This window comes from Bradyrhizobium sp. McL0615 (assembly GCF_049993905.1).
Classification (GTDB): Bacteria; Pseudomonadota; Alphaproteobacteria; order Rhizobiales; family Xanthobacteraceae; genus Bradyrhizobium.
On the sequence record NZ_CP188254.1, the window covers coordinates 4,401,095 to 4,510,534 of the forward strand.

The following is a 109,440-nucleotide window of genomic DNA, read 5'->3' on the forward strand; positions in this document are numbered from 1 at the left end:
TCCCATTGCTTGATCCGGCGCAGGCCGTCGGGCGCGAGAAAGGCCGCGATGAAGATGACAAGGGTCGCCACCACACAGGTGGCGAAGAAAAACGGGCGGAACAGCCGGTACGGGGAGAAGCCGGCGGCATTCATCACGATGATTTCGGAATCGGTGGCGAGCTTGTTCAGCGTGTGCGAGATCGCAATCATCAGCGCGATCGGCGCGATGACCAGGACCAGCGCCGGGATCACCAGGCTGGTGATGCCGAGAAAGGTGATGATGGTCTGGCCCTGGCTCGTCATCAGGTCGATGCCGCGCAACGCCTGTGTAATCCAGATCACGCCGGTGAGGCTGACCAGGACCAGCGCGAACGACGCGAGCGTCGTCCGGAAAATGTACCTGTCGATCGACCCCATCGTTACTGCACGTTCCCACCTTGCGCGCCCAAACAGCGACTTCCGACCACCCCTTTTTGAGGGTTCCCCTAGGTCGGCCCGCCAATCATCAGCCGTTCACAATCTCACTACCATCCCTTTGATCCGTCAACAAAATGGCCGGGCCGTGGCGTCTCCTAAATATGGCTAATAATTCACTTCATGTGGCCTTCCGGCCACTGCGCTTGGCAGTACCGTGGCTTGCGGGCCATAGTGCGGGAAACATCAGGTCCTGAGCGATTTGGGCCGTTACCGAAGAGAAACATTTCCATCGTCGGGGCCGAATTCCGGACCCCTCGGCAGCCCTGAATTCTGGAGGATTTACCTATGTCCGACGCCGTCAAGGTCGGCTTTGTCGCTTTTTCCGCAGCACCCCGTGGCGTTCTCGTGGCGTTTTGCGACGACGCATTGAAGTTCGGCGAGACAACACGGAAGGCGCTCGGGAAGGCAGCCGATACGGTCAAGCGGGCGGCGGCAGCCAACCAGTTCAAGGGCAAGAGCGGGTCGACGCTCGATATCCCGGCGCCGGAGGGAATCAAGGCGGAGCGCCTGATCGTGGTCGGTGTCGGCAAGGCGGCCGATATCAAGGAGAAGGATTTTCTCAAGTTCGGCGGCGTGACGGCCGGTAAGCTCAACGCCGCCAGTGAATCGGTCACCGTGATCGCCGAACTGCCTGACGGGGCGATGCAGGGCGATGCCGCCGCCGCGATCGCATCCGGCCTCCGGCTGCGTGCGTATAAATTCGACCGCTACAAGACCAAGAAGAAGGACGGCGAGAACGGCGAGCTTCGCGCCGACGTTTCGATCGCCGTCGCCGATGTCGCCGCCGCGCGAAAAGCCTTCGCGCCGGCATCTCACGTCGTGGACGGCGTGGTGCTGGCGCGCGAACTCGTTAACGAACCGCCGAACGTGCTGTACCCAGTCGAATTCGCGCGCCGCGCCAGCCAGCTCAAGAAGCTCGGCGTCGAGGTCGAGGTGCTAGACGTCGAGGCGATGCAGAAGCTCGGCATGGGCGCTTTGCTCGGTGTGGCGCAGGGCTCAACGCAGCCCGGCCGCGCCGTGATCATGCGTTGGAACGGCGGCAAGAAGGGCGGTCAGCCGGTTGCTTTCATCGGCAAGGGCGTTTGCTTCGACACCGGCGGTATTTCCATCAAGGGCGCCGCCAGCATGGAAGACATGAAGGGCGACATGGGCGGCGCGGCCTGTGTGGTCGGGCTGATGCATGCGCTGGCGGCCCGCAAGGCAAAGGTCAACGCGGTCGGCGCCATCGGCCTGGTCGAGAACATGCCTGACGGCAACGCCCAGCGCCCCGGCGATATCGTCACCTCGATGTCGGGGCAGACCATCGAAATCATCAACACCGACGCCGAAGGCCGGCTCGTGCTGGCCGATGTGCTCTGGTACGTGGCGAAGAAGTTCAAGCCGAAATTCATGGTCGATCTTGCGACGCTCACCGGCGCGATCATGGTCGCGCTCGGAACCGAATATGCCGGCATGTTCTCCAACAACGACGAACTGGCGGAACGGCTGAGCAAGATCGGAACCGAAACCGGCGAGCGCGTCTGGCGCATGCCGCTTGGTCCCGAATACGACAAGCAGATCGATTCGCAGTTTGCCGACATGAAGAACACCGGCGCTCGCAACGGCGGTTCGATCACGGCGGCGCAATTCCTGCAGCGATTCGTCGACGGCACGCCGTGGGCGCATCTCGACATTGCGGGGACCGCGATGGGCGCGCCGAAAACCGATATCAACCACTCTTGGGGTTCCGGCTATGGCGTTCGGCTGCTGGACCGATTGGTCTCGGAATACTACGAAGCCACGAAGTAATCTGGTTGCAGCCGGAATGACGGAAATCCTGTTCTATCATTTGCAGGGCATGTCGCTTGAAAGCGTATTGCCGTCGCTGCTGGAGAAATCGCTCGAGCGCGGTTGGCGCGTGGTCGTGCAATCGACTTCGCCGGAACGTACCGAGGCGCTCGATGCGCATTTGTGGACCTACAGCGATGATTCGTTCCTGCCGCACGCCACATGGCGCGCCGGCGATGCGCAGGACCAGCCCATCATTCTCTCGATCGAGGAGGGCAACCCGAATCGGGCCAATGTCAGGTTCCTGATCGACAACGCGGCGTTGCCGGCCGATTGCGACAGCTACGAGCGGGTGGTGCTGGTATTCAACGGCGACGATGACGACGCGCTGACGGCGGCGCGCGGTGCCTGGGCTGACTGTAAGACGCGCGGTTTCGAGCTGACCTATTGGCAGGCCGACGAGCGGGGCCGCTGGCAGCGGAAGCAATAGTGATGCCTGGAATGAGCGACCTCTTGTGAATTAAAGCTTCTCGGGAATTAGCGATCCCTGTGGATTAATGATAATCTGCGGTTTCTGCGCCGGAGCTAGCGAGCAGCCATGGTGGTGCCGCAAAGTGATGGTCGGACAAATCGTACAGTTTGGGGCGGAGCCTGGGTCTAGCGTGCGACGCGGAACGATCAATCGAAAACCACTGCTGACGTTGTTGCTGCTCGGGCCCGCGCTCGCGGGCTGTTCGGGTGCGTCCGACCTCATGTCGAAGGATGCGGACTGGTTTTCGCGCACCGGACGCGTGTTCATCCGAAACGTGTCGATCGAAACGCCGCCGCTCAGCCCGGAAAAGGCCGTGACGCCGGATGAACTCGTCGCGGCGGACGGCGGCTGTCCCGGAATGGCGCCGGCGGGCGGTGGTGCCAACGCGCTGGCAGACGGCGCGGCAGGCGCGCCGGCCCCCTCGACGACCGGGACGGTGGCGCTGGGCCACACCGAATGCGACGTCGTGCGCGGCATCGGTGCACCCGACAACGTCAATTTCTCCAGCAACGCGCGCGGTGACCGTGTGGCGGTCATCAACTATTCGCGTGGCCAGCGCGCCGGCATTTATACCTTCACCGCGGGACGCCTGACGTCGATCGAGCGCGGAGCCGAGCCGGTGGCGCAGCCGAAAGGCGCCAAGCCGAAGAAGAAGCCGGCCGCAACGTAAGCCTGTGCTTGCGCACCTGGCGCTGGCGATAGCGTTTTCGAACGAACCGGGTGCCGGTTCGCGCAAGAGAACGCGTCCGGGTCCGCTAGATTGATGCTCTGAATTTACTACCGCTTTCGGCGACACGGCCGGAGCCGGCCGCCAACGGGGAGAAACGACTCCCGAGGGGACATTGGCGAACGCCTGACAGTTTGATTTTCAGGAAGACGGTCGGGCGCGAGCGCGCCAGCGCGACAAGCCCACTACAAACCAACTTAACTTGCTTTGCAAGCCCCTCCAAACCCAGGCGATCTGACGCCGTCTCAACAGGAGGAGATATCCATGGCCTGGGATACACCGACGGATTCGGCGACCTTCCGCAACTGGCCGCATCGCGTCATCCGGCGCGGCGACGCCGTGCGGCCGCTCCCACCGCACGCCCGTTCGCTCCCGGACCTGACCTTTGAGGTGGGCGACGTCCGCCTCAGCCTCAGTGACTATATGGCCCGCCGCCGCACGGCCGGGCTCCTGATCCTGAAGGACAGCGAGATCGCGCTGGAGCGCTACGGTATGGGCAGCGGCCCGGAGAGCCGTCGGACGAGCTACTCGACAGCGAAGTCGATGACCTCGACGCTCGTCGGCGCCGCGCTCCACGATGGCGCGATCGGTAGCTTGGACGATCGCTGCGACCTCTATTTGCCGCGGCTGCGCGGCTCGGCATATGAAGGCGTCACGGTCCGCAATGTCAGGCGGATGTGCTCGGGCGTGGCCTGGAGCGAGGAAGACGACGGAGAGGCCGACGCCGGACGCCTGGACCGCGCCCTGGCGAGCCGGCGGCCAGGCGCCATCCTGGATCTCGCATGCACCCTGTCGCGCGCTCGGCCGCAAGGCGCCGTCTTCAACTATTCGACCGTCGAGAGCTGCGTGCTGGGCGCTGTGATCTCGGCCGCCACGGGCCGGCCGCTCGCCGACTACTGCGCCGAGACAATCTGGGAGCCTGCCGGCATGGAGGCCGACGGGTACTGGCTCCTCGAGTCCGACGGCGGCCTGGAGATGGGCGGGTTTGGCGTCAGCGCACGCCTGCGCGACGTGGGCCGCTTCGGCCTGCTGGTGCTGGAGGACGGCGAAGCGTTCGGTGGCCGACGGGTCCTGCCGCCCGGCTGGCGCGATCTCGCTGGCCAACCCGACAGCGCGCCCACTGCATTCGGTCGGCTCATGCCCGGTTCGCCGGCCGGATACGGCTACCAGTGGTGGTCGGTGCCGCCCTTGCCGGGCGGCGTCAACAACGGTGCCTTTTCGGCGAGAGGCGCGTTTGGCCAGTTCATCTTCGTCAATCCGACCGAGCAGGTGGTCATCGCAATCCAGAGCGCGTGGCGTCACCATCAGGACAGCGATGCCGAGGTCGAAATCGTCGCGATGATCAGAGCCGCGGTACGCGCGCTGCGACCGGACCCGGCGTCGTAGGCCCCCAGCGCGGCGACTTCCCTCGCTACCCTGGTGGGTTCACGGCCTGGCTAGCCCGCCGCTTCGTCAAACTGAGAGCTGGCTTCCAGCCAGCTTTCTTCCGCCCGCCGCAGCGCGCTTTCGGCGCCGGCGCGCGCCTTGCTGAGCTGGGCGGCCTGCTTCGGATCGCGCGTGAACAGATCCGGCAGGGCAAGCGCGGTGTCGATCTTGGCGATGATGCCGTTGATGCGCTCGATTTCGGCCTCGGCCACGGCGATCCGCTGCTTCAGCGGCGTTCGCCTTTCGCTTTTGCCGCGCTCGGGCTTTACGCTTTCCTTGCTACGCTCGCCGCCGCGCTCGCGCGACCCGCCGCGTGCGTCGCCGATCGACAACACCATACGCCTGTAGTCGTCGAGGTCACCGTCGTACGTCGTCACCGCCTGATTGGCGACGACCCACAATTGATCGGCGCAGGCTTCGATCAGATAGCGGTCGTGCGAGACCATGATGACGGCGCCGGGAAAGTCGTTGATCGCCTCTGCCAGCGCCGCGCGGCTGTCGATGTCCAGATGGTTGGTCGGCTCGTCGAGGATGATCATGTTTGGGCCAAAGAACGTGGCGAGCCCGAGCAGCAGCCGCGCCTTCTCGCCGCCCGACAGGCTCTTGACCAGGGTATCGCCGGCCTTGCCGGAAAACCCGATCGCGCCGGTGCGGCCGCGCACCTTGGTTTCCGGCGCATCGGGCATCAGCTTTCGGACGTGATCGTAGGGCGAGCCGTCGAGGTTGAGCTCGTCGACCTGATGCTGCGCGAAATAGCCAACCGAGAGCTTTTCCGCCCGAGTGATCCGGCCGGAGAACGGCGCCAGCTTGTTGGCCAACAGCTTGACCAGCGTCGACTTGCCGTTGCCGTTGGAGCCGAGCAGGGCGATGCGGTCCTCGGTGTCGATTCGCAGCGTGACGCGATTGAGCACCGGTTTTTTCGGATCGTAGCCGACCGAGACGTCATCGACGGCGATGATCGGTGGCGACAGCGTTTTCTCCGGCGTCGGGAAGTTGATTTCACGCACGTCCTGCGTCACCAGCGCGGTGACCGGCTTCATCCGCTCCAGCATTTTCACGCGGGACTGCGCCTGACGGGCCTTAGAAGCCTTCGCCTTGAAGCGGTCGACGAAGGCCTGCAGCCGCTTGCGCTCGTCGGCCTGGCGCTTGGCGTGCTTGGCGTCGAGCATCTCGCGCGTGGCGCGCTGTTCCTCGAACGAGGAATAGGTCCCCTTGTAGAGCGTCAGCTTGCCGCGATCGAGGTGCAGGATTTGGTCGACCGAGGTGTCGAGCAGGTCGCGGTCGTGGCTGATGACGATCACGGTGCGCGGATAGTTGGCCAGATGGTCTTCCAGCCACAGCGTGCCTTCAAGGTCGAGATAGTTGGTCGGCTCGTCGAGCAGCAGAAGGTCCGGCGCCGAAAACAGCGTCGCCGCCAGCGCCACCCGCATGCGCCAGCCGCCGGAGAATTCCGAACACGGCCGCGCCTGGTCGGCGGTGGAAAATCCGAGGCCGCTCAAAATCGCGGCCGCGCGCGCCGGTGCGGAGTGCGCATCGATATCGACCAGTCGGGTCTGGATCTCGGCGATCCGGTGCGGATCCTCCGCCGTTTCGGCTTCACCGAGCAGCGCGTCGCGCTCCACATCGGCTTTCAGCACGACATTGATGAGGCTTTCCGGCCCGTCGGGCGCTTCCTGCGCCAGGCTGCCGATGCGCCAGCGTGGCGGTAGCGTGATGCTGCCGGATTCGATCGGCAAGTCGCCGCGGATCGCGTGAAACAGCGTCGATTTGCCGACACCGTTGCGGCCGACGAAACCAACGCGCGCGCCGGGCACGATCTGCACCGTGCTGTCGTCGATCAGGAGCCGCCCGGCAATGCGGACCGAAATATTGGTGATGGAAAGCATGCGGCGTTGTCACCGGACCCGGCGCCAAACGCAACCCATTTATCGGCAAATCAGCGATCCGGCCCTCAATGCAGTTCGTTGTCGCGGCGGCGTAATTCGTCAATCAGCTCGCGCAAATGCGGCGACAGTTCAGTATCGGGGCGCAGGCTTTGCTGCAGCCGTTCGCCGATGGCGTCACAGATCGACATGCAGGTCTTGCGATCGATCTGTTCGAAATCGTCGTTGATTCGGGCTTCCATGGGCGGTCTCTACGAGTTCCACCTCGCAGCATTCGCAAGGCTTGAGTGATATTCGTTAGGTCAAGTCACAACGGCGAAATTGGTTTCCGTGCATGACGACATGACTTCGCCTCCGGGTAGTTGAAAAGCGATCGAATTGTGTTCGGAAAAGCCGGTTCCCCGGGCACAAAAAAGCCCCGGCGCGATGGCCGGGGCATAAGTCAGGGGGAAGCTCAGATCAGGTCAGTAGCAGCGGTTCACCAGCCGCCAGCGCGGGCCCCAGGGGGTCGGAACCAGGCGCCGCGCGTAACAGCCGCCATATCCGCCGCCGTAATAGGCCGGGCCGCCGATGAAGACGCGGGGGCCACCCCAGCCATGATAACCGTGATGCCAGCCGCCATGGTGCCAGCCGCCACCCCAGGCCGAGGCCGATGTCGGCGCCAGCGCAGCCGCACCCAGCGAAGCCGCGGCCACTGCAACGAGAGAGAGTTTGCGTAACATGATCGTCTCCTCAAAGTTTCGGTGCCGATTGGCACCATCAGTGAGATCGGGTCCCGTGACGCCTTAGGGCCGGCGGATGCGCGTGCCCTGCGTTCGATCGTTGTTAAGTCTACGGCGGCGAAGCTGAATGCTGACGGCACGGCGGCTTCAGACAGGGTTCACCTGCGTGAAATTGCTGTAATCTTTGCCCCCGCGGCGCGTGCACGGCGCAAAAACACGCCCAAAAGGGGTGGCGGGCGCGTCACACGGTCGCTTGCCGTCGTGAGGTGGCGCCGATATAAGCCCCGCAACTCTCCAACCAGCAGTTTTGCAAGGACGTAAACAATGGCGATTGAACGCACTTTCTCGATCATCAAGCCGGACGCGACCGAGCGCAATCTGACCGGCGCCGTCAACGCGCTGATCGAGAAGGCGGGCTTGCGTATCGTGGCCCAGAAGCGCATTCGCATGACCCGCGAACAGGCGGAAACCTTCTACGCCGTTCACAAGGCGCGTCCGTTCTTCGGCGAGCTGGTCGACTTCATGACCTCGGGTCCGGTCGTGGTACAGGTGCTGGAAGGCGAGGGCGCGGTACTGAAATATCGCGACGTGATGGGCGCCACCGATCCGTCGAAGGCGGCGGACGGCACGATCCGCAAGGTCCATGCAAAATCGATCGGCGAGAACTCGGTGCACGGTTCGGACGCGACCGAGACCGCCGCGATCGAAATCGCGCAGTTCTTTTCCGGCAACGAAATCGTCGGCTGATCGATTGGGAACGCGGCAGGCAATAGCCGCGCGCAACGGCTGAAGGGCCGGGGGGAGAAATACTTGTGAACTGGCTGTGGCAAATCTTGGATCCCGCGTCGATCTCGGCGTTCTTCATCCAGTTCCAGGCCGAGATGCAGCAACCCGCGTTCTGGGTTGCGCTCGGCAAGATCATGTGGATCAACATCCTGCTGTCGGGTGACAACGCGCTCGTCATCGCGATGGCGTGCCGTGGCCTGCCGCCGCGGCAGCGGTTCTGGGGCATGGTGCTCGGCGCCGGCGTCGCCGTTTTCCTGCGCATCATCTTCACCGGCATCGTCGTGACGCTGATGAACCTGCCGTACCTCAAGCTGGTCGGCGGATTGGCGCTGCTCGTGATCGCGGCAAAACTGCTGGTGCCGGAAGACGAGGACGAGGGCGACGTGCACGCTGCCGCACACCTATGGGCGGCGGTGCAGATCGTGGCGATCGCCGACATCGTCATGAGCCTCGACAACGTCATCGCGGTCGCCGCGGCCGCCAATGGCAGCATTCCCTTGCTTGTCCTCGGCCTCGCCATCAGCGTTCCCCTGATCGTCGCCGGAGCTGCGCTGATCATGGCGTTGCTGACGCGCCTTCCGGCGCTGGTGTGGGCCGGCGCGGGTCTGCTCGGCTGGATCGCCGGCGAGGTGATGGCGACGGACCCGGCGGTACAGCCGGCGTTGCATGCGTTCTTCAACGGTCCGGTCGGTACCGGCCTCGATGGTGCCCTCAAATCGCTCGGCATGGCGCCTCAGTTCGCCAATGGCGGGCATGGCGGCGAGGTGGTCCTTGGGATCATCGGCATCATCATCGTGCTCGTCGCGGGCTCGATCTGGCGCAGGCGCAAACTGCAGGGTGCCGAACGCTCCGCGACGGCGTAGGGATCAGCGCTCAGCACCGCGGCGAAGACAGTCGCCCGCGGCGCCGATGGCGCGCGGGATTTGCCTGATCGGTTGCTGATCATTCCCTCGTGAAATGCTCCGCCCATGCCATCTGGCTGCGCGGATCATGCTCGACCAGATCGAGGTCGTGCCTGCCCCTGCACAGGAACATTTAGCAAAGTCCTGACTTCCTTTTGCACACAGCCGGCTCCGGAGAACGGTCATGACGGTGAGCAAGCCCGTCGGCGACAACACGTTCAAGGGCGTACGGGCCGAGAGGAAGAGGGCCGCCACGCGGTAAGGAATCCCGATGCCGCGTTACTTTTTCAACGTCTATCACGACAGGGCCGAGCTGGACGAGGAAGGCGAAGAACTGCCCGACATGCAAGCCGCGTGGCGGGAAGCAACGATGACGGCGGGACAAATCATCCAGGACCTCGACGGCAAGCTCCGTCCCGGCAAAGAGTGGCGGCTGGAGGTTACCGACGAGTTTTCAAATCCGCTCTACGTCATTCACGTCAGCGCCGACCGGGCCAAATGATTTTGGCCGGACGGGCCGTGGGTATGGGGTAGAAACTATTTGGGGCTCTGCAAACCAGGCGACGACAACCAGCGGTCGATGGCGGCCGCGGACTCGGTTGAGACCGCCGTCTCCAACAGACGATCACGTTCATGCCCCGGCGGCAGGCCGGCGGCCTTTTCGCGGGCGCCAGTTGCAATTTGCTTGAGCCGTTCTTGAAGCGGTTGCGGCGGCCGGCTGCGATTGCGCTTTTTCGTCATGGCATAGCTCCTTGTTGACCATGATCCTGGCATGTCGGGAAAGGCGCCTCCTTAACCTTTGTTGGGAACCGTCGTCGGTCGGCGCCGTTTCGTTCAGGTCACGTACGCCGTAACCGGAGGAGGCGCGGGTTTGGACCGGGAGTTGGTTTTGGCGGCCCTGTTTCGGCGGCTCAATACCGTCTCAGGACTGGATGACGCGGACATCGCCGCCATCCGCGGGCTTCCGATCAACGTGCGCCATTGGGAGTCCGGACGGACGATTGTATCCGATGGCAGCCGGCCGACGGAGTGCTGTCTCGTGATCGAAGGGTTTTGCGTCCGCGCCAAAACGACCGTCAGTGGCCAGCGGCAAATTCTCTCGATCCATATTCCCGGAGAAATTCCCGATCTCCAGAGCCTGCATCTGCACAGGATGGACCACGATCTCGTTGCGGTGGCTCCGTCCACGCTCGGCTTTATCAGTCACGCTTCGTTGCGGGCCCTGACACGGGCAAACCCGAACGTCGCCGAAGTGCTTTGGCGCGACACGCTGATCGATTCCGCGATATTCCGGGAGTGGATCGTCAATGTCGGCCAGCGGCCGGCCGCGAGCCGGCTTGCCCACACCGTGGTTGAACTCCGCAAACGCCTTGCCGTCACGGGCCGCGCGACGGGCGACACGTTCGACATGCCGCTGACGCAGGAGCAGATCAGCGAGGCGCTGGGCATCACGCCGGTGCATGCCAACCGCATCATCCGGCAACTGCGCGACGACGGAATCGTCGATATCAACAGGGGGCGCGTGGCGGTGCTCGACGAGGCGAAGCTGGCGGAATTGGCGCAGTTCGACGACCGCTATCTTCACCAGGATCCATCCCTCTGAGGCGTACGAGGTGAGCCCGTGCTGGATATCGAACCGATCAACGGCGGATTTGTTCACCGTCCAGGAACCATTCGGTTCCGGGAAAATTATGCAAGGTGTGTCCTAGGGATAGACACATCAAACTCCAAAGCGGCTGCCGATTGCATCCCGCTGCCAAGGCGTGTTGTCAGCCGCTCTTTTTGGTCACGAACCGTCATGAAGGATTTTTCCAACGCGTCCTTTCCGCCCGAGGTGATCTCGGTGATGGAAGCGGCGTTTGATGGCGCGGTGGCGTCGCTTCCCGAACCGGTCCATTCCAGCCACGTTCAAGCCATCGCCGAAGCGATCCTGCGCGGAGCCCACAGCGGAGAGCGCGACCCGATCGTCCTGCAAAGACTTGCGCTGCTGGAATTGCAGATTACCCGGCGCTGATCGTTGAGCGATTGGCCGGTCGGGCTGCCGATTGATTTTGCCGCAGCCGGGTTCCATACAGCTTCCCATGACCGAACCGTTATTGGGACGCAGCATCAACCGGCTTGAGGACGAGCGCTTCGTGCGGGGACGCGGGCGCTACATTGCCGATCTGGTGGCGCCAAACGCGCTTCATGGCGTCGTCGTTCGCTCGCCGCATGCGCATGCGCGTATCGCCGCGATTAGCGTCGGTGCGGCGCGCCAGATGCCGGGCGTCGCGGCGGTACTCACTGGAGCCGAATTGGCGGCCGACAATATCGGCCCGCTGCCGTGCGCAGTGACCGCTATTCCGATGACAACGCCGCTCGTGGTGCCGCCCTGTCACGCGCTGGCGCGCGACGTCGTTCGTTATGTAGGCGAGCCGGTCGCATTCGTGGTTGCGGGAAGCGCCGAGGCCGCGCGCGATGCCGCCGAGGCCATCGTCGTCGACTATGCGCCGCTGCCGCCGGTGGTCTCGATTGCGGATGCCGTTCTGCCAGGCGCGCCGGCGATCTGGCCTGAGGCGAAGGGCAATATCGCGTTCCAGTTCAACCGCGGCGAGATCGGCCCGGTCGAAGCCGCGATCCGCGACGCCGCCCATATCGTGGAGTGCGAACTGGTCAACAACCGCGTCGTCGCCGCGCCGATGGAGACACGCGGGGCGCTGGGGGAGTTCGATGCCTCGAGCGGCCGTCTGCATTTGACCGCCTCGGCCGCCGGCGCGCATGCGATCCGCGACCTGCTCGCCGATGGTGTCTTTCGCATCGGCAGGGAAAAACTTCGCGTCAGCATTCCCGACGTCGGCGGCGGCTTCGGAATGAAGAACGTGCTCTATCCGGAATGGGTGCTGGTGCTGTGGGCGGCGCGCCGTCTTGGCCGCTCAGTCACCTGGATCGGCGATCGCAGCGAGGATTTCACCGGCTCAGTCCACGGCCGTGACAGCCTCGTGCGGGCCCGTCTGGCGCTCGATAGCGACGGCCGTTTCCTCGCGCTCGACACAAAAGTCCTCGCCAATATGGGCGCCTACATCTCGACGGTGGCGCCGGCCGTGCCGACGATGGCGATGGCAAGCGCGATGGGCGGCGTCTACGCCATTCCGCTGATCGCCTTTCAGACCAGCGGCGTGTTCACCAACACGACGCCGGTCGATGCCTATCGCGGCGCCGGCAAGCCCGAGGCGAATTACCTGATCGAGCGCTGCATCGATATTGCGGCCCACCAGCTCGGGATGGATGCGCTCAAGCTGCGGCGCAAGAACATCGTTCGCCGTTTTCCTCATCCAACCGCGATGGGACTTTCGATCGAGCAGGGCAGCTTTACTTATGCGATCGATCACGCGGTTGCGGCCGCGGAGGGATTCAAGGCTCGCCAGAAAACCTCCCGCAAGCGGGGCAGGCTGCGCGGCCTGGGCTACGCCTGCTTTCTCGAAACGTCGCGCGGCCAGCCCAATGAAGTGGCGGAAGTGCGCGTCGATGACGATGGCCGGATCGATCTGATGGTCGGCACGCATTCCAACGGCCAGGGCCACGAGACCACGTTCGCGCAGATCGCGGCCGATGCGTTTGGCCTGCCGGCGGAGCGCTTTCGGTTTCGGCAGGGCGATACGGACGATCTCGATTCCGGCGGCGGGCATGGCGGGGCGCGCTCGATGCATCAAGGCGGCACCGCGCTCTTGATGGCGGCCGAAGGCGTGATCGAGAATGCGCGGCGGCTGGCGGCCCGCCTGCTGCAGGCCGGCGTAGAGGCAGTTTGCTATGAAGCCGGGATGTTACGCGTGGCCGCAACCGGGCAGGAGATCAGCCTCGAGGAGGTGGCGCGCGCCTCCTACCAGACGCCCGGCGACGATGTCGCGGCTGGTTTGGCGCACAGGGCGACCCATCTCTGCGACCGCTACACCTTTCCCAACGGCTGCCATGTTGCCGAAGTCGAGATCGATCCCGAGACCGGTCGGGTGAGGCTCGACCGTTACGTGATCTTTGACGACTACGGCCGCCTGCTCGATCCGCGCCAGACCCTCGGGCAGGTCCATGGCGGCGTGGCGCAGGGCATCGGCCAGGCGTTGTTCGAGCACGCGCTGTTCGATGCGGAGACCGGGCAAATACTCTCGGGCTCGCTGATGGATTATGCGCTGCCGCGCGCCGACGATCTTCCCACATTCGAGGGCAGCCTGACGGGCGACTTTCCAAGCCGCGCCAACCGGCTCGGCGTGAAGGGAAGCGGTCAGGCCGGCGCCATCGCCGCACCCGCCACCATCATGAACGCCGTGATGAACGCGCTGACGCCGCTCGGCGTGCGGCATCTCGACATGCCCGCGACGCCCTCCCGCATCTGGCACGCGATCCAGGCGGCAGACGCGATCCGTCGTCAATCCTGATCCATCGTCCTGATCCGCAAGCTGACGAATGGCCTGATTGCAGACTTGGTTGTCGCTGCTTGACATGCAGGTATTTACCTGCATATTATATTCTCGATAAGAGCGAGACCAATGCAGGCCGACAAGGTTTTCAAAGCGCTGGGCGACCCGACACGCAGAAAGCTGCTTGACCTTCTTTGTGAAAAGAACGGGCAGACGCTCGGCCAGCTTTGCGAAAACCTCGACATGGCCCGGCAATCGACCACGCAGCACCTCGAAATCCTGGAGGCGGCCAATCTGGTGAGCACGGTCAAGCGCGGCCGGGAAAAGCTGCATTTCATCAACCCCGTGCCGCTTCACGAGGTCTACGAGCGGTGGGTGCGGAAATTCGAACGACAGCGGCTCAGCCTGCTGCACGATCTGAAGAAAGAACTCGAAGGAGAATGACGATGACCAAAGAGACGACCAGCTTTGTCTACGTGACCTATATCCGCTCGACGCCGGAAAAAGTGTTCGCAGCGATCACGAAACCGGAGATCGCAAGGCGTTACTGGGGCCACGAGAACGTCTCTGACTGGAATCCCGGATCGAAATGGGAGCACGTCCGCGCCAATGATGAACGGACCGTCCAACTCGTCGGCAAGGTGATCGAAGTCTCGCCGCCAGCCCGTCTCGTCATCACCTGGGCGAATGCGTCGCAGGCCGCTGATCCTTCCGCCTACAGCCGGGTGACGTTCGAGATCGAGGAATACGACGACATGGTCCGGCTGACCGTCACCCATGATGAACTCGTCGCCGGCAGCGGGATGGCGATTGGTATCAGCAAGGGTTGGCCGGTCGTTCTCGCCAGCCTGAAATCCCTGCTGGAAACCGGCGAGGGCCTCGACGTTTTCGCCAAACCGAAATCGGCTTGATCCCTGCCGTATCACTCAGGACCGGGAGAATGACCATGACCAAGCCCTATATCGGCGGATGTGCGTGCGGCGCGATCCGTTATGAGACGAGCAGCAAACCCATCGTCGAGAGCCACTGTCAATGCAGCGATTGCCAGAAGCGAAGCGGCTCCGGGCATGGATCCTATCTGGTCTTCTCCCGGCGAGCCGACATGAGCATTGCGGGCGAAGCGAAAAACTGGCGGGTAGCAGGCGACAGCGGGAACGAAAAGGACCACGCCTTCTGCCCGACCTGCGGAACGCCGGTCTACCTGACATTCGTCGCGATGCCCGAGCTGATAGCGGTTCACGCGACCAGCCTTGACGACCCGAGCCAGTTCAATCCGCAACTGGTCACATACGGCATCCGCGGCCATGCCTGGGACGTGATGGATTCCTCGCTGCAGACATTCGAGCGAATGCCGCCTGGTTAAACGTCGCCGGGAGCCATACGAACGCGGGCGATCACCTGGACAGCCGCATCGCGGCGGCAAGTGCATCTATGATACGGATCCATACGCCAGCCTGCGGCCGGCGGACGAAGCGGTTGCAGCAAGCCCCGGATGATGCCAGCCGGGGCTTTAAGTTTGCTGCAGATAGAAACTAGATCAGTACTTAGCCACGACTGGACCGCCCCAGTTGAAGCGATAGTTGATGCGAGCGGTGATGAGGTCCACATCCTGGCGGATAGAGTCAGTGCGGAATACGCCGCCGACCGGTATGACCGCGGCACCCAAAACACCTGCCGACGTGAAGCTGTTACTATGGTTACCCATGAACAGGTGATCGTACTCGATCGCAACCGACCAGTTCGGTGCGAATCCGAATTCGATGCCCGTTCCGACGACACCACCCCCGCGTGTTTCACTCGCCGAATCGAAAACGAAGCCTTGGAATGGTGCTGTCGTCACCGTCCCGCGGAATTTGTCGTCGGTAACAGCCGCGCCGCCTTTCACATACCAAAGCACGTTGTTCCAGGCATACCCGACTTGACCGGTGAACAAGCCGAACGCTTCGATCTTGGAATTGTTAGTCCAACGGGGAACGAAAACGCTAACATTGGATCCGGTCAAATCAGCCCAGTTGCCCTGCGCTTCCAGACCGAACACCCAATTGCTGGCCTGCCAGCGGTATCCGATCTGACCACCAGCCGTTCCGCCAGTCGCATCGTGACAACCTTCACGGAAGGCGGGCACGACAGTTGCACCGGGGAAGTTCGTTACATCCCAGCACTTGTGGCTCGAACCCCAACCACCGTTGCCGCCGATGTAGAAGCCGGCCCAACTGTAAATCGGGGCCACAAACGGGGGCGGCGCTGCCTTGACGGCCATATCGGCAGCCAATGCGGGAGCGGCCATGCTCAACAAGACTGCTGATCCAACGCTAGCGAATAGAAATTTCTTCATCGCGTTTTCTCCACCGTCGCTTCTTGATCTATCTGAACTGATAGATGCACCCGCGACCGCCGAAATGTTGTTGTGAGAGACTGCGCTTGATTCCAACTTCCACCTGAAACATAACCGATTTAAAGCAGAAGTTGTGTAACTGAATGGCAACTACCGGCTTTTCAAAAATGGCCGAAAAACGGCTGTTGATAGGTCGCTTTTAGGCAGGCCTGCTGAATCGAAGAGCGCGGTGATGAACGCGCTCGCGCCGCTCGGCGTGCGGGGCACCCCGCGCGACGGGTTCGCTTCTGCAGTCCGCACGGCTAGATCGCGGTGCGCTTGCTCCGCCGGCCATCTCCTTTTGCGGGCCAGCGCCCTTCGTTGACGGCGGCGCGGACCACCTCGACCATTGTCTTGCGAACCTCGAGGAACGCCTTGGTCTGCGGCCGGTCTGCGAGTGAAATCAGCGCGCAGGAGCGCGCCAGCGGCGGATCGATGATGCGGCGCGCGTGATATTTCTCCGCCGCCAGGTCGGCGAGGACGGTGGCGCGGGAGAGGATCGCGCATCCGAGCCCGGCCTCGAGCGCCATTCGCAAGGCCGACAATGAATCGACTTCGAGCGTCTCGCTCGGCGTGATCTGATTGCGGAGCACCTGGGTCTGGATGATGGCGCGCGATGCCGGCATCGGCGTCAGTCCAACCACGCTTCGTTGCGGAATGGCGGAGAAGGCGATCGGGCTGGATGACCGGCCGATCAGGCTCCGATGCCCGACGAGATAGAGGTCTTCCTCCTGCAGCAACTCGACATCCAGGCGGGCATCTCTCGGCGGGTTATAGGCGAGCGCGAGATCAACCGTCCCTGAGAAGACGCGCTCGACCAGTGCCGGCGACAGCGCCTCGACCATCGTCAGATGCACGCCCGGGGAGTTCTTTCGCACTGCCTTCATGACGTCGAGCGCGACCATCGAGAGCGCGGTATGGCTGAGGCCGATGCAGACCGGACCGGTCGCGGCCTCGTTATAGGTCCGCACGTCCTCTTCCGCCTTGTCGAGCGCCGACAGCACGGCGCTGGCATGCTCGTAGAGCCGCCGGCCGGCCGCGGTCAGCGCGATTCCGCGCGGCCGTCGTTCGAGCAGTTTGACGCCCAGCTCGGTTTCGAGGGCGGCGACGTGATGGCTCAGCGCCGACTGCGCCACATTGAGCGTCTCCGCTGCGCGCGACAGCACGCCGGCATCGGCGATGGCGATGAAATACCGGAGCTGCCGCAATCCGAGCGCCACTGAAATTGCCCTCGCATCTAATTATCAGAACAGAATGATCTTCATATTATATTTGTCAGATGTCTATGGGCGCGGCAAGCTGGAGTCAGAACCAATAAAGACCACCCGGGGAGCTCGGCGCATGGATCTACCGGATAGCGTCGTCATCAGTGAGGAGGGGCCTCGCGAAGGTTTTCAAATCGAAAAAGGTCCGATCGCAACCGCGGACAAGATCGCGCTGATCGACGCGCTCTCCGCGTGCGGGCTTCGCCGGATTCAAGTCGGCTCTTTCGTCAATCCCAAGCATGTTCCGGGCTGGGCCGACGCCGAAGCTGTCATTGAAGGGTTCACCCCGCGTGAAGGCGTCGAATATTCCGCGCTGTGGTTCAACGAAAGCGGATTGCAGCGCGCGCTCGCGTTCAGGGACAAGCTGACCCTTGCCGGCTTCATTTCGATGAGCGCATCCGAGCCATTCGCGGTCAGGAACCTCAATCGCGATCGCGCCGGACAGATCGAGGCGATGCGCAAATATGTGCGTGCGCATCGGCAAGCCGGCGTGCCGATCAGCAAGATCATCGTGATGGCGTCGTTCGGCTGCAACTTCGCCGGAGACATCGCACCGGCACAGGTCGTCGAGACGGTCGCGGACGCACTTGTCATCGCGCGCGAGGCCGGCGTGGAGGTGCAGGACGTTGCGCTGGCGGATTCGATGGGTTGGGCAACGCCCGTCCGAATAGCGGCCGCGGTCGGCGCCGTTCGTGACCGCTGGAGCGAATTGCGGATCGCCCTTCATCTGCACGACACGCGCGGGCAGGGCATCGCCTGCGCCTATGAGGGCCTGCGCCTCGGCGTGACCGCGTTCGACGCCGCGGTGGCGGGCCTCGGCGGCTGCCCATTTGCCGGCCAGCCGGGTGCGCCGGGCAACATCGCCACCGAAGAACTCGCACTGCTCTGCGAGGAGATGGGTATCGCCACGGGCCTGAACATCGAGGCGCTGATCGAGGCCGGGCGGCTTGCCGAGCGGATCGTCGGACACCGGCTGCCGAGCGCCGCATTGCGATCGGGAACGCTCGCCGCATTCAGGAGACGGGCTGCATGACGACTTCCTCCAAGCCCCTGGCGGGCCTGAAGGTGCTCGATTTCGGCCACACCATCATGGGGCCGTGCGCCGGCGTCGTCTTTGCCGATCTCGGCGCCGACGTGGTGAAGATCGAGCCGGTCGACGGCGATCCGACCCGGCGGCTGCCGGGCTTCGCCGCCGGATTCTTCGCGACCTACAACCGCAACAAGCGCTCGATCGCGATCGACCTGAAACGGCCCGAGGGACAGGCGATCGTGCATCGGCTGGTCAGGGACGTCGATGTCGTGCTGGAGAATTTTGGCCCCCGCACGATCGAGCGACTGAAATGCAGTTGGGAGGATCTGCGTCAGATCAACCCGCGCCTCGTCTACCTCTCGATGAAAGGTTTCCTCAAGGGACCGTACGAGAACCGCGGCGCGCTTGACGAGGTGGTGCAGATGCAGTCCGGCCTCGCCTATATGACCGGGCCGCCGGGCCGGCCGTTGCGTGCCGGAGCGCCGGTCATCGACATTCTCGGCGGCGTGTTCGGCGTGGTTGCCGCGCTATCAGCGCTTCGCGAGCGCGACGTCACGGGGGCCGGACAGAAGGTGGCCAGCTCTCTGTTTGAGAGCGCGACGTTCATGCTCGGTGCGTTAGTGGTCGGCAGCGCCGTGATCGGCGGACCTGTGCCGCCGATGCCGGCCCGCAAGAACGCCTGGGGCGTCTACGATGTTTTCACCGCTTCCGACGGCGGCCAGGTCTTTATCGGCTGCACGTCGGACGGACACTGGCAACGCTTCTGCGAAACTTTTGGATTCGACGACTGGCGCGACGATCCGCGGCTTGCGGGGAACGCCAATCGTTGCGAAGCGCGCGAGTGGATGCTGCCTGAGCTCGAGCGGCGGATCACGAAACTGCCGCTCGATGAAATCCTTCAAAAGTGCGAAACGGCGCGGGTGGCTTATTCCCGGGTCGGACGGCCTGACGAATTGTCTGACGATCCGCATCTGCTTGCCCATGGCGGCCTGCTTGCGACGGCCGTATCCGGACTGGGCGGCGGACCGCTGGTCGGAATCCCCGCGCTTCCGGTGGAGTTCGGCGACGGACGCGACCGCGCAAGTCTCGACCGCCAGCCGCCGAAGATCGGCGAGCATGCGCACGAGATTCTGAGCGCGGCCGGATATTCGGAGCAGGAAATCATCGAACTGCGTTCGGCGGGCGTGCTGGGCGCTGCGAGCGTTCTCGCATAGAAGCGAATAAGACGAAACTAACGAGACGAAGCGAACAAGAGCGGTCCAACCGCCTCGCGCAGTGCAACATGGTCAGGGAGGAGGCGGAGCATGATTTCCGGCAAACTGGTTCGGGCGAAAGCCCGCATTCTCGGTGTGGCGACCGCGGCCCTTGCGCTGAGCGCGGTCGCGTTGCCTGCCAAGGCGCAACCATTTCCATCGCGATCGATCACGATCCTGGTGGGCTATTCCGCGGGAGGGCAGGCCGATGCCCTGGCGCGGATCATGGGCAAACAACTCGGCGAGAACCTCAAAGTATCCGTCGTCATCGAGAACAAGACGGGAGCCAACGGCATGATCGCGGCCCAGGCGGCCGCACGCGCCGAGCCCGATGGATACACCATCCTCATGGTGACGGATGCGATGGTCGCGATCGATCCGCACCTCACCACCAGCAATCACTTCGACCTTTCGAAGGCGATGGAGCCGCTCATCAACGTCTCGTGGTCGCCGCTGCTGCTGGCCGCGGCCAACAATGTGCCGGCGAATTCGGTCGCCGAACTGGTCGCGCTGGGCAAGCAAAAGACGCAGAATCTGAGCTTTGGGAGTTCGGGCAGCTCGACGCCGCACCGCCTTGCCGGCGAGATGCTGCAGAAATATGGCGGGTTCACCATGACCCACATTCCCTACAAGGGAACGGCGGCCGGGGTGAACGATCTCCTGGGCGGGCAGATCCCGCTGCTGTTCGGCGCACCGACGGCGGTGGAGCCGCTGGCGACGGCGGGCAAGATCAAGGTGCTCGGCGTCACGTCGGAGAAGCGATTCCCGTTGCTGCCCGACGTGCCGGCGATCAGCGAAACCTTTCCACAGTTCAAGATCATCAGCTATATCGGCTTCATGCTGCCCAAGAACACGCTCAAGCCGGTGATCGCTACCTTGAACACGGAAATGAACGAGATACTTGCATCAGACTCGATGCGCGCCTGGCTGGACAAACAGGGCATGGTCGCGGTCGGCGGTACGCCTGATGATTTCAAACGCCAGATCGAGGTTGACTATCAAGCGCGCGGTGAGCTCGTGCGAGCTCTCGGCATTACCGGCGAGTGAGCGAGGAAACGCCTCCGTCTCCTCAAGCGCTCTTTGGTTTCTTCCGGGCAGCGCGCGCCGAAACGTTCAGTGCCGCGGCCTCGCGAACGAGCGCCTTCAACGCCTTTTCATCGATCTTGTCGCCCTGATGAAAATCGATGGCACGCCTTGTGTTGCCTTCGAGGCTTGAATTGAAGAGGTCTGTTGGATCGTCCAGCGCGGCACCCTTGGCGAAGGTCATCTTCACGACAGCCTTGTAGGTCTCGCCGGTGCAGATGATGCCGTCATGCTCCCACACCGGAACGCCCCGCCACTTCCACTCCTCAACCACGTCGGGAACGGCCTGCTTGATGACGCTCCTGATACGCGCGAGCGTGTCGCCGCGCCAATCGGCCAGTTCCTTGATTCGTGCATCGATGTGCCGGGAGGGAGAGCCTCCGCCTTTTGCTTCGTTCGCGCCGCTCTTCTTCATTGTCGCTTTCTTCATGGCTGTTGTCGTTGCGCTCACAGTCGTTCACCGGGCAATTGGCTGGCTTGTTTAACCCAGTCGACGAGCTGCGTTTCGTCGAGATCGTCTTCATGAATGTCGAGATAGCGCACTTCCTTGTGCTTGGATTCGCCTGAAGGGAGAGGGCGAAGCGATGTGCCGCGGAAGAACGTCACTTTGACGTACTTTGTGAAGCAGTGAAAGGCGAGGAACCAGCCGCCCTGATCCTCGACGCCATAGAACGGCGAGTTCCATTTCACGGCCTTGCGCACGCCGGGGACGGTGCGCACGATGAGTGTGTCGAGGTGGCGCCCGACGTCGCGTTTCCAGCCCGGCATGGCCGCGATATAGGCCTGCACGGGCGCGTCGCCGTCTCCCTTCGCGATCTGGGGATTGCCGCCTGAGAGGAGGGGCGGCTTCGCATCGCCACGCTTCGCGGCGGCTTTCTTTGCGACCTTCGCCGACTTCTTCCTGACCATTGCGCGGTTCGCTCCTATCCGGCGGCGCCTCGCCCCCCACGCAACTTGGCGGTATACGGCAGCACGAACATGTACAGACCGGTGAACAGGAGCAAAAACAGCGGGAGCAGTGGTGAGTAGACGACCAGGGCCGGAGGTTCCCCCAATCCCATGGCGACGAAGTTGGCGATGACGGTCACCGTAAAGGCGATCGACAGCCAGCGGTGGACTTGCCGAATAGACGTATTCCAGTTCAATGAGACCTCCTTTGATGTGAAATGAGCTGAAGCGCGCCGCGGCGGATTTCAGTCCGCCCGCGCCAAAACCTCCTCCAGCTTCCCGAAGAATTGCTGCCATCCGACCTTGGCGCCGCCAAAAGCCTGCTTCTGGTCCGGCCGGAAGCCCGCCTGCTCCATGCGCAGCAGCGTTCCCGTGCGCGTTGGCGTGAGCGTAAACGTCACCACGCTCTGCAGATCGAAGGCCGCATCCGCGTGCTTGAAATTCCAGGTGTAGGACAGAGCCTTGTTCGGCTCGATGGCGAGCACCTCGCAGTCCAGCACGCCGCCCCAGTCGCCGCGAAGATTGAAATGGTGGCCGACGACTGGCTTGAAGTCGTTCTTCATCAGCCATTCCTCCATCAAATGCGGTTGCGTGAGCGCGCGCCAGAGCTTTTCTGGCGGATGCGGCACATCGCGTTCGACGACGACAGTGCGTGTTTCGGTCGCTGTATTGGTCATTGGTCCATCCGTTTGAGCAGATCTTCGAGATCGTTGAACTTCCTCTGCCAGAACCCCGCCATCTCGCTTGTCCAGTCGACCAGCGGCGCCAGGGCGCCGAGCTGTGCGCTATAGTGCGTCTGTCGGCCTTCGCGGCGGTCGCGCACCAGCCCGGCGTGCTTGAGAACGCCGAGATGTTTTGAGACGGCCGGCTGCGAGATCCCGGCCTGCGCCGTCAGGGCCCCGACCGTCTGTTCGCCTTGGCGGCACAGCCGCTCGAAGATCGCCCGGCGGGTCGGATCGGCAAGGGTTTTGAAGAGCACGTCATGGGCGTTCGGCATCGGGAATCGATAACCTCTTGGCTATTGTTTAACGCATAGCCGCTGAGCTATGGATTAGTCAAGCAGGAACATGTCAGGCCGCACGACAGTCCCTTGGCCTAATCTTCCCGCATATGATGGCGTAACCTTTGGCCATGGGTCAGGAGATCACGGCCTTAGCCATACTCGGTTGGTTATGTATTATCGCCTGGCCTTGCCGCCGTCTCTCGAAGCAGAGCTGAAGCGAATGCCGGCACATGGTCGTTGTCGCGGGCGCGAGTGACGACCATGTATGGGCAGGAGGTGTTTTATGGGAGATGCCGGTCGCCAGGCCCATTGGGAGAACGTCTACTCGACGAAGGGCGAGAACGAGGTTAGCTGGTTTCAGCAAAGCCCGGCGCCGTCGCTCGAACTGATCGTGCAGGCCGGCGCGGTCAGCAATTCGGCCATCATCGACATCGGCGGCGGCGCGTCGCGGCTGGTCGACCATCTCGTCGATCAGGGGTTTGCGGATGTCACCGTGCTCGATCTATCAAGCGCGGCATTGGAGACCGCGAAGGCTCGCCTCGGTGCGCGTGCCGACCGCGTTCACTGGCTGGTGGCAGATGCCACGATCTGGGAGCCGGTGAAGCGATACGATATCTGGCATGATCGGGCGGCGTTCCACTTTCTCACCGATGCGAAGGACCGCGCCGCCTATATCGAGCGCCTCACGCGCGGTTTGAAAAGCGGCGGACACGCGATCATCGCCACCTTTGCGCTGGACGGCCCTGAAAAATGCAGCGGCCTGCCAGTCGCGCGTTACGACGCCGCGAGCCTGGCGCAGACGCTGGGGCCCGGGTTTCGGCCGGTTCACACCCAACGGCACGAACACGCAACGCCCTGGGGCTCGCACCAGGTTTTCCAGTTCAGCGTGTTTCGCCGCGAGGGTTGAGATCGGGCGAAGCCATCGCGCGCTAATGCGCCATGCCGCGGGCCAGTTCCTGGCAGGCCTCCATGCAGCGGCGGCAGCTTTCGGCGCAGATGCGGCAATGTTCATGCATCGCCGCGTGCGTCTGGCACTCCTCGGCGCACAGCCGGCAGGCGGCGGCGCAGACGCTGAGCATGCGGCGCATTACTTCGTCATCGAAACCGGTCCTGCGGGTCATGATGCGGCCGGTGATGTTGCAGATGTCGGCGCAATCGAGATCCAGGCGGATGCACTGGGTCAGCTCCTGCACCATGCGCTCCGACAGGCAGGCGTCGGCGCAGGAGGTGCAGGTCTGCGCGCATGAATAACATTCCTCGATGCAGCGGATCAGGGCGTCGTTGATCTGGCCCTGGACGGCCGGGTGGGTGCCGATCATTTCGCGGGCGTGCATGGTGGGCTCCTTGCTTGAGGGCCGGCCGCAGACGGGGCGGGCCGCCTATTTTAAGCCGGGGCGAGCGAAAATGTCCTGGCTTTTGGCAATATTCCGCGGCCCTGGATCAGATTGATCCAACGCAATGCGATGGGCCCCAATTGGATTATGTTAACAACCCCGCGCTTTCGTGATGGAACCTGGCTTCCCATCATGGGCCGGAATATGCGAAAACCATTCCCGTGAAGCGCTCCATCCACCTTTGCCGGCTGCTGGCGGTCTTTTTGATCGCAGGCCTCGTATTTGCCCCGCTCGCGGCGCGGGCAAACGCGGATTCAATGGCATCGATGACGATGACGTCGATGTCCGGCGATCATATGGCTGACATGTCCGACGACATGCCGTGCTGCCCGGACAAATCGGCGCCTGTGGATTGCGACCAGTGCCCGTTGATGGCGCTCTGCGTGTCGACGACGTTGCAGGCACCGTTGACGGCCGGCGTTGCCGGAATCCAGCCGGTTACACTTCGAATGCTGCTTCCCGGCAGCGACCCCGAAGTGGAAAGCGTCGTGTACTCACCCCCTCCAAAACCTCCCCGATCCCTGGTCCGTTCGGCGTAACGCCGAAAAATCGCGCGCGGCGTTTTGTGACGTCTGCGCCCTGCTGCGTTCGCAGCTGACCAGAAGATCGAGGGTTATCACCATGAAGGCCAATCAGTTTTCGCGCAGCCTGCGGCTTGCGCTGACCGGCGCTGTCTTGACGTGCGGCGCTACCGGCGCGTTCGCCGATATCAGGAATTACGAGTTCAAACTCGTCGAACCGACCATCAAGGCCGGTCCCGACAAAACCATCGCCGTGAGGCTCGTCGACAAGACGAAGGGCAAGCCTGTTCCGGACGCGGTGATTTTCGCGACGCGCCTGGATATGGCTCCAGATGGCATGCCTGAGATGGCCACCAGGCTCGACCCGCTTCCGGGGACGGAACCCGGCACCTACCAGTTCAAAGCCACGTTCGGCATGGCCGGCCGGTGGCAGTTGTCGCTCGGCGCCAAGGTGCAGGGTGAAACCGGCACGGTCGAAAACAAGCTCGTCATCCAGGCCGACCAATGAAACGGTCGGTTCTGATTGGAATCGCCGCTGCCGTGACGGCTGCGGCAATCACCGGCGTCCTCTCGCATCGCTATCTCCGGCCGAGTGGAGAGACGAAGCACGCAGCTTTCATGGAGCAGGCGCGCGCCGAACCGGGCGCTGCGATCTACTATCAGGATCCGGACGGCAAGCCCTTCTATTCGCTGACGCCGAAGAAAACGCCTGATGGCCGCGACTACCGCGCCGTTCCTGCCGGAGCCGACGTCAGTTTCGACGATCCGGCCGATGTGGCGGCTCCGCCGCCTGCGGATCGCAAGATCAAATATTACCGCAATCCGATGGGCCTGCCGGACGTTTCGCCGACGCCCCGGAAGGATTCGATGGGGATGGATTACATCCCCGTCTACGAAGGGGAGGACAGCGACGACGGATCGGTCAAGCTGTCGCCGGGCAAGATCCAGCGTACTGGCGTCAAATCGGAACCGGCTACCCGGCGTGTGATCCGCACGGCCATCCGCGCTCCCGGCACCATTCAGCTCGACGAGCGCCGCGTCTCCGTGATCGCGATGCGCGCAGAAAGCTATGTCCAAAAAGTTGCCGACGTCACCACCGGCGCGCACGTCGTCAAGGGCCAGCCGCTGATGGAAATCTACAGTCCCGCGGTCTCTTCGGCGGCCGCCGAATACATCTCGACGCTCGGTTCTAAAGTCACCGGTGGCAGCGAGGGCCCGTACGGCAAGGGCTCGCGGCAGCGGCTGATGAATCTCGATGTGCCGGAGGCGGCGATCGTCGCCATCGAGAAGGGCCGGAACGTTCCGATCGGGATCGAATGGACCTCGCCGCGTGACGGCGTCGTTCTGGAGCGCAACGTCACTGAAGGCATGCGGGCCCAACCGGGCGGCGTCCTGTTCAGGATTGCCGATCACTCGGTGGTGTGGGCGGTCGTCGATGTTGCCGAGCGCGATCTGGGCAGCGTGGCCGTCGGCCAGCGCACGATCGTGCGTGCGAGGAGTTTTCCCGGGCGGGAGTTTTCGGGAAAGATCAACGTGATCTATCCGCAGATCACCAAGGAGACGCGGACGGCGCGGGTGCGCGTCGAATTGTCCAATCCGGATTTGCTGCTGATCCACGACATGTATGTCGATGCCGAGATCGAGACCGGCAGTGCAGAATCCGTGCTCGCGATTCCCGAAAGCGCCGTGCTGGACAGCGGCAGCCGGCAGGCGGTGCTGGTTGACAAGGGGGAAGGGCGGTTCGAGCCGCGCGAGGTCAAGCTCGGCCATCGCGGCGAAGGCTTTGTCGAGGTCCGCGAGGGCCTGGCCGAGGCCGATCCGGTGGTGACATCAGCCAATTTCCTGATCGATGCCGAAAGCAACCTGAAGGCGGCGCTGAAGGGATTTGCGGAAGGGACCCAGCCATGATCGCCCGCCTCATCGCGTGGTCGGCGCGTAACCTGCTGCTGGTGTTCTTCGGTACCACCTTCGCTGCCGCCGCCGGCCTCTACGCGCTCGCGCATCTGCCGCTCGACGCCATTCCCGACCTCTCGGACACGCAGGTGATCGTCTACACGGAGTATTCAGGGCAGGCGCCGCAGGTGATCGAGGACCAGGTCACCTATCCCCTGACCACGGCCATGCTCACGGTGCCGCGCTCGAAGGTGGTGCGCGGCTTCTCGTTCTTCGGCGTGTCGTTCGTCTATGTCATCTTCGAGGACGGCACCGACATCTACTGGGCGCGCTCGCGCGTGCTGGAGTTTCTCAACAGCGCGGCCTCGCGGCTGCCCGCAGGCGTGACGCCGACCATGGGTCCCGATGCCACCGGCGTCGGCTGGGTCTACCAGTATGCGGTTATGTCGAAGGAGCTCAACCTCTCCGACACCCGCGCGATCCAGGACTGGAACCTGAAATTCGCGCTGGCCAAGGCGGAGGGCGTCGCCGAGGTCGCCAGCGTCGGAGGCTTCGTCAAGCAGTACAACGTGATCCTCGATCCACAGCGCATGCGCGACCGCGGCATTACCATGCAGAAGATGCGCGAGGCGATCCGCGCCAGCAACGCCGACGTCGGCGGCCGCACCGTCGAGCTGTCGGAATTCGAATACGTCATCCGCGGCAAGGGCTATCTGAAGAGTATCAACGATCTCGGCAACGTCGTGCTCAAGGTGAATGACGGCGCGCCCGTTCTGCTGCGCGATGTCGCGAGAGTCGAACTCGGCCCCGACGAGCGGCGCGGTATCACCGAGCTGAACGGGGAGGGCGAGGTTGCCAGCGGTATCGTGCTGCAGCGCTTTGGCGTCAACGCGCTGGATGTGATCCAGAACGTCAAGAAGCGTTTCAAGGAAATCGCCAGCAGCCTGCCGAAATCGGTCGAGATCGTGCCGGTTTACGACCGCTCGAACCTGATCTACGCGGCCATCGACACGCTCAAGCACACGCTGTTCGAGGAAAGCGTCGTCGTTGCGCTGGTCTGCATCGTGTTCCTGCTGCACGTCCGCAGTGCGCTGGTTGCGATTCTGATGCTGCCGGTCGGCGTATTGATGGCGTTCGGCGTCATGAAGCTGCTGGGGATCGGCTCCAACATCATGAGCCTCGGCGGCATCGCGATCGCGATCGGTGCGATGGTGGATGCGGCGATCGTCATGATCGAGAATGCCCACAAGCATCTCGAACGGGCCGAGCCCGGGCAATCCCGCGTGGCGGTCCTGATCGAGGCGGCTGCGCAGGTAGGCCCGGCGCTGTTCTTCAGCCTTTTGATCATCACCGTATCCTTCATGCCGATCTTCACGCTTGAGTCACAGGAGGGCCGGCTGTTCAGCCCGCTTGCCTTCACCAAGACGTTTGCGATGGCTGCGGCGGCGCTGTTGTCGGTCACGTTGGTGCCGGCGCTGATGGTGGTGTTCGTGCGCGGCAAGATCATTCCGGAGCACAGAAATCCGATCAACCGTTTCCTGATTTGGATCTACCGGCCGGTCATCAAGGCGGTGATGCGCGCCAAGATATTGGTGATCCTGATTGCGCTTGGCATTCTTGCCGTGACGGCGTGGCCTGCACGGCAGCTCGGCACAGAGTTCATGCCCAATCTGAACGAGGGCACGCTGCTCTACATGCCGACGACATTGCCGGGCATCTCTGTCACCAAGTCAGCTGAACTGATGCAGACACAGGATCGGATCATCCGGTCTTTTCCCGAAGTCGAGTCCGTCTATGGCAAGGCAGGCCGCGCCGCGACTGCAACCGATCCGGCGCCGTCGGAAATGTACGAGACCATCGTCAATCTCAAACCGAAGCAGGAGTGGCGGGCTGGCGTGACGATCGACAGCCTGATCGCGGAGATGGACAAGGCGCTCCAGTTTCCCGGCGTCTCCAACGCCTGGACCATGCCGATCAAGGCCCGTATCGACATGCTGTCGACCGGCATCCGCACCCCGGTCGGCGTCAAGGTGATCGGTACCGATCTGGTCGAGATCGACAAGCTCGCCAAGCAGATCGAGCAGGTTCTGAAGGCGGTCCCGGGCACCTCGTCCGCCTACGCTGAGCGCGGCATCGGCGGCTACTATCTGGAGATCACGCCGGACCGCGAAGCGATGGCGCGCTACGGCATCATGGTCCAGGACGTCCAGGACACCATTGCAACGGCGCTTGGCGGGCAGACGGTCACGACGACAGTCGAGGGACGCCAGCGCTTCTCGGTCAACATGCGCTACCCCCGGGATTTGCGCGACAATCCAAAGGCGATTGCAAGCGACGTCTTGGTGCCGATGCCGGCCGGCGGCGCCGTCCCACTCGGCGAAGTCGCAAAGATCGCGCCGGCGCGCGGGCCGTCCTCGATCCGCACCGAGAACGGCCAATTAGCGACCTACATCTATGTCGACATCCGCGACCGCGACCTCGGCGGCTACGTCGCCGAGGCGCAGCGCGCCGTGCAAGCCAGCATCCAGTTCCCGCCAGGCTACTACGTCATGTGGAGTGGCCAGTACGAATACCTTGAGCGCGCCACAGCCCGGCTGAAGATCGTCGTCCCGGTGACGCTGTTGATTATCTTCCTGCTGCTGTACCTCAACTTCCGTTCGATCACCGAGACGATGATCGTGATGCTGTCGCTGCCGTTTGCGCTGGTCGGTGGGCTCTGGCTGATGTGGTGGCTTGGCTTCAACCTTTCCGTCGCCGTCGCCGTCGGCTTCATCGCGCTGGCCGGAGTAGCCGCCGAGACCGGTGTCGTGATGTTGATCTACCTCAACCAGGCATTGGCCGAGATCAAGGGCCGGCGCGAAGCCGAAGGCCGCGCCCTGACGCGTAGCGACCTCTACGATGCCATCATGGAAGGCGCAGTCGAGCGCGTGAGGCCGAAGATGATGACGGTAGTTGCCATCATGGCGGGCCTATTGCCGATCATGTGGAGTACCGGCACCGGCTCGGAAATCATGCAGCGCATCGCCGTGCCGATGATCGGCGGCATGATCTCCTCGACACTGCTCACGCTGATCGTGATTCCCGCAATCTACGCGCTGGTGGAGGGTTTTCGGTTGGGAAACGCGGACGATGCCGGTAGCCGATCCCCAACGCCGGCAACTGAGCCCGTCGAACGAAAGCGACCGGTTCCAGAGCCCGCCGCATAAGGAATGGCATCATGACTATTCGCGCAGGCGACCGGCCTGGGTCCGGACACTCGCCACGCCACCCTCGAATTTTCTTCGGCGCAATGGCAGAAGACTGTAACCAAATCAGTCGCGCCAGCGAACTCATGAGATAGCTGGCATGACGACCCTCGAAATCGAACTCAAGGCCCTGATGCTTGCGAGCCTGGACGGTAACGCGGCGTCGTACCGCTCGCTGCTCGATCGGTTGAGCCGGCGGCTGCGTGCCTACTACAAAGCCAAGCTCGTGACTGTCGGCAAAGGGAAGGTGGAGGCCGAAGATTTGGTTCAGGAGACCATACTGGCGATCCATCTCAAGCGGCATACCTATGATCAGCGGGAGCCACTCACGCCTTGGGTCCACGCTATCGCGCGCTACAAGCTGATCGATTCTCTGCGTCGGAATCGTGTGTCGTTCAGCGAGGTACCTCTCGACGAGGTTGATGAGGTCATGGCGCATGACGATAGTGCCGACGCCGAAAGCGCATATGATATCAGGCGGCTCATGCAACGGCTGCCGCAAGGCATGCAATGCTCGATCCAGGCTGTAAAACTTGACGGACTGAGCATAGCTGAAGCCGCGAACAGATGCGGCCTCTCCGAGTCGGGAGTAAAAGTAAATATTCACCGTGGGCTTAAAGCGCTGGCCGCGTTGATTGCCCGGGAAACGCGAACATGAAGACGGATGACCTAGTTGCGCTCCTGAGTACTAACCTTGAGCCGGTCGACCGCAAGTCGGTCGTTCGCACGCTTTATGTGGCAATTGCTGCAGGGTCGATCGCAGCGTTTGGCGTCGCCGTTATCGGCTTGGGCTTCCGCGCCGACCAAATGACAGCCCGCGCACTGATGTTTCTCGCCATAAAGCTTGCCTTTGCAATCGGGATCGTCGGCCTCGCGCTGCTTTACCTGACGAGACTGGCACGGCCGGGCGGGGAGCGGAAAATCTCGCGCGGCTTGCTTGTCGCTGTGCCGTTTCTCGTCATTATGGTCCTTGCCGCCGTCAGCCTTGGATCCGCACCCCAGTCGCATTGGGAAAAGATGATCGTCGGCGATGAATGGTTGGAATGCCTTCTCTCTATTCCGATCATTGCAATCGTTCCCTTCGCCGTTTCAATTTGGGCCTTGCGAAAAGGTGCGCCCACCAATCTTTCGCGGGCCGGCGCGTTCGCAGGCCTCATCGCGGGAGGCGTTAGCGCAATGGCGTATGCGCTCCATTGCGCGGACGATTCGCTGCCGTTTATTGCCGTCTGGTACGGCGGAACGATTGTGCTGTGCACTCTAGCAGGTGCAGCATTAGGACCACGGCTGTTGCGTTGGTGATGACGTATCAGGTGGCTTCACGTCGGCGTGAGCCTGTAACCAGCTGACAATAGGCTCCGTACTCATGGTTAGAAGCGCACATGACGGCGCTTCCACAATCATGGAGCCGGAACATGTCAGCCAAACACCTTCTCACGATGTCCCTCTTGTTGCCGCTCGTGGCGGTCTCCGCGACTGCACAGGCAGGCTCGACCATTACCGATAAGAGCTACTGGCCGAACGAGGCCAAGCAGAGCACGCCGATCGGAGCTGTCTCGCAAACCGGTCCGTATTCTGCATTCGCCTACGATCGGGCAGCACCACGTTTGGCGCCCGCGGCGGCCAGCGGCGGATCTGGGTTTCGCTACCAGCGCGGTCCGAAGGGCCGTTGACATAGGTGGGCGCAACGGATCTCCCACTGTCGCAACCAGGGCGTCGTCGGCCAACACCGGGCGACGACGCCATCCTAGAAGGCGCGGTGGAGCGGGTGCGTCCGAAGATGATGACGGTGGTCGCGATTATGGCGGGGCTGCTGCCGATCATGTGGAGCACCGGCACCGGCTCGGAGATCATGCAGCGCATCGCCGCGCCGATGATCGGCGGGATGATCTCGTCGACGCTGCTGACCGTGATCGTGATTCCGGCGATCTATGCGCTGGTGAAAGGGGTGGAGCTTGGAAAGGTGTCTGTGACGAAAGCCGAGCCCGGACAAGCAGGAGCCAGTGTAATCTAGCCGCTGTCTGCAACTGGTTGAGCTGACCTGACGATGGGCTCGGAACCCAAACTTGTGACGCCGTTCACCATCGCCCCAAAAAGGATCAGGTAAGCTTGGTTACCCGGGAGCGGCCGCGGTCGGTCGCACCTGTCGGTTGATCCGTTTTGATCCCGTTTGACATTTTCCCTTCCAGGAGGAAGACGATGGCATATCCTGCACGAGGTCATGCCGTGGTTATTGGCGCTGGCATGGCCGGCCTTGCCGCCGCTCAGGCGATTTCCAGGCATTTCGCGAAGGTCACGATGATCGAGCGGGACGTGCTGCCCGCCGAGCCCGCGCCGCGGCGCGGCACACCCCAATGCCAGCATGGCCACATGCTGCTTGCCGGCGGACTGCAAGCTCTGCAGACGCTGTTTCCGGGATTTGAGAAGGATCTGGCGGAAGCCGGCGCCGTGAAGGTCCGTACCGGGAAGGACATCCGATTCGAGCGACCCGGCTACGATCCATTCCCCATTCGCGATCTCGGCCTCGATAATTTTAGTATGTCACGCCCACTGCTCGAAGCCGTTACCCGAAGACGCGTTCTGCAGACTCCAAACATCGATATTTGCGTGCGCTCCCGCGTGACCGGGCTTGTCGCATCTCTTGATGCAACGCGGATCGAGGCGGTCCGGTATGATAGCGAAGATGGGCCTGTGACATTGGAAGCCGACCTGGTGGTTGAAGCCTCCGGCCGCTGCGGCCTGACGCTGAAGCTGCTCGAAGGGCTTTCTCTGCCGAAGCCCGAAGAAACCGAGATCGGCATGGATCAGGCATATGCGAGCACCATCGTCGAGCGACCGATCGATCACAATGCCGACTGGTTGGGCAATATCATCCTGCCGTCCGCGCCCGCCAGCAGTCGTGGAGCGTTCCTGTTTCCGATCGAGAAGCAGCGATGGCTACTTTCCATCGGAGGCAATCATGGCGATGCGCCTCCGGGCGACCGCGCGGGATTCATGGATTTCGTCAGGAGCCTGCGCACCCCGACCATCTATGACGCGGTCAGGGACGCCCGACCGGTGACTGATATCGTCCGCTACCAGCTGCCTTGCAGCACGCGACGGCATTTCGAGCGCCTGGAGTCCTTCCCGGCAAGGCTGCTCGCGATCGGCGATGCCCTCTGCCGCTTTAATCCGGTCTTCGGACAGGGCATGAGCGTGGCAGCACAGGAAGCCGTGATCCTGGACCGGTTGTTGGCGGAAGATGTTCCCATGGAGCGGCTGGCGCAGAATTTCTTCGCCGCCATCCAGGACACCATCGCGACGCCGTGGGGCGTTGCCGTCAGCGATTTCGTCTATCCCGCCACGCGCGGCGTTCGCCCGCCCGACCTCGCGCAGCGTTTGCAATACGGTATGGCCATGACCAAGCTCGCCGCGCAGGATCCCGAGGTGCACCGGCTAACGGCGGAAGTCTCGCAACTGCTCAAGCCGCACGCCGCGCTGCGCGAGCCGGCGCTCGCGGTGCGCGTGAGGGCGCTGATGTGACGGAGCGATGTGGGGGAGCGTGATGGACTTTGTCACCGTGAAGAACGGGGCGATCGAGCTCAATGTGGCGGTCATCGGCTCGGGCCCGTTGATCGTCTGCGTACATGGATTCCCGGAGCTCTGGTATTCCTGGCGGCACCAGATGGTGCACTTCGCGGCCCGGGGCTTCCGGGTGGCCGCGCTCGACGTGCGCGGCTATGGGCGAAGCTCGAAGCCAAAAGAAATCTCGGCCTATGCGCTGCGTCAGCTCGCGTCTGATGTCGTGGCCGTGATCGATCATGTGGGAGATGGCCCCGCCGTTCTGTTCGGCCACGACTGGGGCGCGCCCATCGTGTGGCACACGGCGCTGCTTCACCCCGACAAGATCAGGGCGGTGGCCGGTCTCAGCGTGCCGTTCCGTCCGCGCGGACCCGCGCCTTTCATCGAACTGGCCCGATCCATCTACAACGGGCGCTTTTTCTATCAGATCTACTTTCAGCAAGAGGGCGTTGCGGAGGCCGAACTGGATGCGGACATCGCGGGTGCCCTGCGCAAGATATATTTCGCGCTGTCCGGGGCGGCGCCCCACAACAAGTGGCTCGAGCCGAAACCGCCGGAGGCGAGGCTGCTGGATGGGCTCATCGATCCGCAGCTCTTTCCGGACTGGATGAGTGAGAGCGATCTGGCGGTGTATGTCGATTCGTTCCGGACCGGCGGCTTTCGCGGCCCGCTCAACCGATACCGTGCGCAGACCCTCGACTTCGCCGAACTGGCCGAATTGAGCGGACGCAGCATTACGCAGCCATCGGCCTTCATCGCCGGCGAGCGCGATCCCGTGCGCGCCTTCATTCCAGGTGTGGACCTTTACACCGACCCCGGCATCGCCTGCTCCGATTTCCGCGGCTCCACCATTATCCCGCAGATTGGACATTGGGTGCAGCAGGAAGCGCCAAAAGAAACCAACGCGGCGCTCGAAGCGTTCGTGCGGCGGCTATAGCGCGGCAGCCGCTTCACGCGACAAATAAAGATCTCTTCGCCGAGCGTAGGCACCATTGCCCTTCACATCCGAAGCCAGCTTTGGATCATTCGCGTCGACTTGACCGGACCACGGCGACTTCCGGTCTACCCCGGTGAACGGACATTCTCAGGATAGGCCGGCATGTCTCAAAGGTGCCATGAGTGGCCATCGGCACTCGGTCGACACCTCGTTAGCGGCGATTTCTAAATCGTGAAGTGAGACGGGCTGGGCGGTGGGATGCGGCAGCTTCTGCCGACCACGCAACGGAATTACTGCTTCGCCTCTGCGGCGACGGCGGTCGCCATGTACTTCGAATAGAATTCAGCGACCCGCGTGCGCCACATGCCGACGAACGCCTCCGATGTCACCTTGTCCACCGATTTCCACGCCTTCTTGAGGGCCGGAAGGGTGTTGCCCCAGATCGCGCGTTTGCACCACTTCTCGCCCTTCTCCCTGCCTTCGCTGGTGGCGCACATGGATTTCCAGGCGATGCGATCGGGCTGGCTGATGTGCTCGGCGGCGCCTTCCCAGCCCTGCTGATGGATCAGGTAAAGATCGTTCAAGTCCGGCTTCCGGTGCGTGATCCACTCGAACAGGATGCCTTCGGTAATGACCTTGTATGCGGCCGCAACGGCATTGTCGCGGGGACTGCGAATCTGCCCAAAGCCGAATTTGCTGAACTCATATTCGCTCAGCTGAAACAGGCCGATATACGACCCGGTGCGTTGATTGGGGTTGAAACCGGACTCGATCTTGGCAACCGCTTTCATGAAATTGAAGTCGAGACCGAACGCGTCGGAAGCACGTTTGATTTCCTCGACCGGCGTTCCGACCGGGATGTCCTTGAGCGAACGCAGGACGGTCTCCGCCGGCTTCTCGGCGGGCGGCACTTCGGACCAGACGTAATAGATGAGATATTGGAAATCCTGCGTCGCCGGCGCTGGGTTGGAGGCAACACCGGTCTCATCGCTCGTTGTCGGCGCCGTTTGCGTGGCATCATAGTGACCGAACGGCACCGATCTTGTCCCGATCAAATCGTCACCTGCTTTGGCGTGGGCCGACGATGGACCGGAAGCAACATCAGGCATCGAGCCAAACGTGACTTCCTGCAATGGCGGCTCGGGCTGCGGCCGGGCCTGCATCATCTGCTCGCGTAGCTTGACCAGACCGTCGAGGCGGTCGGACTCCAGCGCCGGCGCTTCGTACGGTTGCTTGAGCGAGGCGACCTCGGCCGGACGCAAGGCGCGTTGGTGGACCGCTACCAGGATTAGCGTACCTATCGCCGCACCGGTGAAGATGACCCTGAAGGCGAGCATGGCAGCGAGCTTTCCATGCGCAACGGGGCGACAACATGGCGAGATCACGACCGAACCCGAATCACGTGTCAGCCAAGCGTCGGAAGCGGACTTAAGCGGGCCGCTGCCCATGTCCGCCTTGGGTCGTTCGCGCCGGTTTGACCGGATCACGGCGACTTCCGGTCTACTCCGGTGAACGGACATTCTCAGGACAGGCGGGCATGTCTCAAAGGTGCCAAGGCGACCTGACCAATATTATCCGCTTATTTGCAAGGCTGACGTCAGCCAAGAATCTTTGGCGCAGCAGAGCGTCACTGCAGGCTCCGCTTCCAGTAACCGGTGCCGAGTTTGCCGGTGATCACCGCTGCCGTATCGCGGATTTCGTAGGAGCCGCCATCGTCGTAACCGGTGAGCCCCCTGTTTGCGTGGATCGACCAGTGGCCGTTGACGGCGGCGATGGTGCCTTCATGCGCAGGCGCTGCGCGCGGTCCTTCGGCGCGGAATTTGTAAGTGCCGTCACCCATGATGCGCCAGATCCAGCGCGACGTCCCGCGATCACTCATGATTTCCCAAGTCCCGACCAACGCTGGATCGATTGCGAGAGAAGAAGGCGCAGGTGCTACCCTCGATGGCGCACTCGCGTCTGCTGGCGTAGCATTCGCCTGGTTTGTGGGCACCTGGTCGGCTGACGACGGCTGGCCCGCAAGATAGATCGCCCTGCGCGAGAGCGAGCCGTAGACGAAGGGCTGCTGTTCGTTCCTGGTCACCTCCATGACGTCGTCGCGGACGTTGCGAAGCATGAAGGTGACCTCAAGCCCCGGCGTTTCGATATTGTGCAGGAGCGCCGCGGTAAACGGGCTGTTTCGCCCGTCTCCGTCGAGAGCGGTAGTGCCGTCTCGAGCGGCATAAGCGACCAGCACGTTGCCGACCGGCTCGATGCGGCTCAGGCCGGCGCCGATTACCGCTCGCAGGGCCAGCGACCGGGACATCTTCGCAACGAATGGATTGTTGCGGCAGGCGTCGAGTATAACAAGGCCGAGGCTCGTGGTGTTCGACACCTGCAAAATCACGCTGCGGAGGCTGACGGCTTCGTTCGCTGCGTCGGTGTCCTTCTTCAATTCCGCATCAACCGGGATCAACCAGTTTTCGCCGCTGATTTCCATGCCGTGACCGGCAAAGAATACTGCCGCCATATCGGCGCCCGCCGCGTCGCGCCCGAGCGCGATAAGGCCTCGCCGCATCTGGTCAAAGGAGGCGTTGGTGAGAAGGGTCACGGCGAAGCCGAGACGATTTAGCGCCGCGGCGATATCAGCTCCATCATTAGCTGGATTGGGCAGCGTCGGTACGTTCCTGTACGTGCTGTTACCGATCACCAACGCCACGCGCTTGCCGTCAGCCAAGGCGGGCGAGACAGCGAAGCCGGTAAGCGCCGCGAAAACGCCCAATCCCAGAATAAATCCGCGTCGGTTCATGCTGGCCCCGGTTCGCACCTAGTGGCATCATTTTCTACAGCAACCGCAGCGCAGCAGCTACGGGATTGGCCACTGCAACGCACAAACTCGATGGGCGAATGTCTCCCACGGGGCAAGCTCGGGAGTGCCGCCGATGGCCTGATCCTATGCTCCTGGTCACTAGGCTCAGCCTCATTCCAGCCGCCGATTGCCGCGCCAAGTTTGGCGTCTTGTTACAATCGAGCAACCCTATATATAATTGGCGCCTTTCGTTGGAGGGCCTGCCAATGCCACTGACCTCGAGTTCGCGCACCGAACGGTTCAAGCAGGGAAAGGCGCTTCGCCACACGGCACCGCGTGAAGCGCATGCGGACCTGAAGGGATCGTTTTCGCGCAATGCCGTTGCGCTCCTCGCCGAGAGCGATCGGGATCGGGTCCCGGAGCTCGTCCCGGAACGCTACGCGCGGATGTCGCTCAACCCGTTCGCATTCCTGCGCGGGGCCGCCGCCGTCATGGCGGCAGATCTTGCCGCCCAGCCGATGGCTGGAATTCCGGTGCAGGCGGGCGGCGACAGCCATTTGATGAACTTCGGCGCGTTCGTCACGCCCGAGAATAACATCCTTTTCGACGTCAACGATTTCGACGAGACGCTGCCCGATGTAGATTTCACCGTCGACCTCAAGCGTCTTGCAGCCAGCGTCGCGGTCGCGGCACTGGGCTCAGGCGTGCCGAAAAAGCAGGCCCGGGCTTTGGCGGCTGCGACCGTCAAAGCCTATCGGTCGCATATGGCCGCACTGGCTAAACTCTCTCCACTGGAGATATGGCACAGCCGGATCGACCTCGAACACGAGATCGACCAGATCGGCAACGCGAGCCTGCGACGCAAGTTGGTCGGCGTGATCGCCAAGGCGCGTGGTGAGGGCCTGTCAAAGGATGACAATTTTCCGCATCTCGTCAGCGGCGACAATTCGAGGATCGTCGACAAGCCACCGACCATCTTCCATTTGGATCCCAAAGCCGATGCACGACACAGGCTTGGCGTCCAACAACTGCTCGCCGCGTATCGCAAGGGCCTCAATCCGGATCGACTGCAGCTGCTCGATCGCTTCACGTTGAAGGATCTGGCATTCAAGGCGGTAGGCGTCGGTTCCGTCGGGACCTTCTGCTGCGTGGGCCTGTTTTTGACCAGCGACAACGAACCGCTGTTCCTCCAGATTAAGCAAGCGCAGAATTCCGTGCTGGAGCGTCTTGGCGGCAAGCTTGGGTACAAAGGGCACCAAGGCCGCCGCGTTGTACATGGCCAGCAGATGATGCAGGCCGCCAGCGATATCTTCCTCGGCTACACGCAGGATGAGGATTCCGGACGCCAGTTCTACGTCAGGACCCTGAAGAACCGCAGGCTGGGCGGCGTCAGCGAAATCACCGAAGGGGCGGCATTCCCGGATTACGCCCGGCTATGCGGCCGTACCCTCGCACGCGCCCACGCGCGATCAGGCGATCCGGCCGCGATTACCGGCTACTGCGGCAAGAGCGAGGTGCTGGACGATGCGATCGCTTCCTTCGCGATGGCCTATGCCAAACAAACTATCCTCGATCACGCCGCTCTTGTGAAGGCAAAGGGCCCCGCGACATCGGCCAAGACGACCACGGTCAGGCCCGCAAAGGCTGCCTAGATGGCAAGCCGGCGGTAGCCGATCTTGCTGAATTTCGCTGTGAAAGTCCCATGTCGGAGGCATTCGCGTCGGTTTGGCCGGAGCACGGCGACTTCCGATCAACCCCGACAGCAGACGTGGCAGTACGGCCTCTGCATGTTTGCTTGTGTCACTGGAACGCCGCCGTTTTCGGCGTTACTTCCGCACGATCGAGCCGGCTCGGCCGACCAGCCGCGCCAGTTGCTTGAAGCGGCTGCCGACGCGGTCGGCGACGAGATCGACCATACGGTGTTCGAACACCAGCATCAGCTTGCGGCCGCGGCTGCGGAAATGCGTCGCGGGCAAGACGCCGGTACGCGCCGCCGAAATCAAATGGGCGACGCGGAACGCCGCGCCGAGAAGGCGGGCGCGTTCATCCATGGCCGGCGGCACCAGTTCGCGGATCCGCGTCGGCGGTTCGTTTTCTTCGCTGAGGCCGGCGTAGCGATAGAACACCGACAGCGCGACGAAGGCGCGGCCCTGGTGGCTGATCGAGCCGAAATTGCCGTTGGTGATCAGGCTCAGCGTTTCCTCGCCGCGGTGGTCGGGATGCACGCGCCAGCCGACATCGGACAGCAGGCAGGCGGCGTGGCGCAGGCGGCGGTCTTCCTCGGTCTCGCGCAGTTTTACGACGCGCACCAGCCGATCGGTCCAGGCCACCAGTTCCTCGGCGTGACGCGCCGAGCGTGACAGCAACCCGTTGAGGGTCTGCGCCGCGCATATGAAGCCGTCCTTGGCGCGCTCCTGCGGCGGCAGCATCTCATAGAGCAGACCTTCGCGGACACCGAAGGTCGAAAACACGATCGTCTTCGGGCGGCCGACGCGGATGATGTATTCGAGCACCAGCGCGGCATAGGTCAGAAGCGGACGCCGGGCATCGGCGACCACTTCGATATCGGCGAGCATGTTGGCGGCCGCCAGCCGGCGCAAGCGTCGGGCGAAATCGAGCGCGTCGGCGGCCGGCAACTCATAGCCATGCATCACCCGCAGCGGATAGCCGCTCTGGACGATGTGGATACGCGCCAGCGCACGCCAGGTGCCGCCGACCGCGTAGAAGGTGCGGCCACTGCCGGCCTTGAGCTGGGCCACGTCGGACAGATTGGTGCTGACAATGCGTTCGGCGCGCTTCAGCGATTTGTGCGACAGATCCTGCAGCGCCAGGCTTCCGAGCGGCAGCGTGACGCCGCTGCTGACGCGGTTGCGATGCACGTCGATCAGTTCAAGCGAACCTCCGCCGAGATCGCCGACAATGCCGTCGGGATTGTGGATGCCGGAGACGACGCCGAGCGCGGAAAGTTTTGCTTCGCGCGGTCCAGAGAGGATTTCAATGTCCGCGCCGCAGATGCGCTCGGCCTTGGCGATGAAGTCGGGGCCGTTCTTGGCGTCGCGGCAGGCGGCGGTGGCGATGGCGAAAACACGCCCGACCTGCTGGATGCGACACAGCGCCCGGAACCGCCGCAGCGCCGTCAGCGCCTTGGCAACAGCGTCCTCGGCCAAAAGGCCAGTGCTCTGCACCTCGCGGCCGAGCCCGCACAGCGCCTTCTCGTTGAAGATGGTGACGAGGCTGCGCGCCATCGTCTCATAGACGACGAGACGAACCGAGTTCGAGCCGATGTCGATGACGGCGACGCTGGAAGCGCGCTTGCGCGGTCGCTTCACAGCCGGAATTCCTTATGATGATGGCGGACGTTCGTTACGGCGCGTGAGGCGGCGCGGCGAAGATTCCTTGAGAGACTTTCCACGGCCAGACAGACTCGGATTCGTCATGAAATAGTTGTGCAGGTTGAACGGCTCTTCGCCTTTCGCGGCCTTCATACGCGTTGAGGACCCGTCCGGCAATAACTGCCAGCTCTGCTCGGTATCCTTCAGATTCGCGACCATGATCTGTTCGAGAACCTGCTGATGTACCGTGGGATTTTGCAACGGACAGAGGATTTCGACGCGGCGGTCCAGGTTCCGCGGCATCATGTCGGCCGACGAGATATACACAGCCGCCTTCGGGCCGGGCAGGCCTTGCCCCATACCAAAGCAGTAGATGCGGCCGTGCTCCAGGAAGCGGCCGATGATGGATTTGACCCGGATGTTCTCGGACAGGCCCGGAATGCCCGGCCGCAGACAGCAGATGCCGCGCACCACCAGTTCGATCGAGACGCCGGCCTGCGAGGCCTCGTACAGCGCGTCGATGACATCGGGGTCGACCAGTGAATTCATCTTCATCCAGATCACGCCCGGCTTGCCGTGCCTGCTGTGATTGGCCTCGCCCTTGATGTGTTCAATGATGCGCTTGCGCAGCGTCAGCGGCGACACCGCCATCCGCTCGATGTCGCTCGGCTCGGCATAGCCGGTGATGTAGTTGAACACCCGCGCCGCATCGCGGCCGATGATCGGGTCCGAGGTAAAGTAGGACAGATCAGTATAGATGCGCGCGGTGACCGGATGATAATTGCCGGTGCCGGTGTGGACATAGGTCGTGAGATTGCCGCCCTCGCGCCGCACCACCATCGACAGCTTGGCGTGGGTCTTCAGTTCGAGAAAGCCATACACGACCTGAACGCCGGCGCGTTCGAGGTCGCGCGCCCAGCGGATATTGGCTTCCTCGTCGAACCGCGCCTTCAACTCGATCAGCGCGGTCACCGATTTGCCGGCTTCCGCAGCCTCGGCGAGCGTGCGCACGATCGGCGAATTATTCGAGGTACGGTAGAGTGTCTGCTTGATGGCGACGACATCGGGATCGCGGGCCGCCTGCTGCAGAAACTGTACGACGACGTCGAAGGATTCGTAGGGGTGATGGACGATGAGGTCCTTTTGCCGGATCGCGGCGAAGATGTCGCCGCCGTGGTCGCGCACCCGTTCGGGATGGCGCGGCACGTAGGGCGTGAATTCGAGGTCGGGCCGGTCGAGCCGCGTCAGTTGTGAGAGTTCGTTCATCGCCAGCACGCCGTCGACCAGAAACACCTCGTCGTCGGCGGCGGAAAGCGCCTGCTGCACGAAACCGCGCAGCGCTTCAGGCATCTTGGCTTCCATCTCGAGGCGGATCACCGAACCGCGGCGGCGACGCTTCAGTGCGCTCTCGAACAGGCGGACCAGATCTTCGGCTTCTTCTTCGATTTCGAGTTCGGAGTCGCGGATGATGCGGAAGGCGCCCTGGCCCTTGACGGTGTAGCCGGGGAACAGGCGGCCGATGAACAGGCCGGTGGCCTGCTCCAGCGGGATCAGGTGCACCGCGCCGTCCTTGCCCGCGGGCATGCGGATGAAGCGGTCGATCTTGCCGGGCATGCGGATCAGCGCATTCATCGGCTTGCCGTCGGACACCCGCGCCAACTGCAGCGCGATGGTGAAGCCGAGGCTCGGGATGAACGGGAACGGATGCGCCGGATCGATCGCCAGCGGCGTCAGCAGCGGGAAGATGTTGCGGAGGAAATGATCCTCGAGCCAGCCGCGCTCCGCCTTGGTGAAGTCGTGGCCGTCGACAAGGGTGATACCCGTCTCCGACAGGGTGGCGCGCAGATCGCGCCAGATCGCCTGCTGGTCGGAGGCGAGTTCCGAAACCGTCTTGTTGATGAGGGTGAGCTGCTCGGACGGCGTCATGCCGTCAGGGCTACGCTCGGCGATGCCTTCGCGGACCTGTGCCTTGATACCGGCGACGCGGACCATGAAGAACTCATCAAGGTTATTGGCGGAAATCGACAGGAATCGTACCCGTTCCAGCACGGGATGGCCCGGATTGACCGATTCCTCGAGCACCCGGCGGTTGAAGTGCAGCCAGGATAGTTCCCGATTGATGAATCGTTCCGGGCTCGTGGCAATCGCGGGAGGAGCCTCGGCAATTGGTTCTTTTTCTTTTATTTCAATAACTTGTGCCGATTCCATAAGGCTTTGGTCCATCTTCGGGAGGCGCGGGGCTAGTTTAGGGGGATGCGGCCCACAGCATGTGATACGCCGATGACGTTTCAATGACATTGATGTTCCGCCTCAGGCCGCCGTCAAGGCCGCAGGAGCACGGACAGGCCGATCAGGCGTTGCGCAGCACTTCCACGGCCAGCGCCCGGGTCACCGGCCGGCCGAGCCGCAGCGCCTCGGTATCCAGCAGGTCCACCGCCTGGCGGGCGGCGGCATAGGAGCGCTCGATCCGGGTAACGAGGTAGCTCACGACCGTCTCGTCGATGCTCAATTGGCGGTCCGCGCAGAACTTGATGATCAGGCCGCGAAACAGCAAGTCGTCGGGCGGCAATAGCGGTACGACGGGGGCGGCGCGCAGCCGCGACCTGAGATCGCGCAACTCGACCTCGAACGCCACGGGCGGAACGCGCCCCGTGATCAGGACGAAGGCCTCATCCTCGCGCGCGAGGTTCAGGAGGTGAAACATCGCGCGTTCGTCGAAGTCGGCCGGTCGCAGGTCTTCGACCACCAGCGCACCGGTAGCGAGCGCGCCGGGGACGGTAGTGGGGGTGAGCGCATGCGCCGATATCGAGCGCGCGCCGGCCTGCTCGGCCCAGATCGCGGCGAGATGGCTCTTGCCCGAGCCCTCCGGTCCCACCAGCAGCATGATGCGGTTCGGCCAGTCCGGCCAGCTTTCGATTAGCGAAAGCGCGGCTTCATTGGCCGGCCCTTCCAGGAAATTGTCGCGGGTCAGGCTCTCCGCATGCGGCAGCGCAAAGGCAAGCTGACGAGGTTGAACGCGAACTGCCACGCAAATCTCCAGGCCGGGATCTTACAGCCTTCATAGCGTTTTCAAGCGAAGTGGGCACCGGTTTCGCGTGAAGAAAACGCGTCAAAAAACAAGGACGGTTAGCGCGCGTCGATCGTGCTCATGTGCCGCACCCACTCGACGAGATAGAGCGAGACGGAAACCAAAGTAAAGACCGTAACAAAACCCATCAGGATCACGTCATAGGGCGTCGGCTTGAAATTGAACCCGAGCGAACCCAGCACCAGCGCCGCGAACGCCACCTGCGCCACCGTGTTGAGCTTCGACACCATCAGCGGCTTCATCGGAATTGGCTTGTCGAACAGCCACGACACGATCACGGCCGTGACGATCATGATGTCGCGCGACACTACCAGGATGACGAGCCAGCGCGGAACCGCGCCCCAGATGCCAAGCGCCACGAAGATCGACACCAGCAGCGCCTTGTCGGCGAGCGGGTCGAGCAGGGCGCCCAGTTCGCTCGCCATGTTGAACCGCTTGGCGAGAAAGCCGTCGACGGCGTCGCTGACGCCGGCAATGACGAAGATCGCGAAGGCGATCTCCATCTGGCTGGAAACGATCGCCCACACGATGACCGGCACCAGAATGATGCGCCCCAGCGTAATGATATTTGGAATACTCAACTCGGTCGCTTCCCGGCTCCCGGCCCAAATCCGGCCCCTGGCGGGTTCTGCCGGTTCTTATCTACATAGTATATGCGCCAAGCGCTTGCGAGCCATTGCAGGATCGCGGAATTCCTCGTAACCAGCCGTCATCATACTGGAATTTGGGCATGATCGACCGCAAAAACGGGCTCACTTACGCGGATTCGGGCGTCGATATCGATGCGGGCAACCGCCTGGTCGATCTCATCAAGCCGATGGTCCGCGCCACCGCCCGGGCCGGCGCCGACGCCGAAATCGGCGGATTCGGCGGCCTGTTCGACCTCAAGGCGGCGGGTTTCAAGGACCCGATTCTGGTGGCGGCGACCGATGGGGTCGGCACCAAGGTCAAGATCGCGATCGAGACCGGCCTGCATGGCGGCATCGGCATCGACCTGGTAGCGATGTCGGTCAACGACCTCGTGGTGCAGGGCGCGGAACCGCTGTTCTTCCTCGACTATTTTGCCTGCGGCAAGCTCGACCCGGAAACGGCTGCGGCCATTGTGGCCGGCGTCGCAGAGGGGTGCCGGGAATCCGGTTGCGCCCTGATCGGCGGCGAGACCGCCGAAATGCCGGGGCTCTACAAGGACGGCGATTACGACCTCGGGGGCTTTGCGGTGGGAGCCGCCGAGCGCGGCACGCTGCTGCCGAGCGGCGATATCGCCGTGGGCGACGCCGTGATCGGATTGGCCTCGTCGGGCGTGCACTCCAACGGTTTTTCGCTGGTCCGCAAGATCGTGGAAAACTCCGGTCTCGGCTTCGATGCCCCGGCCCCGTTCTCGCCGGTCATGACGCTGGGCGGCGCGCTGCTGGCGCCGACGCGGCTCTATGTCAAATCCTGCCTGCGCGCGATCCGCGAGACCGGCGCCGTCAAGGGCCTCGCCCACATCACCGGCGGCGGCTTCACCGACAACATTCCGCGCGTGCTGCCAAAGCATCTCGGCGTCGGCATCGATCTGGCGCGGCTGCCGGTGCTGCCGGTATTCAAGTGGCTGGCGGAGCAGGGCGGCATCGCCGAGCTCGAATTGTTGCGCACCTTCAACTGCGGCATCGGCATGATCGCGATCGTCAAGCCGGATGCGATCGAGCAGGTGACGGAAATTTTGACCGCAAGTGGCGAAACCGTCGCCCTGCTCGGCGAAGTGATCCCGGCTGCGGGTGAACATCGCGTGGTCTACAACGGTCACCTCGATCTTTCGCAATGAAGCGCCGTGTCGCCATCCTGATCTCGGGGCGCGGATCCAACATGGCCGCGCTGATCGATGCGGCGAAGGCCCCAGAGTTTCCGGCCGAGATCGTCGCCGTCATTTCCAACCGGGCCGATGCGGCCGGGCTCGCGAAGGCAGAAGCGAGCGGCATTGCGACTGTCGTCATCGAGAGCAAGCCGTTCGGCAAGGATCGCGCCGGCTTCGAGGCCGTCCTGCAGCGGGCGCTGGATGAAAACAAGGTCGAGCTGATCTGTCTCGGCGGGTTCATGCGGCTGTTCACCGCCGAATTCGTGCAGCGCTGGTACGGCAAGATGCTCAACATCCATCCCTCGCTGCTGCCGTCCTTTCCGGGCCTCGATCCGCACGGCCAGGCGTTGCAGGCCGGGGTCAAGATCTCGGGCGCGACCGTGCACTTCGTGATCCCCGAAACCGACGCCGGCCCAATCATCATGCAGGGTGCGGTCATGGTGGCCGATGACGACACGGCCGAGACGCTGTCGCAGCGCATTCTCGGCATCGAGCATCGTATCTACCCGGAGGCGCTGCGGCTGCTTGCTAGCGGCAAGCTTCGCCTCGAAGGCGACATCTGCAGGATCGACGGCGGCACCGATCGCGACGGCACCCTGATTTCGCCGCGGACGATCTGATATTATGCTCGTATGCGCGACGGGGCGCGATACAAGCGCTCCGCAAAATCCATTGAGGTTCCATGATCACGCTCTATGGCTCCGGGCCGAATTTCGGCCTTCCCGACGCAAGCCCGTTCGTGACCAAGGCTGAGACCTTGCTGCGGATGTCGAAACTCCCGTTCGAAAAGGCGCTGATGAGCTTTTCGAAGGCGCCAAAGGGCAAGATTCCCTACATCGAAGACGATGGACAGTTGCTCGGCGACTCCACGCTGATCCGCTGGCACCTCGAAAAGAAATACGGCATCGATTTCGACCAGGGCCTTACCTCCGAGCAACTCGCGATCGCCTGGGCGTTCGAGAAAATGGCGGAGGACAATCTGTACTGGGCCAGCGTCTATTTCCGCTGGATGATCGATGCCAATTTCCGCAAAGGGCCGGTCAATTTCTTCAGGGGCGTGCCTGCGCCGGTCCGGCCCGTCGTCGTCTCGATGATCCGCCGCCGCCTGCGCAAGACGTTGCAGGGGCAGGGGATCGGCCGTCATTCCGCCGACGAGATCACCGCGATTGGAATCCGCTCAATCGATGCGATGGCGGCCTATCTCGGCGACAAACCGTTCTTCATGGGCAGCACGCCGGCCGGTATCGACGCTACGATGTTCGCCTTCGCGGTCAGTGCGATTTGTCCGCTGTTCGAATCGGATTTGCAGCGGGCGGCGGCAAGCCATGACAATCTGCGGCGGTATGTCGGCCGGATGATCGCGAGGTTCTATCCGGAGCTCAGCGAGATCGCGGGCTGCCGGGCCGCGGCCTGAATGCCGGGATGGGCGTTCGCAAGCTTTGGTGGCTGCCGGAAGCATCGTCGCCGTGTCGCCCCGGCTGTGGCAGCCGAACCACAATGGTGCGTATTCGGCGGCCGGCCGGGGGGCTAACCGATTGACCCTTCGCACGAACTGGGGGCAAATCGCTCCGGTTGATCGGGATTTGTGCATTTTTTTGGGCCCGCGCTTCTGCCTTTTTGGGAATGGATTGCATGCGCTGCTCATCGCGGCTTTCGCGGGCACGAAAAATCGGGACGAGGGGCACGCTCGCGCGACTGGTCGCGATTGCGGTCGTTCTCATCGGCATTATGTCCGCCGCGCAGGCGCAATCGCCGACTCCCACACCCACTCCGACGCCGACCCCTTCGCCGACACCCAGTCCAACGCCCACGGTGATCAATTCGGCGGTGTCGTCGGGCGCGGCGGTGACCAATCTCGGCAGCAATTTCCTGGAACGGCTGGGCAATCAGTCGAGCAACGGCTTCAATCGCCTGCAGCGGACCAACCCCGGCGGCGGCGGTGCCTCGGAGAGCACGGAAGCACCGCGCTACCGGACCTGGTTCGAAGGCTACGGCAACTATACGAAGAACGGCGCGGTCGGCGATTTCGTCGGCGACACCAGAAAGACCTGGGGCGGCGTAGCCGGGATCGGCGCGCGGGTGGCGCCGGGCATCAATATCGGCTTCTCGGTCGACCAGAGCCGCTCGGCGATCGATATCCCGCTGGCGCTGCAATCGGCGACGATCGACCTGACCCAGATCGGTTTCACCGCCTCCGTCGACAGCGGACCGTGGACCTGGGCCAGCGCGGTGGTGCACGGCTTCGGCAACATCAATTCGCGCCGCGACACGGGGCTCGGTATTGCGACCGCCGGATATAATGCGCGGCTCGACGGCGTGCTGAGCGAGATCAGCTATTACTGGACCAGGGACCAGGGCCGCATCGTGCCCAAGGCGGCGTTCGAATACGTCCGCGCCCAGACCGGATCATTGCAGGAGATCGGGGGCCTCGATCCCGTGACGGCGACGGGCGCCACCGTGCAGCGCGGGCGGCTGTTGATCGGCGCGGAGATCGGCCACTACTGGATCTTTGACGGCAAAATTCTCGACCTGTCGGGCTACGGCAAGTTCGTCGACAACCTCGTGCAGAATTTCTCCGACATCACGGTGAGTCAGGGCGTGCAGAGCATCACGTTCCAGGGTATCGGGGAGAGCCGGTACGGCGCCGATGCCGGCGCTTCTGCCTCGCTGAGCCTGACCAATACCGCGCGGCTCTACGTCAACTATGATGCCAAACTGCGCGCCGCGATGCAGTCGCACCAGGGCACGCTCGGGCTGGAGTTGAAGTGGTAGCCCAGCGCAAACTATTAGCCGGCTAGAAGCGTACCGGTTCGATAGTCAAATAGGTACACTGATCGATTGAAATCGATGACCTCAATGCCGTTACCCAGGCACCTGAACCCTTCCGTGAAAATGTCAGCACCGCCGGCGCTCCAAATCTCTTCGCCTGTAAGCGAAAGACGAGAAATCTGCAGTTCGCCGTGGGATATGAGTGCTTCGTGAAGGCAATCCCAATAGACTCCGAAGCATGTCGCCACATCAACGCTTCGTGACCACTCCCTCAAACCTGTCACAAGGTTCAAGCAGACCACTTGATCACCCACCGCAAGATAGAGGCGACCGTCTACCTCGACGGCGGAGTGTTGATGGACGGTAGAGCATCCTCCACTGGCACCAAAGACTGCGGACCATTTCCCGTCAGTTCTCACTCCGTGAACGGAGGTTAGATTCTCGCTATCAAGACGAATTTCCGTATCGTATGTTCGCGGATTGTCCGCGGACCGAAACGAGTATGTCGGCTCATCGACAATCGTTACTTGGCCCTCACGGGTTTCTAGAACGAGGCTACGCTGCGATGTTCCCATTGCTGTGATTCAGAGAGCCGTTCTAGACCCGGTCGACTCTCACGACTCTGCCTTTTTCGATCGCGAGCGCCAGCCTGCCGTGTTTCAGCGCAATCGCGGCTTCGCCGAACAACTCGCGGCGCCAGCCGTGCAGAGCGGCGACGTCGGCGTTGTCGTCGGCGGCGATCTGGTCGAGATCGTCGACGGTGGCGATCACTTTGCTGGCGACGGCGTGGCGCTCCGACGTCATCCGTAGCAGCACCTTGAGGAGTTCGACGGTCGCTGCCCCGTTTGAATTGCCGCGCGGCTTTTCGATCTTCGGCAGAGTGTGGGGATCGCGGGCAAGGCCACGCTGCACGGCGGCGACGATGTCGGTGCCCCATTTGGAGCGGTCAAAGCCTTTCGGCAGCGAGCGCAGGCTGGCGAGGCGCTCCAGCGAGGTCGGCGCGTGGGTGGCGATGTCGCCGACCGCATCGTCCTTGAGCACGCGTGAGCGCGGCACGTCGCGGCTTTGCGCTTCCTGCTCGCGCCAGGCCGCAACTTCCATCAGCACCGCGAGCTCCTTCGGCTTGCGCACCCGCGTCTTGAGCCGTTCCCAGGCACGTTCGGGGTGGAAATCGTAGGTTTTGGGCGAGGTCAGGACTTCCATTTCCTCGCTGACCCAGTCGCTGCGGCTGCGCTTCTTCAGGTCGGCGTCCAGCGCCGCAAAGACGTCGCGCAGATGGGTGACGTCGGAGACTGCGTAATGCATCTGCTCCGGCGTCAGCGGGCGGCGCGACCAGTCAGTGAAGCGGTGGGTCTTGTCCGGCCGATGCCCGGTGACACGCTCGACGAGCTGGTCATAGGCGATGCTGTCGCCATAACCCAGCACCATGGCGGCGACCTGGGTGTCGAAGATCGGGTGCGGAATGGTGCCGGACTGGTGCCAGACGATTTCAATGTCCTGGCGGGCGGCGTGAAACACCTTCAGCACGGCCTCGTTGCCCATCAGTTCGAAGAACGGCTTGAGGTCGATGCCGGGTGCCAGCGTGTCGATCACGACGGCCTCGTCCGCGCTCGCCATCTGCACGACGCAGAGCAGGGGGTAGTAGGTCGTCTCCCGCAGGAACTCGGTATCGACGGTGATGACCTTGTGCTGGGCGAGCCGGGAGCAGGCAGCGGCGAGGTCGGAAGTGGTGGTAATCAGATCCATGAACAATCCATGACGCGACCGACAGGCGTTCTGCCGAAAACGCTGATATGTCAAGGGTGTCGCAGGGGATTTGAGTCGCTCATTTGAGCGTGAGTACGACTTTTTTGCGTCCCAACGGCGGCCGGATGCCATGGGCGGCAAAAGCGTGGCGGTCGTTGTTAGGTGAGACGCCGAGTGCCGCGCATGGGATTGCGGGCCAGTCGGGTCCGGAAGCGCAGCCCGGACTACTCGTACCGGACGCGCCGCGACCGCCGACGGCCTGACGGAATCGCGAGCACGATGAGACAGAGCCCAATCATCACCATTCCCATGAATTCGAAAGCAAAGGCGTCCACGGCAATCTCTCCCGGATAAGCCGGTAGAATTGTGGGGAGCGCGTTGACGGCTTCTTAATTTGTGGAATCGTGGAAGATGCGTGCGTGCGGATGGTGGACGAGGGCTTAAGGAGTTCAGTTAACAAGCGGGTTCCACGGGCAGCGGCCACGTTACATCTCTCTCAACCTCTCGGCGTGTAACTGGCGGTTGCAAGCTCGTGGAAAATGTCACATGAAATGGCCCGGAATTGTAGCGCTCGTCGCTCTCGCTCCGATTGTTTATAGCCTGGCCTTTCCGAGTGTAACGGTGCGGTATCGCCTGACGCTCGATGCGGAGGTTGATGGCGCGCCCAAGACAGGTTCGGGCGTTATCGAGGTCAGCTACAGCAAAGAATCAAGGCTTGCCGGCCAACATCCGATTGTCATTCACGCGAGAGGCGAGGCGGTTGCCCTCGATCTGGACTCACGCGGCACCGTCTTCGCACTGCTGAAAGCGGGAAGCGACAGCAGGTCGGCCCCGGAATTCATCGTGTTTCGTGCCTTCAATTTTCTACATGGCGCATTGCCGGACCCGATCGACGATGGCCTGATCAAGCTGCAGCAACTTTCAGGAAAGCGTGAAATCGCTCTGTCGAGCCTTCCGATGTTGGTACGCTTTCGCGATATCAACGATCAGATGTCGGTGGAAAAAGTCGATCCCTTTGATTTGGCGACGAGCTTTGGTTCGGGTGTCAGGCTCACTCGAGCGACTCTTGAAATCGTTCCTGCCGGCATTTGGCCTCTCAATCGACTAGGCATCACCGGAGAGCCAATTACCAGAGGGGTAGAGAAGCGTCTTGCCTGGCTCGGCGCTTTGAAGGGGAAATACCTCGGCGGTGGAGGCTCAGCTCGCGGAGCGCCACTTGAGCTAGATAGTGGCGATTTCAAGAAAGGTTGACGCGGAGGGCGCCTCTGAAGAAACAATCCATTCCTTCCTGGGCGAGATGGATTGCTTCGCTTCGCTCGCAATGACGTGAAGAGACCAGCAGTTCACGTCCCGCAAAACGTCTGCGTTACGCGTTGCTCCGGAAGCGGCGATTCGGCGTAGGCCGCAAACTGCGGCTGATCCTCGTACGGCTTCGACAGCACCGTGAGCAATTCCTCGAACGGCGCGTAGTCGTTGTTCACGGCGGCCGCGATCACGGCTTCGACACGGTGGTTGCGCGGAATGAAAGCCGGATTGACGGCGCGCATCGCGGCTTGCCGCTCGGCGGCTGATTGAGGTTCGTCAGCGAGTCGCTGGCGCCAGCGCGTGGCCCATTCATCGAAAGCAGCGGGATCGGTGAACTGGGCTCTGACGCTGTCGTCGTCGGCATCCGCAGCCGCATCAGCCAGGCGACGGAAGGTCAGTGTGAAGTCAGCCTGGTTCTTCGCCATGGCATCCAGCAGATCCTGCACCAGCGCCTCGTCGCCGTCGCGTGTGGTGAAAAGGCCGATCTTCTTGCGCAGGCCCGCCTGATAGGCGGCGGTGAATTTTTCGGCGAAGTCGCCGAGGATGAATTGCGCCTGTTCGATTGCCTTGTCCTTGTCGTCGGAGAACAGCGGCAGCAGGCATTCGGCAAGCCGCGTCAGGTTCCACAGCGCGATCTGCGGCTGGTTGGCGTAGGCGTAGCGGCCCATCTCGTCGATCGACGAAAACACCTGCGCGGGGTTGTATTCGTCCATGAAGGCGCAGGGGCCGTAGTCGATGGTCTCGCCCGATATGGACGTGTTGTCGGTGTTCATCACGCCGTGGATGAAGCCGACCAGCAGCCAGCGCGCCACCAGATCGGCCTGGCGGGCGACGACGCGTTCGAGCAGCGCGTGGTAGGGGCGCTCGGCTATCGCAATGTCGGGGTAGTGCCTGGCGATGACGTGGTCGGCAAGCTTTCGAACGCCGTCGGTTTCACCCCGCGCGGCGAAGAACTGAAAGGTGCCGACGCGGATATGGCTCGAGGCCACGCGGGTCAGTACAGCGCCGGGCAGCATGGTCTCGCGCTGAACGCGCTCGCCAGATGTCACCGCGGCCAGCGAGCGGGTGGTCGGGATGCCCAAGGCGAACATCGCCTCGCTGACGATGTATTCCCTCAAGACCGGACCGAGCGCGGCGCGGCCGTCGCCCCGGCGCGAGAATGGCGTCGGGCCCGATCCCTTGAGCTGGATGTCGCGGCGGACGCTATCTTTGTCGATGACCTCGCCGAGCAGGATCGCCCGGCCATCGCCGAGCTGGGGCACGAAATGACCGAACTGGTGGCCGGCATAGGCCATCGCGATCGGATCGGCACCGTCGGGGAGGCGTTTTCCGGCGAGGATTTCGGCCCCTTCCGGGCTCTCCAGCACATCGGGATCAAGCCCGAGATGGACAGCCAGGGCCCGATTCAGCTTGATCAGCCGGGGGGCGGCGACGGGGGTCGGGGCCACGCGGGCGAAAAAGTTCGCCGGCAGCGCCGAATAGGTGTTCTGGAACGGGAAATGGACGGTCATGACCCAAAGATAGGCGCGGGCACGGAATAGGCAAACGTTTCGGCTCGATAAGGGCGGAAATCTCGCTTCCCGGGCCCAAAACAGGCGCTGCCATTGGTTGCCGCACCTCGCGGTGTCGGGTAAACCCTCCCGCAATTCGCGCGGGCTTTTGCCCCCGATTCTGACCTCCGACATCTGATTTTGGGAATTCCATGCATCGCTACCGGTCACATACATGCGGCGCGCTCCGCGACAGCGACATCGGCCAGACCGCCCGTCTTTCCGGCTGGTGCCATCGTATCCGCGACCATGGCGGCGTGCTGTTCATCGATCTGCGCGACCATTACGGCATCACCCAATGCGTGGCCGACCCGGACTCGCCGGCGTTCAAGGACGTGGAAAAGTTCCGCTCGGAATGGGTGGTTCGGATCGACGGCAAGGTGCGCCGCCGTCCCGACGGCACCGATAATCCGGAGCTGCCGACCGGGGCGGTCGAGGTTTACGTCAGCGAGATCGAGGTGCTGGGGCCTGCGGCCGAGCTGCCGCTGCCGGTGTTCGGCGAGCAGGAATATCCTGAGGACATCAGGCTAAAGTACCGCTTCCTCGACCTCCGTCGCGAGAAGCTGCACCAGAACATCATGACCCGCGGCGCAATCGTCGATTCGATGCGCAAGCGGATGAAGGAGCAGGGCTTCTTCGAGTTCCAGACTCCGATCCTGACGGCGTCCTCGCCGGAAGGCGCGCGAGACTTCCTGGTGCCGTCACGGATTCATCCCGGCAAGTTCTACGCGCTGCCGCAGGCGCCGCAGCAGTACAAGCAGCTCCTGATGATGTCGGGCTTCGACCGCTACTTCCAGATCGCGCCATGTTTTCGCGATGAGGACCCGCGCGCCGACCGCCTGCCGGGCGAGTTTTATCAGCTCGATCTCGAGATGAGCTTTGTCGAGCAGGAAGACGTGTTCGCGGCGGTCGAGCCCGTCGTTACCGGCGTGTTCGAGGAATTTGCCAAGGGCAAGCCCGTGACGAAAGGCTGGCCGCGGATTCCCTTTGCTGAGGCGCTGAAGAAATACGGTAGCGACAAGCCCGACCTGCGCAACCCGATTGTCATGCAGGACGTCTCCGAGCACTTCCGCGGCTCCGGCTTCAAGGTGTTCGCGCGGATGCTGGAAGACCCGAAGAACCAGGTCTGGGCGATCCCCGGCGTGGGCGGTGGTTCACGCGCGTTCTGCGACCGCATGAACTCGTGGGCGCAGGGCGAGGGCCAGCCCGGCCTCGGCTACATCATGTGGCGCGAGGGCGGCGAGGGCGCGGGTCCGCTCGCCAACAACATCGGTGCGGAGCGGACGGCGGCGATCCGTGCGCAGCTCGGCACGAAGGAGGGCGATGCGGCCTTCTTCGTTGCAGGCGATCCGGAAAAATTCTGGAAGTTCTCAGGCCTCGCCCGCACCAAGGTGGGTGAGGAGTTGAACCTGATCGACAAGGATCGGTTCGAACTCGCCTGGATCGTCGACTTCCCGATGTACGAGTACAACGAGGAAGACAAGAAGGTCGACTTCTCGCACAACCCGTTCTCGATGCCGCAGGGCGGGCTCGAGGCGCTAAAGACGAACGACCCGCTGACCATCAAGGCGTTCCAGTACGACATCACCTGCAACGGCTATGAGATTGCCTCCGGCGGCGTCCGCAACCACGTGCCCGAGGCGATGGTGAAGGCGTTTGAGATCGCGGGCTATGGCGAGAAGGATGTCGTCGAGCGGTTCGGCGGCATGTATCGCGCGTTCCAGTACGGCGCCCCACCGCATGGCGGCATGGCGGCCGGCGTCGATCGCATCGTGATGCTGCTGTGCGGTACCACGAACCTGCGTGAAATCTCGCTGTTCCCGATGAACCAACAGGCCGTGGACCTGCTGATGGGCGCGCCGTCGGACGTCACCACAAAGCAGCTCCGCGAACTCCACATCCGGCTCAATCTGCCGGACAAGGGATAGCTCACAGTCCCGTCGAAGCCTCGATCCGGAATTGCGCCAGCGCCATCATCGGGTCGGTCTTCAACATCTGGACGAGCTGCAGCGCCGGCACCTTCGCGCGCGGCGTCAGCTTGACGACCAGCGTCTGCCCTGGCGTCTCGACAAAGCTGATCAGCGCGCCTCTGATCGCCTCCATTGCGGGCGCAATTGTCTCAGTTGTGCTGGTGTCCCTGATGCTCTGCGCAATCGCTTGCCGCGCCGCGTCGCGGCTCACATTTTGAGCGCGGGCGTATTGGACCACCCCGACATCAACGCAGCCGAGATCGCGCACCGTCAGCTCGATCGTGCCGGCTTCGATCTGCGCCGCCGCTCCGATCGCCTGGGCCGCGCTGGCTGAAAACACCTGACGCGGCACGTTGGCGAGCGCGACCCGCGCGGATGCCTTCAGCAGCCCGCCGACCTCGAGCTTCGGGACGTCGACAACGAAGCTGTGGGCCGCCTCGGCCCATTCCGCGCCGATATCAGCATCCGCCGACAGCGTATCCAGCCCGGCCGCAACGAGCGCTTTCATGGCAGGATCGGTCGCATCGACCGGCGTGGTCATTTTCGCGGTCAGGCGCGCCTTGCTCGGAATGGGTCCGACAAACTGCCCCCAGTTCAGGTCGAAGCCGTCGAGGTTGACGAACTTGCCGGTGTTCTTGAACGGCGCCGTCACGCCCTTGATCTCAACGCCCTGGATCAGCGGAAACAGCCCGGCGATCAGCTCGGGCGAGGGCGGCTGTACCGGATTCGCGAACTGCGCCGATACCCGCATGAAGTTGGCGATATCCAGCGACTTGAGCGCGAAGCGTCCGAGCTTGATGGGCCCTTTCGGCGTGTTTGTATCAAGCCCTTCGACTGCAAACTCGCCGATCTTGCCGTCTTCCAGGTTGAAACGGATCGTCTGGAGCTTGACCGGGCCTTGCGGCGTTTCGGCCGAAAGGCCGCGCATCTCGGCGGTTCCGATCCGCATGCCCTCGTAAAGCGTGGCCATCTTGTCGATCATTTCACGCGTTTGAGCAGGCGTCGGAGATTTTGCCCCGGCCGCCTGTATCATCGCAAGCAACGCCGGCAATTGCAGCCGGGACGGTCGCGCGCCAACGCCATCGATGGTCATCTGGTCGATGCGCATGCGCAGGCCTAGCGCTGACGTGACGGTGTAGGGACCGGCCGATGTTTTGCCGTAGAGGGTGTAATACCGGTCGTCATTGGCCTTCTGCGGATCGAGGATCGCGGCCGCCGCGTTGGCATCGAAATCGCGGGAGCTGAGATTGGCGATCTCGCCGGTCATTTTGTCGGCCTTGCCGGCCTGTTGCGTGTTGAACGTAAAGTTAGCCCGTTCGATCTGCATGGCGGCAATCTTGCCGCCCTTGATGTCCCGGATGGTCATGCCCGAATAGGTGAAATCGCCCGACAGGGCGGCACCGAAGTTGATAGCCCCCGCAATACTCGGGACCGAAATCGACGTCGCCGACACGGCGGCGAATTGGTCGAGGGCCGATCGATACATTTCAATGACGGATGCCGGAGTCGGCGGCCGCTGCGAGCCCACGGGGCCGGAATAATCCTTCATCACGACCCGCGGCATCTTGTAGGAAAGGCTTCCGCCCGCCGGACCGGCAATGTTGGCGCTGATTTCGATGTCTGACGTTTCGATGCTGTCGGCCGAGAAACGGCCTGCGTCCGGCTGGCCGACGCCTGCGGCCGTGACGCCGGCGATTTTCAAGCGCACCGGCGGCTGTGTGGCCGATTCAGTGGCAATATCGGCGATCCTGACTGTCCGGCTGCGCAGGTCGAACGACACCTTGCCGTGGCTTGCCTTGCCGCCGCCTGCGCGCATCTGCTCGAACGCAGCCTCGACTTCGCCCGTGATCCGATGCTGTGTGTAAAGCTCGAAGCCGAAGTAACCGCCCACCGCGATCACGACCACGGCGGTCAGGCCCATCAGTATCTTGACCATTAGTTGTGCTCCGGATGCCGACATTGCGGGAGGCAAAATTGCCATATGTCGGTCAAGGGACGGGGGTAGGGAGGAAAATATGCTACCGGCTTTGGCGCTCTCCGTCGATGCCCCCGGTTGATGGGGACGCTTTCGGATGTTGCATCGATGTGGTTGCCCGTGCTTCACATCCGGCTCAATCTGCCGCACAACTGACGGTTCGAATGAAGACCGACCGCCGGAAGTAATTCGGGGTCGAGAAAGCCTGTGGGGGAGTGCATGTCGTCCTATTCTGAAGATCTCCACTCCGCGGCGTTGGCGTATCACCGGCTGCCGCGGCCCGGCAAACTCGAGATCCAGGCGACCAAGCCGCTCGCCAACCAGCGCGACCTCGCGCTGGCCTATTCGCCCGGGGTCGCTGCGGCCTGCACTGAAATCGCCAACAACCCGGCCGAAGCGGCGTCGCTGACCTCCCGGGCCAATCTGGTCGCCGTGGTCTCCAACGGTACCGCGGTGTTAGGGCTTGGCAATATCGGGCCCCTGGCCTCGAAGCCCGTCATGGAGGGCAAGGCGGTCCTGTTCAAGAAATTCGCCGGGATCGACGTCTTCGACATCGAAATCGCCGCTGACACCATCGAGCGCGTGGTCGAGACGGTGGCAGCGCTGGAACCGACCTTCGGCGGCATCAATCTCGAGGACATCAAGGGACCGGAGTGTTTTGAGATCGAGGCGCAGCTCAAGGCGCGCATGAAGATCCCGGTGTTCCATGACGACCAGCATGGCACCGCCATCATCGTCGGCGCTGCGATCGTCAACGCGCTGCTGCTGAACGGCAAGAAGCTGGCTGATGTGAAGATCGTCTGTTCGGGCGCCGGTGCCGCGGCGATCGCATGCCTGAATCTTCTGGTCTCGCTCGGCGCGCAGCGCAAGAACATCTGGGTCTGCGACATCGACGGCGTGGTGCATGAGGGCCGCAACACGCTGATGGATCGCTGGAAGGCGGTCTATGCGCAGAAGACGAACGCGCGCGTGCTGGCGGACGTGATCGGCGGCGCCGATATCTTCCTGGGGCTTTCCGCGCCCAACGTGCTGAAGCCCGAGATGGTCAAGTCGATGGCGGACCACCCGCTGGTGATGGCGCTGGCCAATCCGAACCCGGAAATCATGCCCGACGAGGCGCGCAAGGCGCGCCCGGACGCGATGATCTGCACCGGGCGTTCTGACTTCCCGAACCAGGTCAACAACGTCCTGTGCTTCCCGTTCATCTTCCGCGGCGCGCTCGACGTCGGCGCCACCGGGATTAACGAGGAAATGAAACATGCAGCCGTTGACGCGATCGCGCAGCTCGCGCGCGATCCGCCGTCGGATGCGGTGGCGCAGGGTTTTGACAGCGGCGAGACGCAAGGGTTCGGTCCGGGCTCGCTGATCCCGAGCCCGTTCGATCCGCGGCTGATCCTGCGCATCGCGCCGGCGGTGGCGAAGGCTGCGATGGAATCCGGCGTGGCGACGCGCCCGATCAAGAACTTTGACGAATACTGCGCACTGCTGCAGCGCTTCGCCTTCCGCTCCGGCCTCGTCATGAAGCCGGTATTCGCCAAGGCCAAGACGCAGCCGGTCCGCGTGATCTATGCCGAGGGCGAGGACGAGCGGGTACTGCGCGCCACGCAGGTCGTACTTGAAGAGAAACTGGCGCGGCCGATCCTGGTCGGGCGTCCCTCCGTGGTCGAGGCCAGGCTCAAGCGGTTCGGCCTCTCGATCAAGGCCGGGCAGGATTTCGATCTCGTCAATCCCGAGGACGATCCGCGCTACCGCTCCTACGTGCAGACCTATATCGACATGGCCGGAAGGCGCGGCGTCACGCCCGAAGCCGCGCGCACCGTGGTTCGCACCAACAACACCGTGATCGCCGCACTTGCGGTGGTGCGCGGCGAGGCCGATGCCATGATCTGCGGCGTCGAAGGCCGCTACATGAGCCATCTGCGCCATGTCCGCGAGATCATCGGCTTCCTGCCCGGCGTCAGCGATTTCGCGGCTCTGGCGATGATGATCACCAGCAAGGGCTCCTATTTCATTGCGGACACGCAGGTGCGGCCCAATCCGAGCGCCGAGGAACTCGCGGAGGTGGCGTCGCTGGCGGCGATCCACGTGCAGCGGTTCAACATGAAGCCGCGCGTCGCGTTCGTGTCACATTCCGACTTCGGCAGTTATGACACCGACTCCTCGCGCAAGATGCGCCGCGCCACTGCACTTCTGAAGGAAAAGCATCCGGAGATCGAGGCCGACGGTGAGATGCAGGGCGATACCGCGCTCTCAGCCGCGGCGCGCAAGCTCGTGCTGCCGCATTCCAACCTGGAAGGCGACGCCAACATCCTGATCATGCCCAATCTCGATACCGCCAACGTAGCCTACCAGATGATCAAGACGCTGGCGGATGCGCTGCCGGTTGGGCCGATCCTGATCGGGCCGGCGCGTCCGGCGCATATCCTGACCCCGGGCGTGACGGCGCGCGGCGTGCTCAACATGACGGCGGTTGCCGCCGTCGAAGCCCAGGAGCGCGCAGGCCGTCAGCAGCCAACCTTGTTCGGCTAGGTTCCGGTTCAGATTGATTCAAAATCGGGGTCCAGCCTTTTGTTCTGGCGTATTTTCTTCATGCGGGCTGCCGCCAGCTTCGCTTGAAAACGCTATGATCAAGAAAGCGCCTTGGTTCTGCTTCTATCAGAAGGTCTGGTTAGGCCTTAGGCCCGCGCAGGCCCATGCGCGGAGGGTTTCAATTTGAGCGTTTGAAAAGCGGAGACGAAACGCCCATAATCGTTTCGCGACGCCTGCACCCTTTGCATGCCATTCTAGTGAGGCCGATCCCATGCCAGCGTTAGTTACCTTCGGGCGAGTCCTGTTCGCCGTCCTGTTCATGTATACGGGAGCAACCAAGCTCTTCGCGATTCAGCAGACGGCGGACTTCATCGCGACCAAGGTGACCATTCCGGCGCTGCTTGCGCCCTATGCCTCGCAGATCGAAACCACGGCGGGAATGCCGATGCCGCAATTGCTGGCGTACGGCGTCGGCGGCTTCGAGATCCTCGCCGGCCTGATGATCGCGGTCAATTTCGGCGCGCGCTTCTTCGCGATCCTGCTGATCTTCTTTGTGATCGCCACCACCTTTTACTTCCACGATTTCTGGAACCAGCCCGCGCCTGAAAATGCCAAGACGCTGATCGACGCCCTGAAGAACCTGTCGATCATCGGCGCGCTGTTCATGATCGCAGGCTACGGCCGCGGTCCACAGCCGAGCGAGCCTGCCTACGGGGACGTGTAGTTCCAGTTCGTTCTAGGCGTTGCGCCGCCATGGCGTGACACGGACTTCCTCGGCCGGATCGAGCATCTGCGGCGCGCCGGCGTGTAAGCCATGGGCGGCGAGAATATCCTGCGGACAACGCGCAGGCACTCCGGGGAAGCAAGGCTCACCGCCGCGCAAGCGGACGCGCGGTGCAACCGAGAGCCAGAACGCGTCGTAGCGGTTCATGAACATGCCGAACACGCCGGGGCCGCCGATCACGGCAACGGTGCCGGCGTCAACGCCCGCATGCTTGCATGCGGTTTCAAACGAAGCGCCCGCGGGATTCCACAGAGTTGATTTCGGATTGGCTGGATCGGGCTCTATCGCCTCGACCTTTCGCGTCAGGATGATCCGCCTGCGTCGCGGCGAGTTGGGCTGATCCTCATAGGAATTGCGGCCATGCAGGATCAGGTCGGCGCGGTCGAGGGCGGCGGTGAAGAACGCCTTGTCGCCCTCGAACTTCAATTCGGCCGGCATGACGTTGCTGGCGTCCGCCAGCATGCCGTCTGCGGAGACGATGACATAACCTTCGATACGCAGCGCCGGCACGGGCGTGTCGCGCGCGCTATTCCGAGATCGTCTGCACGACGCTTGACACCGGACGCGAGCTCACGGTCGGCAGCTTCAGATCCTTGTGGATGTCTTCGTCATACTGGGCGAGGGTCTCTACCGGAGCCTTGGCGCGCATCGCGACCACCTTGTAGCCGCCAGCCTTCAGCTTTTTCAAAAGCTCGGGCAGGGCCTCTGCCGTGTGCTTCTGGAAGTCGTGCATCAGGATGATGCCCTTGCCGTTCTTTTCGACCTTGCGCATCACGGTGTCGATGATGGTTTGCGCCTTGCTTGCCTTGAAGTCGAACGAGTCGAGGTCGCAGGAGAATATCCCGATGTTGCGGCTGCCGAGATAGGTCACCATCTCCGGCGGATGTTGAAGTGCCGGGAAGCGGAAGAACGGCGCCGGCGACTTGCCGCCCAGCGCCCACTTCACGGCGCTGAATCCTTTTTCGATTTCATCCTTGCGCTGCTGCTCGGTCAGCTTCTTGTTGACGAGCGCCGCGTGCGACCAGGTGTGCGATCCGATCGAGTGGCCGGCTGCCATCACCTGCTTGAGGATTTCGGGATAGTAGGTGGCGTGCTTGCCGATCGGGAAGAAGATGCCGGTGGTGCATTCTTCCGCGAGCGTCTTCAGGACCGAAGGCGTATTCACCGGCCACGGGCCGTCGTCGAAGGTCAGCACCACTTCCTTGTCGCGCAGGAAGTCGAGATCCTTGAAGTGCTCGAAGCCGAAACCGGGACCGCCGGTCGTATCGATCTCGACGGTGCGACCGATGCCGAGCGCGTTCGGATTGTTGCAGGGCGGGCGCGTCGAGACCGGCGCCGCCGCCGGAGCGGGGGCCGGGGCGGCCTGCGGAGGCGTGGGAGCGCCCTTGGCGGGCGGCGTCTGCGACCACGCCGCGCCTGATGCCAACAGCGAAACCGCGCCTGCAAAGATCAACCCTGCCGCAATACGCATCTTGTTTTCCTCAAATTCGCATCCCGCTCCCGGTCGCGGCGTAGCCGTCGTCCGGTCTGCCTCCAGCCCCTGATTCATAGTACCCTAGTCGGATCAGCCGCGCCAACGCAACGGCTGCGGTTACGCCCAGCCGATTTGTAACCAGACCGGTTAATTCAGGTCTTTTTGACGCGTTTTCTTGACGCGAATCGTTAGCCGCTTCGCTCGGAAACGCTCTGGGCCAATGCCCGCGCGATGGCGGTTTTCACTCGTGTATCCACGGGTTCGACCGACTCCGGGAATACGTCCGCGATGTAGCCATCCCGGCCGATCAGGTATTTGTGGAAGTTCCAGCGCGGAACATCCTTCGGGCGCGCTTCCGCTGCCCATTTGTAGAACGGATGCGCGTTCGGCCCCTTCACGACGGCCTTCGCGGCGATCGGAAAGGCGACATGGTGACTCTGCGCGGTCGCGGTGATTTCGGCCGCGCCGCCCGGCTCCTGGCCGCCGAAATCGTTGGAGGGCACGCCGAGGATCATCAGGCCGCGGTCGTGAAACTCGCTCCACAATTCCTGCAGCCCGCCATATTGCGGCGTGAAGCCGCAGAGGGAAGCGGTGTTGACGATCAGGATCGGCCGGCCGGCGAATTCGGAAAGCCTGATGTCGCCGCCGGACAGTCCCGGAAACGAAAACGCATACGCCGTGATCCGGCTCATGCCGGCCTGCGCCATGGATTTCTTGCTCGAACTGACGGCTGCGATCGCGGCCAAGCCTGCGATCATTGCGTTCCTGCGGTCCATCATGAAAATCCCGGGCTTTCGGTTCGACAGCACCGAGCATAGCGCAGCGCGCGCGCTGCCGCCGCTCAACAAGCCGTTATGGGCAGCTTCGTCCGGTTAGCGCAGCGGGATGATGAAGTCGGTGCCTTCGCCGGTTTCGCCGCCCTGGGCGATGCCGAGATCGGAAACCACGATCGAGGCGCCGGTGTTCAGGACTTCCGCAATCCGCGCCATCGCCTCGGGCGCGATGGTGATGCGGTCCAGCGCCTCGGCGGGGCTGTTCGGGGCCGCGAGCGGCTTGGTCTCGGCGGCGGCAACCTTGCGGCCGCGCGCGGCGCGGTCGTCGTCCGTCCGTCCCATTGGGCGTGTGGCCGGCAGCGAGATCACCGACCAGCGCAACAGGTTGGGATCTTTCTTGTCGGCCTCGGCGGTGAAGACGTGCGTACCCAGCGGCCGGTCGCTCGGCGCGATGGTGATCGGAACGTCGAACTGCGGCTTGAAGTTCTCGCGGACGTACAGCTTGGAGTCCTTGCGGCTCACGAACACCGCAATCTGGCCGGGACGCCTCGGCGGTTCGGCCCTGGCAGCCTTGTCCGCGCCGGGCAGACGCGCCGCGTCCTTCTTCACGTCGGGTGCAACAGCTGGCGCGGTTGGCGCGTCGGCGGTTGCCTTGGCGGGTTCCGCGGGCTTTTCGGCGGCCTTTGATTCAGAAGGCTTGGACTCGGGACTCTTGGCTTCCTCGGCCTTGGTGATTGCTGCCGTGGGAGCCTCGACATTCACTGCGTCGGATTTCGCTGTCGCGCTGGCTTCGACTTTTGCGTCAGCGGACGGCGCGGGGGCCGCGGCCTCTTCGACTTTCCTGTCATCCGTCGCAGTGCCGGTCCCGGCTGATGTGATGTCAGGTGTCGCGGTTTCAACCGCCGGCCCGGATTGCGCGGCGTCCGGCTTGGCTTCCGCGTTCGGCGCATCGTTGGCAGGTTGAGGCCTGGCGGAGGACGGCGCTGCATCGGACATGGTCACGGCGCCATTGGTCGCCGATAGCGCGTTGCCGGCATCCGCGGTGTGGGTCCGTTCGCGCAGCGGGGTCGCGTGACCGACCGTCGGGCGGAGTTCGAGGCTCTGCTCCGAATGCGCAAGGCTGGAATTCGCAGGTTTGGTCGCTTGCCCTGCGTCCGCGCCCTTGTCGCCCTTCACCGCGGGCGCGTCGGTCGCCGGATCATTGGCGATCATGGGCTGCGGCACGACCTTCTGCGCGACCAGTAGCGGGTGCGAGAAGTTGGCCGGCGTGATCTGGCCGGGCGTGATGATGACGCGCGCGCCCATCCGGGTCCAGTTCCACATCTTGACGGCAAACGCCATCGGCATGCGGATGCAGCCATGCGACGCGGGATAACCGGGCAATACGCCGGCGTGCAACGCGACGCCCGACCAGGTGATGCGCTGCATGTAAGGCATCGGCGCGCCGCTGTAGATGTTGGAGCGGTGCATCTTGTTCTTCTGGATGACGCTGAACACGCCCATCGGGGTCGAATGACCCTTCATGCCCGTCGACACCGGGCTCTCGGCGAACAGGCCGTTGGCGTCGTAGACGCGGACCTTCTGCTGATCGATCGAGATTGCGATGATCAGCGGCCCCTGCGGCTTGGCGTTGGTTTCCTTGGACGTCGCGTCGGTCTTGGCGGAAGGCCGGCGGGCCTTCGGCTTGCGCGGCTGTGCCGTCGGCACCGGCCGGTAGTAGCTGGGATCGGAATCCTGCCAGTTGAACAAGGCGGCAGCGTCTGCCTGGGGAGCGGCAAGCAGGGTGCCGGCCGCCGTTAACATCGCTATCCGCCAAAATCGCTGTCTGGAACCAGTTGCGCCCGCAATACCCGCACTGAAAAACCGATGCCCGCTCACGCGCTTGACCCTCAAATCCGGTTACTCGAATCTACTCTTCCGATAATTGTTTGTTGTCGCAGAGGCGAAAAGCGTTCACTAGCGTAGGCCTTCTAATTCCAGCGCTTTTCGCCCCAATCGTATCAAAAAAGCCTCACATTCCGTTAAACGGCGGCCGGTTGGGAGCCTCGGCCGGCACTAGCGGCTGCGGTCTTCCTGTGCGGCTTTCCGCCACTACATAGGCGAGGAGCCCTTCAGCGGAGATATCAATGACATCCAAGGCCATCGTTAAGTGTAACAGTAAGTTGAGAAGTATGGCCTTTGGGGTGTTGGCGCTGCTGCTTTGGCAGGCAGGCCCGGCGTCGGCCGCCGACGAGCCTGACCTGATTTTTCGCCGCTCGACCGTGTTCAAGTGGCTGAGCCCGAACGACAAGCTCGCGACCTACGCGGTGGATGACCCCGAGATCGAGGGAGTGGCCTGTCACTTCACGGTTCCCGAAAAGGGCGGCTACAAGGGCTGGCTCGGCCTCGCCGAGGAGGTGTCGGATATTTCACTGGCATGCCGCCAGATCGGCCCGATCAAATTCAAGCACAAGCTGGAGCAGGGCGACGACATGTTCCGGCAGCGCCGCTCGCTGTTCTTCAAGAAGATGCAGATCGTTCGCGGCTGCGACGCGAAACGCAACGTGCTGGTCTATATGGTTTATTCGGACAGGCTGATCGAGGGTTCGCCGAAAAACTCGACGTCCTCGGTGCCGATCATGCCCTGGGGAGCGACCGACGCCGCGATTCAGAAATGCGGTGAATTCATCCAGTAAGTCCGATGCCGGCCAGGATCCGAAATTGGATCCGGCATGAAGGCTTCGGGCTTACCGTTTGACCGGATTGGAATATTGGCGAGCCTCCAGGCCGGCTCCGGCCTTGCGCTCACGGCAACCGACCAGATGAACGAATTTTTGCGGCGCCGAGACATTGCCGCGAAATTCGCTGCCCTGCTGCGACATCGCGCCACAAAGGCTCACGGGATGCTCTGAGGTTTCTCCCTGACGCTCCACCGGCCGGCCGGGTTTGCGGGTCGGGGTTGCACTGCCAACATCGATGTTGCCACTACCCACGACTTCTATCCTTTGTTGAGGAAGGGATCACAACGCACAAGCGCGCGCAAAGTTGCACGGCGTTCGACTGAGTCGGCCGGAGCGAGGCTTCGGTTCATTCGGGGTACGTGGCCATCCTCGACCCATGCGAGGAGGGCCAATACGGCCCCGCCGGCCGGCTTGCGGTGTTAAGTCTGATCCGCTCAGGCGAGGACGGTGCGGCTGAATTCATTGAATTTTTTCGGCCATTGTTTCGTCCGGCAGGGCCGATGAAACAATTCTCCCGCCCGACGAAACCATTTTTCGTTTTTGGCGCAGATGTCCGGAAACAGCCGGCGGCTATCAGTTCCCCGACGAGACGGCGGGCGCTGCCGGCCACGGATAACCGGAGACAGTCAGATGCGGACGACCAGCTTTATCCTCGCCTTCGCGTTCGTACTGGCTGGTCCCTCGATGGCTGGTTCTTCGGACCAGGACCTTCCGGGCGTCGGTACGTTCGCCTATCATGGCTCGCCGGTTGTGGCCGCTGTATCGCAGCCGATGGTCGTGGCGGCAAAGTGAGCGTGGCGGACACCCTGCAAAAAAACTGCCGATAAAGGCTCTGCATGTTGGTACGCATCTGTTCTGCTGCAGTTCTTTCGTTCCTGCTTTTCAGTGGCGCGGCGCAGGCGCAGGTCCAGATTCAGACGCCGCAGACCTCGTTCCGCTCCCTGTTCAAAGTGCCCGATCCGCGCGGGGAGTTCGTGCGGCTTTGCGCGCCCCATATGGTCGGCCGCTGGGCGCACCCCGAAAGCGTTTGCGGCTGTCTGCACGACTACGCCGCCGCGACTGTGGAAGATGCCGACCTGCGCGAAGCGCTGCTGCGCGGCATCAGTGAGACCGGCGTGCCGACGATCGAAATGGCCTGGGTGCCGGCGTCGAAGCAATCCGAGATCGGGCCGACCTTCACCAAGATCGCCAAGCCGACGCTGCAATGCATGTTCGAGCCGGCGCCGAACCAGTAACGCGGGCTTCCTAACCTCCATCGTCAAAGTTGCGTCGCTGCTGATCGATACCTTGCGTCTCGGCCTCGCGGGCCGGTAGGCTTTGCGGTATTGGCGCGGGGTCGTCGCCAGATACGGAAGCTGGTAGGTTGGCGCTCATACCTGAAACAAACTGTATAGGGGCAACCATGCGATTCATCCTCGTCGGCCTCATCGGCGTATTGCCGTTGATTGCTTCCCCGGTTCTCGCCGCCGATGCGGCGGCACAGGAGGCCAACAAGAAGGCCGTGCTCGAATTCTACGATGCGGCGCTCAATCGCAAGGATTTCGACGCCGCTGCGAAGTTCTTCGGACCGCACTACATCCAGCACAACCCGACGGCGCCGGACGGCATCGAAGGCTTCAAGGCGTTCCTCGGCTTTCTGCGCGAAAAATTCCCGGACTCGCACAGCGAGATCAAGCGTGCTTTCGCCGACGGCGATAACGTGATCCTGCACGTTCACAGCGTGCGCGAGAAGGGCACGCGCGGCCGCGCCATCGTCGACATTTTCAGGCTCGAGAACGGCAAGATCGTCGAACACTGGGACGTCGTACAGGAGATTCCCGAAAAGGCCGCCAACACCAATGGCATGTTCTAGCGCCAACGAAAATTGCAGCTAACGCTTCTTCGTCCCCAGCCGCGGAATGCATTTCCGGGTGCGCAGCACGCCTGAGGTCGTCATCTGCGAGCCCTGCACTTCCTTGACCTGTCCTGCCGGGCACGATCCATCGTCGACCATGACGCGCTGGCCGAGCCGGAGGTCGGGGATGTCCTGTTCCCGCGAGAACGTCTGCGCGAAAGCGGCCGTTGCGATCAGCGACAGGGCGAGCCCGGCGGGCACAGCAAGGTGTCGGACGGCGTTGGTGATCATTCCGGCCTCGCTCACTTGGTCTTGATCTTCAGCCCATCGGGGCCGACGTTGATCTGCAGGCCCTCGGGTTCCTGCTTGGCCTTGTAGAGATTGTAGCTGAGCACGCCGACCGCGACGATCAGCACGCCGATAACGAGATACATAACGTTGCGATTGCCGGGCATTCGGTGTTTCCGCCGTGATTGAACCTGGTGTCGAGCTTAGTGACGCGCCGGCGATTCTGATAGGCCGCCGGCCGGTGTGCGGTCAGGTCGCGGCCTTCAGTGGTTTGACCTTGCCGGTTCCGCCCTTGTTCGGCTTGCGGCCTGTTTGCAAGGCGGCCAGCGATGACTTCGCCAGCCGTTCGGCGGACGCGATCAGTTGCGGCAGGGCGTGGCCGGCAAATCCCAGCACAAAGCCCGGCAGCGGACGCGCACGAAAATAGGTTTCCGCTAGCAGCCAGCCCGCGACGCCGGCCTCGGTCTTTGCCTTGGCGGCGACCTGCGGATCGGTCGATGGATCGAACCGCGCGACCAGATGCAGGCCCTGCGAGGGCACCGGCACCGACAGCTTGCCATTCGATGCGGTCGACAGCGTCGAGGCCAACACGTCGCGCGCTTCGCGATAGATCCCGCGCACCTTGCGCAGGTTGGCCGCGAACGCGCCGGAATTGAGCATGTCCGCCACCGCGCCTTCCATCAGCGTGCCGGGAAAACGGTCGAGCGCGGCGCGGGCCGTCGTCACCGGCCCGACCAGCCGCTCGGGCAGCGCGCAGTAGCCGATGCGCAATCCCGGAAACAGCGTCTTTGCAAACGTGCCCATGTAGATGACGCGCGAGAGGTGATCGATGCCGGCGAGCGACAGCAAGGGCGCGCCGTCATAGCGAAACTCACTGTCGTAATCGTCTTCGATGACGAAGGCGCCGGCCTCTCTTGCCCAGTCGAGCAGTTCCAGCCGCCGCGTCATCGACATCTGCACGCCAAGCGGGAACTGGTGCGATGGTGTGACGTAGGCCGCGCCGGCCGACGGCGCCAACGCCCGGCCTTTGGCCACGATCATGCCTGATGCGTCGACCGGCACCGAGACGGGCCGCAGGCCGCAATGCCCGATTGCCCGTCGTGCAGCGGGATAGCCGGGATCCTCGCACCAGATGTGATCGCCGGGCTTGAGGATCGCGCCCAGCACGATCCGCAACGCGTGCTGCGTCCCCGACGTCAGCATGATCTGGTCCGGGTCGCAGCGCAGCCCGCGCGCCGACAGCAGATGATCGGCGATCGCGGCGCGCAGCTCGCGGCTGCCCCTGGGATCGCCGTAGTGCAGATGCTCGGCGCCGAAGGCGCGCATGCGGCGGCCGGCAAACGCCCTGAAGCGTTGCAGCGCCCGTTCATCGATATGCGTGCAGCCGAGCGCGAGCGGGCCTTGCTGCGGCGGTTCGACGGCGATGGCGGCCTTGCGGGCGTCGCCGGCGCGCGCGGGAATGCGCGCGGCGACGAAGGTGCCGGAGCCGACGGTCGCGACCGCAAAGCCGTCCGCGATCAGCCTCTCATAGGCAGAGGTGACGGCGTTGCGGCGAAAACCAGTCTGTTTGGCCAGCGTCCGCTGCGGTGGCAGGGGCTCGCCGGGCTTTGCAATTCCGCCCGTGATGGCGTGGCAAAGCGCCTGATAGAGCCGGTGCTGCGAGGAGGCGCCTTCGGTGATGTGCGGCCCGCCGAGGTCGAGCGGAAGCTCGGCCTTGCGCCGCGTGGCAGGAGAATTGGTCGGAATTTTTCGCATGGAATTGGCACTATCGCAGACCAAATTCGCCGGTACAACTGGTTCGACCATGCCAAAACCGCAAGGAGCTGCCGTGACGATCGAAGGCGAGACCACCACTTCCTATCCATTGTCGCCGCGCAACCGGGTCAAGCGCCTGCACGAGCGTGGCTCCTATGATCGGGCCAAGATTCACGGCCTGCTCGACGCTTCGATGCTCTGCCACGTTTCCTATGTGGTCGATGGCCAGCCTTACTGCACGCCGACGTTCTTCTGGCGGGAGGGAAACACGCTGTACTGGCACGGCAGCAGCGCGAGCCGCATGCTACGCAACCAGTCTGACGGCCAACGCGCATGTCTCACCGTCGCGCATGTCGACAGCCTGGTGCTCGCAAGATGCGGCTTCAATCACTCGGCCGATTACCGCGCCGTGATGGCATTCGGTACGGCCCATCTCGTCGACGATCCTGCCGAGAAGGAGCGTGCGCTGGTCGCCATGGTCGACCGCTTCTTCCCCGATCGTACCGCGAGCCTGCGGCAGAGCACCGTGCAGGAGATCAAGGCGACGTCAGTGATTGCGATGGAGATCGAAGAAGCGTCGGCCAAGATTCGCGCCAAGGGCGTCGGCGACGACGAGGAGGACTATGCATTGCCTGTTTATGCCGAGCGCATTCCGGTGCGCACCGTGCTGGGCGCGCCCGAGCCGTGCCCGCGGCTTCTCGACGGCGTCGAGCGTCCGGCATCGCTGCGCGGCTATTCGGAAGGCCGCCTGCTCGAAGATGCATTGCGGGATGCGCATTTTACGCATTACGCCGGCGGCTGAGATCGGGGTAGGGTGCGCGCTCCCGACCTTTTTGAATTCGCGACTGGAGCCGCCGCATGACGACCGATACGCAACAAAAAATCCTCGACGCCGTCGACGCCGGCTTTGACGCGCAAATGGCGACGACACGGGATTTCGTTGCGATTCCCTCGACCCGCGGCGCCGAGGGGCCGTGCCAGGACATGATCGGCGACCTCCTGCGCCAGCGCGGCTATGAGGTCGACGACTGGCATATCGATGTCGGGGATTTGAAGGATCTGCGCGGTTTTGGGCCGATCGAACATGATTTTTCCAAGGCCCGCACCGTGGTCGGCACCTACCGTCCCTCGAACATTTCAGGCAAATCGCTGATCCTGCAGGGCCACTGCGACGTGGTGCCGGCAGGGCCCCTCGAGATGTGGGAGACGCCGCCGTTCTCGCCGGTCATCAAGGACGGCCGGATGTATGGCCGCGGCGCCTGCGACATGAAGTCCGGCACCATCGGCGCGCTCTACGCGCTGGATGCAATCAAGGCGGCTGGCCTGAAGCCCACGGCGCGCATTCACTTCCAGTCCGTGATCGAAGAAGAGTCCACCGGCGTCGGCGCGCTCTCGACCTTGCAGCGCGGTTACCGTGCGGACGCCTGCTTCATCCCGGAGCCGACCGGCGAGACGATGGTGCGCTCGCAGGTCGGCGTGATCTGGTTTCGTCTGAAGGTGTGCGGATTGCCCGTGCATGTGGCCGAGGCCGGCTCCGGCGCCAACGCGATCATGGCCGCCTACCATCTGATCCATTCGTTGCAGAAGCTCGAAGAAGCGTGGAACGCGCGCGCGAAGGCGGATCGGCATTTCAAGGCGGTCCCCCATCCGCTCAACTTCAACCCCGGCATCATCAAGGGCGGCGACTGGGCTTCCAGCGTGCCGGCCTGGTGCGACGTCGATTGCCGGATTGCGATCCTGCCGGGCTGGTCGATCGCCGAGTGCCAGAAGGAGATTCTGGCCTGCGTGTCGGCCGCCGCGCGCGACCACAGATTCCTCTCCAACAACCCGCCGCAGGTCGAATGGTCGGGCTTCTTGTCGGAAGGCTATGAATTGACGAATTCCGCCGAGCCGGAAGCGGCCTTCGGCAAGGCGTTTGCCGCGATCTATGGCGGCACGGTGCCGGACCGGGCGTTTACCGCGCTGACGGATACGCGGTTCTATGGCTTGAACTACAATATCCCGAGCCTCTGCTTCGGCGCGAAGGGCGCGGCGATGCACGGCTTCAACGAATATGTCGATCTGGAGTCGCTGCGGAAGTCGACCAAAGCGACCGCGCTGTTCATCGCGGAATGGTGCGGGGTGGAAAAGATCTAGGCCGCACTTGACCGAGATCAATCTGATGCGACGGTCCGCCCGCGCGTGCTCGCCGTTGCGCCAAAGAGTTCAGAGGTGATCGACCTGAACCAGCGATGCGCGGGATCGCGATGATACCGTTCGTGCCAATATTGCGTGATCTCGATGCGTGGCAGGGCGATCGGCGTTTCGAATGCCGCCAGGCCAAGCGGCCCTGCAAGCCGCTTGGCCAGATTGGCCGGCAAGGTGGCGAGCCCGTCGGTCTCCGCCGCGACGATGGCGCCGGCGATGAAGCTTGGCACGCGCAACATGATATTCCCCGGTGCAATCTGCGACGTGAGTACGCGCTGGGCCGTTCCATGCGCGGCATGACCGGTCTCCGAGGCGGTGATGAGGATATGCCGCTGGGCGAGAAAGCCTGCGCGCGCCCTCACGGCTGGCATTTTGGGATGTCCCTTCCGGACGACGGTGACATAGCCGTCGAAATATAATCGCTGACGCCGCAAATGGCGCGGCGCTTTTGGAAAGGCCCCGAGCGCCAGGTCGGCTTCACCTGCTTCCAGCTTGAGTTCGAACTGACGTGAGTCCAGCGGCATCGCCCGGATGTTGACCCTGGGCGCGATGGCAGCCATGTGCGCGATCAGGGGAGGCAGGAAGCGGATCATCCCGACATCGGTCAGCAGCAAGCTGAAGGTGCGGTCCGATCGAACGGGATCGAAGACGGTCGCCGAGGCGCGCAGACTGTCGGCGACGCCGAGCAGCGTGCGGACCTGATCCGCGATTTCGAGCGCCTTGGCCGTCGGCTGCATCGCATGTCCGTTCCGGACGAACAGCGGATCGCCAAACTGCGCCCGCAGATGCCGCAGCACCTTGCTGATGCCGGGCTGCGTGGTCGCCAGCAGCTCGGCGGTCCGGGTGATGCTGCGTTCGTGCAGCAGCGCGTGCAGGATCCGCAATTCTCTCAGGTTCAACTCAGATGATGCAATATCAGCCATATCATCTATTCCCATATGGACATGGCGATAATGACGCTTACCCGATAGGCTCCTGTCAAATGGAAACTTGGAATCGTGCGCTTCAGGGAGATACGCCATGAGCAAATTCGTCATCGAACCGCACTTCCGGCTGCAGGAATGGGTTGCCGAGGAAAAGGGCTATTTCCGCGCCGAAGGCCTGGACTACGAATTCCGCGAATTGATCCGCTCGACGGCCGGCCAGCATCACAACAAGGCCAATGAGGGCGCCTTCCAGAGCATCGAGAAGGGGCGCGAAGCCGATGTCAGCTGCGCCTGCCATTGGACGGTGAACGTGGCGGCCTCAAACGGCCACGCCAAGCTGTACGCCGATGTTTATTCGGTCGCCCCGTCAGGGATTTTCGTTGCCGCCGATTCCCCGATTCGCACGCCGCGCGATCTTGCGGGCGTGCCAATCTCGGTCGGGTTTCAATCGGGAAGCCATTACTCGACCATCCAGGCGTTGGAGCAGTATATGGCGGCAGGCGAGATCAACCTGACGTTCGAGGACGGCATGCTGTTTCATCGGATGGCGCAGCTGATCGAGGGTAAGAGCCCGGCGGCGGCGCTATTCAACGGGCCTTATTATCTCGCCGAGCAATTGGGCTTCCGCAAGGTGATCGATACCACCTTCATGATTGCGGCCATGATCAAGGGCACGGTCGATCCCGAAGACGTCAAGCGGTACTTCCGCGCGTTGCGGCGGGCGCAGCGCGATATCGATCTGCGGCCGGAACTCTATACGCATTACTACAAGAACGAATTCCCGGAGCGTTTCCATGCCGTCATGGATACGCGCAGCTGGGGGCCCGGCGAGCGGATTGTGTTCGAGACGTATTCGAAGGAAGTGTTTGAACAATCCTTCGACTGGATCGCCGAGCACGAGATCTTTGCGGCGGGACGAATGGGATCCGGCGAATACGACCGATCGATCATCTCGTTTGCGGCGGAGTAGGGCTCTTTCAACTCTGCCGGAGAACGCGCCATGCGAAAGCAAATTCTGGCCTGTCTGCTCACAGCCTTCGGTCTTGGATGGGGGCCTTCCGCGGCATCAGGTCAGGAGACTGTCAGGATCGGTTTGATCGTGCCGCTGACCGGCGGTCAGGCCTCGACCGGCAAGCAGCTTGATAACGCCGTCAAGCTCTATATGCGACAGCACGGCGACGTCGTTGCCGGCAAGAAGATCGAGGTGATCGTCAGGGATGATGGTGCAATCCCTGACAACACCAAGCGCATCGCCCAGGAATTGATCGTCAACGACAAGGTCCAGATCATCGCCGGCTTTGGCATCACGCCGGCCGCGCTGGCGGCGGCGCCGCTGGCGACGCAGGCCAAAATTCCGGAGATCGTGATGCTGGCCGGCGCTTCGATCGTGACGGAACGGTCGCCCTATATCGTCCGCACAAGTTTCACGCTGGCGCAGTCCGCCGTCATCATCGGCGACTGGGCGGCAAAGAACGGCATCAGGAAGGTCGCGACATTGACCTCCGATTATGCTCCCGGGAACGACGCACTGCAGTTCTTCAAGGCGCGCTTCACCGCGGCCGGCGGTGAAATCGTCGAAGAGGTCAAGGTGCCCTTGATGAATCCCGATTTTGCGCCGTTCCTCCAGCGAATGAAGGATGCGAAACCCGACGCGATGTTCGTGTTCGTGCCCGGCGGCCAGGGCGGCAATTTCATGAAGCAGTATTCCGAGCGCGGCCTCGACAAGAGCGGCATCAGGATCATCGGTCCCGGCGACGTCATGGATGACGACCTGCTCAACGACATGGGAGATGCCGCGCTGGGCACCGTCACCGCGCACATGTACTCGGCGGCCCATCCTTCGCCTGTCAACGAGCGGTTTGTCACGGGCTATCGGAAGGCCTTCAACTCACGTCCGGGCTTTGTCGCGGTTGGCGGCTATGACGGCATTCATCTCGTTTACGAGGCGCTGAAGAAGACCGGGGGCAAGACGGACGGCGACCTGCTGATCGCGGCGATGAAGGGAATGGCCTGGGAAAGTCCGCGCGGGCCGATCTCGATCGACCCCGAAACACGCGATATCGTTCAGAACATCTACATCCGCAAGGTCGAGAGGGTGAAAGGCGAGCTTTACAATGTCGAGTTCGAAACCTTCAAGGACGTCAAAGACGCGGGCAAGTCGCAGAAATAGCCTGGGTGTCAACGCGCCCACAACGCCTTCACGATCGCGTCGAGCCCATCGGTCAGCGCCGCCGGACCCGGCTGCAAAATCAACGGCGACTTGATCTCCACAATTCGGTCGTTACGCACCGCAGGGATATCGCTCCATCCCGGACGCTGCCGGATGCGGTGGGGCACCACCTTCTTGCCGCACCAGGACGCGAGGATCACGTCGGGGGCGGCTTCGCGCACCACATCGGGTGCAATGATCCGGTCCTTCGCGGCCTGCTGAAGCCGCAATTTCGGTAGCGCGTCCTCGCCGCCGGCGATCTCGATCAGTTCGGACACCCAGCCGATGCCTGAGATCAGCGGATCGTCCCATTCCTCAAAATAGACCTTTGGCCTGGGGGAGGGGCGAGGCGTGGCCGCGATACGCGCGAGACGTTCTTCGAGGCCCTTCGCGAGTTGATCGGCGCGCTCCGACGCCCCCACGAGGGCGCCGAGCGTGCGGATCATCGCAAAGATGCCGGCGATGTCTCGCTGGTTGAAGACGTGGATGGCGACGCCGGCGCGTACCAGATCGGCGACGATTCCGGCCTGCAGGTCGGAGAAAGCCAGCACGAGATCGGGCTCGAGCGCCAGAATCTTCGGAATGTCCGCGGAGATGAAGGCGGAAACCCGCGGCTTCTCGCGGCGGACCTGCGGCGGCCGCACCGCATAGCCGGAGACGCCGACGATGCGGTCCTGCTCGCCGAGCAGATACAACGTCTCGACGGTCTCTTCGGTGAGGCAAACGATCCGGCAGGGTGGGAACTGGCGCATGGCGACGGTATGCCGAATTCCGGACCGCATGTCACGGCAACCATTACCTCGGAGGTCATTGCCTGATTTACCAGCCCCGTCCATTCTGTCTGGGAAATCGCTTGAAAGAAAAGCCGGAGGACAAATGACGCCGCTCGAGAAGATCCAGTCGATGAAGATGCCGTTTGCCGAACTGAAGGGGGTAACCTTCACGGAAGCCGGCATGGATCGGGTGGTGGCCAAGATGCTGGTGCGACCGGATCTCTGCACGCTGCGGAACACGATTCACGGCGGTGCGGTGATGGCATTCGCGGATTCGGTCGGTGCTGCCGCCACCGTCATCAACCTGCCCGCGGACGCCAAGGGCACCACCACGATCGAGAGCAAGACCAATTTCATCGGCGGCGCAAAGGAAGGCTCGACCGTGATCGCCACCGCGACCCCGGTGCATCGGGGGCGCCGCACCCAGGTCTGGCAGACGCGGCTGGAGACCGAGGACGGCAAGCTGGTCGCGGTCGTGACCCAGACGCAGATGGTGCTGTAGCGTCAGGCCGCTTCCACCGTCTGCACGGCGTTCAGCATCCCGGTTTGCGGATGACAATCCACATATTCGAAAAGCTGCTCGTCGGCGCGGGCGACGGTGACTTCGTGGTAGAGCCGCAGTTTTGCGGCTGGCCCGAGCGTCGACAGATATTTCATGGCGGCGCCGAAAATCTTCACATGAGTCGGATGCGATTCAGCCCAGCGTTCGAGCGCCGACAGGCTTTTCCACCAACTCATGCCGTAGGACTTTTCGGTCGTCGCGCCGTCGGGGCCGACGACGGTCATGTAGCGGTTGGCGTAGCAGCCGATCGAACGTCCCTGGTCGCGCAGGAAATCCATGCCCTCGCGCAGCACCGGCTCGACATCGCCGAGGTACATTTTGCGTTCGGACGCTTCGGTGTCGCCCCAATCCTGGCCCGACCGGATCAGGCAGAGATTGTCATGCGGGATGATGCGGATGCGCGCGCCGTCGCGGATCGCGCGCGCAGCGCCTGAAGGCGCCATCTCGCTGGTCTGGGACAAAGGGATACGGTCGCGCATGCCGCCCCAATAGGCGTGCTCCAAAACCTCGCCACTCATGTCGTCGGCGAGCACTGCGATGCCTTCGGGCCTTCCGAGCGATGAGAACAAGGTCTCATAGCCTTCCACAGAGGGGTAGAGCGCCTCGATGAAGGTCCCGAACCCGTTGTTGGTCCGCTGCTCGCCGGTCCAGCGCTCGCGCGCGGCCGGAAACCAGCGATCGAATGTTTGCCGGTCGTCCCAGTAGGCCACCGTGACGATGTTGGTGAATCCGGCCTCGTCGACACAGCTCGCGCGGTCCCAATGCGTTGGGCCATCTGCCGCAGTGAAATCCGAAGCGAGCTGCGCCAACGTCTGTTCCGCGGCGGTCGGCGGCGCGCCGCGGGATTGGAGGCCGAAATAGGCCATCGCCACCCGCGTCACGCTTGGCTTGTGCCGCGCCACAAAAGACGGGTAGGGCGGCGCATAATCGTCACCGACCCGGCGGTGGCGCGTGCGTGCCGTTTGCAGATGCTCGGGGATCGCGGATTCCATCGGCCTGCTCCTTGTCCGAATTGAAACGCGTCAGGCCTGCAGCCTGATTTCGCTCATGACCTCGGCATCGACGGGAAGCGAGAAATGCTCGACGCGGTTGGCGCGCGTGGTGTTGAGCAACAGCCGCGTGACGTCGGGCCGCGAATAGTGCCCGGCCGGATCGGCGGCGTTCTTTGCCACCCCGATCATGCCGAGATCGATATCGGCATACAGAATGCCTTCCTGGTCGGGCGGCAGCTTTTCGGCCAACGGACTGCCGTCCGGCCCGTAGATCACGGCGTGACCGCCGCCGGCATGCAGGAAGGCGTGTTTTTCGGGGGAGTCGCAGAGCTCGTCGATCATCGCCGGCGAAACGACCGCACAGGGACCGAGGAAGAAGCACGAGCCTTCGACCGCATAGACCTTGCTGGCGGCGTTGTTGACCTCATGGCCGAGCGCGTGCGCGAACGGGTCGTACAGCGAAAAGCTCGGCCAGGCGCCGACATGCACCTGTTCGTTCTGGGCGTACATCGCGAATTTCGACAGCGGCTGCAGGTGCTCCCAGCAGCACAGCGCGCCGAGCCGTCCGACATCGGCGCGATCGTGGACCGCGAGGTCGCTGCCGTCGCCTTCGCCGAACACGGTGCGTTCGGCATGGGTCGGGCGCAGCTTCCGCCGTTTGGCGATGGTCTCGCCGTCGGGGCCGATCAGCCATTGCGCGATATAAAGACTGCCGCCGTCGCGTTCGGACAGCCCGAGCACGGCGGTCAATTTGGCGCGCTTGACGGCGTTGCGGATCTTTTCGGCTTGCGGGCTATTGAAGGCGAGCGAATTGTCGAAATAGCGCTGCACAAAGCCGCGGCCGATCGCCCAGGCCGGCGCGCCCAGCCAGATCTGCCACGGATATCCGGGAATGAAGGTTTCGGGAAACGCGATCAGCTTGGCGCCTTTCGCCGAAGCTTCGTCGATCAGTGCGATGGTCTTGTCGACGGTGGCATCGAGATCGAGAAAAACCGGCGCCGCCTGAACCACCGCCACCTTGTATTTCTGATGAACCAGACCCATGGCACCATTCCTTTCGCGTTGGCGACCGACACTCGCTGGGTCGCAAGCCTACAGCCATGGCAACGCGCGCCGCTTGTCCGCAGCGGAACGAAAACTTGTCTTAACGCGCAATGGACGCCGGATGCCTGCGGCGTGGCAGAAAGCGGGGTGCCGGTTGGACGGCGTTATTGGCGCGGGTGCTCGCGCCATTCGCGCGGCGAGACGCCGAACCGCTGCTTGAAGATACGGCTGAAATGGGCAAGGTCGTTAAAGCCCCAGGCGAAGGCGATCTCGCCGATGTGGCGGGCCTGGTTGGCGGGGTCGGCAAGATCGCGCTTGCAGCGCTCCAGCCGTTGCGTCTGGACGTAGCCACGGAACGAGGTCTGTTCGGCCGCCATCAGATCGCTGGCGTAACGCGGCGAGATTCCGGTCGCCGACGCCGCGCGCGGCAGCGACAATTCGGGATCGGCGAGATGCGTCAGGATATGATTCTTGAGACGATAGAGCAGCGCCGAGCGGTGGACCGACTGGTCCGGCAGGCGCGCATGCAGCTTGTCGGCCAGCGTCATCGCGAGCAGGTCGAGCGCCTGGTCGAGCAGGCGGCTTGCGGCCGCGGGATCGATTTGCTCGATCGTCCGGCTCACATTGCGCGCGAAATCATAGGTCAGCCGTTCGAGCGGACGATCGCCTGCAAACGTGGTCGCGGTCAAACCATCGAACGAGCCGACGCGCTGTTGCAGCAGCTTGCGGGGCATCTGGAAGATGGTCTGCGAAAAGTTGTTGTCGAAACGCAGTTCGTAGGGGCGGGTGGTATCGTAAATGACGAATTGTCCCGCGGAGACGATCGCCTCGCGGCCGTCCTGGAAGACGCCGTTCACGCCGTGGTTGCCCAGCGCCATCAGCACGTAATCTTCGCTGGCGCGGGCTATACGCGACGGGGTGCGGAATACCCGCTGCGCGGTGGAATCGACCTGCGTGAGCGCGACGGATCCGATTCTGGCTTGCGACACCGCGCCCCAGAACGCGCCGCGCATGTCCGATTTGCAGTCGAGGCCAACGAAAGTGTCGCAGACGATGTCCTGCCACACCGCAAGCCGGCGCGCCGGAAGGCACGAACTCGTGTCGAGCACGACAGCCACGACGGACCTCCACGAACCATCCGAATGTGTCGTTCAAAGCCTGGTTCGTTCAGAAATAAGCAATCCCCATGCCCAGTTTGCGCCGGGCGGCCAACCTTAACAATTGGTTAATAAAGGTGCCGTTAAGCCTCTGCAATTGCTGCCATTATTTGAGGCAGTATACGGATAATCCGGGCTTGAATTTCATGTTGCGATGCACAATATTGGTGGTCTAGGGATTCGACGCCTCCTCGAGGGCTTCTCTCAGAGGAGTTTTAAGACATGTACCTCACCCATATTGCGGCCGCGCTAGCCAACTCCAGCGTGCGCACGCTGAGCCAGCAGGAAGAATTGCCGCTGTTGCGCGATCACCTGCTGCGGCTCGACCGCAACAGCCGCCGCGACCGTTTCCATGGCTTCATGGACGACAGCTTCATCGAGCGCTACGCCGAGAAATGCGCCAGTGACGGCACGACCATCATCGCCTTCTTTGAAAACGGCGTGGTTCGGGGCGCGGCGGAGCTGCATCCGCCGGACCAGTCACCGGATTCGCTTCCCGAAATCGCTTTCAGCGTCGAAGCGTCGGTGCGTCGGCGCGGTGTCGGCAGCATCCTCTTCCGCAAGCTGATCACAGAGGCGCGCGCCAAAAGCTACAAGAGCCTGCGGATCACCACCGGTTCGCAGAATGAGGCGATGCGGGCGCTGGCCAACAAGTTCGGCGCGCAGCTCCTGTTCCGCCACGGCGAATCGACCGGCACCATCGACCTGACGAAACAGGATCAGACGGAGCTTGCGCCCACCTGGGCGGACACGACGCTGAACGCCGCGCGCACGGTCGCCAATATGAACCGTGTCTATTGGCGGATGTTGCTTCGGATGTACGGCTTTGGCCGCGCCGCCTGAGCGGCGAGTTCAAACAGGGCCATTCGCTGACGCCTGATCCAGCGAACTGCCAGAAAACTTTAGAGCCCGGTTCTGACTGAATCAGAACCGGGCTCTGGTCTTTTGTTTGATGCGTTTTCTTGATGCGAATCGGTATCCGTTTCACTCAAAAACGCTACGGGCGTCAGGTGCCGGTGCGCTTGTCGTTGCCGAATCGCCTGATGACGCGGCGCTCGACCACGACGGCGCGCTGGGCGCCTTGCTCGCCCGCGATGATGCGGGTCGCCGATCGCGCCACCGCGCGGCCGGTCTTCTTCACCTCAGCCAGCACTTCCTCGAAAGGCAGGCCCATCAGCGCGGCGGCGATCTCCGCCTGCTGCTGCTGATCGTCGGTGATCCCGACCGCGGCGAAGATTGCCTCCTCCAGCGTCGGCGGATCCCGCCGGACGCGGCGTGTGCCGTATTTCGTGTTCCAGTCTTCGCTCATGGGGCCTCGCAATATCATTGCGGAGATACCTAGGTGCCCTTATGTTGCATTGCAATACGAATTTCGCATGGCAATACAGCCATGCACCTACAATTTCTCCAGCCTGGTAGTCTCATACAGTTCGATGGTGGTGGCGCTCTCGGCAAGCGCCTGCAGCGAGCGCACGAAATCGCGCGAGGCGGGAACGGCAAAATGCGCCAGCAGGGCGGCGCGATCGGCCCATTGCTCGAAAAACACCAGCCGCAGCGGATTCTCGCAATCGACATGGACCGCGTGGGAAATGCAGCCGGGCTCGGTGCGCGAGCGGCGGACATGCTCGAGGCTCAGTTTCCGCACCTCGTCAAAACTATCCGCGCGCGCGGTCACGCTGCCGGTCACCACGATCATGTCGTCCTCCCGTTTTTGTCGCAGCTCTCATGCCGCGGAATTGCCGGTGGCGCCGAGGTCCAGCGGCTGCTGCGGCCAGCGTTTCAACGCGGCATGTCCGGCATCGGTCAGCAAATAAATGCCGCGCTCGGCGCGGTCGAACCAGCCATAGACATTATGCAGCAGGATTTTTCCAGCGTCGGGAATTTCGGTTCGCAAATCCTTCACACGTCGCGGCCCGCCTGACAGCGCCGAGGCGCAGGCCAGCGCCTGTTGCCGATAGGCCGTCATGATCGGCGCGCGCGTCGAGCCGCCCATCGCCGGATCGCCCTTGCGCTTCTGATGCTCGGCGACCAGCCGCGAGCGCTTTTTTGGATTGCGGCGAGGAGTTGCCGTCGCAGGCTGGACGATCACCTCGACATCGCCAGTATTGGTGACCGCCAGCATGCCGAAACCGAGCCGGCGGCAGAGATTGCGATAGCGTACGTCGCTCTCGCGGCCCTTGCCGCGGGCGGATAATCTGGCGGCGAGCCAGACCTCGTCGGCGGCGCCGGCGCGATCCACCGCCTGCAGGATCAGTTCCAGGTTGAAGGAAAGCTTCAGCTCGCCGATCACCACGATCGGCGGATCGTCGCCGCTCAACGCCACCAGATCGCAGCCGCCAATCTCACCCTTGACGGTGAAGCCGAGCTTTTCGAGGAAGCGTTTGACGGGAAGATAAAGCGCGGTTTCCAAGATTTGCTCCGGCGGCGCATGCAAGCCGCGACTCAATGTCCTGACTCTAGCCGAATTCGGGCAAAGCGTTTGATCGGAAGGCGCGGCAGCGGCTATTGTCGGCGCGGGGACAAGGCCAACGGCAATTGAGGGAACCTCGCGATCGATCGTTCGCGGGGCACTGATGTTTGCCGATTCCCGGAGCAGACAGGGCGTGCAAGGATTGTATAAATTCCGCTTCACCGCGGAGCGCGGGGAAGGTTCCGGCGTGATGTTCGCCACCGCCGGCGGCAGGCTCTATGGCGGCGATACCGGCTCGTCATTCGTCGGCCATTTCAGCGAGGCCGATGGCGTCATCTCCGCCGAATGCATGATGTCGCGCCACTACCACGATCCCGGCTTTGTCCCGATGTTCGATATCGACAACATCGCGTTGAATTACACTGGCGTGCGCCGCGGAGAGGAAATTCATTTCGAAGGCGGCAGCGTGGCGTTGCCGGGAGTCCGGTTCAATACCGTGCTTACACCGATCAACGACGCCGATGCGCCCCCGCCCGGCGTGGTCGGCGCGGACGGGATCGGCAACGGGCTCTACTCCATCCACATCCGCATGCTCGACGGCATCGATGCCGGCAACAGCGGCGTCATGCTGCTGCATGACGGACGCATCAGGGGCGGCGACGCGTTTTTCGATTACATCGGGGCCTACACGGCGGCGAACGGCAGATGGAAGGGCGAACTCGTCAACCGCGAGCATACACAGGCAAAGGGCGATCGGCCGCTGTTCGGCGGCCATGAGGTCGGCATCGGCTTTTCCGGAACGTATGACAGCGAGGGCGCGGTAGGCGAAGCAACCGCGCTCGCCGGCAAGCGCAGCATCCGCTTCAAGGCAGTGCTGCGAAAGCTGGTGGAGGTTGAGGGTTAGCCAATCAAACGATCGTAATCGGGCGCCTCGTAATTGGGATTAGTATTCCGGCGGAAGCGGCGGCTTCGGTGGGTTTAACATCTTGCTCAGCTCGCCCGAGAAAACGAGACAGATAGCCATCAACGCGCCCGAGACGATCATCGTCCATTTCAAACGCCGACCAAATTCCGCGTCCTTCGGTGAAATGTAGACTACGATGCCTTTCACCTCGTGAGGGATTGTGCGCCCGATCTCAGGCTGCGGGAATTTGGACCATCCCACATAGCTCATTTCAAGAAGAGCCCACCACCAAAAACCGATGGCCAGCACGAAGGCGGACACTTGCCCGATCCGATAGAAGACCCCCCGATGTGTCGTCATTTTGATCCCGCCTTGAGGACCGTTCTTGCGCGATATGCTGCAATAGCTTCCTCCGCAACGGCGTCGAGTTGGCGGCTTTGGGCATCCCGCTCAATGGCCGCATCGAAGCTTTCGGCGTCGAACGCCTCAAACCACTCGCGAAACCGTGCCAGTTCCCAAGCAGGGAATTGCGTAATGGCTTCTTGGATGTCCTCAACGGTTGTCATTGCTAAATTATAACACTGCTGGGCGAAGTGAAAAGGTGTAAGCCTCGTCGCGCTTCTAAACCCTCCCGTTCACCGGCAGCAGCGCGCCGGTGACGGCGCTGGCGGCGTCGCTGGCGAGGAACAGGATCACGTCGGCCAATTCCTTCGGTGTCACCCATTTGGCGAAATCGGCTTTCGGCATGCTGGCGCGGTTGGCTGCGGTGTCGATGGTCGACGGCAGCACGGCGTTGACCGTGATCTTGCCCTTGAGTTCGGTGGCGAGCGCCTCGGTGAGGCGGTGCACGCCGGCCTTCGAGGCGGCGTAGGCGCCCATGCCACTGCCCGCCTGCAGCGCGCCCATCGCGCCGACATTGACGATGCGGCCGGCGCCCGACGAGACGAGATGCGGGATCGCCGCGCGCGATGCGTTCAGCGCGGTCATGACGTTGAGCGCGTACATCCGTTGCCAGGTTTTGGGATCGCCGTCCGCCACGGTCTCGAAGGCGAAGCCTCCGGCGATATTGATCAGCGCATCGATCTTGCCGAAATGCGACGCCGCGGCGTCGATGGCTTTCCTGGCTTGGGCCGCATCGGTGAGGTCGACGCCGCCGAGTTCAAACAGATCGGCCGTAGCCGGGACCTGTGTCGGAGCATGGTCGACGCTCGCAATTCGTGCGCCGCGCGTGAGCGCCTCCTCGACGACCACGCGGCCGAGTGCACCGAGAGCCCCCGTTACGACAATGACCTGTCCGTTCATGATGGGCCTCCGCCAGCGGGGAATAGGTGGGCACCTTATCAGGTGTTGTTCGATCGTATGGCGGCGATTTCTGTGTGAACGGCCTGTCCCGGAACCCAAATTGCCGCGACCCGCTGCTCGGCGGAGCCGCCGACGCCACGTACGACTACGGGAGGCGGCCGAATGGGGCGGAATCGATAAAATTTGCCGGAGTTCTGTAAGCCGTTTTCAGAATCCGTTCGGTACAACCCGGCTACCAACAAAAGGCAGGGGGACTTCTCATGGGTTTGCCGGATCATGGTTTACCGCTTGTTCAGCTTAAGGAGCAGCGGCGCGATCTCGTCGTCGCGTTGCAAAATCGCAGCGGTCCGGTATCGAGCTGGGAATTGATGCAGATCGCGGCGATCCAGCAGGCGATCTCGGCGTTCGAGGACGTCATCGCCGATCTCGACGCCGAAATGGAAATGGAAGCGGCGGCCTGAGCCGATCGCGCTGACGTTCCGGACCGCCCAAGGCTTGTTTTTGGGTGCTTTACTCGCGCATAGCGGGTAAGATCGCGGCATGCACCGCGCTCGGGCATTTCCAATCGTTCTCATCGCACTCTATGCGCTGCAGGCGGCTGCCGTGCATGCGCAGGCCTGCGTTGCCGATCAACATGGCGGCCTCGTCTGCGGCGAGGGGAAGGCCGCGATGCGTGTCGTTGCCGACACCACTTCGCCATCGAAGGAATACGCATTCGCCTGGCGCAGCGATCAGGGCCTGCCGTCAGGCCGCGATCAGCCGCCATCCGGCGTCGAAAATCTCCTGATCCGCGTCGGTGACGGCGCCGTGCTTGCCAAGCTTGGCGGCACCTATTGGGAGACCGGCGAAATACGCGCGAACCGTTACGATCTGCTCGCGGCCTGGTCGTCCGACAGCCAAGCCGTCATCGAGGTCGCGAACAGCCGCTGGGACAGCGATTCCTTTGCCTATTACCGGATCGATGGTGCAACGGCGACCAAGCTTGATCTGCGCGCGCTGGTCGTGCCCGTCATGACGGCGAGGCTGCCGCCGCGAAACCGCCAGGGCAATTCATTTCGTGTGCGTGAGGATCTGCCGGTGACGCTCGATGCGCGCGGCCGCCTAAGCTTTACCGCGATGCTCTATGTTCCCAAGGGCGAAACCAGCAACGACTACAAGGTGCGGGTCAACATCAGGACGCAAGGCGGCAAGCCGTCCGCGCTGGTCGTGTCAGTGCGGCGGGTGAAGTCGGACTAAATCAGCGCTGAAGATAGCGCGCTTCGAGATCGGCGCGTTCGGCCTTGCCGAGACCGAGGCCGTCGCGGAGATAGCTTTCGAGATCGCCGTAGTCGGCGTCGATCGCCTCGAAGGCGGCGGCGAGGAACGATGCCTGCACTGAAGCCAGCACCTGTTTGATCTCGTCGGGCAGGTCGGTGCTGTGGTTGGGATCCCTGCGGTAGAAGCGGTTGGTCAGGAGATAGTCTTCCGAGATGATGTCGTCGGGAACGCCGAGTGTATGCAGGATCAGCGCGCAGGCAAAACCGGTGCGGTCCTTGCCGGCGGTGCAGTGGATCACCAGCGGTGCGCTGTCTTCCAGCAGATGCGCGAACAGCGTGCGGTAACGTTGCGTGTTGTTCTGCACATAGCCGCTGTAGGAGCCGCGCATCACCTCGACGGCGTGGTCCGTCGACAGCGGCGTGCCGGCGGCCGCGATGGCGCGTAGCGCCGCGACGACAGTGGGTTCGACCGGCAGCGAATGGACTGATATTTCCGCCATACCGCACAGCGCGGCGGCGCGCTCCTCGGCGCCGCGAAAGTCGAACGCGCTGCGGACGCCGAGCTCCCGCAGCACCGAGACATCATCGTCGGTGAGATGGCCGAGATGGTTGGAGCGGAAGATCTGCCGCCAGCGCACGGTCCGGCCGTCACGCGTGGGATAGCCGCCGAGATCGCGGAAATTGCTGGCGCCAGAGAGATTGAGATGGCGGGCGGGGGAGGCTGACATTGGCTGGTTCGTATGATCTTGAGTGGCGGGCGGGGGAAGGGCATGTCGTCCGCTTCCGTCTCGTCTATACTGAACCCTGCAGGGGGCCAAACATGAATTGTCGCAGGAATACGATTTTTGCCGCCGCGCTATGCGCCGCGGCGATGGCAACCGCACCGTCGGCCGCGTTCGCGCAGTCGAGTTTCCGGAACTACCGCTGCGCCGATGGGGCGCAATTCATTGTCGGGTTTTTCCAGTATGATTCCCGCGCCCATCTGCAGCTCGACGGCAAGGCTCTGACACTGCCCAAGCGCGTGGCGCTGTCGGGATCGCGCTATCAGGGGAAGGGCGTCACCTTGCGGATCACCAAGGCCGGGGTCACGACGCTCAAGCATGCCAGGCGGCCGGTCACCACATGCGAGCAGACATGAAAAAGGGCCGAAACGGCGTTGTTCCGACCCTTTTTTAGTTCACCGTCCGCGCCCCATTGAGCGGGCGCGTCCCTGTCAAACACCTCCCGGACATCAGTGGTCACGCCCGTTCTTTTCGTCCTCGATGGCGGCCGCGTGGTACCAGCTGTCGCTGCAATCTCCGAGGTTGGCCGGCGGAGCGGCAAACTCGGCCTTGGCCTCGCCATAGCGACGCCCCCCGAGCGCCGCGCGGCCCCCGGTCGGGAATTGGTAGATCCTTGCGGACCCTTGATTCACACCTGTATTCATCATGTCAGTCTCTCCTTGCGCCGAAGCAACAGCCTCCATGGTGCGCCCGACTCGTTTTGTAGTGGTTACATAAGTCGATATTGTCGGTGCTTCGAGCGGGGGCAAGGTGACCAAGAGCGCGCCACTATCTGTCTAATTCGTGGGCATTCTTGGCGTTGCTTCCTGCAAGGCAGAGGGCGGATGACCAACGCATAAGCCGGCCGGATGGTTGCCCGGTTAGGTCGGCGTCCTCCACGGATGCCTCGAAGGGGTGCCGCAGCTTTAAGCGCGGCGCGACCTGGAAGCGGAAGTGCCGGAGAAATGGGCTGGATTCGGACAGCAGACCTGCCACTGCGCCGCCGGATTTGCAGGTCTGCCGCGCTCCTATGTCGCAGCTTTTATTTTCGCCTGCGGCCAAGTCGCCCTGTGGATAGCTTATCCCGCAGTGCAGCGATTGGCACGTTAAATGCTTAGTAACGCGTGGCCTGACGTGGCCGGGTACACGTATGCGGAGACCTCCAGGGGGCTGGGCGTCAAAATCCAGATTTCAAGGGTTCGGTTTTCCGCATTCCACAGCAACTCAAGAGAGGCTCAATGACCAAGTACAAGCTCGAGTATATTTGGCTCGACGGCTATACGCCGACGCCGAGTCTGCGCGGCAAAACGCAGATCAAGGAATTCGACAAGTTTCCGACGCTGGAACAGCTGCCGCTGTGGGGCTTTGACGGCTCGTCGACCATGCAGGCCGAAGGCCACAGCTCCGATTGCGTGCTGAAGCCGGTCGCGGTCTATCCGGACGCCGCGCGGGAAAACGGCGCGCTGGTGATGTGCGAAGTCATGATGCCCGACGGCAAGACCCCGCACGCCTCGAACAAGCGCGCAACGATCCTCGACGACGAAGGCGCCTGGTTCGGCTTCGAGCAGGAATACTTCTTCTACAAGGACGGCCGTCCGCTCGGCTTCCCGTCTGACGGTTATCCGGCGCCGCAGGGCCCGTACTACACCGGCGTCGGCTACTCGAACGTCGGTAGCGTCGCCCGCAAGATCGTCGAGGAGCACCTCAACCTCTGCCTCGCCGCTGGCATCAACCACGAAGGCATCAACGCCGAGGTGGCGAAGGGCCAGTGGGAATTCCAGATTTTCGGCAAGGGCTCCAAGAAGGCCGCTGACGAAATGTGGATGGCGCGCTACCTGATGCTGCGTCTCACCGAATCTTACGGCATCGACATCGAGTTCCACTGCAAGCCGCTCGGCGACACTGACTGGAACGGCTCCGGCATGCACGCCAACTTCTCGACCAAGTTCATGCGCGAAGTCGGCGGCAAGGAGTACTTCGAGCAGCTGATGGCGGCCTTTGACAAGAATCTCATGGACCACATTGCCGTCTACGGGCCGGATAACGACAAGCGCCTGACCGGCAAGCACGAGACTGCTCCCTGGAACAAGTTCAGCTACGGCATTGCCGACCGCGGCGCCTCGATCCGCGTTCCGCACTCCTTCGCCAACAACGGATACAAGGGCTATCTGGAAGACCGCCGTCCGAATTCGCAGGGCGACCCATACCAGATCGCTTCCCAGATCCTGAAGACCATCGCGGAAGTCCCGACCGGCGCCAAGGCGGCCGCGGCCTAAGGGGCTGACGACGATATGACCCCGGGGACGCCCCGGGGGCAGCAAAGCTGATCCGCCAAGGTAAAACCGCCTCGGCGGATCATTGCGTTTTGATGACACGGCGTCTTGATGAGATTGATTCAAATACGCCGGTTCAAGACCGTTTCCCTTCGTTGTGAACCGCGCTAGACAACCGCCGTGCGCTTGCCGGGGACGCGGCATTGTTTGAGGGATTTTACAAAGTCAGGTTCCAGCTTGGCGCTGCGGTCGGCCGCAGCGTCATGTACGCGCGCGACGGCAGGATGCTGGGTGGCAATTCGGCCTTTGCCCATATCGGCACCTACGAAAAGCACGATGACGGCGTCGACATCGTGATCCAGACCGTCCGCCATAACCCGGACCCGAATTACCGAGCGATGGCCGGCACTGACGATGCCACCCTGCTGGCAAAGGGCAGGGCGGACGGAAACCTCTACCGCTTTGAAGGCGGCCTGAGGGAACTGCCGGGCGTGGCGTTCCACTCGGTGATGACGCCGATCGAGCAGGACGCGGTGCCGATCGCCGGTGGTGTCGGCGAAGGGGGCGTCGCCAATGGCCTCTATTCCATTCACATCCGCATGCTTGATGGTGTCGAGGGTGGCCTGACCGGCGTGATGCTGCTCAATGACGGCCGCATCCTGGGCGGCGACGCCTCGTTCTATTATCTCGGCACCTACACCTCGGAGAAAGGCCGCTGGAAAGGCCAGATCCTGAATCAGGAGCACACGCCGTCCATGGGGGAGAACCCCATCTTTGGCGGCCATGAAGTCGGCATCGGCTTTTCCGGCACCTGCGACGAGGAGGGCGCGATGCTTGAGGCAACCGCGCTCGCCGGCAAGCGCAGCCTTCGCATGACCGCAGTGCTGAAGCTGATGCACCGGGTGTAGCCGCCGATGAGCGATGCCATCCGCGTGCTCTCGACGCTGGCGCTGAAGGGCGCCGTCGGCAGCCTGGCCAGCCAGTATCAGGCGACTGGCGGCGCCCGCATCGACGCCGATTTCGCTCCGACATTGGCGCTGCTGCAGCGGTTGCGCTCAGGCGAAGCCGCCGACGTCGTAATCCTGACCCGCGAGGGGCTGGACGAGGTCGCGCGCGAGGGGCGGGTGGCCGCTGAAAGCTGTGTGGATCTGGCCCGCTCCTGGGTTGGCATCGCCGTGAAAGCCGGCGCGGCCCATCCGGACATATCAACCGAGGCCGCATTGCGCACAGCCTTGCTCGGCGCGCGCTCGGTGGCCTATTCGCGGCTCGGCGCCAGCGGCATCCTGTTTGCAAAACTGATCGAGCGGCTCGGCATCGCCTCAGATATCAACGCCCGCGCGGTGATCATTCCGCAGGGCTTTACCGCCGAGAAGCTGGTGACTGGCGAGGCCGATCTCGCCGTCCAGCAGATCAGTGAGTTGAAGCAGGTCGCTGGCATCGAGGTGGTTGGGCCCATTCCATACCAATTGCAAACACCCGCCGTGTTTTCCGCGGGACGAATGGCGGCGACGAAGAAGCCGGCCGAGGCGGACCGGTTGCTGCGGTTTCTTGCGTCGCCCGAGGTCGCGCCGGCGTTGCGCGAGAGCGGGCTTGAACCTTGAATTTATCGGCATGCCGACGCAACCTGCGCTGATGAAGAGGGCGCTCCAAGGTCTGTTGATCGCCGCCGCCGCTGCTGCCTTGGGGCAGTGCCCGGCCTACGCGCAATCGGCCGACCTCGTGCTGTGCGACCGTGTTGCGGCCGATCCGGCCGATCCCGACAAGCCGGCCGACGCCAAGGGCGTGGCCGATATCGCGGCCTCTGACGTCGCCACCGCGATCAAGTTCTGCAAGAACGCCGCGAATTCGTCGCGCCGGGCGATGTACCAGCTCGGACGGGCCTATGCCGCCAACCGGCAGTTGCCGGAAGCGATGGCGGCCTGGCGCAAGGCGGCCGACAAGGGCTCGAGCTCGGCCATGGTCGAACTCGGCGTGCTCTACGGGACCGGCGCGGGCGTCGCGCGCGATGAGGCGCAGGCCCGCAAACTGTTCGAGCGCGCGGCTCAGGCCGGTAATCCGCGCGGCGTCAGCAACCTCGCCGCCCTCGGCGGCGGAGCATCATCCGATCCGGCGCGAGCCCGTGAACTGCTGTCCAAGGCCGCCGAGAGCAATTCCGAGGCGCAGTATCAACTCGGCATGATGCTGGCCGAAGGCAATGGCGGGGCCAGGGACGACGCTGCCGCCCGCGCACTGTTCGAGAAGGCGGCGGCGCAAAATCATCCCGGCGCGCTGGAGCGGATGGGCGCGTTCGCGCAGGAAGGCCGCGGTGGACCGAAGGATTCCGACGCCGCCAAAGCCTATTACCAGCGCGCCGCCGCACTTGGCGATGAGGATGCGAAGAAGGCGCTGGAGCGGCTGCGCTGTCCCTACGCGATCAAGGACAAGCGCGGCAACGTGGTGACGAATTTGTGCTTCTGAGACGTCCGAACGATCACTCCCTGATCAAAACGACGCCGGCAATCAGCAGCACTGCGCCTGCGAGCCGCGCGGCGCCGATCGGATGCGGCGTCAAGCCTAACGCGCCGAAATGATCCAGCGTCACCGCGGCGAGCACCTGGCCGGCGATGACAAGCGCGAACAGCGTCGCTGCGCCGAGCGAGGGCAACAGCAGGATCGCCAGCAGGATGAAGGCGGCCCCGAACACGCCGCCGGACCATGCGTACCATGGCACATCGACGACAGTCTTCCACGACGGCACCCGCTCGCGGAGCGCGATCACCGCAACGATCATGGTGATGAGGCCGCCGGCATAGCTGACCAGCCCCGCCCAGGCTGGCGAGGCCAGCGCCGTACGTAGGCTGCCATTGAGCATCTGTTGGGTGACCACACTGACGCCGGCGCCAAGTGCGAGGAGGTAGAGGAAGAAATGTTGCATCGAGGTCCCCATTCATTCCGCGCCGGTAGAGCGATCCGGCATCGCAAGCCCTTGAAGACAACGCGAATAGCCGGCCCGGAACAAGAGACCCCGCGGCGCAATTATTGCGGACGGGGGCTCGTCAAAAGCGGTGATTTTCCATGATCCGAAAATTGCAATCGAGCGAATACCGGCTGTATTCCCGCAAAATCAACCCGAAAACCGGCAAACGCCGCAACCTCGGAACCTTCAAATCACGCGCTGCGGCGGAGAAGCACGAGCGCGCCGTGCAGTATTTCAAACGGCATTGAACCTGCGCCAAAACGCGGCTGGTTCCGCCCTTCCGGCGGTGCTATGCCCCCGCGAGATAATTCGATAGCGCGGGACACCTTCGTTGCTGAACGGGCTCTACAAGGTCGAGTATGGCGTGAACGACGCGTTCGGCCGCAGCATCATGTGCATGCACGATGGCAAGCTGCTGGGCGGCAATTCCGCCTTTGCCCATCTCGGCAGCTATCAGGAGAGCGACGGGGAAATTCTCGGCGAGGTCATCACCCAGCGCCACAATGACGATCCCTATTACATGCCGCTGATGGACACCGACATCGCCGCCATCAGCGTGCGGGGCAGGCTGCAAGGCAACAGGATCCGTTTTGAAGGCAACGCCGCGCCGCGGCCCGGAGCCCTGTTCTGGGCCGAGCTGACGCGGCTCGACGACGAGGGATTGCCGCCGGTCGGCACCGTCGGGCAGGGCGGCATTATCAACGGGCTCTATTCCATCCAGCTTCGCGCGCTTGACGGCGTCAAGGCCGGCTTGTCGGGTGTCATGCTGCTGCTGGACGGCCGCATCCTCGGCGGCGACGCTTTCTTCTATTACCTTGGCGCCTACGCCTCGGCCGATGGCCGCTGGAAAGGCGAGATCCTCAACCAGGAGCACACGCCGGCGAAGGGCGAAAACCCCGTGTTCGGCGGCCATGAGGTCGGCATCGGCTTCACCGGCACCTGCGACGGGGCCGGCGCTGAACTCGAAGCCGTTGCGCTGGCGGGCAAGCGCAGCCTGCGGCTGGCCGCCACGCTGAAGCTGATGCGGCCGGCCTAAGCCATAGCGTTTTCAAGCGAAGTGGATACCGGTTCGCGTGAAGAAAACGCTCTAGCCGCGCTTGCGCCGCGTGAAACACCACGCGGTGATGGCGACGGGCGCGCCGAGGGCGAGCCAGGAAAAATAGCGGCCCGCGCCTTCGGAGAGCAGCGCCGTCAATAGTCCCGCGACCGACAGCACACCGAACAGGAGGGGGCCGCCATACACGGTGCGCCAATTGCCGCTGGATCTCGATTTACGCACGGCAGTCATTCGGATGGCTGCAATAAGGGCCGCCCTGCGATGGCGTGGCTGCGGTGCTTGCGGTGTTTGACGATCCACAGATAGAACCCGCTGCCGATGACGACGATGGTCATGATATCGAGCAGCGCCCAGATGATCTTCAGCGGCATGCCGCCATAGTCGCCGAAATGCAGCGGCTGCGAGACCAAGAGCGCCTTGAGATAGACAGGAAGGTCGCGCGCATCGGACACTTCGCCGGTTTCGCCGTCCAGCAGCACCGGCTTGAGCAGCCGCGACGTCAGCGGCGTGTGGCCCCGCATGAAGACCGCGAAATGATGCGAGCTCGTGAACGGCGTGCCTGGAAAGGCGACGAACGAGACATTCATGTTGGGTGCGATCTTTCGCGCGTTCTCGAGCGTTGCGTCGAGCGAGGCCAGGTGCACCGGCGGCGGCTTGCCGGCATAGGGCTTGACCATGTCAGCGAGTTCGTTGGCTTTCCACTGGCTCAGCATCACCTCGGCGAGTGTGTTGATGACGCCGGTGGCGCCGACCACCAGCGCCCATGCGATGGTGATGGCGCCCAAGAAATTGTGCCAGTCAAACCAGGCAATACGGCGCGACTTGTCCCTCAGCGTGCCAAAGCTCAGGCGGCGCGTGAACGGCCAGTACAGCACCACGCCGGAGACGATGGCGATCAGGAACAAAAATCCCATCGCGCCGAGGAACAGCTTGCCGGGTTGGCCCGCGAACATGTCGACATGGAGTTTCAGGAATATCAGCATCGGGCCGCCGCCGACCGAGCCGAGCGGCTTGGCGGTGTTGGCATCGTACGCCCTGAGCGTTGCCGCGTCCGGATCGCCATCCACCTTGCTGTTGGTGAAAGCGATCACCGTGTTCGGTTCGTCCTTGTCCCACAGGATGTACTGCAGGATGCGGCCGGGATCGTTCGCAAGCGCGGTGCGGGCGATTTCGTCGATGCTCCGCTTCACCGCGCCCGGCTGCGCGGTCTCAGGCTTCGGGTCGTAGCCGAGCAGCTCGTCGATCTCATGATGGAAGATCAGCGGCAGGCCGGTGACGCACAACAGCAGCAGGAACAGCGTCGATATCAGGCTGCTCCAGGTGTGAACCACCGACCAGATGCGAACGGTTCTGGCTTTCAGTGCGGCCTCCCTCGCGTCGGCGCTACCATTTGTAGGCGAGGCTCGCGGTGACGCGACGACGATCGCCGTAGAAGCATGACGTATCCGACGCACAGCTTGCGACATAGATCGTGTCGGCGATGTTGATGACGTTCAACGCCGCACGCCAGTTTTGCCATTCGTAATGGATCGTCGCGTCGCCAAGCACGACAGAGGGAACCACCAGCGTGTTCGCGATATCGGCGAAAGATTTTCCGACATAGCGCACACCGCCGCCAAAGCCAAAGCCGCGCAACGGCCCTTCCTGGAACGTGTAGTCAGCCCAGAGCGATCCTGTCTGCTGTGGCGTGTTGGTTGGCGTCAGGCCGATCAGCGCCGGGTTGGCGTCCTTGCTGGTGAAGAGATCGTAGGTGGTGAACGCGGCGACCGTCTTCAGCCCCGGCAGGGGATTGGCCACGGCCTCGAGTTCCAGACCGCGCGAAGTCACCTCGCCGGTCTGGTTCTGGAGGGACACGATGCCCGGGACTGTCGTCGGCACGTTTTGCCGCTTCAGGTCGAACACGGCGATGCTGAAATGGCCGTTGAAGCCGGCCGGCTGGTACTTCAAGCCGATCTCGGCCTGCTCGCCGGTTTCGGGCAGGAACAACTGGTTCGAGGCGTTGAGGCCGATGATCGGGTTGTAGCTGGTCGCGTAGGCGACATAGGGCGCGAGGCCGTTGGCGAAATTGTAGATCAGGCCGGCGCGTCCGCTGAACTTGCTGTCGTCGCGATTGTACAACGTGGCGCCGGTCGGACGATCGCCCTGGCTGGTCGAGACCCAGTCATTGCGGCCGCTCAATACAAGCGTGAAGCCGCCGAACTTGATCTGGTCCTGCAGATAGACGCCGAGCTGGTTCTGGGTGAGGAGGAAGTTGCGGAACGGCGCAGAGCCGGTGAAGGGTATGTCGCCGGTGCCGTAAACCGGATTGAGCGCGTTGATCGACGGCACGCCACCGAACGCGAAGATCTGATAATCGTCGATCCGGTAGTTCTTCAGATCAAGGCCGAACAGCATGGTGTGCTGCACCGGGCCGGTATCGACGCGATACTCCAGCTGATTGTCTAGATTGCCCTGGTTGGCGGTGTTCTTCGCGTACCAATTATAGCGGCCGATGTCGCCCGCGGCGGGGTTGGTATAGTTGTTGCCGATGAGGCCCCGATAGGTGAGATCGACATGGGCATAGCGGGCGTTCTGACGGAAGGTGAGGCTGTCGGTGAGATTCTTCTCGAACTGATAGCCGAGCATTTCCTGCTCGCGCGTGAACTTGTCGACGCTGGGATCTCCGACGAATAGTTTTGTTGGAATGCGGCCGAACGGCGCGTTAACGACCGTTCCCACATACGGCAGGAAGTTGATGCCGCGGGTGTCAGTTTTCGAGGCTGACGCCAGCACGGTGAACGTGGTGTCCGCGTCCGGCTTGTAGGTGACGGACGGTGCGATGAAATAGTTGTTGTCGGGGGTGAAATCGACCTGGGTGCCACCGTTCTGGACCTGGCCGACCACACGGTAGAACAGCTTGCCGCTTTCGTTCGCGGTCGCGACCGGGCCGCCGACATCGAACGACAGATATGCATTGCCGAAATTGTTGACGCCGGTTTCGATATAACGGATCGGCTCTGCCGGCGGCATCTTGCTCACGGCATTGACGATGCCGCTTGGACTGGAGCCGCCATACAAAACGGCTGAGGGACCGCGGAGTACCTCGACGCGAGCGAGGTTGAACGGCTGCAGCTTCCAGCTCGCATAAGACGTGTAGAACAGCTGCAGGCCGTCGAGGAACAGGCCGACATCGTCCGATTTGAAGCCGCGGATCAGGAACCAGTCGTTACGGGTATCGGCGCCGAATGTTCCGGCGACAACGCCGGGCGTGTAGCGCAGGATCTCATCGAACTTGCCTGGTTTCTGGTCGCGAATCTGTTCGCTGCCGATCACCGAAAGCGACTGCGGCGTCTGCATGATCGGCGTGTTGGTCTTGGTGCCCGCCATCGAACGGCCGGCGACGTAGCCCTGGACCGCGCCGCGCGGGTTTTCGACGACCGGCGCCGCCGCCTCGCGTTTCGGTTGGGGCCTTCGCGAGGCGGCTGTGCTTTGCGCTGCCGGGCGCCGGCTGCGCTGTGTCGTGGTTGACGCAGTGCGCTTCTCGGGTGAGGTGACGACGACGGACGGAAGCGATTGCGACGCGGATCCGGAACCTGACTGCGCGAACATCGCCTGTGGCCACAACATCAATACGGACGCGGTCGCCGACGCGGCGACGTTCAACACATCACGAGACTTCAAAGCGTCACCCCAACCTGCGAGCACGTGTCGCGCTTTCAGGAAACTTGGCAGCGCGACCCCAGCGGGACGCATAACGCGAGGGACAACGATTCCTCTAATGGAAAGGTTCTTAGAGTAACTCTTAGAAGACTTTCAAAAATCTACGCGGAAAGTTGCTCATCGTCGCAACAACACGCGATAGCTGAGAAGTCGGTAGACCTCGGTAATGTTGGTTCCGTGGTGATGCACGCGTCGTCAAAATCATCCGCGCCTCCCCATCAGGCTAGTTCCCGAACGCGATCGGAACCCCCAGATTGGATCAAACCATCCAGGAGTTCTCGTCATGACCGACCCGAGCGCAGCCATCCTTTCCTCGTTCTCCTCCGCCCTTGCCGAACTCGTCGCCCGAACAAAGCCCGCGATCGTCTCGGTGCATTCGCACCGCTTGCGGGCATCGGGCTTCATCTGGAAACCCGGTTTGATCGTGACGGCCGACGAGGCGCTGGCCGACGAGGGCGAAGTCTCGATCAAACTTGCCGACGGAACCACACGGCCGGCCAGCATCGCGGGACGCGACCACACGACCGACATCGCGCTGTTGCGATTTGATGCCCAGAATATTGCACCGGTCGCGCTTGCATCCGTCGTTCCGGATCTCGGCTCGCTGTCGGTCGTGGTCGCCGCCGAGCACGGCGTTGCCGCCGCGGCGCTGGGTACCGTATCGCTGGTGGGCGGCCGCTGGCGCAGCCTGCGCGGCGGCGAGATCGACGCCCGGATAGAGCTCGGCGTGCGGCTGCGATCCAGCCACGAGGGGGGCCTTGCCCTCACGGCCTCCGGCGAAGCGATTGGCATGGTTGTCCAGGGGGTGCGACGCGTTCTTGTCATTCCGAGCGCGACGATCGGCCGGGTCGCCGGAAGACTTGAAACCCATGGCCGGATCGCGCGGGGCTATCTCGGGGTTGGGCTGCAGCCCGTCAAGTTCGACGACGGGATCGGCGCGATGGTGATGAGTGTCGCTAGATCGGGTCCATCGGCCGCCGCCGGTATCCGGCAAGGCGATATTGTCGTCGGCTGGAACGACGAAAAACTCTCCGGCGTGCGTTCGTTGTTAAGAGCGCTCGGGCCCGACAGCGTCGGCTCGGTCGTTGACGTCACTATACGGCGTGGCGGCGAACCGGTGCGGATCAAGCTCACGATCGGCGAAAGGGCGGACGCGTGAGTGAGGAGGCTGCACCGGTCGTTGTCGTCGCCATCGAGATTTCCGATCCGGCGCTGGCGGACCGGCTTGCATCGCTGCTCGGCGGCGTTACCGGCATCCGACTGGCGGCACCGGGGGAGGCCGCCACGGTCTCGCTCGTGTCTCGTGACGCGCAATCGCTGCTCGAACCCGCCGACATCGAGCTTACGCCGCGCGAACGCGACGTTCTGGTCCTGATGGCCGAAGGCGCATCGAACAAGGCGATTGCGAGACAGCTTGGAATATCCGTTCACACAGCCAAATTCCACGTCGGATCGCTGCTCGAAAAGCTCGACGCCACCGGCCGCACCGACGCCGTGGCACACGCTGCGCGCCGCGGCGTGATCCACCTGTAACGCCGCGCGCCCGGCAGTGAGGGAGCAGTGGCCGACACCTAGGTATATAATCCTAAAGGTGGCGGGAATCTGCTCCGGGAGAGGGGTTCGGAACCGCTTCCACAAGCGCGCTGGATGTCCTAAGCAGCGGGCCGCAGCGATTTCCTCTTTTTCAGGCCCCAATGATCCGCCTCGATAACGTCAGCAAGCAAGTCGGCCACCAGATCCTCTTCATCGAAGCCTCCGCGGCCCTCCAGAAGGGCGAGAAGATCGGCCTCGTCGGCCCGAACGGGGCTGGCAAGACCACGCTTTTCCGGATGATTTCGGGCCAGGAGCCGCCGGATGAGGGCCAGGTCTCGCTCGATCGGGGCATTACCATCGGCTATTTCAGCCAGGACGTCGGCGAGATGTCGGGCCGCAGCGCCGTGGCTGAGGTGATGGACGGCGCCGGGCCCGTCAGCGTCGTGGCGAGCGAACTCCGGGAACTCGAGGCCGCGATGGCCGATCCCGATCGCGCCGATGACATGGACGAGATCATCGTACGTTATGGCGAGGTGCAGCACCGTTTTGAAGAACTCGACGGCTATGCCCTCGATGGCCGCGCCCGCGAGGCGCTGTCGGGCTTGGGCTTCAGCCAGGAAATGATGGAAGGCGACGTCGGCGCGCTGTCGGGCGGCTGGAAGATGCGGGTGGCGCTGGCGCGCATTCTCTTGATGCGTCCCGACGTGATGCTGCTGGACGAGCCGAGCAACCATCTCGACCTGGAGAGCCTGATCTGGCTAGAGCAGTTTCTGAAGGGATACGAGGGCGCGCTCTTGATGACCTCGCACGATCGCGAGTTCATCAACCGCATCATCAACAAGGTGGTCGAGATCGACGGCGGTACGCTGACGACCTATTCCGGCGACTACGAATTCTACGAACAGCAGCGCGCGCTGAACGAAAAGCAGCAGCAGGCGCAGTTCGAGCGCCAGCAGGCGATGCTGGCCAAGGAAATCAAGTTCATCGAACGCTTCAAGGCGCGCGCCTCGCATGCCGCCCAGGTGCAGAGCCGGGTCAAGAAGCTCGACAAGATCGAGCGCGTCGAACCGCCGAAGCGGCGCCAGACGGTGGCATTCGAATTCCTGCCGGCACCGCGCTCGGGCGAGGATGTCGTCAGCCTGAAGAACGTCCACAAAGGCTATGGCAGCCGCACCATCTATCAGGGCCTCGATTTCATGATCCGCCGCAAGGAGCGGTGGTGCGTGATGGGCATTAACGGTGCCGGCAAGTCGACGCTGTTGAAGCTGGTGGCGGGCTCGGCCGAGCCCGACGACGGCACGGTGGCGATCGGCGGCAGCGTCAAGATGGGCTATTTCGCCCAGCACGCCATGGACCTGCTGGATGGCGAGCGCACGGTGTTCCAATGGCTGGAGGATTCATTTCCGCAGGCGGGCCAGGGTAGCTTGCGCGCGCTCGCCGGCTGCTTCGGCTTCTCCGGCGACGACGTCGAGAAGAAATGCCGGGTGCTCTCGGGTGGCGAGAAAGCGCGGCTGGTGATGGCGCAGATGCTGTTCGATCCGCCGAACTTTCTGGTACTGGACGAGCCGACCAACCATCTGGACCTCGCGACCAAGGAGATGCTGATCAATGCGCTCTCTGAGTTCGAGGGCACGATGCTGTTTGTCTCCCATGACCGGCATTTTCTGGCGGCGCTTTCCAACCGCGTGCTCGAGCTGACGCCTGAAGGCATCCATCAATTTGGTGGCGGCTACACCGAATATGTCACGCGCACGGGGCAGGAAGCGCCGGGGTTGCGGAGCTAGCACGTATTGAGCCGTAGCCCGGATGGAGCGAAGCGTAATCCGGGAACATTTCGGCCTAACGGAGAGAGCCCCGGATTTCGCTTCGCTCCATCCGGGCTACGAACACTATTTGCGTGCGAGCGGCGCTATCGCCTCGATCTCGTTGGTCCAGATGCCGCCGGAATAGTTTTGCGGAAGCCGCGCAAGCTGCTCAGGCGTGTCTATTCCGCTGGAGAACTCGCCGCCGCGATAGGGACCGAGCACGAAGACCTCGCTGTTGGCCACCTTCATGCGGTTGAGAAAGCGGTCCGGCCAGCCCCACATAAATGGAGCAGCGTTGATCGGCAGCATCACCATCGCGTTGCGGCACGCCTTCGGCACCACGGCGCTCCAGCCATAGCCGATGTAGCCGAGCAGGCAGCTCTTGATGCTGGCGCGCGAGATCGTCCTGATATCGCTCGCGCGTTGGCGCACGATCTCGACCGGCTCGTCGCCGCCATAGACCATGATCTGCGCCCGGCGTTCGGCGGGAAGCTTGTTCAGCACGGCCGCAAGCTTCTCGCCCTCGGCCGAGTCGCGGCTCTTGACGTTGATCAGGAGCCGCTGCTGTGGAAAAGCTTCGAGTACCTCGGTGAGCGTCGGCATCAGGCCGATACCCTTGCCGCGAAACGGAAATGTCTTGCCGCCATCGGCGGTGTAGCCGTGGCCGATGTCGAGCTTCTTCAAATAGGCCATGGAGTGTTCGCGTGTGACGCCGTGGCCGTCGGTGCGGCAATCCAGCGTCCAGTCGTGAAACACCGCGAACTCGCCGTCGGTGGTGGGGTGAACGTCGAGCTCCACGACGTCGGCGCCGGCCGCAAAACCGGCTCGCATCGAGTCGATTGTATTCTCCAGATACTCGTGCGTCGGTGGCAACATCCGCGCCGCCGTGCAGGTGTCATTCTTCACGTCGCGTTCGTCGAAGCGCTGCGCCATGCCGCGATGGGCGAGAAGGACAGGTTGGCCGTCGTGATGCCTGGCAAGGAGATTGGTGTTGTTGAGGTAGATCGCGGCCGCGAGCACGGCAATTGCCGCCGCGGCATATTTGAGTTTCGTGTTCAAGGCCTGCCCCCGCGTACGAGGTGCATTCGCTAGGCAGCATTTCTGTTCGATTTGCGGCGGAGAACAAGGGAAGGCCGAAACGATGGCGGCGACGTTCTTTCGCGCTGCTAATCCCTTATTCTCTCCACAAATGCGATCGCGCGCTTCAGTGCATCCTCGAGCGCAGCGCGATTGCCTGGAACGGATTGGCGGCTTTGTCCGGGGTCGTCAAAACCATGTGTCGCACCGGGATAAAGGACGACATCGATCTTGCTGCCCGCGGCGATGGATCGCCGGGCCATCTCCTGGCATCTCGCAGGCGAGACCTCTTCGTCGTCTGAACCAAGCAACAAGGCGACCGGCGCAGTCGTGGCGAGATCAGGTGCAAGCAGAGCCTTCGGCCCGCAGCCGGGATAGAACGCCAACGCGGCGCGATAGCCCGAAGCCTTCGCGCCCTGCCGCTGCATCACATTCAGCGCGGTGCTGCCGCCATTTGACCAACCCTGCAGGAAAATACGATTTGTAACGACGTCGCGCCGGCTGCGCAGCCAGCTCAGCGCGCCTTCGGCATCGAGCGGCCGCACGTTCTTTTCATTGACGTCGTCGCGATCCGGATCGTCATGGGTGAAGCGCTCGAAGCCGTGCGCCTTGCCGCGCGGTCCAAAACTGTCCGGAAGCAGCGCAATGTAGCCGCGCTCCGCCCAATACTGGCCCCACATCATGTGCCGTTTCGACAGGCCGCTCGCATCGCACGCCGAAGGGCTGGCACGCGACACCAGCGTGCAATCCTGGTTGACGTTGGCTGAGTAGGGCCCGCCGCGGCCGTGCAGCATGACGATGGCGGAGTGAGGGCCCGGCGTTTGCGGCTTGAAGAGATAGGCGACGATTTCGGTCGAGCCATCGGCGCTCGGAAAGAACACCGTGTCCGGCGCCACGAAGGCCGCCGGCGTCGGCAGCATTGCAAGCATCAGGGGGACGACAAGCTTTATCGGTCGGCTAGCCATCTGCGCAGCATAGCAACATTTCGGGCGGGCAATGCAAGGACGCATGGCAAAGCATGCCGTACTCGCCTTGTGGAGATTGAGGCTCGCAGCTACGCTTTTCAAAAATCGGGGAGCGTAACAGCCGTGAAGCAGCTCAGGATCGGGGACGTCACCATCGACGCCGTCATCGAGCGGGAGGGGCCGTGGCGGCGGCCGCAGGATTTCTTCCCGGCTTATGATGAGGCGGTGTTCAAGGATCATCTGGCCGGCATGGAGCCGGAGGTGTTCGACACGGCGCTGGGCCTGATGAACATCACCTATCAGACTTTTGTGGTGCGCACGCCGCGCTACACCATCCTAGTCGATACCTGCACCGGCGAGGACAAGGGCCATCCGCCGCCGTTCGATTTTCCCGGCAAGGAGCGCTGGCGCAACGAGCTGTTCGCGCTCGGTATCGCCTATGAGCAGGTCGATTACGTGTTCTGCACCCATCTGCACATCGATCATACCGGCTGGAATACCACCCTGCGCGACGGGCGCTGGGTGCCGACGTTTCCAAACGCCAAGTACATATTTCACAAGCAGGAATATGCGGCGTGGGAGGCGGAGAACGCCAAGGGCGCCAACCCGCCGGGGACGGTCTTTCGCGACAATTGCCTGCCCATCATGGAAGCCGGGCAGGCGGTCCTGGTTGACGACGATTACGCGCTCGACGATACCGTTACACTGACACCGACGCCGGGGCATTCGCCCTGTCACTGCTGCGTCAACATCTTCTCAAAGGGCAAGCGCGCGGTGGTGGCCGGCGACCTCATGCATCACGTGATCCAGTGCCGCGAGCCGGAATGGTCCGCAAAGCCCGACTGGGATCCGAAGCAGTCGGCGATCTCGCGGCGCAAGTTCTTTGCTTCCGTCGCCGGCACCGACACGCTGATCCTGCCGGTTCATTTTCCGACGCCCACCGTCGGCCTGATTACCGCAGACGGCGACCGTTTCGATTATCGTTTCAAAAGGGACTGATTATGGGAATGCAACGGACGGACGGAATGCAACGGATGGATTTCGAGACGCTGGTTCAGACCCGCAAGAGCGTGCGCGGCTTCACCAGGGAGCCGGTCGCCCGCGCCGTCATCGAGGAGATCATCGATGTCGCCAAACGCGCGCCGTCGTCGATGAACACCCAGCCCTGGCATATCCATGTCCTGACCGGCGAGCCGCTCGAAGAATTGCGCCGCCGCAACATGGAGGAGATGGTGGCGGGCGCCAAGGCGAAGCGCGACATCGTCAGCCACGGCGAATATCAGGGCGTGCACCGCGGGCGGCAGGTCGATATCGCCAAAAAACTGTTTGCGGTGATGGGGATTGCCCGCGACGACAAGCCGATGCGGCAGGACTGGGTGCTGCGCGGCTTCCGGCAGTTCGATGCGCCGGTCTCGCTGGTGCTGACCTATGACAAGGTGCTCGATCCCGGCGCGGTGTGTCATTTCGATCTCGGCGCGCTCTGCTACGGCATCGTGCTTGCCGCCTGGGACCGTGGACTTCATGCGCTCGGACATCGTGCGCGAGGTTGCCAATATCCCCGAGGACGAGGTCATCATGACCTGCGTCGCCATGGGCTACCCCGACGACAGCTTTCCGGCCAATACAGTTCGCTCCGATCGCGAGCCGAATGGCGATTTCGTGCGTTATGTCGGGTTTGCGGACTGAGAGGGTTTGCCGATGAGCAGCGATGAAGAGACCGCGATGATCCGCGAGACGGTCGCGAAATTCGTCGACCGCGAGCTGATTCCGCTCGAGCCGCATTACCTGAAATCCAAGCTGCCGGGCTCCGATCATCCGGAACTGACCGCCGAGCAGAAGCAGCGGCTGCGGACGGTCTCGAAGGATCTGGGATTGTGGGGCCTCGACGCGCCCGAGGACCTCGGCGGTCACGACCTGCCGACGCGCACCATGGCCGCGGTCCACGAGGAGCTCGGCCGGACGTGCGTGCCGTTCGTGCTCCCGCCGGACTCGCCGAACCTGCGCATGCTGCAGGCGGTCGGCACGGCAGCGCAGAAGACGAAATACCTTCAGCCCTATATCGAGGGCCGGATGAGTTCGGCGATCGCGATTTCCGAGCCGGGCGCCGGCGGCGATCCCGCTTCCATGAAGACCCGCGCGGTGCTGGAGGGCGACCAGTGGGTGATTAACGGCCGCAAGATCTGGATCAGCAATGCGCGCGCCGCCGATTTCATCATCGTCATGGCCCGCGTCGGCAACGACGCGCGGCAAGGCGGCATCACCTCTTTCATCGTCGAGAAGGGTACGCCCGGATTCATCATCGAGCGTGAGATCCCGATGCTGGGCGGCGGCGCGACTTACGAGATCGTGTTCGAGGATTGCCGTATCCCGAAGGACTCCGTGCTGGGTGAGGTCGGCAAGGGTTATGCGCCGATGCAGCTGCGGCTGCGCACCCGGCGGCTCGAGATGGGATCGACCTGCATCGGCATCGCGCGGCGTGCGCTCGACATGCTGTGCGACCACGCAAGGCAGCGCGAGACGTTCGGCGTCAAGCTCGCCGACCGCCAGGCGATCCAGTGGTGGATCGCCGATATCTCGACGCGCATGCATGCCTGCCGGCTGATGGTGCGCGATGCCGCCGACAAGTCCGACCGCGGCGAAGACGTCCGCCACGAAGCCTCGATGATCAAGGTGTTCGCCACCGAGATGGCCTATGAGGCCTGCGACCATGCCATGCAGACGCTCGGCGCGCTCGGCATGACGCTGGAGCTGCCGCTCAACGCGCTCTGGCAGAAGGCGCGGCTGATGCGGATGTACGAGGGACCGAGCGAGGTCCACCGCCAGTCGATCGCGCGCCGCGTGCTCGGGCTGCGCGGTTAGCTTCTTGTTTGGACGCGTTTTCTTGACGCGAACCGGTACCCACTTCGCTCGAAAACGCTTTAGGTTTTATCGCCGGTCATCTCGATGATGCGGCGAGCCAGCGTTTCCATGACGAAGGGCTTGGTCAGCACCCCCATGTTCGGTGCGAGATGCCCGTTGCCGATGATGGCGTTCTCGGCATAGCCGGTGATGAACAGGACCTTGAGATCCGGACGCGTCGTCCGCGCGGCGTCGGCAAGCTGGCGGCCATTGATGCCGCCGGGCAGGCCGACATCGGTGACAAGCAGATCGACCCGCATGTTCGACTGCAGCATCGTTAACCCGGACGGCCCGTCCGAAGCCTCGACCGGGATGTAACCAAGCTCTTCCAGAACTTCTGTCACCAGCATGCGAACGCTCGGTTCGTCGTCGACGACCAGCACCGTCTTGCCTGAGCGAGCGTGGCCAGAGACTGCGGGCACAGCCGCAGCGACGGTCTCTGCCGAGTCGCCGTAATGGCGCGGCAGATAGAGGCACATCGTGGTGCCGTGCCCGACTTCCGAATAGATGCGCACCTGTCCGCCGGATTGCCGAACGAAGCCATAGACCATCGACAGGCCGAGGCCGGTGCCCTGGCCGATCGGCTTGGTGGTGAAGAACGGATCGAAGGCGCGCGCGATCACGTCCGGCGACATGCCGGTGCCGTTGTCGGTGACGCAGAGCGACAGATATTGGCCCGGAGGCAGGTCGCGGTCCTTGGCTGCGTGCTCGTCGAGCCATTTGTTGGCGGTCTCGATCGTGATACGGCCGCCCTCCGGCATGGCGTCGCGCGCATTGATGCACAGATTGAGCAGTGCGTTCTCGAGCTGGGATGAATCGATCAGCGTCGACCACAATCCGCCCGCCGTCACGACTTCGACCGTGATCTGCGGGCCGACCGTGCGCCGGATCAGCTCCTCCATGCCGATGACCAGCCGGTTCACATCGGTCTGCTTGGGGTCCAGCGTCTGTCGCCGCGAGAAGGCGAGCAGGCGATGGGTGAGGGCGGCGGCGCGCTTGGACGCGCCTTGTGCAGCAGCGACATAGCGGTCGATTTCGGTGGTGCGGCCCTGGCGCAGCCTGACCTGCAGCAGGTCCAGCGAACCGATGATGCCGGTCAGGAGGTTGTTGAAGTCGTGCGCGATGCCGCCGGTGAGCTGGCCGACGGCTTCCATCTTTTGCGACTGGCGTAGCGCTTCTTCGACGTGTTTGCGCTCAGCAATCGCCTCGGCCACGCGCGCTTCCAACGTTTCGTTGATGCGCTGCAGGGCCTCCTCGGCCCGCTTGCGTGGGGTGATATCCTGAAACAGCACCGCGACCTGGAGCCGGCTTTTGGGTTCGATCCGGAACGCCGCGAGTTCGAGATGCCGTCCAGTGGCGACGAGTTCGCGTTCGAAGCGGATCGGCACGCCCGTTCGCAACACCGCGCCATAAAGCTCGGCCCAGCCATCGGCCTCGTCAGGCACCATCTCGCGCAGCTTCTGCCCGACCACGTTGGAAATGCCGGCGTGCAGCGCATAGGCCGGGTTGGCTTCGATGTGGATGTAGTCGCTGAGGGGGCCGTGGGGCCCGTCGAAGAATTCGATGATGCAAAACCCTTCGTCGATCGAATCGAACAGGGTTCGGTAGCGCTGCTCGCTGTCGGCGAGCGCGGTTTCAGCGCGCTTCAGATCGCTATTGTCGGCGGCGACGAGGGCCTTGAGCCGCGCATTGTCCGCCTCGACTGCCGCAATCCGGCGCTGCAATTGTTCGATATCGACTGTCACGGATACCCGCCCGGGGGCAACCGCGGAAACGGCGGTCGTTTGGGGAATACTGGCACGCTACGCAACATCAAGTTCCACGGGGACTGAAAGTTCCCGTTGCTGGCACGCCGACCCCGCCAGCAGAAAGCCGCCGTCAGGTGCCCCGGGGCCCTAAGCCGCGCGCACCTCCGACAGGAAGCGGTTGACCTGTCCGGCGAGATCCTTGGACTGCGAGGACAATTGCTCGGCCGCGCCAAGCACCTGATTGGCGGCGGCGCCGGTGTCGTCGGCGGCCTTCTGGACGCCCGTGATGTTGGAATTGACCTCCTGGGTGCCGCGGGCCGCTTCCTGCACGCTGCGTGAGATTTCCTTGGTCGCCGAGCCCTGTTCCTCGATCGCGGCCGCAATCGCGGTGCCGATCTGGTCGATTTCGGCGATCACGTTGGCGACGTTTTGAATCGCCGTCACGGTCTGGTCGCTCGCCGCCTGGATCGCGGCGATCTGCTCGGAGATTTCGGTGGTCGCCTTCGCGGTCTGGCCGGCCAGCGATTTGACTTCGGAGGCGACGACGGCAAAGCCGCGGCCGGCATCGCCGGCGCGCGCGGCTTCGATGGTCGCATTCAGCGCCAGCAGGTTGGTCTGCGCGGCGATGCTCTGGATCAGCGTCACGACGTCGCCGATCTTCTGTGCGCCGTCGGCGAGCGAGCGGGCGGTGTCGCCGGTGCGCCGCGCATTGTCGACCGCGCGGGCGGCGATTTCGGTCGATTGCGCGACCTGGCGGCCGATTTCCGAGATCGAGGAGGCCAGTTCCTCGGTGGCGCTCGCCACCGTCTGGACGTTGCCCGAAGTCTGTTCGGAGGCGGCGGCGACGATGGCGGCCTGACGGTTGGTGAGGGTGGCGGTCGACGACATCGACTGTGCGGTGTCTTCCATGATGGACGACGCCGACGACAGCCCGCCGACCAGTTCGGTGACCTTGGCCTCGAACACGCGGGTGAGTTCGTCGAGTACCTGGGCGCGGCGCATCTTGCCGTCGCTCTCGGCAGCCTTCTCGGCGGCGAGACGCTCCGCCTCGATCATGCTGTCCTTGAAGACACCCACGGCGGCGGCCATCGCGCCGATCTCGTCGCCGCGTCCGGCGCCGGCGATTTCGCCGGATACGTCGCCACTGGCGAGCCGCGTCATCGTGGCGGTGAGGTCTACGATCGGACTGCAGACGCGGCGGCGCACCATCACGATCAGACCGGCGCTGGCGGTGGCAACCGCAATGAGGACCGCGAGCGCGATCAGGAAGCTGAAGCGCGCGGCGGAATAGTTGGCGCCGAGGATCTGCTCGGCATTGTCGTAGAAGGCGTTACGAACATCGACGACGGCGCCGAGGGCGACCTGGGATTCGGCATAGAAGAAGTCGACGTTATGTTCGTATTTGCCTGAAACTGCGCCGTCCTTGACGAGCTTCAGCTCCTTGCCGAAACGCGTGACGAAGATGTCGTTCATCTTGTCCAGCGCAGCTGCCACGTTGGCAGGCGTTGCCGGGTTGCCGCGCAATTCCAGCAGCGACATCTGAATCTGGTCGGCTCGGCCCTGCGAGCGCGAATACTCCATTTTTTCTGCTTCGGTGGCTGCCCGATTGGCGCCAACGAGGTTCTTGTGGAGGCTGGAGTTGTAACCGCCGACGTCGCGCAAATTCCAGGCGATGTTGGCGTAGACGGCCTGCCGGTAGGCATCTCCGTCGAGTTGCGCCATGCGGCGCACCTGCTCGTCGAGCAGCTTGGTGGCCGCGGCGTTGAACACGGCATTGTCGGCGACGAGCTTCCTGGCGGCGTCCTTGCGCGGTTCGGCCGGGCCGTCGATCGCCTTGTCCATGGCATCGCGCAGCGCGTTGAACTTCGCGTTCAGATCGTCGATGCCGGCGCCTATTGCCGTGGCGTCGTCGAGGCCGCCCGACAGGTTCTTGCGTACCACGTTCATCTTGTCGCGTGCGCCATCCGTATTTTTGCGCACCTTCTCGTTGAGCTCCTTACGGATTGCTGGGTCCACTGCCGGCGGTCCGTAAAGGATGTTGGTGGCAAAACCGCGCTCGGAGTTCATGTAGCGCGGGATATCGCCGACCGCGCGCACCACCTCCAGCCGGCTCTGCGCCAGCGAGACCTTTTCCATGGTCTGGTACTTCGAAGCCGCCACGTAGACGGCGAGCCCGCCGCCGACGGCGGAAAGCGAGACGATGGCAGCGGTGAGAAGGGTACCGATTTTCATGGGATTTTGGCCATTTGCACTGGTGCGGGCATGCGGGCCATCAGTATAAGTGGTTCCAATTAATCCAGAGTTTACAGTGGGCCGTGTCACAACGGCACCTTGCAGCTCGTCCTGGTGATGCAGCGCGGGGGTTGCGGCGGCTTTCGGGACAGAGGAGCGAGGATCGTTATCATCGGCGGCACGGGCCTGATCGGCTCGAAATTGCCCCCGTTGCCGCGATCGCGCGGTCATGAGGTGATGCAGGCGTCGCCGAGCAGGGTCGTCAGCACCCGTGGCCGGGGGATGGCCTGCAACCGGCGCTTGCAGGCGCCGACATTGTCGATGCGATTCCTGTCGTCCGCGGTTATCGCGTTTCTTCGGTCGCGCTCTTTGCGGCGGCGTGGGATTGAGCTGAGGCCTTGGAATCCATCGCCTGGCAGGGCAGTTGCGCCCACGAGCCGTCGGCCGACTGCTGGTAGGCGTGGCAGGAGGAAGCCGCGGGCGCTTCGGTTGCCTTCGCCGTGTGCGAATTCGCGCTGGAATTTCTGGCGAGTGTCGGTGCTGCCAAGGTGAGGAGGGCGGCCGCCGAACCGAAGAGGATTGCTTGCCCTAGCCGCATGGGAATTTCTCCTTGTCTCGAAAGCGAATGCCTTCTTCTTCCTAAAGAGGATTGTGGAGATTTTGGGAAATGCCGATGCTCATTGGCAGCGCTTGCTTAACGCTTTGCAAACGCCCTGGGCCGCTGATGCGCCGCAGCGACGAATTCTCTTCTTGCGCGCAGGAACCAGTTCCAACAGCCGTGCGTTGGCTCGGGCATTATGCCGAAGGCACGGCGTCCCATGCGTCCAGAAAAATCACTCTTCAAGGCGCTGTTGACCCATTTCCTGATGGGCGTGGCGCTCGGGCTGTCGCTGGTGCTGTTGCTCAGCCTGATCGATGCCTTTCATGTCAGAGACCTCATCGCAAAAAGCGGCGCGCCTGTTCAGACCACGGTGATGCTGGTCACGACCTACGCCTTGATGTTCGGCATCGGGGCGACGCTGACCGGCCTGGTGCTGACGCTGGAGGACGAGAGCTGACAGTGAATGCAGTCGGCCTGCTGCCCGTCAGCGGCGCAGGCGGGCAATTGTGCCGGCGATGATCTGCATGGCGACGCCGACCACCCATCCGGCCATGATCATCGATATCCATACCAAATGCGGATCGTGTCGCAGCACGATCACGCCGACGCAAGCGAACGCCGAGAATGCCGCGAGGAAGGTACCGATCGCGCTGAGCAGTTCAGGTGTATCGATCTTGCCGACCCAGGTGCCATCGGCGGGCCGGCCGTTCGATGCGTTGAAGGGCAAGGGTGGCGTATCGATGCCGAGATAGAAGCCGACGGCACCGCCGATCATCATCAGGAGCAGGAAGGCCTGATTGGTGAGTGCGGCGTGGCTCGTCCCCACCAGCGCCGCCACAAACAACCCGCTCGCCGCGCCTGCCATCGCAAGCCCAAGGCGTTCCAGAACGTGAGCGACTTTTCGAACGCGGGTTCGCATGATGGGCCCGCCGGTTACGGCGCAAGGTTAGGACGATTTTGGGCGAGGTGGAAGCAACCTGACGGTGCAGCGATGTGCCGAATTGATCCACCGCAAGGCGCGGAACGCGCCTCGCGCGGGCGGGTAAGGTCATGCGCGTGCCTGAAGCAGCGCGCGCCGGTATTTTCGCGCCATGGCCCCCGCGAGATGGATCCGTCCGTTTTGCAGCGCCTGCAGAGAAAAGCGCTGACGTCGCGGTGAAAAGATTGGACGCCCATTTCATTGACCAATTCGGCGAACCGCCGGATATTTGATGCAACTTTTCGTGCTTGGGGTCACCGCATGAGACTGCATCCAAAGCCAGCCGTGGGCGATATGCGTAAGCGCATCACCCGCCGCTGCGTCTCGGCGGCGACCGGCGCCTGTTGCTGATCCTCCCCTAGCAAACCCGGAGATCACACGTTCGACAGGAGCGCCGACATTGTCGGCGAAGCAACAGCCATGTCCAAAGCCTACATCATCGAAGTTCACAACCGTACCGCCGGTATCGTCGCAGGCGACGAGCACGGCTTCACCTTCTTTTCCTCCGAGCGCGCTTTCGATCGTC

General features: G+C 63.1%; 115 protein-coding genes and 2 pseudogenes (2 of these 117 only partly in view). 64 read left to right on the plus strand and 53 right to left on the minus strand.

The features are described 5' to 3' along the window. Positions 1–398 carry the 5' portion of an LPS export ABC transporter permease LptF gene (lptF, locus tag ACPPVP_RS20715; protein WP_426537584.1) on the minus strand. It extends 772 nt beyond the left edge of the window, so 398 of the gene's 1,170 nt are visible here — the first part of the coding sequence; it begins with the start codon at positions 396–398; its stop codon lies beyond the left edge, outside the window. Between the two features lie 345 nt (positions 399–743). Between lptF and ACPPVP_RS20720 the strand changes: the two genes are divergently transcribed. The 4 genes from ACPPVP_RS20720 (at position 744) to ACPPVP_RS20735 (ending at position 4,870) form a co-directional block, all read left to right on the plus strand. Then, positions 744–2,246 (plus strand): leucyl aminopeptidase, encoded by a 1,503-nt coding sequence (locus ACPPVP_RS20720; protein WP_426537586.1) that lies wholly within the window; start codon positions 744–746, stop codon positions 2,244–2,246. A gap of 16 nt (positions 2,247–2,262) precedes the next feature. Continuing rightward, positions 2,263–2,715: a DNA polymerase III subunit chi gene (locus tag ACPPVP_RS20725; RefSeq protein ID WP_426537588.1), complete on the plus strand. Its 453-nt coding sequence runs from the start codon at positions 2,263–2,265 to the stop codon at positions 2,713–2,715. 217 nt (positions 2,716–2,932) lie between these two features. Beyond that, the gene (locus ACPPVP_RS20730) at positions 2,933–3,427 is read left to right on the plus strand and encodes a hypothetical protein (protein WP_426537969.1); all 495 of its coding nucleotides are present in this window, start codon (positions 2,933–2,935) and stop codon (positions 3,425–3,427) included. 321 nt (positions 3,428–3,748) lie between these two features. Beyond that, positions 3,749–4,870 carry a serine hydrolase domain-containing protein gene (locus ACPPVP_RS20735; protein WP_426537590.1) on the plus strand — a complete coding sequence of 374 codons (1,122 nt, stop codon included), beginning with the start codon at positions 3,749–3,751 and terminating at the stop codon, positions 4,868–4,870. A gap of 50 nt (positions 4,871–4,920) precedes the next feature. On the opposite strand, the gene ACPPVP_RS20740 is transcribed toward ACPPVP_RS20735, so the two are convergent. The 3 genes from ACPPVP_RS20740 to ACPPVP_RS20750 all read right to left on the minus strand — a co-directional run bounded on the left by ACPPVP_RS20740 (position 4,921) and on the right by ACPPVP_RS20750 (position 7,514). Then, positions 4,921–6,795 carry an ABC-F family ATP-binding cassette domain-containing protein gene (locus tag ACPPVP_RS20740; protein WP_426537592.1) on the minus strand — a complete coding sequence of 625 codons (1,875 nt, stop codon included), beginning with the start codon at positions 6,793–6,795 and terminating at the stop codon, positions 4,921–4,923. Between the two features lie 65 nt (positions 6,796–6,860). Then, on the minus strand, positions 6,861–7,034 hold the full coding sequence (locus ACPPVP_RS20745) for a hypothetical protein (RefSeq protein ID WP_426537594.1): 174 nt from the start codon (positions 7,032–7,034) through the stop codon (positions 6,861–6,863). Positions 7,035–7,256: 222 nt separating this feature from the next. Continuing rightward, positions 7,257–7,514: a sulfur globule protein precursor gene (locus ACPPVP_RS20750; RefSeq protein ID WP_426537596.1), complete on the minus strand. Its 258-nt coding sequence runs from the start codon at positions 7,512–7,514 to the stop codon at positions 7,257–7,259. Positions 7,515–7,838: 324 nt separating this feature from the next. Between ACPPVP_RS20750 and ndk the strand changes: the two genes are divergently transcribed. The 3 genes from ndk to ACPPVP_RS20765 all read left to right on the plus strand — a co-directional run bounded on the left by ndk (position 7,839) and on the right by ACPPVP_RS20765 (position 9,704). Continuing rightward, on the plus strand, positions 7,839–8,261 hold the full coding sequence (gene ndk, locus ACPPVP_RS20755) for a nucleoside-diphosphate kinase (RefSeq protein WP_426537598.1): 423 nt from the start codon (positions 7,839–7,841) through the stop codon (positions 8,259–8,261). Positions 8,262–8,326: 65 nt separating this feature from the next. Further along, entirely contained in the window at positions 8,327–9,163 is an 837-nt protein-coding gene (locus ACPPVP_RS20760; protein WP_426537600.1) for a TerC family protein, read from the plus strand. A 310-nt stretch (positions 9,164–9,473) separates the two neighbouring features. Further along, positions 9,474–9,704, plus strand: coding sequence for a DUF6894 family protein (locus tag ACPPVP_RS20765; protein WP_426537602.1), 231 nt, complete (start codon positions 9,474–9,476; stop codon positions 9,702–9,704). A gap of 35 nt (positions 9,705–9,739) precedes the next feature. Here ACPPVP_RS20765 and ACPPVP_RS20770 read toward each other — a convergent pair whose 3' ends face one another. Further along, on the minus strand, positions 9,740–9,943 hold the full coding sequence (locus ACPPVP_RS20770; RefSeq protein ID WP_426537604.1) for a hypothetical protein: 204 nt from the start codon (positions 9,941–9,943) through the stop codon (positions 9,740–9,742). A 148-nt stretch (positions 9,944–10,091) separates the two neighbouring features. On the opposite strand from ACPPVP_RS20770, the gene ACPPVP_RS20775 reads away from it, so the two are divergent. The 6 genes from ACPPVP_RS20775 to ACPPVP_RS20800 all read left to right on the plus strand — a co-directional run bounded on the left by ACPPVP_RS20775 (position 10,092) and on the right by ACPPVP_RS20800 (position 14,953). Continuing rightward, positions 10,092–10,805, plus strand: a complete 714-nt coding sequence (locus tag ACPPVP_RS20775; protein ID WP_426537606.1) for a Crp/Fnr family transcriptional regulator — start codon at positions 10,092–10,094, stop codon at positions 10,803–10,805. Positions 10,806–11,000: 195 nt separating this feature from the next. Beyond that, complete coding sequence (locus ACPPVP_RS20780) at positions 11,001–11,216, plus strand: hypothetical protein (protein WP_426537971.1); 216 nt, start codon at positions 11,001–11,003, stop codon at positions 11,214–11,216. Positions 11,217–11,283: 67 nt separating this feature from the next. Next, on the plus strand, positions 11,284–13,608 hold the full coding sequence (locus tag ACPPVP_RS20785) for a xanthine dehydrogenase family protein molybdopterin-binding subunit (RefSeq protein WP_426537608.1): 2,325 nt from the start codon (positions 11,284–11,286) through the stop codon (positions 13,606–13,608). 111 nt (positions 13,609–13,719) lie between these two features. Then, on the plus strand, positions 13,720–14,034 hold the full coding sequence (locus ACPPVP_RS20790; RefSeq protein ID WP_214490792.1) for an ArsR/SmtB family transcription factor: 315 nt from the start codon (positions 13,720–13,722) through the stop codon (positions 14,032–14,034). Positions 14,035–14,036: 2 nt separating this feature from the next. Next, positions 14,037–14,501: an SRPBCC family protein gene (locus ACPPVP_RS20795; RefSeq protein WP_426537611.1), complete on the plus strand. Its 465-nt coding sequence runs from the start codon at positions 14,037–14,039 to the stop codon at positions 14,499–14,501. Between the two features lie 35 nt (positions 14,502–14,536). Further along, positions 14,537–14,953: a GFA family protein gene (locus ACPPVP_RS20800; RefSeq protein WP_426537613.1), complete on the plus strand. Its 417-nt coding sequence runs from the start codon at positions 14,537–14,539 to the stop codon at positions 14,951–14,953. Between the two features lie 174 nt (positions 14,954–15,127). Here ACPPVP_RS20800 and ACPPVP_RS20805 read toward each other — a convergent pair whose 3' ends face one another. Next, complete coding sequence (locus ACPPVP_RS20805) at positions 15,128–15,925, minus strand: outer membrane protein (protein WP_426537615.1); 798 nt, start codon at positions 15,923–15,925, stop codon at positions 15,128–15,130. 302 nt (positions 15,926–16,227) lie between these two features. Continuing rightward, positions 16,228–17,184, minus strand: coding sequence for a LysR family transcriptional regulator (locus ACPPVP_RS20810; protein ID WP_426537617.1), 957 nt, complete (start codon positions 17,182–17,184; stop codon positions 16,228–16,230). Between the two features lie 121 nt (positions 17,185–17,305). Between ACPPVP_RS20810 and ACPPVP_RS20815 the strand changes: the two genes are divergently transcribed. From ACPPVP_RS20815 to ACPPVP_RS20825, 3 genes are all read left to right on the plus strand, one after another. Then, entirely contained in the window at positions 17,306–18,262 is a 957-nt protein-coding gene (locus ACPPVP_RS20815; RefSeq protein WP_426537619.1) for a hydroxymethylglutaryl-CoA lyase, read from the plus strand. Continuing rightward, on the plus strand, positions 18,259–19,473 hold the full coding sequence (locus ACPPVP_RS20820) for a CaiB/BaiF CoA transferase family protein (RefSeq protein WP_426537621.1): 1,215 nt from the start codon (positions 18,259–18,261) through the stop codon (positions 19,471–19,473). The genes ACPPVP_RS20815 and ACPPVP_RS20820 overlap by 4 nt, the downstream gene beginning before the upstream one ends. Positions 19,474–19,563: 90 nt before the next feature. Then, positions 19,564–20,559 carry a Bug family tripartite tricarboxylate transporter substrate binding protein gene (locus ACPPVP_RS20825; RefSeq protein ID WP_426537623.1) on the plus strand — a complete coding sequence of 332 codons (996 nt, stop codon included), beginning with the start codon at positions 19,564–19,566 and terminating at the stop codon, positions 20,557–20,559. Positions 20,560–20,581: 22 nt separating this feature from the next. On the opposite strand, the gene ACPPVP_RS20830 is transcribed toward ACPPVP_RS20825, so the two are convergent. Genes ACPPVP_RS20830 through ACPPVP_RS20850 form a run of 5 tightly spaced genes read right to left on the minus strand, consistent with a single transcriptional unit; the run spans position 20,582 to position 22,540 of the window. Next, entirely contained in the window at positions 20,582–21,025 is a 444-nt protein-coding gene (locus tag ACPPVP_RS20830) for a DUF1801 domain-containing protein (protein WP_426537625.1), read from the minus strand. A 17-nt stretch (positions 21,026–21,042) separates the two neighbouring features. Continuing rightward, positions 21,043–21,504, minus strand: coding sequence for a DUF1801 domain-containing protein (locus ACPPVP_RS20835; RefSeq protein ID WP_426537627.1), 462 nt, complete (start codon positions 21,502–21,504; stop codon positions 21,043–21,045). A 14-nt stretch (positions 21,505–21,518) separates the two neighbouring features. Further along, on the minus strand, positions 21,519–21,740 hold the full coding sequence (locus ACPPVP_RS20840) for a hypothetical protein (protein ID WP_426537629.1): 222 nt from the start codon (positions 21,738–21,740) through the stop codon (positions 21,519–21,521). Between the two features lie 48 nt (positions 21,741–21,788). After that, positions 21,789–22,220 (minus strand): SRPBCC family protein, encoded by a 432-nt coding sequence (locus ACPPVP_RS20845; RefSeq protein ID WP_426537631.1) that lies wholly within the window; start codon positions 22,218–22,220, stop codon positions 21,789–21,791. Next, positions 22,217–22,540 (minus strand): ArsR/SmtB family transcription factor, encoded by a 324-nt coding sequence (locus ACPPVP_RS20850; RefSeq protein ID WP_426537633.1) that lies wholly within the window; start codon positions 22,538–22,540, stop codon positions 22,217–22,219. Before ACPPVP_RS20850 ends, ACPPVP_RS20845 begins: the two co-directional genes overlap by 4 nt. Before the next feature lie 289 nt (positions 22,541–22,829). On the opposite strand from ACPPVP_RS20850, the gene ACPPVP_RS20855 reads away from it, so the two are divergent. Then, positions 22,830–23,453, plus strand: coding sequence for a class I SAM-dependent methyltransferase (locus ACPPVP_RS20855; RefSeq protein WP_426523930.1), 624 nt, complete (start codon positions 22,830–22,832; stop codon positions 23,451–23,453). A gap of 22 nt (positions 23,454–23,475) precedes the next feature. Here the strand turns inward: ACPPVP_RS20855 and ACPPVP_RS20860 are convergent, their stop codons facing one another. Next, positions 23,476–23,880, minus strand: coding sequence for a four-helix bundle copper-binding protein (locus ACPPVP_RS20860; RefSeq protein ID WP_426523932.1), 405 nt, complete (start codon positions 23,878–23,880; stop codon positions 23,476–23,478). Between the two features lie 221 nt (positions 23,881–24,101). On the opposite strand from ACPPVP_RS20860, the gene ACPPVP_RS20865 reads away from it, so the two are divergent. The 10 genes and pseudogenes from ACPPVP_RS20865 to ACPPVP_RS20910 all read left to right on the plus strand — a co-directional run bounded on the left by ACPPVP_RS20865 (position 24,102) and on the right by ACPPVP_RS20910 (position 34,094). Further along, positions 24,102–24,479, plus strand: a complete 378-nt coding sequence (locus tag ACPPVP_RS20865; RefSeq protein ID WP_426523934.1) for a hypothetical protein — start codon at positions 24,102–24,104, stop codon at positions 24,477–24,479. Positions 24,480–24,561: 82 nt separating this feature from the next. Then, complete coding sequence (locus ACPPVP_RS20870; protein ID WP_426523936.1) at positions 24,562–24,969, plus strand: FixH family protein; 408 nt, start codon at positions 24,562–24,564, stop codon at positions 24,967–24,969. Continuing rightward, positions 24,966–26,369, plus strand: coding sequence for an efflux RND transporter periplasmic adaptor subunit (locus ACPPVP_RS20875; protein WP_426523938.1), 1,404 nt, complete (start codon positions 24,966–24,968; stop codon positions 26,367–26,369). Before ACPPVP_RS20870 ends, ACPPVP_RS20875 begins: the two co-directional genes overlap by 4 nt. Then, complete coding sequence (locus ACPPVP_RS20880; RefSeq protein WP_426523939.1) at positions 26,366–29,560, plus strand: efflux RND transporter permease subunit; 3,195 nt, start codon at positions 26,366–26,368, stop codon at positions 29,558–29,560. The genes ACPPVP_RS20875 and ACPPVP_RS20880 overlap by 4 nt, the downstream gene beginning before the upstream one ends. 139 nt (positions 29,561–29,699) lie before the next feature. Next, positions 29,700–30,257 carry a sigma-70 family RNA polymerase sigma factor gene (locus ACPPVP_RS20885; protein ID WP_426523941.1) on the plus strand — a complete coding sequence of 186 codons (558 nt, stop codon included), beginning with the start codon at positions 29,700–29,702 and terminating at the stop codon, positions 30,255–30,257. Then, a complete protein-coding gene (locus ACPPVP_RS20890; protein WP_426523943.1) occupies positions 30,254–30,898 on the plus strand; it encodes an NrsF family protein in 645 nt (214 codons plus the stop codon). Before ACPPVP_RS20885 ends, ACPPVP_RS20890 begins: the two co-directional genes overlap by 4 nt. A gap of 113 nt (positions 30,899–31,011) precedes the next feature. After that, positions 31,012–31,269, plus strand: coding sequence for a hypothetical protein (locus ACPPVP_RS20895; protein ID WP_426523945.1), 258 nt, complete (start codon positions 31,012–31,014; stop codon positions 31,267–31,269). Between the two features lie 44 nt (positions 31,270–31,313). Continuing rightward, a pseudogene (locus tag ACPPVP_RS20900) lies at positions 31,314–31,610 on the plus strand (efflux RND transporter permease subunit); the annotation flags it as partial. A gap of 230 nt (positions 31,611–31,840) precedes the next feature. Continuing rightward, positions 31,841–33,118: an NAD(P)/FAD-dependent oxidoreductase gene (locus ACPPVP_RS20905; RefSeq protein ID WP_426523947.1), complete on the plus strand. Its 1,278-nt coding sequence runs from the start codon at positions 31,841–31,843 to the stop codon at positions 33,116–33,118. A gap of 22 nt (positions 33,119–33,140) precedes the next feature. Further along, positions 33,141–34,094, plus strand: coding sequence for an alpha/beta fold hydrolase (locus ACPPVP_RS20910; protein ID WP_426523948.1), 954 nt, complete (start codon positions 33,141–33,143; stop codon positions 34,092–34,094). A gap of 290 nt (positions 34,095–34,384) precedes the next feature. On the opposite strand, the gene ACPPVP_RS20915 is transcribed toward ACPPVP_RS20910, so the two are convergent. Both ACPPVP_RS20915 and ACPPVP_RS20920 read right to left on the minus strand, forming a co-directional pair. Continuing rightward, a complete protein-coding gene (locus tag ACPPVP_RS20915; RefSeq protein ID WP_426523950.1) occupies positions 34,385–35,431 on the minus strand; it encodes a transglycosylase in 1,047 nt (348 codons plus the stop codon). A gap of 290 nt (positions 35,432–35,721) precedes the next feature. Further along, positions 35,722–36,882, minus strand: a complete 1,161-nt coding sequence (locus ACPPVP_RS20920) for a caspase family protein (RefSeq protein ID WP_426523952.1) — start codon at positions 36,880–36,882, stop codon at positions 35,722–35,724. A 266-nt stretch (positions 36,883–37,148) separates the two neighbouring features. Here ACPPVP_RS20920 and ACPPVP_RS20925 point away from each other — a divergent pair, with 266 nt between their 5' ends. Further along, on the plus strand, positions 37,149–38,534 hold the full coding sequence (locus ACPPVP_RS20925) for a DUF2252 domain-containing protein (protein WP_426523954.1): 1,386 nt from the start codon (positions 37,149–37,151) through the stop codon (positions 38,532–38,534). Between the two features lie 174 nt (positions 38,535–38,708). Here the strand turns inward: ACPPVP_RS20925 and ppx are convergent, their stop codons facing one another. From ppx to ACPPVP_RS20945, 4 genes are all read right to left on the minus strand, one after another. Beyond that, positions 38,709–40,211: an exopolyphosphatase gene (gene ppx, locus ACPPVP_RS20930; RefSeq protein WP_426523956.1), complete on the minus strand. Its 1,503-nt coding sequence runs from the start codon at positions 40,209–40,211 to the stop codon at positions 38,709–38,711. Between the two features lie 12 nt (positions 40,212–40,223). Further along, positions 40,224–42,422 (minus strand): RNA degradosome polyphosphate kinase, encoded by a 2,199-nt coding sequence (locus ACPPVP_RS20935; RefSeq protein ID WP_426523958.1) that lies wholly within the window; start codon positions 42,420–42,422, stop codon positions 40,224–40,226. Positions 42,423–42,564: 142 nt separating this feature from the next. Next, positions 42,565–43,242, minus strand: a complete 678-nt coding sequence (locus tag ACPPVP_RS20940; RefSeq protein ID WP_426523960.1) for a chromosomal replication initiator DnaA — start codon at positions 43,240–43,242, stop codon at positions 42,565–42,567. Positions 43,243–43,340: 98 nt separating this feature from the next. Then, positions 43,341–43,883, minus strand: coding sequence for a CDP-alcohol phosphatidyltransferase family protein (locus ACPPVP_RS20945; RefSeq protein WP_426523962.1), 543 nt, complete (start codon positions 43,881–43,883; stop codon positions 43,341–43,343). A gap of 149 nt (positions 43,884–44,032) precedes the next feature. Here ACPPVP_RS20945 and purM point away from each other — a divergent pair, with 149 nt between their 5' ends. The 4 genes from purM to ACPPVP_RS20965 all read left to right on the plus strand — a co-directional run bounded on the left by purM (position 44,033) and on the right by ACPPVP_RS20965 (position 47,908). Next, positions 44,033–45,106 carry a phosphoribosylformylglycinamidine cyclo-ligase gene (gene purM / locus ACPPVP_RS20950; RefSeq protein WP_426523964.1) on the plus strand — a complete coding sequence of 358 codons (1,074 nt, stop codon included), beginning with the start codon at positions 44,033–44,035 and terminating at the stop codon, positions 45,104–45,106. Further along, on the plus strand, positions 45,103–45,756 hold the full coding sequence (gene purN, locus ACPPVP_RS20955; RefSeq protein ID WP_426523966.1) for a phosphoribosylglycinamide formyltransferase: 654 nt from the start codon (positions 45,103–45,105) through the stop codon (positions 45,754–45,756). Before purM ends, purN begins: the two co-directional genes overlap by 4 nt. A gap of 62 nt (positions 45,757–45,818) precedes the next feature. Further along, positions 45,819–46,550, plus strand: a complete 732-nt coding sequence (locus tag ACPPVP_RS20960; RefSeq protein WP_426523968.1) for a glutathione S-transferase family protein — start codon at positions 45,819–45,821, stop codon at positions 46,548–46,550. A 218-nt stretch (positions 46,551–46,768) separates the two neighbouring features. Further along, positions 46,769–47,908, plus strand: coding sequence for an autotransporter outer membrane beta-barrel domain-containing protein (locus ACPPVP_RS20965; protein ID WP_426523970.1), 1,140 nt, complete (start codon positions 46,769–46,771; stop codon positions 47,906–47,908). A 594-nt stretch (positions 47,909–48,502) separates the two neighbouring features. On the opposite strand, the gene rnd is transcribed toward ACPPVP_RS20965, so the two are convergent. Further along, on the minus strand, positions 48,503–49,651 hold the full coding sequence (gene rnd / locus ACPPVP_RS20970) for a ribonuclease D (RefSeq protein WP_426523972.1): 1,149 nt from the start codon (positions 49,649–49,651) through the stop codon (positions 48,503–48,505). A gap of 546 nt (positions 49,652–50,197) precedes the next feature. Here rnd and ACPPVP_RS20975 point away from each other — a divergent pair. After that, positions 50,198–50,902: a hypothetical protein gene (locus tag ACPPVP_RS20975; protein ID WP_426523974.1), complete on the plus strand. Its 705-nt coding sequence runs from the start codon at positions 50,198–50,200 to the stop codon at positions 50,900–50,902. Positions 50,903–50,994: 92 nt separating this feature from the next. Here the strand turns inward: ACPPVP_RS20975 and ACPPVP_RS20980 are convergent, their stop codons facing one another. Then, positions 50,995–52,467, minus strand: coding sequence for a protein adenylyltransferase SelO (locus tag ACPPVP_RS20980; RefSeq protein WP_426523976.1), 1,473 nt, complete (start codon positions 52,465–52,467; stop codon positions 50,995–50,997). 191 nt (positions 52,468–52,658) lie between these two features. On the opposite strand from ACPPVP_RS20980, the gene aspS reads away from it, so the two are divergent. After that, the gene (aspS, locus tag ACPPVP_RS20985) at positions 52,659–54,434 is read left to right on the plus strand and encodes an aspartate--tRNA ligase (RefSeq protein ID WP_426523978.1); all 1,776 of its coding nucleotides are present in this window, start codon (positions 52,659–52,661) and stop codon (positions 54,432–54,434) included. A 1-nt stretch (position 54,435) separates the two neighbouring features. Here aspS and ACPPVP_RS20990 read toward each other — a convergent pair whose 3' ends face one another. Beyond that, a complete protein-coding gene (locus ACPPVP_RS20990; protein WP_426523980.1) occupies positions 54,436–56,412 on the minus strand; it encodes a hypothetical protein in 1,977 nt (658 codons plus the stop codon). 258 nt (positions 56,413–56,670) lie between these two features. Between ACPPVP_RS20990 and ACPPVP_RS20995 the strand changes: the two genes are divergently transcribed. Then, on the plus strand, positions 56,671–58,980 hold the full coding sequence (locus ACPPVP_RS20995) for an NADP-dependent malic enzyme (protein ID WP_426523982.1): 2,310 nt from the start codon (positions 56,671–56,673) through the stop codon (positions 58,978–58,980). A gap of 271 nt (positions 58,981–59,251) precedes the next feature. Further along, positions 59,252–59,704 carry a DoxX family protein gene (locus tag ACPPVP_RS21000; protein ID WP_426523984.1) on the plus strand — a complete coding sequence of 151 codons (453 nt, stop codon included), beginning with the start codon at positions 59,252–59,254 and terminating at the stop codon, positions 59,702–59,704. Between the two features lie 12 nt (positions 59,705–59,716). Here ACPPVP_RS21000 and ACPPVP_RS21005 read toward each other — a convergent pair whose 3' ends face one another. From ACPPVP_RS21005 to ACPPVP_RS21020, 4 genes are all read right to left on the minus strand, one after another. After that, the gene (locus ACPPVP_RS21005) at positions 59,717–60,274 is read right to left on the minus strand and encodes a dihydrofolate reductase family protein (RefSeq protein WP_426523986.1); all 558 of its coding nucleotides are present in this window, start codon (positions 60,272–60,274) and stop codon (positions 59,717–59,719) included. Between the two features lie 16 nt (positions 60,275–60,290). Then, positions 60,291–61,235, minus strand: coding sequence for a polysaccharide deacetylase family protein (locus tag ACPPVP_RS21010; RefSeq protein WP_426523988.1), 945 nt, complete (start codon positions 61,233–61,235; stop codon positions 60,291–60,293). A 191-nt stretch (positions 61,236–61,426) separates the two neighbouring features. Continuing rightward, entirely contained in the window at positions 61,427–62,017 is a 591-nt protein-coding gene (locus tag ACPPVP_RS21015; protein ID WP_426523990.1) for a glutathione peroxidase, read from the minus strand. Positions 62,018–62,110: 93 nt separating this feature from the next. Beyond that, positions 62,111–63,814, minus strand: a complete 1,704-nt coding sequence (locus ACPPVP_RS21020; RefSeq protein ID WP_426523992.1) for a L,D-transpeptidase family protein — start codon at positions 63,812–63,814, stop codon at positions 62,111–62,113. A 368-nt stretch (positions 63,815–64,182) separates the two neighbouring features. Here ACPPVP_RS21020 and ACPPVP_RS21025 point away from each other — a divergent pair, with 368 nt between their 5' ends. Next, the gene (locus tag ACPPVP_RS21025) at positions 64,183–64,686 is read left to right on the plus strand and encodes a CreA family protein (protein WP_426537973.1); all 504 of its coding nucleotides are present in this window, start codon (positions 64,183–64,185) and stop codon (positions 64,684–64,686) included. Between the two features lie 51 nt (positions 64,687–64,737). On the opposite strand, the gene ACPPVP_RS21030 is transcribed toward ACPPVP_RS21025, so the two are convergent. Then, the gene (locus ACPPVP_RS21030; RefSeq protein WP_426523994.1) at positions 64,738–64,983 is read right to left on the minus strand and encodes a hypothetical protein; all 246 of its coding nucleotides are present in this window, start codon (positions 64,981–64,983) and stop codon (positions 64,738–64,740) included. A 378-nt stretch (positions 64,984–65,361) separates the two neighbouring features. Between ACPPVP_RS21030 and ACPPVP_RS21035 the strand changes: the two genes are divergently transcribed. From ACPPVP_RS21035 to ACPPVP_RS21045, 3 genes are all read left to right on the plus strand, one after another. After that, on the plus strand, positions 65,362–65,523 hold the full coding sequence (locus ACPPVP_RS21035; RefSeq protein WP_426523996.1) for a hypothetical protein: 162 nt from the start codon (positions 65,362–65,364) through the stop codon (positions 65,521–65,523). A gap of 44 nt (positions 65,524–65,567) precedes the next feature. After that, entirely contained in the window at positions 65,568–65,966 is a 399-nt protein-coding gene (locus ACPPVP_RS21040; RefSeq protein ID WP_426523998.1) for a hypothetical protein, read from the plus strand. A gap of 167 nt (positions 65,967–66,133) precedes the next feature. Beyond that, entirely contained in the window at positions 66,134–66,583 is a 450-nt protein-coding gene (locus tag ACPPVP_RS21045) for a nuclear transport factor 2 family protein (protein ID WP_426524000.1), read from the plus strand. Between the two features lie 18 nt (positions 66,584–66,601). On the opposite strand, the gene ACPPVP_RS21050 is transcribed toward ACPPVP_RS21045, so the two are convergent. From ACPPVP_RS21050 to ACPPVP_RS21060, 3 genes are all read right to left on the minus strand, one after another. Beyond that, entirely contained in the window at positions 66,602–66,856 is a 255-nt protein-coding gene (locus ACPPVP_RS21050; RefSeq protein ID WP_426524002.1) for a DUF6719 family protein, read from the minus strand. An 11-nt stretch (positions 66,857–66,867) separates the two neighbouring features. Beyond that, the gene (locus ACPPVP_RS21055) at positions 66,868–67,020 is read right to left on the minus strand and encodes a hypothetical protein (protein ID WP_426524004.1); all 153 of its coding nucleotides are present in this window, start codon (positions 67,018–67,020) and stop codon (positions 66,868–66,870) included. Between the two features lie 82 nt (positions 67,021–67,102). Further along, complete coding sequence (locus ACPPVP_RS21060) at positions 67,103–68,608, minus strand: PLP-dependent aminotransferase family protein (protein ID WP_426524006.1); 1,506 nt, start codon at positions 68,606–68,608, stop codon at positions 67,103–67,105. A gap of 49 nt (positions 68,609–68,657) precedes the next feature. Between ACPPVP_RS21060 and ACPPVP_RS21065 the strand changes: the two genes are divergently transcribed. Together ACPPVP_RS21065 and ACPPVP_RS21070 are read left to right on the plus strand one after the other, a co-directional pair. Then, a complete protein-coding gene (locus tag ACPPVP_RS21065; protein ID WP_426537975.1) occupies positions 68,658–69,410 on the plus strand; it encodes a pyridoxamine 5'-phosphate oxidase family protein in 753 nt (250 codons plus the stop codon). Between the two features lie 56 nt (positions 69,411–69,466). Next, a complete protein-coding gene (locus ACPPVP_RS21070; protein WP_426524008.1) occupies positions 69,467–70,744 on the plus strand; it encodes an ArgE/DapE family deacylase in 1,278 nt (425 codons plus the stop codon). Positions 70,745–70,761: 17 nt separating this feature from the next. On the opposite strand, the gene ACPPVP_RS21075 is transcribed toward ACPPVP_RS21070, so the two are convergent. Then, positions 70,762–71,718: a LysR family transcriptional regulator gene (locus ACPPVP_RS21075; RefSeq protein WP_426524010.1), complete on the minus strand. Its 957-nt coding sequence runs from the start codon at positions 71,716–71,718 to the stop codon at positions 70,762–70,764. Positions 71,719–71,815: 97 nt separating this feature from the next. Between ACPPVP_RS21075 and ACPPVP_RS21080 the strand changes: the two genes are divergently transcribed. Both ACPPVP_RS21080 and ACPPVP_RS21085 read left to right on the plus strand, forming a co-directional pair. Beyond that, positions 71,816–72,691: an ABC transporter substrate-binding protein gene (locus ACPPVP_RS21080; protein WP_426524012.1), complete on the plus strand. Its 876-nt coding sequence runs from the start codon at positions 71,816–71,818 to the stop codon at positions 72,689–72,691. A 30-nt stretch (positions 72,692–72,721) separates the two neighbouring features. Then, complete coding sequence (locus tag ACPPVP_RS21085) at positions 72,722–73,891, plus strand: ABC transporter substrate-binding protein (protein WP_426524014.1); 1,170 nt, start codon at positions 72,722–72,724, stop codon at positions 73,889–73,891. An 8-nt stretch (positions 73,892–73,899) separates the two neighbouring features. Here the strand turns inward: ACPPVP_RS21085 and ACPPVP_RS21090 are convergent, their stop codons facing one another. Continuing rightward, on the minus strand, positions 73,900–74,682 hold the full coding sequence (locus ACPPVP_RS21090; protein ID WP_426537977.1) for a cobalamin-binding protein: 783 nt from the start codon (positions 74,680–74,682) through the stop codon (positions 73,900–73,902). A 124-nt stretch (positions 74,683–74,806) separates the two neighbouring features. On the opposite strand from ACPPVP_RS21090, the gene ACPPVP_RS21095 reads away from it, so the two are divergent. Then, complete coding sequence (locus tag ACPPVP_RS21095) at positions 74,807–75,205, plus strand: PaaI family thioesterase (RefSeq protein WP_426524015.1); 399 nt, start codon at positions 74,807–74,809, stop codon at positions 75,203–75,205. 2 nt (positions 75,206–75,207) lie between these two features. On the opposite strand, the gene ACPPVP_RS21100 is transcribed toward ACPPVP_RS21095, so the two are convergent. From ACPPVP_RS21100 to ACPPVP_RS21110, 3 genes are all read right to left on the minus strand, one after another. Further along, positions 75,208–76,257, minus strand: a complete 1,050-nt coding sequence (locus ACPPVP_RS21100) for a phenylacetaldoxime dehydratase family protein (protein WP_426524017.1) — start codon at positions 76,255–76,257, stop codon at positions 75,208–75,210. Positions 76,258–76,287: 30 nt separating this feature from the next. After that, entirely contained in the window at positions 76,288–77,301 is a 1,014-nt protein-coding gene (locus ACPPVP_RS21105; RefSeq protein ID WP_426524019.1) for a carbon-nitrogen hydrolase family protein, read from the minus strand. 164 nt (positions 77,302–77,465) lie between these two features. Next, positions 77,466–78,419, minus strand: a complete 954-nt coding sequence (locus ACPPVP_RS21110; protein WP_426524021.1) for a helix-turn-helix domain-containing protein — start codon at positions 78,417–78,419, stop codon at positions 77,466–77,468. 261 nt (positions 78,420–78,680) lie between these two features. Here ACPPVP_RS21110 and ACPPVP_RS21115 point away from each other — a divergent pair, with 261 nt between their 5' ends. After that, positions 78,681–79,301 carry a GNAT family N-acetyltransferase gene (locus ACPPVP_RS21115; RefSeq protein ID WP_426524023.1) on the plus strand — a complete coding sequence of 207 codons (621 nt, stop codon included), beginning with the start codon at positions 78,681–78,683 and terminating at the stop codon, positions 79,299–79,301. Positions 79,302–79,464: 163 nt separating this feature from the next. On the opposite strand, the gene ACPPVP_RS21120 is transcribed toward ACPPVP_RS21115, so the two are convergent. From ACPPVP_RS21120 to ACPPVP_RS21130, 3 genes are all read right to left on the minus strand, one after another. Continuing rightward, on the minus strand, positions 79,465–79,767 hold the full coding sequence (locus ACPPVP_RS21120) for a hypothetical protein (RefSeq protein WP_426524025.1): 303 nt from the start codon (positions 79,765–79,767) through the stop codon (positions 79,465–79,467). Between the two features lie 87 nt (positions 79,768–79,854). After that, complete coding sequence (locus tag ACPPVP_RS21125) at positions 79,855–80,154, minus strand: putative quinol monooxygenase (protein ID WP_426524027.1); 300 nt, start codon at positions 80,152–80,154, stop codon at positions 79,855–79,857. A 27-nt stretch (positions 80,155–80,181) separates the two neighbouring features. Then, positions 80,182–80,868, minus strand: a complete 687-nt coding sequence (locus tag ACPPVP_RS21130) for a DUF2161 domain-containing phosphodiesterase (protein WP_426524029.1) — start codon at positions 80,866–80,868, stop codon at positions 80,182–80,184. Positions 80,869–81,061: 193 nt separating this feature from the next. On the opposite strand from ACPPVP_RS21130, the gene ACPPVP_RS21135 reads away from it, so the two are divergent. Further along, positions 81,062–81,772 carry a GrlR family regulatory protein gene (locus tag ACPPVP_RS21135; protein WP_426524030.1) on the plus strand — a complete coding sequence of 237 codons (711 nt, stop codon included), beginning with the start codon at positions 81,062–81,064 and terminating at the stop codon, positions 81,770–81,772. Positions 81,773–81,811: 39 nt separating this feature from the next. On the opposite strand, the gene ACPPVP_RS21140 is transcribed toward ACPPVP_RS21135, so the two are convergent. The 3 genes from ACPPVP_RS21140 to ACPPVP_RS21150 are packed head-to-tail and all read right to left on the minus strand — an operon-like array spanning position 81,812 to position 83,074. Further along, positions 81,812–82,093 carry a hypothetical protein gene (locus ACPPVP_RS21140; RefSeq protein ID WP_426524032.1) on the minus strand — a complete coding sequence of 94 codons (282 nt, stop codon included), beginning with the start codon at positions 82,091–82,093 and terminating at the stop codon, positions 81,812–81,814. A gap of 35 nt (positions 82,094–82,128) precedes the next feature. After that, complete coding sequence (locus tag ACPPVP_RS21145; RefSeq protein WP_426524034.1) at positions 82,129–82,338, minus strand: hypothetical protein; 210 nt, start codon at positions 82,336–82,338, stop codon at positions 82,129–82,131. Between the two features lie 55 nt (positions 82,339–82,393). Beyond that, positions 82,394–83,074 carry an SDR family oxidoreductase gene (locus ACPPVP_RS21150; protein WP_426524036.1) on the minus strand — a complete coding sequence of 227 codons (681 nt, stop codon included), beginning with the start codon at positions 83,072–83,074 and terminating at the stop codon, positions 82,394–82,396. A gap of 260 nt (positions 83,075–83,334) precedes the next feature. On the opposite strand from ACPPVP_RS21150, the gene ACPPVP_RS21155 reads away from it, so the two are divergent. Next, positions 83,335–83,535, plus strand: coding sequence for a hypothetical protein (locus tag ACPPVP_RS21155; protein ID WP_057839937.1), 201 nt, complete (start codon positions 83,335–83,337; stop codon positions 83,533–83,535). A 79-nt stretch (positions 83,536–83,614) separates the two neighbouring features. After that, positions 83,615–84,310 (plus strand): hypothetical protein, encoded by a 696-nt coding sequence (locus ACPPVP_RS21160; protein WP_426524038.1) that lies wholly within the window; start codon positions 83,615–83,617, stop codon positions 84,308–84,310. Between the two features lies 1 nt (position 84,311). Here the strand turns inward: ACPPVP_RS21160 and ACPPVP_RS21165 are convergent, their stop codons facing one another. Then, positions 84,312–85,058 (minus strand): tyrosine-protein phosphatase, encoded by a 747-nt coding sequence (locus ACPPVP_RS21165; RefSeq protein ID WP_426524040.1) that lies wholly within the window; start codon positions 85,056–85,058, stop codon positions 84,312–84,314. Positions 85,059–85,150: 92 nt separating this feature from the next. Here ACPPVP_RS21165 and ACPPVP_RS21170 point away from each other — a divergent pair, with 92 nt between their 5' ends. Next, positions 85,151–85,468, plus strand: a complete 318-nt coding sequence (locus ACPPVP_RS21170; protein ID WP_426524042.1) for an MliC family protein — start codon at positions 85,151–85,153, stop codon at positions 85,466–85,468. A gap of 93 nt (positions 85,469–85,561) precedes the next feature. Here the strand turns inward: ACPPVP_RS21170 and ACPPVP_RS21175 are convergent, their stop codons facing one another. Further along, positions 85,562–85,759 (minus strand): DUF2735 domain-containing protein, encoded by a 198-nt coding sequence (locus ACPPVP_RS21175; RefSeq protein ID WP_426524044.1) that lies wholly within the window; start codon positions 85,757–85,759, stop codon positions 85,562–85,564. Positions 85,760–86,329: 570 nt separating this feature from the next. Between ACPPVP_RS21175 and ACPPVP_RS21180 the strand changes: the two genes are divergently transcribed. The 4 genes from ACPPVP_RS21180 (at position 86,330) to ACPPVP_RS21195 (ending at position 89,821) form a co-directional block, all read left to right on the plus strand. Then, a complete protein-coding gene (locus ACPPVP_RS21180; protein WP_426524046.1) occupies positions 86,330–87,367 on the plus strand; it encodes a glutamine synthetase beta-grasp domain-containing protein in 1,038 nt (345 codons plus the stop codon). A gap of 200 nt (positions 87,368–87,567) precedes the next feature. After that, positions 87,568–88,272 (plus strand): GrlR family regulatory protein, encoded by a 705-nt coding sequence (locus ACPPVP_RS21185; protein ID WP_426524048.1) that lies wholly within the window; start codon positions 87,568–87,570, stop codon positions 88,270–88,272. A gap of 6 nt (positions 88,273–88,278) precedes the next feature. Then, on the plus strand, positions 88,279–88,965 hold the full coding sequence (locus ACPPVP_RS21190; protein WP_426524050.1) for a substrate-binding domain-containing protein: 687 nt from the start codon (positions 88,279–88,281) through the stop codon (positions 88,963–88,965). 31 nt (positions 88,966–88,996) lie between these two features. Then, on the plus strand, positions 88,997–89,821 hold the full coding sequence (locus ACPPVP_RS21195) for a tetratricopeptide repeat protein (RefSeq protein ID WP_426537979.1): 825 nt from the start codon (positions 88,997–88,999) through the stop codon (positions 89,819–89,821). 13 nt (positions 89,822–89,834) lie between these two features. On the opposite strand, the gene ACPPVP_RS21200 is transcribed toward ACPPVP_RS21195, so the two are convergent. After that, positions 89,835–90,278, minus strand: a complete 444-nt coding sequence (locus ACPPVP_RS21200) for a DMT family transporter (protein WP_426524052.1) — start codon at positions 90,276–90,278, stop codon at positions 89,835–89,837. Between the two features lie 140 nt (positions 90,279–90,418). Between ACPPVP_RS21200 and ACPPVP_RS21205 the strand changes: the two genes are divergently transcribed. Further along, positions 90,419–90,568: a hypothetical protein gene (locus ACPPVP_RS21205; protein WP_426524054.1), complete on the plus strand. Its 150-nt coding sequence runs from the start codon at positions 90,419–90,421 to the stop codon at positions 90,566–90,568. 83 nt (positions 90,569–90,651) lie between these two features. Further along, on the plus strand, positions 90,652–91,356 hold the full coding sequence (locus ACPPVP_RS21210) for a GrlR family regulatory protein (RefSeq protein WP_426524055.1): 705 nt from the start codon (positions 90,652–90,654) through the stop codon (positions 91,354–91,356). A gap of 51 nt (positions 91,357–91,407) precedes the next feature. On the opposite strand, the gene ACPPVP_RS21215 is transcribed toward ACPPVP_RS21210, so the two are convergent. From ACPPVP_RS21215 to ACPPVP_RS21225, 3 genes are read right to left on the minus strand one after another with little or no spacing between them, the layout of a single operon-like run. Next, the gene (locus ACPPVP_RS21215) at positions 91,408–91,599 is read right to left on the minus strand and encodes a hypothetical protein (RefSeq protein ID WP_426524057.1); all 192 of its coding nucleotides are present in this window, start codon (positions 91,597–91,599) and stop codon (positions 91,408–91,410) included. A 5-nt stretch (positions 91,600–91,604) separates the two neighbouring features. After that, positions 91,605–92,708, minus strand: a complete 1,104-nt coding sequence (locus tag ACPPVP_RS21220) for a PepSY-associated TM helix domain-containing protein (RefSeq protein ID WP_426524059.1) — start codon at positions 92,706–92,708, stop codon at positions 91,605–91,607. Between the two features lie 52 nt (positions 92,709–92,760). After that, positions 92,761–94,983 (minus strand): TonB-dependent siderophore receptor, encoded by a 2,223-nt coding sequence (locus ACPPVP_RS21225; RefSeq protein WP_426537981.1) that lies wholly within the window; start codon positions 94,981–94,983, stop codon positions 92,761–92,763. A gap of 376 nt (positions 94,984–95,359) precedes the next feature. Here ACPPVP_RS21225 and ACPPVP_RS21230 point away from each other — a divergent pair, with 376 nt between their 5' ends. The 3 genes from ACPPVP_RS21230 to ACPPVP_RS21240 all read left to right on the plus strand — a co-directional run bounded on the left by ACPPVP_RS21230 (position 95,360) and on the right by ACPPVP_RS21240 (position 98,393). Then, positions 95,360–96,235 carry a S1C family serine protease gene (locus ACPPVP_RS21230; RefSeq protein WP_426524061.1) on the plus strand — a complete coding sequence of 292 codons (876 nt, stop codon included), beginning with the start codon at positions 95,360–95,362 and terminating at the stop codon, positions 96,233–96,235. Continuing rightward, positions 96,232–96,609: a response regulator transcription factor gene (locus ACPPVP_RS21235; RefSeq protein ID WP_426524063.1), complete on the plus strand. Its 378-nt coding sequence runs from the start codon at positions 96,232–96,234 to the stop codon at positions 96,607–96,609. Before ACPPVP_RS21230 ends, ACPPVP_RS21235 begins: the two co-directional genes overlap by 4 nt. A 161-nt stretch (positions 96,610–96,770) precedes the next feature. Then, positions 96,771–98,393: an ABC-F family ATP-binding cassette domain-containing protein gene (locus tag ACPPVP_RS21240; RefSeq protein ID WP_426524065.1), complete on the plus strand. Its 1,623-nt coding sequence runs from the start codon at positions 96,771–96,773 to the stop codon at positions 98,391–98,393. A 105-nt stretch (positions 98,394–98,498) separates the two neighbouring features. On the opposite strand, the gene ACPPVP_RS21245 is transcribed toward ACPPVP_RS21240, so the two are convergent. Both ACPPVP_RS21245 and ACPPVP_RS21250 read right to left on the minus strand, forming a co-directional pair. Continuing rightward, entirely contained in the window at positions 98,499–99,473 is a 975-nt protein-coding gene (locus ACPPVP_RS21245; protein WP_426524067.1) for a glycerophosphodiester phosphodiesterase family protein, read from the minus strand. A gap of 107 nt (positions 99,474–99,580) precedes the next feature. Next, positions 99,581–100,411, minus strand: coding sequence for a dienelactone hydrolase family protein (locus ACPPVP_RS21250; protein ID WP_426524069.1), 831 nt, complete (start codon positions 100,409–100,411; stop codon positions 99,581–99,583). A 168-nt stretch (positions 100,412–100,579) separates the two neighbouring features. Here ACPPVP_RS21250 and ACPPVP_RS21255 point away from each other — a divergent pair, with 168 nt between their 5' ends. From ACPPVP_RS21255 to ACPPVP_RS21265, 3 genes and pseudogenes are all read left to right on the plus strand, one after another. Next, complete coding sequence (locus ACPPVP_RS21255) at positions 100,580–101,455, plus strand: MBL fold metallo-hydrolase (protein WP_426524071.1); 876 nt, start codon at positions 100,580–100,582, stop codon at positions 101,453–101,455. A gap of 35 nt (positions 101,456–101,490) precedes the next feature. Then, positions 101,491–102,142: pseudogene (locus tag ACPPVP_RS21260) on the plus strand (nitroreductase). Positions 102,143–102,154: 12 nt separating this feature from the next. Further along, complete coding sequence (locus tag ACPPVP_RS21265) at positions 102,155–103,315, plus strand: acyl-CoA dehydrogenase family protein (protein WP_426524073.1); 1,161 nt, start codon at positions 102,155–102,157, stop codon at positions 103,313–103,315. Between the two features lie 59 nt (positions 103,316–103,374). On the opposite strand, the gene ACPPVP_RS21270 is transcribed toward ACPPVP_RS21265, so the two are convergent. The 3 genes from ACPPVP_RS21270 to ACPPVP_RS21280 all read right to left on the minus strand — a co-directional run bounded on the left by ACPPVP_RS21270 (position 103,375) and on the right by ACPPVP_RS21280 (position 107,932). After that, positions 103,375–105,078 (minus strand): ATP-binding protein, encoded by a 1,704-nt coding sequence (locus ACPPVP_RS21270; RefSeq protein WP_426537983.1) that lies wholly within the window; start codon positions 105,076–105,078, stop codon positions 103,375–103,377. Between the two features lie 171 nt (positions 105,079–105,249). Beyond that, complete coding sequence (locus tag ACPPVP_RS21275) at positions 105,250–107,334, minus strand: methyl-accepting chemotaxis protein (protein WP_426524075.1); 2,085 nt, start codon at positions 107,332–107,334, stop codon at positions 105,250–105,252. 343 nt (positions 107,335–107,677) lie between these two features. Next, the gene (locus ACPPVP_RS21280) at positions 107,678–107,932 is read right to left on the minus strand and encodes a hypothetical protein (protein ID WP_426524077.1); all 255 of its coding nucleotides are present in this window, start codon (positions 107,930–107,932) and stop codon (positions 107,678–107,680) included. A gap of 220 nt (positions 107,933–108,152) precedes the next feature. Here ACPPVP_RS21280 and ACPPVP_RS21285 point away from each other — a divergent pair, with 220 nt between their 5' ends. Further along, positions 108,153–108,392, plus strand: coding sequence for a hypothetical protein (locus tag ACPPVP_RS21285; protein WP_426524079.1), 240 nt, complete (start codon positions 108,153–108,155; stop codon positions 108,390–108,392). A 27-nt stretch (positions 108,393–108,419) separates the two neighbouring features. Here ACPPVP_RS21285 and ACPPVP_RS21290 read toward each other — a convergent pair whose 3' ends face one another. Beyond that, entirely contained in the window at positions 108,420–108,854 is a 435-nt protein-coding gene (locus ACPPVP_RS21290) for a hypothetical protein (RefSeq protein ID WP_426524081.1), read from the minus strand. A gap of 480 nt (positions 108,855–109,334) precedes the next feature. On the opposite strand from ACPPVP_RS21290, the gene ACPPVP_RS21295 reads away from it, so the two are divergent. Next, a protein-coding gene (locus ACPPVP_RS21295) for a hypothetical protein (protein ID WP_426524082.1) crosses the window boundary here: on the plus strand, positions 109,335–109,440 show its 5' portion. It continues 95 nt past the right edge of the window; 106 of the gene's 201 nt are visible here — the first part of the coding sequence; it begins with the start codon at positions 109,335–109,337; the stop codon falls past the right edge of the window.

Bases quoted from the DNA above. Each gene is read 5' to 3' on its own strand.
- ACPPVP_RS20720 (WP_426537586.1), top strand. From the start codon at position 744: ATGTCCGACGCCGTCAAGGTCGGCTTTGTCGCTTTTTCCGCAGCACCC.
- ACPPVP_RS20725 (WP_426537588.1), top strand. From the start codon at position 2,263: ATGACGGAAATCCTGTTCTATCATTTGCAGGGCATGTCGCTTGAAAGC.
- ACPPVP_RS20735 (WP_426537590.1), top strand. From the start codon at position 3,749: ATGGCCTGGGATACACCGACGGATTCGGCGACCTTCCGCAACTGGCCG.
- ACPPVP_RS20740 (WP_426537592.1), bottom strand. From the start codon at position 6,795: ATGCTTTCCATCACCAATATTTCGGTCCGCATTGCCGGGCGGCTCCTG.
- ACPPVP_RS20745 (WP_426537594.1), bottom strand. From the start codon at position 7,034: ATGGAAGCCCGAATCAACGACGATTTCGAACAGATCGATCGCAAGACC.
- ACPPVP_RS20750 (WP_426537596.1), bottom strand. From the start codon at position 7,514: ATGTTACGCAAACTCTCTCTCGTTGCAGTGGCCGCGGCTTCGCTGGGT.
- ndk (WP_426537598.1), top strand. From the start codon at position 7,839: ATGGCGATTGAACGCACTTTCTCGATCATCAAGCCGGACGCGACCGAG.
- ACPPVP_RS20765 (WP_426537602.1), top strand. From the start codon at position 9,474: ATGCCGCGTTACTTTTTCAACGTCTATCACGACAGGGCCGAGCTGGAC.
- ACPPVP_RS20770 (WP_426537604.1), bottom strand. From the start codon at position 9,943: ATGACGAAAAAGCGCAATCGCAGCCGGCCGCCGCAACCGCTTCAAGAA.
- ACPPVP_RS20780 (WP_426537971.1), top strand. From the start codon at position 11,001: ATGAAGGATTTTTCCAACGCGTCCTTTCCGCCCGAGGTGATCTCGGTG.
- ACPPVP_RS20785 (WP_426537608.1), top strand. From the start codon at position 11,284: ATGACCGAACCGTTATTGGGACGCAGCATCAACCGGCTTGAGGACGAG.
- ACPPVP_RS20790 (WP_214490792.1), top strand. From the start codon at position 13,720: ATGCAGGCCGACAAGGTTTTCAAAGCGCTGGGCGACCCGACACGCAGA.
- ACPPVP_RS20795 (WP_426537611.1), top strand. From the start codon at position 14,037: ATGACCAAAGAGACGACCAGCTTTGTCTACGTGACCTATATCCGCTCG.
- ACPPVP_RS20800 (WP_426537613.1), top strand. From the start codon at position 14,537: ATGACCAAGCCCTATATCGGCGGATGTGCGTGCGGCGCGATCCGTTAT.
- ACPPVP_RS20805 (WP_426537615.1), bottom strand. From the start codon at position 15,925: ATGAAGAAATTTCTATTCGCTAGCGTTGGATCAGCAGTCTTGTTGAGC.
- ACPPVP_RS20815 (WP_426537619.1), top strand. From the start codon at position 17,306: ATGGATCTACCGGATAGCGTCGTCATCAGTGAGGAGGGGCCTCGCGAA.
- ACPPVP_RS20820 (WP_426537621.1), top strand. From the start codon at position 18,259: ATGACGACTTCCTCCAAGCCCCTGGCGGGCCTGAAGGTGCTCGATTTC.
- ACPPVP_RS20825 (WP_426537623.1), top strand. From the start codon at position 19,564: ATGATTTCCGGCAAACTGGTTCGGGCGAAAGCCCGCATTCTCGGTGTG.
- ACPPVP_RS20830 (WP_426537625.1), bottom strand. From the start codon at position 21,025: ATGAAGAAAGCGACAATGAAGAAGAGCGGCGCGAACGAAGCAAAAGGC.
- ACPPVP_RS20835 (WP_426537627.1), bottom strand. From the start codon at position 21,504: ATGGTCAGGAAGAAGTCGGCGAAGGTCGCAAAGAAAGCCGCCGCGAAG.
- ACPPVP_RS20845 (WP_426537631.1), bottom strand. From the start codon at position 22,220: ATGACCAATACAGCGACCGAAACACGCACTGTCGTCGTCGAACGCGAT.
- ACPPVP_RS20850 (WP_426537633.1), bottom strand. From the start codon at position 22,540: ATGCCGAACGCCCATGACGTGCTCTTCAAAACCCTTGCCGATCCGACC.
- ACPPVP_RS20855 (WP_426523930.1), top strand. From the start codon at position 22,830: ATGGGAGATGCCGGTCGCCAGGCCCATTGGGAGAACGTCTACTCGACG.
- ACPPVP_RS20860 (WP_426523932.1), bottom strand. From the start codon at position 23,880: ATGCACGCCCGCGAAATGATCGGCACCCACCCGGCCGTCCAGGGCCAG.
- ACPPVP_RS20870 (WP_426523936.1), top strand. From the start codon at position 24,562: ATGAAGGCCAATCAGTTTTCGCGCAGCCTGCGGCTTGCGCTGACCGGC.
- ACPPVP_RS20875 (WP_426523938.1), top strand. From the start codon at position 24,966: ATGAAACGGTCGGTTCTGATTGGAATCGCCGCTGCCGTGACGGCTGCG.
- ACPPVP_RS20880 (WP_426523939.1), top strand. From the start codon at position 26,366: ATGATCGCCCGCCTCATCGCGTGGTCGGCGCGTAACCTGCTGCTGGTG.
- ACPPVP_RS20885 (WP_426523941.1), top strand. From the start codon at position 29,700: ATGACGACCCTCGAAATCGAACTCAAGGCCCTGATGCTTGCGAGCCTG.
- ACPPVP_RS20890 (WP_426523943.1), top strand. From the start codon at position 30,254: ATGAAGACGGATGACCTAGTTGCGCTCCTGAGTACTAACCTTGAGCCG.
- ACPPVP_RS20895 (WP_426523945.1), top strand. From the start codon at position 31,012: ATGTCAGCCAAACACCTTCTCACGATGTCCCTCTTGTTGCCGCTCGTG.
- ACPPVP_RS20905 (WP_426523947.1), top strand. From the start codon at position 31,841: ATGGCCGGCCTTGCCGCCGCTCAGGCGATTTCCAGGCATTTCGCGAAG.
- ACPPVP_RS20910 (WP_426523948.1), top strand. From the start codon at position 33,141: ATGGACTTTGTCACCGTGAAGAACGGGGCGATCGAGCTCAATGTGGCG.
- ACPPVP_RS20915 (WP_426523950.1), bottom strand. From the start codon at position 35,431: ATGCTCGCCTTCAGGGTCATCTTCACCGGTGCGGCGATAGGTACGCTA.
- ACPPVP_RS20920 (WP_426523952.1), bottom strand. From the start codon at position 36,882: ATGAACCGACGCGGATTTATTCTGGGATTGGGCGTTTTCGCGGCGCTT.
- ACPPVP_RS20925 (WP_426523954.1), top strand. From the start codon at position 37,149: ATGCCACTGACCTCGAGTTCGCGCACCGAACGGTTCAAGCAGGGAAAG.
- ACPPVP_RS20935 (WP_426523958.1), bottom strand. From the start codon at position 42,422: ATGGAATCGGCACAAGTTATTGAAATAAAAGAAAAAGAACCAATTGCC.
- purM (WP_426523964.1), top strand. From the start codon at position 44,033: ATGATCGACCGCAAAAACGGGCTCACTTACGCGGATTCGGGCGTCGAT.
- purN (WP_426523966.1), top strand. From the start codon at position 45,103: ATGAAGCGCCGTGTCGCCATCCTGATCTCGGGGCGCGGATCCAACATG.
- ACPPVP_RS20960 (WP_426523968.1), top strand. From the start codon at position 45,819: ATGATCACGCTCTATGGCTCCGGGCCGAATTTCGGCCTTCCCGACGCA.
- ACPPVP_RS20965 (WP_426523970.1), top strand. From the start codon at position 46,769: ATGCGCTGCTCATCGCGGCTTTCGCGGGCACGAAAAATCGGGACGAGG.
- rnd (WP_426523972.1), bottom strand. From the start codon at position 49,651: ATGGATCTGATTACCACCACTTCCGACCTCGCCGCTGCCTGCTCCCGG.
- ACPPVP_RS20975 (WP_426523974.1), top strand. From the start codon at position 50,198: ATGAAATGGCCCGGAATTGTAGCGCTCGTCGCTCTCGCTCCGATTGTT.
- ACPPVP_RS20980 (WP_426523976.1), bottom strand. From the start codon at position 52,467: ATGACCGTCCATTTCCCGTTCCAGAACACCTATTCGGCGCTGCCGGCG.
- aspS (WP_426523978.1), top strand. From the start codon at position 52,659: ATGCATCGCTACCGGTCACATACATGCGGCGCGCTCCGCGACAGCGAC.
- ACPPVP_RS20990 (WP_426523980.1), bottom strand. From the start codon at position 56,412: ATGGTCAAGATACTGATGGGCCTGACCGCCGTGGTCGTGATCGCGGTG.
- ACPPVP_RS20995 (WP_426523982.1), top strand. From the start codon at position 56,671: ATGTCGTCCTATTCTGAAGATCTCCACTCCGCGGCGTTGGCGTATCAC.
- ACPPVP_RS21000 (WP_426523984.1), top strand. From the start codon at position 59,252: ATGCCAGCGTTAGTTACCTTCGGGCGAGTCCTGTTCGCCGTCCTGTTC.
- ACPPVP_RS21010 (WP_426523988.1), bottom strand. From the start codon at position 61,235: ATGCGTATTGCGGCAGGGTTGATCTTTGCAGGCGCGGTTTCGCTGTTG.
- ACPPVP_RS21015 (WP_426523990.1), bottom strand. From the start codon at position 62,017: ATGATGGACCGCAGGAACGCAATGATCGCAGGCTTGGCCGCGATCGCA.
- ACPPVP_RS21020 (WP_426523992.1), bottom strand. From the start codon at position 63,814: ATGTTAACGGCGGCCGGCACCCTGCTTGCCGCTCCCCAGGCAGACGCT.
- ACPPVP_RS21025 (WP_426537973.1), top strand. From the start codon at position 64,183: ATGGCCTTTGGGGTGTTGGCGCTGCTGCTTTGGCAGGCAGGCCCGGCG.
- ACPPVP_RS21035 (WP_426523996.1), top strand. From the start codon at position 65,362: ATGCGGACGACCAGCTTTATCCTCGCCTTCGCGTTCGTACTGGCTGGT.
- ACPPVP_RS21040 (WP_426523998.1), top strand. From the start codon at position 65,568: ATGTTGGTACGCATCTGTTCTGCTGCAGTTCTTTCGTTCCTGCTTTTC.
- ACPPVP_RS21045 (WP_426524000.1), top strand. From the start codon at position 66,134: ATGCGATTCATCCTCGTCGGCCTCATCGGCGTATTGCCGTTGATTGCT.
- ACPPVP_RS21050 (WP_426524002.1), bottom strand. From the start codon at position 66,856: ATGATCACCAACGCCGTCCGACACCTTGCTGTGCCCGCCGGGCTCGCC.
- ACPPVP_RS21055 (WP_426524004.1), bottom strand. From the start codon at position 67,020: ATGCCCGGCAATCGCAACGTTATGTATCTCGTTATCGGCGTGCTGATC.
- ACPPVP_RS21060 (WP_426524006.1), bottom strand. From the start codon at position 68,608: ATGCGAAAAATTCCGACCAATTCTCCTGCCACGCGGCGCAAGGCCGAG.
- ACPPVP_RS21065 (WP_426537975.1), top strand. From the start codon at position 68,658: ATGCCAAAACCGCAAGGAGCTGCCGTGACGATCGAAGGCGAGACCACC.
- ACPPVP_RS21070 (WP_426524008.1), top strand. From the start codon at position 69,467: ATGACGACCGATACGCAACAAAAAATCCTCGACGCCGTCGACGCCGGC.
- ACPPVP_RS21075 (WP_426524010.1), bottom strand. From the start codon at position 71,718: ATGGCTGATATTGCATCATCTGAGTTGAACCTGAGAGAATTGCGGATC.
- ACPPVP_RS21080 (WP_426524012.1), top strand. From the start codon at position 71,816: ATGAGCAAATTCGTCATCGAACCGCACTTCCGGCTGCAGGAATGGGTT.
- ACPPVP_RS21085 (WP_426524014.1), top strand. From the start codon at position 72,722: ATGCGAAAGCAAATTCTGGCCTGTCTGCTCACAGCCTTCGGTCTTGGA.
- ACPPVP_RS21090 (WP_426537977.1), bottom strand. From the start codon at position 74,682: ATGCGCCAGTTCCCACCCTGCCGGATCGTTTGCCTCACCGAAGAGACC.
- ACPPVP_RS21095 (WP_426524015.1), top strand. From the start codon at position 74,807: ATGACGCCGCTCGAGAAGATCCAGTCGATGAAGATGCCGTTTGCCGAA.
- ACPPVP_RS21100 (WP_426524017.1), bottom strand. From the start codon at position 76,257: ATGGAATCCGCGATCCCCGAGCATCTGCAAACGGCACGCACGCGCCAC.
- ACPPVP_RS21105 (WP_426524019.1), bottom strand. From the start codon at position 77,301: ATGGGTCTGGTTCATCAGAAATACAAGGTGGCGGTGGTTCAGGCGGCG.
- ACPPVP_RS21115 (WP_426524023.1), top strand. From the start codon at position 78,681: ATGTACCTCACCCATATTGCGGCCGCGCTAGCCAACTCCAGCGTGCGC.
- ACPPVP_RS21120 (WP_426524025.1), bottom strand. From the start codon at position 79,767: ATGAGCGAAGACTGGAACACGAAATACGGCACACGCCGCGTCCGGCGG.
- ACPPVP_RS21125 (WP_426524027.1), bottom strand. From the start codon at position 80,154: ATGATCGTGGTGACCGGCAGCGTGACCGCGCGCGCGGATAGTTTTGAC.
- ACPPVP_RS21145 (WP_426524034.1), bottom strand. From the start codon at position 82,338: ATGACAACCGTTGAGGACATCCAAGAAGCCATTACGCAATTCCCTGCT.
- ACPPVP_RS21150 (WP_426524036.1), bottom strand. From the start codon at position 83,074: ATGAACGGACAGGTCATTGTCGTAACGGGGGCTCTCGGTGCACTCGGC.
- ACPPVP_RS21155 (WP_057839937.1), top strand. From the start codon at position 83,335: ATGGGTTTGCCGGATCATGGTTTACCGCTTGTTCAGCTTAAGGAGCAG.
- ACPPVP_RS21160 (WP_426524038.1), top strand. From the start codon at position 83,615: ATGCACCGCGCTCGGGCATTTCCAATCGTTCTCATCGCACTCTATGCG.
- ACPPVP_RS21165 (WP_426524040.1), bottom strand. From the start codon at position 85,058: ATGTCAGCCTCCCCCGCCCGCCATCTCAATCTCTCTGGCGCCAGCAAT.
- ACPPVP_RS21170 (WP_426524042.1), top strand. From the start codon at position 85,151: ATGAATTGTCGCAGGAATACGATTTTTGCCGCCGCGCTATGCGCCGCG.
- ACPPVP_RS21175 (WP_426524044.1), bottom strand. From the start codon at position 85,759: ATGATGAATACAGGTGTGAATCAAGGGTCCGCAAGGATCTACCAATTC.
- ACPPVP_RS21180 (WP_426524046.1), top strand. From the start codon at position 86,330: ATGACCAAGTACAAGCTCGAGTATATTTGGCTCGACGGCTATACGCCG.
- ACPPVP_RS21190 (WP_426524050.1), top strand. From the start codon at position 88,279: ATGAGCGATGCCATCCGCGTGCTCTCGACGCTGGCGCTGAAGGGCGCC.
- ACPPVP_RS21195 (WP_426537979.1), top strand. From the start codon at position 88,997: ATGAAGAGGGCGCTCCAAGGTCTGTTGATCGCCGCCGCCGCTGCTGCC.
- ACPPVP_RS21200 (WP_426524052.1), bottom strand. From the start codon at position 90,278: ATGCAACATTTCTTCCTCTACCTCCTCGCACTTGGCGCCGGCGTCAGT.
- ACPPVP_RS21205 (WP_426524054.1), top strand. From the start codon at position 90,419: ATGATCCGAAAATTGCAATCGAGCGAATACCGGCTGTATTCCCGCAAA.
- ACPPVP_RS21225 (WP_426537981.1), bottom strand. From the start codon at position 94,983: ATGTTGTGGCCACAGGCGATGTTCGCGCAGTCAGGTTCCGGATCCGCG.
- ACPPVP_RS21230 (WP_426524061.1), top strand. From the start codon at position 95,360: ATGACCGACCCGAGCGCAGCCATCCTTTCCTCGTTCTCCTCCGCCCTT.
- ACPPVP_RS21240 (WP_426524065.1), top strand. From the start codon at position 96,771: ATGATCCGCCTCGATAACGTCAGCAAGCAAGTCGGCCACCAGATCCTC.
- ACPPVP_RS21250 (WP_426524069.1), bottom strand. From the start codon at position 100,411: ATGCTGCCGACGCCGGCGGCCTTCGTGGCGCCGGACACGGTGTTCTTT.
- ACPPVP_RS21265 (WP_426524073.1), top strand. From the start codon at position 102,155: ATGAGCAGCGATGAAGAGACCGCGATGATCCGCGAGACGGTCGCGAAA.
- ACPPVP_RS21275 (WP_426524075.1), bottom strand. From the start codon at position 107,334: ATGAAAATCGGTACCCTTCTCACCGCTGCCATCGTCTCGCTTTCCGCC.
- ACPPVP_RS21280 (WP_426524077.1), bottom strand. From the start codon at position 107,932: ATGCGGCTAGGGCAAGCAATCCTCTTCGGTTCGGCGGCCGCCCTCCTC.
- ACPPVP_RS21285 (WP_426524079.1), top strand. From the start codon at position 108,153: ATGCGTCCAGAAAAATCACTCTTCAAGGCGCTGTTGACCCATTTCCTG.
- ACPPVP_RS21290 (WP_426524081.1), bottom strand. From the start codon at position 108,854: ATGCGAACCCGCGTTCGAAAAGTCGCTCACGTTCTGGAACGCCTTGGG.